Annotated in this window: 77 protein-coding genes (1 of these 77 running past the window's edge); 41 read left to right on the top strand and 36 right to left on the bottom strand. The window is 33.6% G+C overall.

Features of this window, described 5'->3' with window-relative positions; translation table 11 throughout:
* The first annotated feature begins 367 nt into the window (after positions 1 to 367).
* The gene (locus PHV37_04335) at positions 368 to 964 is read left to right on the top strand and encodes a type II secretion system protein (GenBank protein MDD3237306.1); all 597 of its coding nucleotides are present in this window, start codon (positions 368 to 370) and stop codon (positions 962 to 964) included.
* Positions 965 to 976: 12 nt separating this feature from the next.
* Here the strand turns inward: PHV37_04335 and rsmG are convergent, their stop codons facing one another.
* Positions 977 to 1681, bottom strand: a complete 705-nt coding sequence (gene rsmG / locus PHV37_04330) for a 16S rRNA (guanine(527)-N(7))-methyltransferase RsmG (GenBank protein ID MDD3237305.1) — start codon at positions 1679 to 1681, stop codon at positions 977 to 979.
* Positions 1682 to 1684: 3 nt separating this feature from the next.
* The gene (locus tag PHV37_04325; GenBank protein MDD3237304.1) at positions 1685 to 4225 is read right to left on the bottom strand and encodes a tetratricopeptide repeat protein; all 2541 of its coding nucleotides are present in this window, start codon (positions 4223 to 4225) and stop codon (positions 1685 to 1687) included.
* A 185-nt stretch (positions 4226 to 4410) separates the two neighbouring features.
* On the opposite strand from PHV37_04325, the gene PHV37_04320 reads away from it, so the two are divergent.
* Complete coding sequence (locus PHV37_04320; GenBank protein MDD3237303.1) at positions 4411 to 4698, top strand: co-chaperone GroES; 288 nt, start codon at positions 4411 to 4413, stop codon at positions 4696 to 4698.
* A gap of 52 nt (positions 4699 to 4750) precedes the next feature.
* Positions 4751 to 6412, top strand: a complete 1662-nt coding sequence (gene groL / locus PHV37_04315; GenBank protein ID MDD3237302.1) for a chaperonin GroEL — start codon at positions 4751 to 4753, stop codon at positions 6410 to 6412.
* A 67-nt stretch (positions 6413 to 6479) separates the two neighbouring features.
* Here the strand turns inward: groL and PHV37_04310 are convergent, their stop codons facing one another.
* Genes PHV37_04310 through PHV37_04295 form a run of 4 tightly spaced genes read right to left on the bottom strand, consistent with a single transcriptional unit; the run spans position 6480 to position 8850 of the window.
* Complete coding sequence (locus tag PHV37_04310; GenBank protein MDD3237301.1) at positions 6480 to 6740, bottom strand: hypothetical protein; 261 nt, start codon at positions 6738 to 6740, stop codon at positions 6480 to 6482.
* Positions 6733 to 7296: a MerR family transcriptional regulator gene (locus PHV37_04305; protein ID MDD3237300.1), complete on the bottom strand. Its 564-nt coding sequence runs from the start codon at positions 7294 to 7296 to the stop codon at positions 6733 to 6735. Before PHV37_04305 ends, PHV37_04310 begins: the two co-directional genes overlap by 8 nt.
* Before the next feature lie 43 nt (positions 7297 to 7339).
* Positions 7340 to 7834 (bottom strand): hypothetical protein, encoded by a 495-nt coding sequence (locus tag PHV37_04300; protein MDD3237299.1) that lies wholly within the window; start codon positions 7832 to 7834, stop codon positions 7340 to 7342.
* Positions 7835 to 7851: 17 nt separating this feature from the next.
* The gene (locus PHV37_04295; GenBank protein ID MDD3237298.1) at positions 7852 to 8850 is read right to left on the bottom strand and encodes a hypothetical protein; all 999 of its coding nucleotides are present in this window, start codon (positions 8848 to 8850) and stop codon (positions 7852 to 7854) included.
* A 125-nt stretch (positions 8851 to 8975) separates the two neighbouring features.
* Between PHV37_04295 and PHV37_04290 the strand changes: the two genes are divergently transcribed.
* Positions 8976 to 9368, top strand: a complete 393-nt coding sequence (locus tag PHV37_04290) for a helix-turn-helix transcriptional regulator (protein MDD3237297.1) — start codon at positions 8976 to 8978, stop codon at positions 9366 to 9368.
* Between the two features lie 102 nt (positions 9369 to 9470).
* Positions 9471 to 10202 (top strand): hypothetical protein, encoded by a 732-nt coding sequence (locus PHV37_04285; protein MDD3237296.1) that lies wholly within the window; start codon positions 9471 to 9473, stop codon positions 10200 to 10202.
* Positions 10203 to 10255: 53 nt separating this feature from the next.
* On the opposite strand, the gene PHV37_04280 is transcribed toward PHV37_04285, so the two are convergent.
* From PHV37_04280 to PHV37_04265, 4 genes are read right to left on the bottom strand one after another with little or no spacing between them, the layout of a single operon-like run.
* Complete coding sequence (locus tag PHV37_04280) at positions 10256 to 11014, bottom strand: TIGR02757 family protein (protein MDD3237295.1); 759 nt, start codon at positions 11012 to 11014, stop codon at positions 10256 to 10258.
* Complete coding sequence (locus PHV37_04275) at positions 11011 to 11442, bottom strand: nucleoside deaminase (GenBank protein MDD3237294.1); 432 nt, start codon at positions 11440 to 11442, stop codon at positions 11011 to 11013. Before PHV37_04275 ends, PHV37_04280 begins: the two co-directional genes overlap by 4 nt.
* Positions 11439 to 13136 (bottom strand): ATP-binding protein, encoded by a 1698-nt coding sequence (locus PHV37_04270; protein ID MDD3237293.1) that lies wholly within the window; start codon positions 13134 to 13136, stop codon positions 11439 to 11441. The genes PHV37_04275 and PHV37_04270 overlap by 4 nt, the downstream gene beginning before the upstream one ends.
* Complete coding sequence (locus PHV37_04265) at positions 13133 to 13846, bottom strand: response regulator transcription factor (GenBank protein MDD3237292.1); 714 nt, start codon at positions 13844 to 13846, stop codon at positions 13133 to 13135. The genes PHV37_04270 and PHV37_04265 overlap by 4 nt, the downstream gene beginning before the upstream one ends.
* Positions 13847 to 13947: 101 nt before the next feature.
* Here PHV37_04265 and PHV37_04260 point away from each other — a divergent pair, with 101 nt between their 5' ends.
* From PHV37_04260 to clpB, 3 genes are all read left to right on the top strand, one after another.
* Positions 13948 to 14784: a carbohydrate ABC transporter permease gene (locus PHV37_04260; protein ID MDD3237291.1), complete on the top strand. Its 837-nt coding sequence runs from the start codon at positions 13948 to 13950 to the stop codon at positions 14782 to 14784.
* Positions 14785 to 14915: 131 nt separating this feature from the next.
* Positions 14916 to 16745 (top strand): hybrid sensor histidine kinase/response regulator, encoded by a 1830-nt coding sequence (locus tag PHV37_04255; protein MDD3237290.1) that lies wholly within the window; start codon positions 14916 to 14918, stop codon positions 16743 to 16745.
* Between the two features lie 80 nt (positions 16746 to 16825).
* Positions 16826 to 19438, top strand: coding sequence for an ATP-dependent chaperone ClpB (gene clpB / locus PHV37_04250; GenBank protein MDD3237289.1), 2613 nt, complete (start codon positions 16826 to 16828; stop codon positions 19436 to 19438).
* Positions 19439 to 19509: 71 nt separating this feature from the next.
* On the opposite strand, the gene thrC is transcribed toward clpB, so the two are convergent.
* From thrC to PHV37_04235, 3 genes are all read right to left on the bottom strand, one after another.
* Complete coding sequence (gene thrC / locus PHV37_04245; GenBank protein MDD3237288.1) at positions 19510 to 20574, bottom strand: threonine synthase; 1065 nt, start codon at positions 20572 to 20574, stop codon at positions 19510 to 19512.
* A gap of 19 nt (positions 20575 to 20593) precedes the next feature.
* A complete protein-coding gene (locus tag PHV37_04240) occupies positions 20594 to 21865 on the bottom strand; it encodes a homoserine dehydrogenase (protein MDD3237287.1) in 1272 nt (423 codons plus the stop codon).
* 94 nt (positions 21866 to 21959) lie between these two features.
* Positions 21960 to 23237, bottom strand: a complete 1278-nt coding sequence (locus PHV37_04235) for a hypothetical protein (GenBank protein ID MDD3237286.1) — start codon at positions 23235 to 23237, stop codon at positions 21960 to 21962.
* A gap of 144 nt (positions 23238 to 23381) precedes the next feature.
* On the opposite strand from PHV37_04235, the gene PHV37_04230 reads away from it, so the two are divergent.
* The 3 genes from PHV37_04230 to PHV37_04220 all read left to right on the top strand — a co-directional run bounded on the left by PHV37_04230 (position 23382) and on the right by PHV37_04220 (position 25356).
* Positions 23382 to 24701, top strand: a complete 1320-nt coding sequence (locus PHV37_04230; protein ID MDD3237285.1) for a sodium-dependent transporter — start codon at positions 23382 to 23384, stop codon at positions 24699 to 24701.
* Positions 24702 to 24954: 253 nt separating this feature from the next.
* A complete protein-coding gene (locus PHV37_04225) occupies positions 24955 to 25155 on the top strand; it encodes a hypothetical protein (protein ID MDD3237284.1) in 201 nt (66 codons plus the stop codon).
* 60 nt (positions 25156 to 25215) lie between these two features.
* Complete coding sequence (locus PHV37_04220; GenBank protein MDD3237283.1) at positions 25216 to 25356, top strand: hypothetical protein; 141 nt, start codon at positions 25216 to 25218, stop codon at positions 25354 to 25356.
* A gap of 69 nt (positions 25357 to 25425) precedes the next feature.
* Here PHV37_04220 and PHV37_04215 read toward each other — a convergent pair whose 3' ends face one another.
* Positions 25426 to 25692, bottom strand: a complete 267-nt coding sequence (locus PHV37_04215) for a zinc-ribbon domain containing protein (GenBank protein MDD3237282.1) — start codon at positions 25690 to 25692, stop codon at positions 25426 to 25428.
* Positions 25693 to 25913: 221 nt separating this feature from the next.
* Here PHV37_04215 and PHV37_04210 point away from each other — a divergent pair, with 221 nt between their 5' ends.
* The 5 genes from PHV37_04210 to PHV37_04190 all read left to right on the top strand — a co-directional run bounded on the left by PHV37_04210 (position 25914) and on the right by PHV37_04190 (position 32877).
* On the top strand, positions 25914 to 26351 hold the full coding sequence (locus tag PHV37_04210) for a secondary thiamine-phosphate synthase enzyme YjbQ (GenBank protein MDD3237281.1): 438 nt from the start codon (positions 25914 to 25916) through the stop codon (positions 26349 to 26351).
* A 173-nt stretch (positions 26352 to 26524) separates the two neighbouring features.
* Positions 26525 to 27628 (top strand): hypothetical protein, encoded by a 1104-nt coding sequence (locus PHV37_04205; protein MDD3237280.1) that lies wholly within the window; start codon positions 26525 to 26527, stop codon positions 27626 to 27628.
* Between the two features lies 1 nt (position 27629).
* Positions 27630 to 30770 (top strand): hypothetical protein, encoded by a 3141-nt coding sequence (locus tag PHV37_04200; GenBank protein ID MDD3237279.1) that lies wholly within the window; start codon positions 27630 to 27632, stop codon positions 30768 to 30770.
* Entirely contained in the window at positions 30770 to 32515 is a 1746-nt protein-coding gene (locus PHV37_04195) for a hypothetical protein (GenBank protein ID MDD3237278.1), read from the top strand. The genes PHV37_04200 and PHV37_04195 overlap by 1 nt, the downstream gene beginning before the upstream one ends.
* Before the next feature lie 47 nt (positions 32516 to 32562).
* Positions 32563 to 32877: a hypothetical protein gene (locus tag PHV37_04190; protein ID MDD3237277.1), complete on the top strand. Its 315-nt coding sequence runs from the start codon at positions 32563 to 32565 to the stop codon at positions 32875 to 32877.
* Position 32878: 1 nt separating this feature from the next.
* Here the strand turns inward: PHV37_04190 and deoC are convergent, their stop codons facing one another.
* The 3 genes from deoC to PHV37_04175 are packed head-to-tail and all read right to left on the bottom strand — an operon-like array spanning position 32879 to position 35416.
* Positions 32879 to 33526, bottom strand: a complete 648-nt coding sequence (gene deoC / locus PHV37_04185) for a deoxyribose-phosphate aldolase (GenBank protein ID MDD3237276.1) — start codon at positions 33524 to 33526, stop codon at positions 32879 to 32881.
* A 19-nt stretch (positions 33527 to 33545) separates the two neighbouring features.
* On the bottom strand, positions 33546 to 34310 hold the full coding sequence (gene recO, locus PHV37_04180; GenBank protein ID MDD3237275.1) for a DNA repair protein RecO: 765 nt from the start codon (positions 34308 to 34310) through the stop codon (positions 33546 to 33548).
* 2 nt (positions 34311 to 34312) lie between these two features.
* Positions 34313 to 35416, bottom strand: a complete 1104-nt coding sequence (locus PHV37_04175) for a PilT/PilU family type 4a pilus ATPase (protein MDD3237274.1) — start codon at positions 35414 to 35416, stop codon at positions 34313 to 34315.
* Between the two features lie 291 nt (positions 35417 to 35707).
* Here PHV37_04175 and smc point away from each other — a divergent pair, with 291 nt between their 5' ends.
* From smc to PHV37_04155, 4 genes are read left to right on the top strand one after another with little or no spacing between them, the layout of a single operon-like run.
* Positions 35708 to 39205, top strand: a complete 3498-nt coding sequence (smc, locus tag PHV37_04170) for a chromosome segregation protein SMC (GenBank protein MDD3237273.1) — start codon at positions 35708 to 35710, stop codon at positions 39203 to 39205.
* A gap of 1 nt (position 39206) precedes the next feature.
* Positions 39207 to 40064, top strand: coding sequence for a segregation/condensation protein A (locus tag PHV37_04165; protein MDD3237272.1), 858 nt, complete (start codon positions 39207 to 39209; stop codon positions 40062 to 40064).
* A 1-nt stretch (position 40065) separates the two neighbouring features.
* Positions 40066 to 40572, top strand: a complete 507-nt coding sequence (gene scpB, locus PHV37_04160) for an SMC-Scp complex subunit ScpB (GenBank protein ID MDD3237271.1) — start codon at positions 40066 to 40068, stop codon at positions 40570 to 40572.
* A 36-nt stretch (positions 40573 to 40608) separates the two neighbouring features.
* Positions 40609 to 42162: a matrixin family metalloprotease gene (locus tag PHV37_04155; protein MDD3237270.1), complete on the top strand. Its 1554-nt coding sequence runs from the start codon at positions 40609 to 40611 to the stop codon at positions 42160 to 42162.
* Here the strand turns inward: PHV37_04155 and rimO are convergent.
* From rimO to PHV37_04135, 4 genes are all read right to left on the bottom strand, one after another.
* Positions 42159 to 43475, bottom strand: a complete 1317-nt coding sequence (gene rimO / locus PHV37_04150; GenBank protein ID MDD3237269.1) for a 30S ribosomal protein S12 methylthiotransferase RimO — start codon at positions 43473 to 43475, stop codon at positions 42159 to 42161. The two genes, PHV37_04155 and rimO, sit on opposite strands and share 4 nt — an antisense overlap.
* Positions 43472 to 45058, bottom strand: a complete 1587-nt coding sequence (locus PHV37_04145) for a glycosyltransferase family 39 protein (GenBank protein ID MDD3237268.1) — start codon at positions 45056 to 45058, stop codon at positions 43472 to 43474. Before PHV37_04145 ends, rimO begins: the two co-directional genes overlap by 4 nt.
* Before the next feature lie 102 nt (positions 45059 to 45160).
* Complete coding sequence (locus PHV37_04140; protein ID MDD3237267.1) at positions 45161 to 46855, bottom strand: glycosyltransferase family 39 protein; 1695 nt, start codon at positions 46853 to 46855, stop codon at positions 45161 to 45163.
* Positions 46855 to 48531 (bottom strand): glycosyltransferase family 39 protein, encoded by a 1677-nt coding sequence (locus PHV37_04135; GenBank protein ID MDD3237266.1) that lies wholly within the window; start codon positions 48529 to 48531, stop codon positions 46855 to 46857. Before PHV37_04135 ends, PHV37_04140 begins: the two co-directional genes overlap by 1 nt.
* A 111-nt stretch (positions 48532 to 48642) precedes the next feature.
* Between PHV37_04135 and PHV37_04130 the strand changes: the two genes are divergently transcribed.
* Complete coding sequence (locus tag PHV37_04130) at positions 48643 to 48966, top strand: hypothetical protein (GenBank protein ID MDD3237265.1); 324 nt, start codon at positions 48643 to 48645, stop codon at positions 48964 to 48966.
* Here the strand turns inward: PHV37_04130 and mutS are convergent, their stop codons facing one another.
* The gene (gene mutS / locus PHV37_04125; protein MDD3237264.1) at positions 48967 to 51543 is read right to left on the bottom strand and encodes a DNA mismatch repair protein MutS; all 2577 of its coding nucleotides are present in this window, start codon (positions 51541 to 51543) and stop codon (positions 48967 to 48969) included. It lies immediately after the preceding gene.
* A 70-nt stretch (positions 51544 to 51613) separates the two neighbouring features.
* On the opposite strand from mutS, the gene PHV37_04120 reads away from it, so the two are divergent.
* Genes PHV37_04120 through PHV37_04110 form a run of 3 tightly spaced genes read left to right on the top strand, consistent with a single transcriptional unit; the run spans position 51614 to position 54983 of the window.
* Positions 51614 to 52216 carry a hypothetical protein gene (locus PHV37_04120; protein MDD3237263.1) on the top strand — a complete coding sequence of 201 codons (603 nt, stop codon included), beginning with the start codon at positions 51614 to 51616 and terminating at the stop codon, positions 52214 to 52216.
* A 2-nt stretch (positions 52217 to 52218) separates the two neighbouring features.
* Positions 52219 to 53319 (top strand): bifunctional diaminohydroxyphosphoribosylaminopyrimidine deaminase/5-amino-6-(5-phosphoribosylamino)uracil reductase RibD, encoded by a 1101-nt coding sequence (ribD, locus tag PHV37_04115; protein ID MDD3237262.1) that lies wholly within the window; start codon positions 52219 to 52221, stop codon positions 53317 to 53319.
* A 53-nt stretch (positions 53320 to 53372) separates the two neighbouring features.
* A complete protein-coding gene (locus PHV37_04110; GenBank protein ID MDD3237261.1) occupies positions 53373 to 54983 on the top strand; it encodes a sensor domain-containing diguanylate cyclase in 1611 nt (536 codons plus the stop codon).
* Between the two features lie 17 nt (positions 54984 to 55000).
* Here the strand turns inward: PHV37_04110 and PHV37_04105 are convergent, their stop codons facing one another.
* Positions 55001 to 55255: a hypothetical protein gene (locus tag PHV37_04105; GenBank protein MDD3237260.1), complete on the bottom strand. Its 255-nt coding sequence runs from the start codon at positions 55253 to 55255 to the stop codon at positions 55001 to 55003.
* A 61-nt stretch (positions 55256 to 55316) separates the two neighbouring features.
* On the bottom strand, positions 55317 to 56669 hold the full coding sequence (locus PHV37_04100) for a Mur ligase family protein (protein ID MDD3237259.1): 1353 nt from the start codon (positions 56667 to 56669) through the stop codon (positions 55317 to 55319).
* Between the two features lie 83 nt (positions 56670 to 56752).
* Here PHV37_04100 and PHV37_04095 point away from each other — a divergent pair, with 83 nt between their 5' ends.
* From PHV37_04095 to PHV37_04085, 3 genes are all read left to right on the top strand, one after another.
* Positions 56753 to 57046 (top strand): hypothetical protein, encoded by a 294-nt coding sequence (locus PHV37_04095; protein ID MDD3237258.1) that lies wholly within the window; start codon positions 56753 to 56755, stop codon positions 57044 to 57046.
* 94 nt (positions 57047 to 57140) lie between these two features.
* Positions 57141 to 57614 carry a pantetheine-phosphate adenylyltransferase gene (gene coaD, locus PHV37_04090; protein MDD3237257.1) on the top strand — a complete coding sequence of 158 codons (474 nt, stop codon included), beginning with the start codon at positions 57141 to 57143 and terminating at the stop codon, positions 57612 to 57614.
* Positions 57615 to 57632: 18 nt separating this feature from the next.
* Positions 57633 to 58253, top strand: a complete 621-nt coding sequence (locus PHV37_04085) for a hypothetical protein (GenBank protein MDD3237256.1) — start codon at positions 57633 to 57635, stop codon at positions 58251 to 58253.
* A gap of 67 nt (positions 58254 to 58320) precedes the next feature.
* On the opposite strand, the gene PHV37_04080 is transcribed toward PHV37_04085, so the two are convergent.
* The 5 genes from PHV37_04080 to purB form a co-directional block, all read right to left on the bottom strand.
* Positions 58321 to 59124 carry a purine-nucleoside phosphorylase gene (locus tag PHV37_04080; protein MDD3237255.1) on the bottom strand — a complete coding sequence of 268 codons (804 nt, stop codon included), beginning with the start codon at positions 59122 to 59124 and terminating at the stop codon, positions 58321 to 58323.
* A 12-nt stretch (positions 59125 to 59136) separates the two neighbouring features.
* Complete coding sequence (locus tag PHV37_04075; protein MDD3237254.1) at positions 59137 to 59982, bottom strand: undecaprenyl-diphosphate phosphatase; 846 nt, start codon at positions 59980 to 59982, stop codon at positions 59137 to 59139.
* Between the two features lie 8 nt (positions 59983 to 59990).
* Positions 59991 to 60347: a 6-carboxytetrahydropterin synthase QueD gene (gene queD / locus PHV37_04070; GenBank protein ID MDD3237253.1), complete on the bottom strand. Its 357-nt coding sequence runs from the start codon at positions 60345 to 60347 to the stop codon at positions 59991 to 59993.
* Complete coding sequence (locus PHV37_04065) at positions 60347 to 62260, bottom strand: 4-alpha-glucanotransferase (protein ID MDD3237252.1); 1914 nt, start codon at positions 62258 to 62260, stop codon at positions 60347 to 60349. Before PHV37_04065 ends, queD begins: the two co-directional genes overlap by 1 nt.
* Before the next feature lie 192 nt (positions 62261 to 62452).
* Entirely contained in the window at positions 62453 to 63745 is a 1293-nt protein-coding gene (purB, locus tag PHV37_04060) for an adenylosuccinate lyase (protein ID MDD3237251.1), read from the bottom strand.
* Between the two features lie 46 nt (positions 63746 to 63791).
* Here purB and PHV37_04055 point away from each other — a divergent pair, with 46 nt between their 5' ends.
* Complete coding sequence (locus tag PHV37_04055) at positions 63792 to 65354, top strand: alpha-isopropylmalate synthase regulatory domain-containing protein (protein ID MDD3237250.1); 1563 nt, start codon at positions 63792 to 63794, stop codon at positions 65352 to 65354.
* On the top strand, positions 65347 to 66693 hold the full coding sequence (bioA, locus tag PHV37_04050; protein ID MDD3237249.1) for an adenosylmethionine--8-amino-7-oxononanoate transaminase: 1347 nt from the start codon (positions 65347 to 65349) through the stop codon (positions 66691 to 66693). Before PHV37_04055 ends, bioA begins: the two co-directional genes overlap by 8 nt.
* On the opposite strand, the gene PHV37_04045 is transcribed toward bioA, so the two are convergent.
* On the bottom strand, positions 66690 to 66932 hold the full coding sequence (locus PHV37_04045; protein MDD3237248.1) for a hypothetical protein: 243 nt from the start codon (positions 66930 to 66932) through the stop codon (positions 66690 to 66692). The genes bioA and PHV37_04045 overlap by 4 nt on opposite strands.
* 268 nt (positions 66933 to 67200) lie before the next feature.
* Here PHV37_04045 and PHV37_04040 point away from each other — a divergent pair, with 268 nt between their 5' ends.
* Positions 67201 to 68211: a hypothetical protein gene (locus PHV37_04040; GenBank protein MDD3237247.1), complete on the top strand. Its 1011-nt coding sequence runs from the start codon at positions 67201 to 67203 to the stop codon at positions 68209 to 68211.
* A complete protein-coding gene (gene radA / locus PHV37_04035) occupies positions 68204 to 69583 on the top strand; it encodes a DNA repair protein RadA (GenBank protein MDD3237246.1) in 1380 nt (459 codons plus the stop codon). The genes PHV37_04040 and radA overlap by 8 nt, the downstream gene beginning before the upstream one ends.
* On the opposite strand, the gene PHV37_04030 is transcribed toward radA, so the two are convergent.
* On the bottom strand, positions 69580 to 70908 hold the full coding sequence (locus PHV37_04030; protein ID MDD3237245.1) for a TolC family protein: 1329 nt from the start codon (positions 70906 to 70908) through the stop codon (positions 69580 to 69582). The genes radA and PHV37_04030 overlap by 4 nt on opposite strands.
* A gap of 141 nt (positions 70909 to 71049) precedes the next feature.
* On the opposite strand from PHV37_04030, the gene tmk (PHV37_04025) reads away from it, so the two are divergent.
* From tmk (PHV37_04025) to PHV37_04000, 6 genes are all read left to right on the top strand, one after another.
* Positions 71050 to 71721 carry a dTMP kinase gene (gene tmk / locus PHV37_04025; protein ID MDD3237244.1) on the top strand — a complete coding sequence of 224 codons (672 nt, stop codon included), beginning with the start codon at positions 71050 to 71052 and terminating at the stop codon, positions 71719 to 71721.
* Positions 71722 to 72402: a dTMP kinase gene (gene tmk / locus PHV37_04020; protein MDD3237243.1), complete on the top strand. Its 681-nt coding sequence runs from the start codon at positions 71722 to 71724 to the stop codon at positions 72400 to 72402.
* Positions 72403 to 72511: 109 nt separating this feature from the next.
* Positions 72512 to 73639, top strand: coding sequence for a DegT/DnrJ/EryC1/StrS family aminotransferase (locus tag PHV37_04015; GenBank protein ID MDD3237242.1), 1128 nt, complete (start codon positions 72512 to 72514; stop codon positions 73637 to 73639).
* Between the two features lie 1094 nt (positions 73640 to 74733).
* On the top strand, positions 74734 to 76818 hold the full coding sequence (locus tag PHV37_04010; GenBank protein MDD3237241.1) for an ATP-binding protein: 2085 nt from the start codon (positions 74734 to 74736) through the stop codon (positions 76816 to 76818).
* Positions 76796 to 77158, top strand: a complete 363-nt coding sequence (locus PHV37_04005; GenBank protein MDD3237240.1) for a response regulator — start codon at positions 76796 to 76798, stop codon at positions 77156 to 77158. The genes PHV37_04010 and PHV37_04005 overlap by 23 nt, the downstream gene beginning before the upstream one ends.
* 12 nt (positions 77159 to 77170) lie before the next feature.
* Positions 77171 to 78553 (top strand): ATPase, T2SS/T4P/T4SS family, encoded by a 1383-nt coding sequence (locus PHV37_04000; GenBank protein MDD3237239.1) that lies wholly within the window; start codon positions 77171 to 77173, stop codon positions 78551 to 78553.
* A 31-nt stretch (positions 78554 to 78584) separates the two neighbouring features.
* Here PHV37_04000 and PHV37_03995 read toward each other — a convergent pair whose 3' ends face one another.
* Positions 78585 to 79304: a hypothetical protein gene (locus tag PHV37_03995; protein ID MDD3237238.1), complete on the bottom strand. Its 720-nt coding sequence runs from the start codon at positions 79302 to 79304 to the stop codon at positions 78585 to 78587.
* Between the two features lie 66 nt (positions 79305 to 79370).
* Between PHV37_03995 and PHV37_03990 the strand changes: the two genes are divergently transcribed.
* From PHV37_03990 to PHV37_03975, 4 genes are all read left to right on the top strand, one after another.
* Complete coding sequence (locus tag PHV37_03990; protein ID MDD3237237.1) at positions 79371 to 79583, top strand: hypothetical protein; 213 nt, start codon at positions 79371 to 79373, stop codon at positions 79581 to 79583.
* Positions 79584 to 79679: 96 nt separating this feature from the next.
* Positions 79680 to 80012 (top strand): YbaB/EbfC family nucleoid-associated protein, encoded by a 333-nt coding sequence (locus PHV37_03985; protein MDD3237236.1) that lies wholly within the window; start codon positions 79680 to 79682, stop codon positions 80010 to 80012.
* Positions 80012 to 80611: a recombination mediator RecR gene (recR, locus tag PHV37_03980; protein ID MDD3237235.1), complete on the top strand. Its 600-nt coding sequence runs from the start codon at positions 80012 to 80014 to the stop codon at positions 80609 to 80611. The genes PHV37_03985 and recR overlap by 1 nt, the downstream gene beginning before the upstream one ends.
* Positions 80612 to 80634: 23 nt before the next feature.
* The gene (locus tag PHV37_03975; protein ID MDD3237234.1) at positions 80635 to 80811 is read left to right on the top strand and encodes a hypothetical protein; all 177 of its coding nucleotides are present in this window, start codon (positions 80635 to 80637) and stop codon (positions 80809 to 80811) included.
* A 258-nt stretch (positions 80812 to 81069) separates the two neighbouring features.
* Here the strand turns inward: PHV37_03975 and PHV37_03970 are convergent, their stop codons facing one another.
* From PHV37_03970 to rplJ, 4 genes are all read right to left on the bottom strand, one after another.
* Complete coding sequence (locus PHV37_03970; GenBank protein MDD3237233.1) at positions 81070 to 81621, bottom strand: EF-hand domain-containing protein; 552 nt, start codon at positions 81619 to 81621, stop codon at positions 81070 to 81072.
* A 163-nt stretch (positions 81622 to 81784) separates the two neighbouring features.
* Positions 81785 to 82390 (bottom strand): hypothetical protein, encoded by a 606-nt coding sequence (locus PHV37_03965; GenBank protein ID MDD3237232.1) that lies wholly within the window; start codon positions 82388 to 82390, stop codon positions 81785 to 81787.
* A gap of 184 nt (positions 82391 to 82574) precedes the next feature.
* Positions 82575 to 82952 carry a 50S ribosomal protein L7/L12 gene (gene rplL / locus PHV37_03960; GenBank protein MDD3237231.1) on the bottom strand — a complete coding sequence of 126 codons (378 nt, stop codon included), beginning with the start codon at positions 82950 to 82952 and terminating at the stop codon, positions 82575 to 82577.
* Positions 82953 to 83001: 49 nt separating this feature from the next.
* On the bottom strand, positions 83002 to 83018 hold the 3' end of the coding sequence (rplJ, locus tag PHV37_03955) for a 50S ribosomal protein L10 (protein ID MDD3237230.1). 505 nt of this gene lie beyond the right edge of the window; 17 of the gene's 522 nt are visible here — the last part of the coding sequence; the start codon falls outside the window, past its right edge; it ends in the stop codon at positions 83002 to 83004.

Genomic DNA, 83018 nt, shown 5'->3' with positions numbered 1-83018 from the left:
GGCTTTTGAGTGGCTTTAGCTTATTCAATCTCCTACAATACTGAAAAAAACACAACAAACACATATACTATCCAAAACACATAATTATTACAAAATGTGAACCTTAAAAAGCAACAATGACGCGGGAGTTGGTTTTGCTCCTACTCCAAACAGAGGATATCTCTAAAGAAATATCACTTTTCTTCCGATGTTCATAATGTGAGGGCATTAAGCCCAATACCAAACCTCCTCCCCAAGTCTAGTAGCCGCCATTGTTGGACGGCTTTTTTTTATGCCCGTTGTATGAAAAATTACCCACTTGGCAGATATTCTTTTGTTTTTTATTATTTATAATCAAAAGATTAGTTAATATAAGCAGGATTAATTTATGAAAAGTTTAAAAAAAGCATTTACTTTGGCAGAAGTATTGATAACTCTTGTCATTATCGGCGTAATCGCCGCCCTCACAATACCATCACTTTTAAATAATACAAACAAAGAAGAATATAAAACAGGACTCAAAAAAGCATACTCGGCTTTAAACCAAGCATTAAAAACAGAATACGCATTAAACGGCAAAACCATAAAACATTACGACGACGGAGAATGCGATGGAAATCCGAGTTGTACTATTGATAAATTCTATTCTCAAAGAATGAATATTGTCAAAACTATGCCCTCCAGCGAAAGTAAAGCTTGGACTGGAGATGGAGAAATTACGTTTTACACAGCAGACGGCATTGCTTATTCGATTGACTCAAGTAGCACAATATACGTTGATGTGAACGGTGACAAAAAACCAAACAAAGAAACAACAAAAATATCTGAAATCAACGATGGATTTGAACTTTGGATACCTTGGTCAAACTATAGCGAATTTGAACATGAAAATCACATAAAAGCAGAAGGCCCCGCTCAAGCAATATTAAATAACAGCGATAGCGATGAATACGACAGAGATGGTGACAACGGTAGTGAAGATTAAATTTAATTCATTTTACAAAGGATTTTTCTTGGGTTGACCATTCAACCTAGGGTATAAAAAGGGAGTTTTTGACTCCTTTTTTATTATGAGCAAATAACGTTCAAAATCAACTTCAAGGGGCAACTTATATTCGATTTTATCTATAATTTTTCCACCTAATATTTTTAATGCCTTTTGTGCATTTTTGACTTCATCATCAACCTGTCGTGACTTATAGGCAACAAAATATCCACCTACTTTCAAATATGGAAGTGCATATTCTGATATTACATTCAAATCGGCAACTGCCCTAGTTGTGACAATATCAAATTTAGCTTTTTCTTTAAGATTTTCAACACGACCGCATATTGGCGTTATATTGTCTATATTTAAAGCAGTTTTAGCTTGTTTAATAAATTCTATTTTTTTGGCTATTGAATCTAATGCCACAACCTGAATATCGCAATAAGCCATAGCCACAGGAAGTGACGGAAAGCCTCCCCCCGTACCGATATCCAACATTCTTTGTTTTTTTTTGTTTGAATATTTTGATAAAAATAAATTTATCGCCAATGAATCATAAATATGCTTTTCAAACAGCACATCTACGTCCCCTTTGCTCATTAAATTTGTATGTGCATTATAGTTTTGGAAAAGAGTTGCAAACTTTTCAAATTTTTCTTGACTTACGCCATCTGGCTCCATCGCCAATTCCGTTTTTATTATATCAAAATTCACAAATTATCCCTTTTTAAAACTGTCAATTATTTCTATATACTTTTCTGCTCCAAGCTTGAAACGCAAATCGTCAATACGTGCTTTAACTCTTTGCATATTCTCCTCATTCGGCTGTTTCGTTATTAATTGTTTTGCAGCTAAATATGCTTTCAGAGCCTTTTCATTGATTTTTCTATTGTAATAAAAGTCGCCCAAGTCAAGATATGCTGAGGCTGCAAAAAATTTGTCATCCAATCTTCGTGCTGCACTTAAAGATTTGACCATAAAATCTAATGATTTTTGAGGATTTTTAATTTGAAAAATATGAGCCAACTTTGAATAACCAAAATATAAGCCTTCATAATTGTTTTGAATTTTATCGACTTCAATTGAAAGTTCATAATATTTTATAGCTTTTTCTGTATCATTTTGCTCTGATAAAATACTTGCCAGATTGGAATAGGCACTGGACAAAAATTCGTTTGTCGAAGAATCTTCCAAAGTGTTTATACATTTTGCATAGTATTTAGCGGCTACATCAAGTTTTCCGCTATCGTCCATTGACAAAGCATATTTAAAATAAGCTTCTGAAATAAGTTTGGCATCATCTGTTTTTTCTGCTTCTATTAAAGCTTTTTGGCAGTATGCAAGTGCTTGTTGCGAATTAGAATTATTATCCGAAAGTTCTGACAAATCCAACAAGGCTCTAACCATTAACTCCGGAGGATTTTTTGTTTTAGATGATATAATCTTCTCATATATTCTTTGTGCATCAGAAAATTTATAGCTTTCATTGTAAATTTGAGCAATGCTTAACAATATAGAATTTGCTTTAATAGGCTCTGTAGTTTGATATATTTGATATACTTCTTCAAAATGTTGCAGTGCTTTTTCTTTGTTTTGTGCCTTTTTATAGCATATTGCAAGTTTAGTTACAATCAACGGTTTTTTGATATCAAACATGGAATCCGTTTTCATTTCAAGGGCTTTTTTATAACTCAAAATCGCAGACGTATAATCAAATTGTTCTTCTGCTGATTGTGCAATTTGAATCCAATCTTCTAAAGATTCTTTATGAGAGGGAATTACTTCCTTTTCATTTTTAGATTTTTGCTCAAGATAATTTTGAAGCGGCATTTTATCATTAACTGATTTAATAATCTCATCTTCTTCATAAGTCCTTGTATTAAGCAATGCAAGTTCATCATTTGAAAGTTCAAACCGACGTGTTTTTTCAGGTTTAACTGATTTTTCAATTTTTTTTGGCTCAACTTTTTTTGAAATAACTATATTTTCAATAGGTTTGTCATAGCCTGATGTATTCAAATAATTCAAATAATTAAAATTTACATTATCTGCGTTTTTTTCAGCTTTATTTTGTGCCGTTTTATTCAACTTTTGCACTTGTTGATTATGATATTCTATTTCATCTCGCATCGTGCCTCTGGAGATAACGAGTTCCCTTTCTGAAGGCTTTTTAGGGAGCTGTGAGTCGTATAATTCGCTCAAGTAACTGTGGATTTTAATGCGTACATCTTCATCTGTGTTCTTCAAAATTTCATTTTTGACATAATCTTTCAAGTAAACAAAGTTGTTTTCTGAAGTTAAAATCATTCTACTTTTCAAATAATCAATATCTTCTTTTGTGGCAAAATTTTGCTCGATTATAAATTTATCCTCTACCCCGTGTCGAATTAACGATAAAAAGCATAACAACTTCAAAAATCTATCCGGAACTAAATCTAATATTTTAAATACCAAAAATTCATTGAACTGCTTATTACGCTTAGAAAACTCGTTCAACAAGTCAGACAAAGTTATGTGCAACAAGCTCATTATATTAACCATCATAGAAGCATATAAATAATGCCCTTTGGTATATTTGAATGCTTGCTCTACATAAAAAGAATTTTCATTCAATTTATTTTGCACAAGCAAATTCTCAAACTTTTCATTATTCAACAACTTTGTCATTGAATAATTTACCGCAATACCACCATCAATATCTTCAACATCAAAGGAACGAGAAGCTATTATTATTTTTATTTTTTCGATTTTTGAAAGATATTTTATAAAATCTAATATATTTTTTTGATTTTCACTTAATACAACCGTATTGTCAAAAGAATCTAAAATAAACAGCATTGGTGCATCAACTGCTTTTATAAAAGCGTGTATTTTTTCCGTAAAAATTGGAGTCACAATCTTGGGAAGTTGTATCTTATGCTCACTGTGATAATTAGCAAAATCAGCAAACAAGCCCAATAGCAAATCATCTAAATTAGTCGCTGCAAAATAATTCATCTTGAAAACTAAAACATCATTTTTCAACGCCTCTTTTAAATAATTTATCAGCGTAGTTTTACCTGACCCCATAAAACCATTCAAGACAAAGATTTTTTCATCAGAGCCTAAAAAATCAAATAAGTCTGAAAGAACTTCTATATTGTTCTCCAACAAAAACTTGTCCTCAAATGATGGATGAAATTTGGTCACAACACCCTCATTCAAAAAACGGCCGCTATTTGCCTCTGACATTTCTTTGTTTAAAAAATTATGCTCCATATTCCTATTTTACAATAATTCTCGTTCAAAATAAACCGTCATAAAATGTATAAACAACTATAACCCCTCCGGTAAAGAATAATAATTAATTTTTTGTTAATATTTAATGGTTTTCTGTAAATTGATTATATAAATATGTTAGTAATGATGAGATTAGTAAAATAATAAGGACAAGGAGAAAAAAGATGACAATTAGACCTTTAGCAGACAAATTGGTTATCAAAGTGATAGAAGATGCTGAACAAACTCAAGGCGGTATCTTTATTCCTGACAGTGCAAAAGAAAAACCTCAAAAAGGTGAAGTTATTGCCGTAGGACCCGGCAAAACAAACGAAAAAGGCGAAAAAGAAGATATGGGCGTTAAAGAAGGTGAAATAGTTCTTTTCGCTAAATATGCAGGTACTGACCTTAAAATGGATCATACCGAATATAAAATCCTTTCTATCAAAGACGTTTTAGGCGTTATTGAATAGAAATTTATTACTTTAAATAGAACAAACAATTATTTAGACAAAAAGGAGATTTATCATGGCTAAAAAAATAGTTTTTAATGAAGAAGCCAGAAAAAGCCTTATGAAAGGTATTGATGCAGTTGCTGACGCTGTAAAAGTTACAATCGGACCTAAAGGCAGAAATGTAATATTAGAAAAAAAATTCGGTGCACCTCAAATCGTTAATGACGGCGTTACTATTGCTAAAGAAATTGAACTCGAAGACGGTTTGGAAAATGCCGGTGCTCAACTTCTTAAAGAAGTTTCCTCTAAAACAAATGATGTTGCAGGTGACGGAACAACTACAGCTTCAGTCTTAGCTCAAGCTTTAGTTAAAGAAGGTTTGAGAAACCTAACTGCAGGAGCTAACCCTATCGGTATTAAAAGAGGTATGGACAGAGCTGTTGACGTTGCAGTTGAAGAAATCAAAAAAATGTCTACTCCTGTAAATTCTAAAGAAGCTTTGGCTCAAGTAGCTACAATTTCTGCAGGCAACGACAAACAAATTGGCGGACTAATCGCAGATGCTATGGACAAAGTCGGTCACGACGGCGTTATCACTGTTGAAGAATCGAAATCTACAGGCACAACTCTAAAAGTTGTTGAAGGTATGCAATTCGACAAAGGCTACATTTCTCCATATTTCGTAACTGATCCTGAAAGAATGGAAGCTGTTTTAGAAGATGCTTATGTACTTTGCGTAAACAAAAAAATCAACCTAATCGCTGATTTAGTACCTGTTCTTGAACAAGTAGCTCGTGACGGTCGTTCACTTTTAATAATCGCTGAAGATGTTGAAGGCGAAGCTCTTGCTACATTAGTTGTAAATACTATGAGAAAAGTTTTAAGAGCTGTTGCTGTGAAAGCTCCCGGATTCGGTGACAGAAGAAAAGCTATGCTTGAAGATATCGCTATTCTAACAGGCGGTCAAATGTTTACTGAAGAACTTGGCATTAAACTTGAAAACGTAACTGTCCAAATGCTTGGTCAAGCTAAACGCGTTACTGTTACCAAAGATGACACAACTATTGTTGTCGGTGACGAAAATAAAACTGCTGTAGCTGAAAGAGTAAAATTAATCAAAAAACAAATTGAATCTTCTGACAGCGAATACGACAAAGAAAAACTTCAAGAAAGATTGGCTAAACTATCAGGTGGCGTTGCCGTTATCGAAGTAGGTGCAGCTTCTGAAGTTGAGCTTAAAGAAAGAAAATTGAGAATTGAAGATGCTCTAAACGCAACAAGAGCTGCAAAAGAAGAAGGTATCGTCCCAGGTGGCGGCGTTGCTTTAATCAGAGTTCTTCAAGCTATGCAAGAAAAACAAGAAAATTGCCCTACTTGTAAAGAATTACCTGATGATGAAAGAATCGGCGTTAAAATTCTTATGGAATCACTTGATATTCCGTTATATTTAATCGCTAATAACAGCGGCGTTAAAGGCGAAGTTATCGTTGAAGAAGTTAAAAAACTCAAAGGTAACGAAGGTTATGACGCAATGAACGACAAATACGTTGACATGCTTGAACACGGCATCGTCGACCCTGCAAAAGTAACTAGAAGTGCCCTTCAAAATGCAGTATCTGTAGCTTCTATGCTATTGACTACTGAAGCTGCAGTTGTTGAACTTCCTGAAAAGAAATCAGCTCCTGCAATGCCTGATATGGGTGCTATGGGCGGCATGCCCGGAATGATGTAATTCGTTTTATTCATTTTGAACAAAAAAGGGAAGGCAATTTGCTTTCCCTTTTTGTTATATTTAAATATTAATCAATTCGTTTTTTTGCTTTTTTATAAGCGTTATCATGATTATCTATAGAAACAATCGTCACAAGCTTTTTATCATCATTTATTTTAAATAAAACTCTATAACCTTTATTCCAGTCCATTCCTCTAATACCACTTAAATCTCCGCTTTTGGCTCTAGAAGAACCATACGGATTGTTTTCTAACTTTTTTAAAGAGCGATATAATACTTTTAAATCAATACCGGATTTATTTAGTTTTGGTATATCTTCTTCAAGCACGCTTTTTGTAAACTTTACTTGATACTCCAAAAACTGATTCCTCTATATCTTTAAGTGAAACTAATTCATCGTTAGCTTCTTCTTGACTAGCTTCTTCTATACGTTCATTGTATTTTTTTATCGCCGCATCTATAGTTTGAGTAATAGCACCCAAAGGTACCATAAACCGCATTACCAACTGTCCATTTTTATTAGCAGCTATCCATCTAGCCGAAATATCATTAATTTCTCCTTGGGGAGCACATAAAACATCTTTTCCATTTGATATTAATACTAATTCTGATAATGGGGATTTGTAATCAAATGTATGTTTCAAATAATCTATTGCCATTTTTATATTTTTAAGACTGATATTATTATCTCTTAAATAGACAATTGTCTTAACTTCAACAATATCTTTAAAAGAATATAGTCGAACAGAACCTCTACCAGATGATTTTAAAACACTTGGGGAAGAAAGTCCTCTTTTGTCCCACATATTCAATTGAGAAACACTAGCACCCGTTAAAGAGGCTACAAAATTGGTATTAAAGGCTATATCATATTTATCACTCATATTAATATATTACCACAATTTGAATATATTTAAAGACTCCCTTTTATATGTTTTGTTTTTCAATTAACAGTTCTGCTTTTTTAACTTTATAAGATTGAAAAGCAGGTTCACTTGTCTGTTTCAAAAAAGAAACCAACAATTTTAACTCTTCTTTTGTCATTTCGTCTGAGTCAAGCCCTGTTGCATCCCAAATTCTGATAGGGAAAATGTCTGTTACTAATAGTTTTGCATACTCATCAACGTAAGACGGCTTATACGTTTTACCGTTTGTATATTGAATTGGAGTTGTGAGAACAAGATTATATTTACACTCATTCACTGCAAAATTCTCTTCAATTTGCTTTGATTGAACTTGCTTTAAATAAGCCTCACTATTTGAGATATCAACAATTGCGTGGTTTTGAATTTCATATCCGTATCCTCGCATAATCAAACCTTTTTCAGCGAAAGAAAGAGCTTTATCTCCTTCTGCCAAGTCACCATTATAAAAATTATCTACAGGTACCACTTTACCTGTTAAGCTAATATTATCGTACATTTTATTCCTTTCCATTATCACTTAACTTTAAAATATAAAACCATTTTGTTAGCACGAGGTTGAACACTTTCACTATTACCATACATTTTATTTACCAATGAAGCATTAAAGTTTAAGACAGAAGGTGCATAATCTGCCCCACCACTACCACGAGATACTTGATTTGTAACTTTAAAACACCCTGTATCATGACTTAAAGCTGCACCTGACCACGCTTCACCTACGATATTCGGCAAGCCGGCTTCTTTATACAATCCCGCATTTGCGACAATACCTGTCAATTGCATAAAATTCTCACACCTCGGAAGTTTAAACTGCCTGTTTTCTATATCTAACAAATAATACCAAGCAGAATTCGTAGCCGCATATAACTCGTCAACAGCAACAGCGTTAGCACTTTCAACTATTCTAAAAAGCTTCGGACTAACGTTACATATCACATTTTTATTGCTTATTGTATTTGTTGAATCTACATAACTATTAGCATCTGTGGTTAAAGTGCCTGAATTATATTGATTTAAAAGATATTGATAAGCTGATATATATATATTTCCGTCAAGCCAATTGCCGTCAGCAGGTTTCCAATCATCATTTTGAGCTTTATCAGAAATTTTAAAATCAAAAAGATTATCTGATATTTCATTTATCCTGTTAGTAACATAATTAACCATATATGCTTTATTTACTGAATGGACATCTATTGTAGGCTCCCCAACAGAAAAAGGCACATCTGCGTAGCCGTTTTTATCAGCAGCAACCTGTTCTTCAATCAATTCACAACGATTGTTTAGCAACGTATTATTATTGATTGTCATCGTTGTAAGCTGAGTAACCTTGCTTCCCTGAACACTAACAGCATCCAAGATAGACTGGTGAGCATACTCGTCATTGTTATGCACTGAAAGAGTATTTTGAATATTTTGACTCATTGTTAAAGGTATTTGTTGATTATTATCCGTAACCTCAACTTGTATTTCAGGCACAAGTCCATTTTCATCATTAAAATTGTCTGTCATATTTCACCTTTCACATTGTTTACTAATCAACATGCGTTTATTTTATCACTGCTTTTTAATATTTGTCAACTGGTGTTGATTTTTATTAAAGTTATGATATGATTTTCTGGAAGGGATTTTTAATCATGACTAATAAAAAAAGACTCGAGGATTTCGGCTCTACCATCAAACATAGAAGAACAGCCCTTGACTTATCAATTAGAGAACTCGCAAAATATTCAGGCGTCAGTGCAGCTCTGATTTCAAAACTCGAAAACGGACAAATGAAAAATTTTCCCAAAACTATTACCATTGACCTATTAAGCAAAGCTTTGAAATTTTATAATAATGAATTATTTACTTTAGCTGACATATTATGCACTCCTGAAAATACCGTTAAAGATTTTAATATCAATTGGCAAGAAAGTTTACGTGCCCTCCTTGCCACTTCTACAAACCTAAACGCTAAAAATATTGAACAATCTATCTACTTCATTCAAGGACTCGAAACCTTACAAAAAATAGATGATTTGTATTAAATTACCCCAAAACACAATCATTACATGCTTTCATCATATATTTACTTGAAAAATAAATATATTTTAATTATAATTCTCGCATAAAGAAGGAAAGGTTTTACTATGGCTAAAAATCAATTGCCTGAGGGCGTAGGCAAGAAAATAGTTGAAGCATTAAAAAGACAATCTGAAATTGAAATAAATCCTATCGAAGAAGAAATCGTTGAACCCCCTGTTATTAAAGAACAAACAGCAACTGCCGTTCAAGAAATCGAAGAACCGGTTAATGATAATTTAGAAATTTTTGAAGACGTAATCTCTAACGAAGTCACTAATAATATTGCTGCTTCTAATATTGATAGCCAAGAAAACTTTATTATTGAAGATAATGAGCCTGTTGTTATTCCGAATAACGACTCATCTCATTTCAATTTTAACGTCCAACCTGTTCCCCAAATTCAAGAAGAACCGGTTGAATCACCTATCAGTTACCAAGCACCAAAAGAGGTTAATATGAATAACGCAGAAAAAACTACTCAAGTTGACGTTCCTGCTAATGTCGCAGTTTTAAAAAGATTAATTTCTCAACTTCCTGCCGGCGTTACTAAACAAACAGGGGCTCAAATTATAAGACAAACTATAGAAGCTTTGGGCATCTCAATGAATCAAGTTCTACAAGAAGCTCAACAAGTTCAAGATAATTTGAATGGCTCAATCAAAGATTGCATGACTAAAGTTCAAGAATATAAAACTAATATTATGTATCTTGAAAGACATGCTCAAGACTATCAAAGACAAGTAACTCAAATTAATGACTTGATTAGCTTATTTGTTTTAACAGATAAAGTTAAATAATAGATTAATGCAAATCAAAAATATAAAAAGACGCTAATATGGCGTCTTTTTTGTTATAGCTTGTTGTTAACTCCGTAACCAAATAATGCAAAATCATATTTGATGGGATCATCAAGGTCAATATCTTTCAACACTTTTGTCAACTCAATTACCGCCCGCATATCATTGCTTGAGCGATTCAAAAGTCCTAATTTTCTTGAAATCTTTGCGACATGTGTATCCAACGGAATTAATAGTTCAGATTTTTCTATAAAATCCCAAATACCTAAATCAACGGCTCCATCTCTTACGAACCATCTCATCATCATATTTAGACGTTTCATAGCACTTCCTTTGCGTGGGTCCGGGAGCAAGAAATAAAACCCTTGAGTTACAGGCAAGGTCACTCTGGAATAAAAATAATCAACAATTCCTTGAAACATTCCTTCTACACTTCCTGTCGAATTGTATGAATATGCAAAAAGCTTCTCTAAAGAATTCTCTGTTGAATAAAGCTCTTTTAATATCAAAAACAATTGTTTAAAATCAATCCCTTTTGAAAAACGATATTTAAAATCATCAAAATCTTGATTTGCTTCATTAAAATTCAAGATATAATTATGGGGTTGTTGATTCATAATCGCAAACATATGACTTAGCTTTTCGATAAAAAGCTCACGTCTGCCATAAGCCATCACAGCAGCCAAAAAACCTGCAATTTCTACATCCTTTTTATCATTAAATCTGCGAGGAAATTGTACCGGGTCATCTTTTATAAAATCTTCTGTTTCATAACTTGATACGTATTCATCAAGCGAAATTTTTAAATTCATCGTAAATCCTTAAAATACAAATCAATCATATTATCGCATTTTTCCTCCATAATTCCACCTTTGACCTCAAGTTTAGAATTATGAATTTTTCGCAAATCGATTTTTGAGCCTAATGCACCATACAAAATATCATAAGAGCCGAAATAAATTTTTTCAATACGTGACTGGATAATTGCAGACGCACACATAGGGCAAGGTTCTAGCGTAACATACATTGTACAACCGGCTAAACGCCAATTACCCAAGTAGCCGGATGCCTTCTTGATTGCCAATATTTCTGCGTGTTGAGTCGAATCGTTGTTTTTCTCTTTTTGATTAAAGGCTTTTGCAATGACAACACCGTCTTTTGCGATTACAGCACCTACAGGAATGTCATTGTCGGACTTTAAAGCTTCGGATATAGCAAGCTCCATGAATTCAAGCTTCATGCCTGTTCACTTTCTTTAACCAAAGGCAGAATAACTTTTACCCAAAACTCGTTTTTAACACTTGATTTCAAATATATTGCCCCGTGCATAGCTTCGACAAGTCCTTTAACAATAAAAAGCCCCAAACCTGTTCCGCGAGTGGTTCGAGTCGTATCATCTTCGACACGAGTAAATTTTTCAAATAATTTTTCGAGTTTTTCTTTATCTATATAGTCAGCCTTATTGAACACTGTCAAAATTGCTCTATCATTTTCGACTTCAGCACTTATAACAATCGGGCTGTCTTCATAAGCATATTTTGTTGCATTTTCAACGAGATTAATGATAACTTGCTCAATCCTGTCCTTATCTGCTCTAACCAGTGGAAAATCAGCAGGAACAAGGTTTTCTACAATTCTATTTTCAACATTTCTTATTGACAAGAAAGAAGATTCCACAGTATCCCACAAATTTACATCTTCAAGCCTTATATTGAGCTTGGCACCTTCGATATCTGGTATAACCAATAAATCCTCAACCATTCTCGCTAAACGTTCAGACTGTTGCTTTATAACTACCAAAGATTTATGTTTCATAGCTTCATCAAGAACGATATCTTGCCTCAAAAGCCTTGATGTATAACCTTTTATGCTTGTTAAAGGGGTTCTAAATTCATGGCTTACGGTATCGACAAGATTGGAGCGAAATTCATCAAGATGTTTAAGTTCTATATTTTTTTGTTTCAATTTTTTATAAGAAACATTGATTTCATTAACCATTTTATTAAACTCTGAAGCCAAAAAGACAACCTCAGACGGAGTAAAGAAATTCATCAAAAGTCTGATTTGACGTTTGTAATTCCCCTTTGATATAGCCATAATACCTTTAAACAACTGTTTTATGTTTATGTATAGATAATAGGTATAAATCCCGACCAAAAGCAAAATGAAAGCAGCCGCAACAAGAATAGCTACAATAATCTTGGCTCTTGCGGTATTAATCGTTTTTTCCGTAATTTCATGCGTGGTATTCACGATAACAAGCAAATTTGTACCGCTTGCTTTCAAGTAAGCTAACGGTTGGTTTTTAATATCCCCATAAGTTACCGGAACATCTATTTCCAACTTGGACGGAAGCAATTTTTTTACATTTTCAAAGTCATCTTTTGAATAATTATGAGCAAATATTAAGCCGCCGGTATTGGAATCAAGCACATATATCTGACGCTTATCATTCTTTATGTTTTCAAAAATTTTATCCTTAAATTTTTCGACATCCACTGTCGCAACAAGATATTTGTCATCGTGGATTTTTTCTGCCAAAATCAAATCCTGATTTTCTTCATTATAATGCAATCTTGAAGGCTCTTTAAAATCAGCTTTAAGCTGGGACGGCATTATAATTTGCAAATCCTTAAAAAGATTTGAATTGATAACAACATCTTTCAAATAAACATCTTCGATATAATCATTAGGGAAATATTTTGTTGCGAGGACGACCTCTTTCAATTTACCCTCATCTGATTCAACGAGTGAATGAATATTATTTTCAATAGATTCTGCAATCATTTCAGCTGAATAGCTAAGTTCTCGTCTTATGCCGTGTTGATTGATATTATTGACAATTAGCCCTGCGATTACCAAAGGAGTAATTACAGAAAAGAAGGTAACAATTGCAATTTGTTCAACAATTTTTAATCTTTTAATTTTTTTCATTCTGCATCTTCTTCAAAAGGAGTTAGTTTATATCCGACATTTGTCACAGTATGCAAATACACGGGATGTTTGGGGTCTTCTTCTATTTTTTGCCTCAAGCCGCCGACATGAACTCTGAGCATTCTGACATCTTCATCTCCGTCATACCCCCACACCTCATTGAGCAATACAGCCAAAGTAACTGCATTATTAAAATGTTGCATAAGACAATATAATATTTCAAACTCTGTAGGTGTCAATTTTATAAGATTATTTTTAATTTCAGTTTCTAAAGATTCAGGAAAAAGCTCGATATCACCTGCTTTTAATATTTCACCTGAAGCAGGAGAAGATTGACTTTTAGGTGAATTACGACGCAAAAGAGCTCTAACTCTCAACAAAACCTCTTGGATATCAAAGGGTTTAACAATATAATCATCTGCCCCCGAGTCAAAACCTGATGTTTTATCACCAATAGTTCCTTTTGCCGTTAAAAGTAAAATAGGCATTTCAGGTTTAGTTTTCTTTATATTTTTGCAGACATCAAAACCGTTCATTTTAGGCATCATTACGTCAAGCAGAACCAAATCATAATTAGAGGCAATCGATTTGTTTAAGCCGTCCAAACCGTCCACCGCAGTATCTACAATATAACCGCTTTGAGCCAAGTCAAACTCTAGCAATTCTCTGATTTCATTATCATCATCAACAACCAATAGACGTTTTTGCATATACCCTCAACATTTGAGATTTACCAAAAAATAATCTCTTTCAATTTTAACAAGCACATTATCGCATAATTTTAATGTTTTCACAATGAAAATCACATGTTATGATAGTTGATGTGAAAAAGTTTGTAAAAACAGCAGGATATATAACACTCTCTTTGGGAGCTATTTCAATGCTTATTCCGTTTATATGGATGTTATTGATTTCCTTCATGATGCCTGAGCAAATATTTCATTATCCGCCGAAATTTATACCACACCCGTTTGTCATTGACAGCTACAAAAATGTATTTAACGCAATAGCAATAAGGCAATATTTTACCAACAGCATGATTGTTGCATTTGCAACAACTTTGGGGCAAGTGATAATTTCCGCCATGGCAGGATATGCTTTTGCAAGATTGAAATTCAAATATAAAGAACCTCTTTTTTTCCTTATTCTCATAACCATGATGGTTCCGCCACAAGTAAATATTATCCCTTTGTTTTTCATAATGAGAGAATTAAATTGGATTGATACATATCAAGCTTTAATTGTACCGGGGCTTTTCGGGGGATTTGGCGTATTTTTAATGCGGCAGTGGTTCAAATCTTTGCCTATGGAAATAGAAGAAGCCGCAAAAATTGATGGCTGCAATCATTTTGTAATCTTTTTCAAAATAGCTTTACCCTTAGTAATGCCGGGAGTTGTAACATTAGCTATATTCACATTTATAACCACTTGGAACAGCTTCATGTGGCCACTAATCGTGACAAACTCTGACGCAATGAGGACACTTCCAATCGGGCTTGCCAATTTTAAAGGAAGCTTTAGAGAAATTACTCAATGGGGCGAATTAATGGCTTATTCTGTTATATGCTGCATTCCTGTCATAACGATATTCCTTGCAGGAAAAAAATATTTCATTGACGATATGCTGGGCGGAAGCTTGAAAGAATAAATAGCACAATGGTCATAAAAATATACCTTAGTGGTTAATATCAATTTTTCATTTCTGCTTTAATATATAATGACAAACTAAAATATTCTCTATAAGTTTGCATAATGAATAATAACAGCGAGCATAGGTATATGTATAAAGTACTTTTTATTGAAAAAAACATATCAGAAACCGAAATCGATTTTCAAAATAATGATGAATTTGTCATGGACAAAATCACTTTTGAAGAAGTTTCTGATAAAATTAACAACTACCAACTATGTATCATAAAATTAAATACGTTGGAAAATAATGAACTGCAAAAAATTAAAAATATAATTCAAAATTATCATCACATTGATTTTTGGGCAACCAACAATAGTTGCACAAAAAACGATATCCTAAAAGCTTATAATCTCGGATTTAAAAACTTTATCCAACTACCTTTAGATAAAGATATCATTGTAAACAGCCTTAAAAAAAATAAGCTTAAAAATAATGAAAAATATGGTAATATCAAAATTAATTTCAGTGATTATCAAAATTCACAAATACTAATTGTAGATGACATGTGTATGAATATAGAACTTTTAAAAGAAGTTTTATCACCCTTTAAAATCACACCTGATTGTTATATGAAGCCTTTTGATGCGTTAAAAATTATCGATGAAAAAAAATATGATTTGATACTGCTTGATATTGTAATGCCTGGTTTAAACGGATTTGAATTTGCTGAAAAATTAAAACTATCAAATAAAAATAAAGCCACTCCTGTTATTTTCATAAGTGCTCTTGATAACATAAAAGTAAAAATTCAAAGCTACAATCTCGGCTCTTACGCCTATATCAATAAACCTATCGATATAAAAAGCACGAGAGTACAAATATATAATGCTTTAAAAATCAAAAGACTTCAGGATTCTCTTTTTAATGAAAAAGAAAAACTAGACACTATATTTCAATTTTCAAGAAGTGAGATTATTTTAACTGATAAAAATTTTAATATAATCTCTCAAAATCATCGATATACAATGAGATCTGTACAAAAAGCTTGCAATTTTATTGAATTAATAAAAGAAGATAACACAGAAAGCAACGTCTCGAAAATTAATGATTTTGCTACTCAAAACGAACAAAATTTAACCATAAAAATCAATTATCATAATGACGTAAACGGACATTTGATACCGGCTAACGCTTGCATCTCAAAGATATTTTCAACTTTAAACACCCTTGACGGATATTTAATTATAATAAATGACATTACTCAAGAAGTGCAAAACCAAAAACAAAAAGAAACTTTTATTGCCACTTTAACACACGACCTAAAAACTCCTATAAGAGCACAAATACAAGCACTTCAATTAATTCTCAATAATAAATTCGGCATTGTTGACGGCGAATTGGCTTCTATACTTAATGAAATTTTAAGCTCTTGTAAATTCATGCAACACATGACCGACAATTTGCTTACTAAATATAAAACTCAAAATGGGCACATGATTTTGACAAAAGAAAAAAAATCCATATACGACATAATTAAAAAAAACAGTGAACAACTAAAATATTTATTAGAACAAAAAAATCAAACCGTTAAAATTATAAATGAAACAAAATTTGATGAATTAGAACTCGACCCGCTGGCTATAAAAAGAGTGCTCAATAATTTAATTATTAATGCCTCAGAATATACCCCCGAAAATGGTACGATTACAATTAAAATTGAAGATGACAATGATAAATTGAAAGTATCTGTAATCGATACAGGGTGGGGAATTCCTGAAGAAGATAAAGATACGATTTTTGACGAATATATCTCTACAGCAAAACGCTTTCGCAAAGTCGGCTATGGCTTAGGGCTTTATATTTGCAAAAAAATAATTGAAGAACACAACGGAAACATCTACGTGAATAGCGAAGAAGGAAAAGGCACTGAGTTCGTCTTTACACTACCTCTTTCAAACTCCATTGTTAATTTCTAGTAGAAATTGTTAATTAAAGATAAATTTTTTCTGATTTTAAAAAAAAATGCATTAAACTGACAATATACAGGAGGTGCATTATGATAGATTTTAACCGCTTAACAGATTATACCCAACAAATTATCTATTTTGCTCAACAACTTATGTATGAATATCACAACACACAGTTAGAACCTTTGCATATTTTGTTGGCAATTACCGAAGACAAAGAAGGTATATCCAAAGACTATATGGAAGCATTGAAAATCAATAACGATAATTTCAAAAACAAAGTTATAGTCGATATTCAAAAACTTCCTCACGTTGAACAACAACAAGGTAGTCAACAGTTATATCTTTCAAGCAAAACCATCCAACTTTTTGATAAAGCTAAAGAAATAGCTGAAACTCTCAAAGATTCATTTATTAGCATTGAGCATATTCTTATAGCCATGACAGAGCTCTCGGGTTCTGATGTCCAAAATATTCTTTCAGGATATAAAATTGATAAAAATACGATTTTAAATGCAATGAAAAAAATAAGAGGCAACAACAAAGTGGACTCAAAAAATGCTGAAGAAGCTTATAAAGCTCTTGAAAAATATTCAACCGACCTAACAGAAATGGCGAGAAAAGGCAAACTCGACCCCGTTATCGGCAGAGATGAAGAAGTCCGCCGTATTATACAAGTTTTAAACAGAAAAACCAAAAATAATCCGGTTTTAATAGGTGAACCCGGCGTCGGGAAAACTGCTATTGTCGAAGGTTTAGCCCAAAGAATAATCAGAGGCGATGTCCCTGATAGTCTTAAAAACACAAAACTTGTAGCCCTCGACCTTGGTGCACTGGTTGCAGGTGCAAAATTCAGAGGCGAATTTGAAGAAAGACTTAAAGCCGTCTTAAAAGAAGTAGAATCTTCTAACGGCGAAATAATAATGTTTATTGATGAATTACACACTGTAGTTGGAGCGGGTGCAACAGAAGGCTCTATGGACGCAGGAAACCTTCTAAAGCCAATGCTAGCAAGAGGACTGCTAAGATGTATCGGTGCAACAACAATAAATGAATATCGCAAATATATTGAAAAAGACCCCGCACTTGAAAGACGTTTTCAACCGACAATGGTCGAAGAACCTTCTGTCGAAGATACGATAAGCATATTGCGTGGATTAAAAGAACGATATGAAGTTCACCATGGCGTAAAAATCAAGGATGCTGCTCTCGTCGCTGCTGCAAAATTTTCTGACAGATATATCACCGATAGATTTTTGCCTGATAAAGCTATAGACCTAATTGATGAGGCATCTTCTTCTTTGAGAATTGAAATCGACTCCATGCCGGAAGAACTCGATAAACTTGTTCGTCAAAAAATGCAACTTGAAATTGAAAAAGAAGCATTAAAAAAAGAAATGAACGACGAAAATAAAACTAAAATTGAAAATATTAATCATATTTTAAGTGAAATAAACACAAAAATTACCGAGCTAAAAACCCAATGGGAACTTGAAAAAAAGTCAATCAAAGGCGAAGTTGCAATAAAAGAAGAAATCGAAAAAACCAAAATTGAAATTGATAGAGCTGAACGTAAAGCCGATCTTCAAAAAGCAGCAGAATTAAAATACGGCAAGCTTCTTGAACTTGAAAAAGAACTCAAACTTGCCGAAGAAAATAAAGAAAACAAAACCGAAAATCGTCTTTTAAAAGAAGAAATTGACGAAGACGATATTATGGAAATAGTAAGCAAATGGACAGGTATTCCGGTAACAAAAATGGCTGAAAGCGAAGTCGAAAAGCTTATTCGATTGGAAGAATATCTTCACAAGCGAGTAATTGGTCAAGATGAAGCAGTGAATGTCGTTTCTGACGCCATAAGGCGGGCTCGTTCAGGCTTAAAAGACCCTAAACGCCCGATTGGTACTTTTATGTTTTTAGGACCGACAGGCGTCGGGAAAACAGAACTTGCAAAAGCCTTAGCAGAATTTATGTTCAACGACGAAGATGCTTTGATAAGAATTGATATGTCCGAATATATGGAAAAACATACCGTTGCAAGACTCATAGGTGCTCCTCCGGGATACGTAGGATATGATGAAGGTGGTCAATTGACTGAAAAAGTCCGCCGTAAGCCCTATTCTGTCGTGCTTTTTGACGAAGTAGAAAAAGCTCATCCTGATGTATTTAATATAATGCTCCAAATTTTTGACGATGGTCGTTTGACTGATTCAAAAGGTCGTACAGTGGATTTTAAAAACACCTTAATTATCCTTACGAGCAACATCGGAAGCGACATTATTCTTGAAAACACATTAGAATCAATGATGTCTGAAGAAAAATATGACCAAACTAAAGAAAAAGTAACTGATTTATTAAAGCAACGTTTCAGACCTGAATTTTTAAACAGACTTGATGAAATTGTGTTCTTTAAAGCTTTAACCTTGGCACAACTAGGTGGAATCGTTGATATTCAAGCAGCCCATCTTCATAAATTACTAGCGGAAAAAGATATAGCACTTGAATTAACTCCTGATGCAAAGGAATTACTTGCAACAAAAGGGTTCAACCCGCTCTATGGAGCACGTCCATTGAAAAGAACAATAAGGCAATTAATCGAAAATCCTTTATCAAAAATGCTATTAGAACAAGAAATCAAATCTCATGACAAAATTGTCATTGGTGCAGACGGAGAAGAACTCACTTTTAAGGTGAAAAAATAAACAACAAAATACCGAAGCTTTAAAACTTCGGTATTTTTATAATAAATTGATTTTTTGTAATTGTATTAAAATTATATCTCCATAGCTTTAATAATATCATCCAAGTTTGCAGATGTCTTTTTAACCTCTGCAGCTGAATATTTAATCGCACTATCAGGGTCTTTTAAGCCGTTTCCCGTCAAAATGCAAACGCATTTTGAACCTTTTTCAACAAGACCTTGAGAATGAGCTTTGATTAAACCGGCAACAGATGCAGCTGAAGCTGGTTCAGCCAATATACCTTCTGTTGAAGCGAGCATTTTGTATGCTGCAATAATTTCTTCATCAGTAACAGAATCAATTTTTCCTTTTGATAAATCACGAGCACGTTCTGCTTTTTCCCAGCTCGCAGGATTACCTATTCTTATAGCAGTTGCAATGGTTTCAGGATGTGTAATCCTTTCACCTTTTACAATAGCAGCAGCTCCAAGTGCCTCATAACCCATCATTTTTGGTAAATGAGTCGTCTTCTTTGCAACAAACCATTCTTCGTAGCCCTTGAAATAAGCTGTTATATTACCTGCATTCCCGACCGGAATAAAATGATAATCAGGAGCATCGCCAAGTGCTTCAACTATTTCAAATGCACCTGTTTTTTGCCCTTCAATTCTATATGGGTTTAAAGAATTTACAAGTGTAATCGGATAGTTATCAGAAATTTTCAAAACCATTTCCAAAGCTTCATCAAAATTGCCATCAATCGCAATGATTTGAGCCCCGTACATCATTGCTTGAGATAATTTACCAAGTGCAATATATCCGTCAGGAATAAGAACAAAAGTCTTCATGCCGGCCTTAGCTCCGTATGCAGCGGCAGCAGCACTCGTGTTACCTGTTGAAGCACAGATAATAGCTTTTGAACCTGCTTCAGCAGCTTTAGAAACAGCCATTGTCATACCTCTGTCTTTAAAGCTTCCTGTAGGATTTGAGCCTTCATATTTCAAGTATATATCTGCATCCAAACCGATTTTTTTTGCCAAATTATCAGCTTTAATCAAAGGGGTATTTCCTTCGTTAAGAGTAACTACAGGAGTCTTTTCAGATACCGGTAAAAATTCTCTGTATTTGTTAATTAAACCTTGATAATGATTTGCCATAATTTTATTCCTTTTAATTTTAATCCATAACTCTAATTAAACTGTTTATTTTGTTGATAGAACCTGATTTAAGCATAGCGTGAAGTGCATCTCTAACGTCAGATTCTTTGCTTTTTGCCGTAATAACAATGATTTCAGCTGTATTATCCTCTTTAACTCCGTTTTGAAGAATATTTGATAGGTTCAAATGATGTTGACCGCAAACCGTTCCGACAGTACCGATTACGCCCGGGGTATTTACAGCATTTAGTGAAATATAATATTTATTATAAGTATCTTTAATATCGAGTTGTTCAGCTTTTACTTCATGGTGACAACGCATCATCGGAAGCGGATAATCAGATTTATTAATTTCTATTGCAAGAGCTAAAATATCCCCGACAACAGAACTCGCCGTAGGCATTTCACCAGCCCCGGGTCCTGTAAACATAACTTCACCGACAGGGTGTCCTTTTAACATAACAGCATTTGTGACCCCATTTACATGAGCCAAAACAAGGTTTTTATCAACAAGCATTGGGTGAACTCTTACATCAACCTTATTATCTTCTGTGATTTTTGCAGTCGCAATCAACTTTATTTTGTATCCAAACTCACGAGCGAATTCAATATCTTGAGCAGAAATTTTTGTAATTCCTTCTCTATAGATTTTGTTGACATTAACTCTTTGATTAAAAGCAATTGTCGCCAAAGTTGTAATTTTGTACGCTGCATCAAATCCTTCAACATCACCTGTAGGGTCAGTTTCAGCATATCCTAAATTTTGTGCTTCTTTTAAAACTTCTGAATAAGAAACAGGAGCTTCGTCCATTTTTGTCAAAATATAATTAGTAGTTCCATTTAATATTGCAGAAATTTCATTAATTTTATTACCTGCAAGAATAGTTTTTATAGGCATTATAATTGGGATACCGCCCGCAATAGCTGCTTCATATAGAATAACTACATTATTTTCTTTTGCAACTTGAAAAAGTTCTTCGCCATGTTTTGCTAAAAGTTCTTTGTTTGCAGTAACAATATGCTTGCCGTTACGCATAGCCGTCTTAAGGATATCGAATGTAGGATTGATACCACCTACGACTTCCACAACCACATCAATTTTCGGGTCATTTGCTATCGTCATCGCATCATCAGTCAAAAGCGTTGTATCAAAATTTTCAATATTTCTTTTTTTATTAATATTTTTTACCGCAATTTTTTTGATACAAACCTGTTTAAAATCTTGTAATGTTTTGAACACACCTGTTCCAACAGTACCTAAACCGATTATGCCGATGTTAATTGTCTTCATAACTGCTCCTCGTAGCATTCTCACCCTTCTATTAAAGCATAAAACGACAATTTTTTCGACCCGAATAGAATATTTATAGTCTATTCAACGGACATCAGTCCCAAAAAGTACGTCCACCTTGTTTAACATTTTTGAAAGATTCATAATTCAACTTGCTTTGTGAAGCGAATGTATATCCACCGATTTCTTTCAACGCACCGAGGTTTGTAACTTGTGTGCCCTCAAAATTAGCATTGCCATTTATCTTTTTGATATGTTTAAACATTTCATTTTCACTTATACCCAAATCCTCGTATGTAAACTCTTTCGCGGCTTTTTGGAATTTTGCAAGTTCAAGCATTCCATCATCAAGCTCTTTAACTTCTATACCAGAGGAACGTAAAATGTTTGCATAATTTTTGTTTTGAATATCATCAGCTGAAATTTCTTTAGCAATATTCAATACATCTTGTCTGCGTTGAAGATTTTGAAATTCGCCTTCAAAACCACTTAAATTCTTTTCTTGAGCAAGAGTTTTTAAAGGCTCCAAATAACTCAAGCCAAAATTTGAATTATGATTTCTGTCACGAACCTCTGCAATTTTATCTTCGCCTTCTAAACGAACGGAAAGCTCGGGATTGTTTTTATCCATCAAAATGAAGAAATCACCGTTTTTAAGATATTTTGAAGCGAAATGCCCTTTTGTGCACCAAGCCTCGGCACTAATACAATTTATAATTTTAAGATTTTTATCGATATGCTCCGGGTCATGTTCAAAAGATGGAACCCTCACCCAATACATTCTTCCGTTGGTGGACTGGTCGGGAAATTTTTCTGCAGCATTGAGCATTTTTTGTTTAAGATTATGATTGTACTTTTTAGGAAAACTAATATTCGCTTTTGGATTTTTTTCTAAAATAACATCAATTTCGTTTAATGTTTTTTTCATAGATTCAGTATCAAAAAGCGGCGGGAAATTTTTCGTATCAGGATACAAATCTTTCGTTATAGAGTCCGCAACATACAAAGCTAAAGTTGGATGGTCCAACATAAATCTATCAGAAAACATATATTGGCGCCATTCCGTCAGTCTTTTTTCCCTTTCTTTAGAGTCAAGTTCGCTTTCACAAGGATAAGAATCGGGCTTCATTTTTTCCGACAAACTTGTTCTTGCCCAATCTTTAAAATCTTCCTGATCCTTGAACTTTTCCAAAGGTGCCTTGAAATAATTAGCACTTAAAAGCTGATATCCATCAAGTTTATTCTTTTTTATAGCACCAAAGGAAACCGTATCCGCATTAAGATTATATTGATACTTTAAATCTGAAGAAGGAGTCTGTTTTTGTCTAGCTCCTGAATTATAATTTTGTATTGGGGCAAAAGAAATTTTCATATATCCATGAAATAAGAACGTATTTATAATTGCCCTTAGCTAAACAAATTGTAATGAAATTTAATATTAAAAAATTTACATAATAATAAAAATTTGATTTAATACATTTGTGTTAAAACTCAGCAAATATCAAAAGGAACCGTTATGTCAAACGAATCTCGCCCGCAATGGACATCTAATATTTCATTTATAATAGCAACCATAGGAAGTGCCGTTGGCTTAGGCAACATTTGGCGTTTCCCTTATGTAATGGGACAAAATGGGGGTGCAATTTTTTTACTTGTATATTTAACTCTTATCTTTACTATTTGCATTATTCCTTTAATTTGTGAACTTTTATTAGGGAAAACTTATCAAAAAGATAACGTTGGTTCTTTCGGTTCTGTTAAGCCAAAGTTCAAAATATTTGGCTGGTTATGCTCAATAACAGCTATTTTAGTACCGGCATTTTATTTTGTTGTAGGGGGCTGGATACTCAATTATATATGGATTTATTTGATTAACACGCCGCCTGTTAATTACTCAGAATATTTTGGAACATTTGTTGCAAAACCATATTCGCCATTATTTTTTACTACACTTTTTATATTTTTGACCGCTTGGTTTCCGTTCAAAGGAGTTAATAAAGGTATTGAAAAAGCCAATAATATAATGATGCCGATATTTTTATTAATGTTACTGATACTGGCGATTACATCTTGCACACTTCCACATGCTAAAGAAGGGCTTGAATTTATGTTCAAACCTGATTTCACTAAAATAAATATAAAAATGATTTTACTTGCACTCGGACAATCTCTGTTCACGCTAAGCATAGGAATGGGTGCATTAGTGACTTATGGAAGCTACCTGTCTAAAAAAACTAACATTTTTAAATCTTCTTATATATTAATAATTTCAGACACTATAGTTGCTATTTTAGCAGGAATTATGATTTTTCCTGCAGTATTTTCTTTAGGACTTACCCCCACGGCAGGTGCTAGCCTTGTTTTTATAACACTTCCGAAAGTTTTTGCAAGCTTACCGTTTGGAAATTTTACTGCTATAACTTTTTTCATACTACTTTTTTTCGCTGCTATAACTTCCGGTATAAGTCTAATTGAAACACCTATTGCTACCTTTCATGAAAACTTTAAAATTTCTCGACAAAAAGCAACCGTGTTAATTTCCTCTATAATATTTTTATTATCTATTCCCGCAACTCTTTCTTTTGGAGTTCTTGATTTTCTAAAAATAGACGGAAAAACAATTTTTGACCTGTTAGATTTTGTAACCGCAAATATATTAATGCCACTAAACACAATCATAATCTGCATAGTAGTAGGTTGGTTTATGAAACCTGATTTCTATACAATGTTAAAAAACAAACCCCTTGCATATATATTTAATATAGGATTAAAATTTATCGTCCCGATTTTATTAATACTATTATTATTATTCGGCTTAAATATAATAAAACTTTAATGGGGTCGATTGCTTTAAACAAAGGAATTAAGAACCAAATTGCCCCTAAAAGCATGTGCCGATTGAATTTACATGATTTGAATATTTTTCGACTACATTTTTATACAAAAGTCTTTTTTACTTACTCTTACAAGGTTACGCAGAAATGTTAACCTTTGTAACGAAAAGACCCTTTGTTGAAATCAAGCATTTTAAAATGTTTTTATATAAATGTGAGATATAAAAAATATAAAAAAGATATAAGGAGTATTCTATGAACAATCTATCAATCGCAAAAGTCGGACCTCAATTCGGTTATGAAACAGCAGGTTCTGTAGCAATGAATCCGGCAGAAACAGCAGGTTCTGTAGCATTTGTAGGTGCAGAAACAGCAGGTTCTGTAGCAGCAGCTCCTTCAACAGGTGCTTCATCAGGCGGTTCTTCCGGTGGCGGTTCATTCAACGCAGTTGCATAACAACTTTTAATTTTCAACAAAAATGCCTTCTTTTATAAACAACAACAAACGGAGTAAATCATGAGCGATTTAAAATATACCAACTATATGTTGGTTAGTGCATTGATTTTAATATTGGTAACAAGCATATGTGTCATAAATTTCAACTTAGGTTGCAACGTAGAACTAGATACTCAAATAATCGCAGCATTTAATGCTTAATAAACTTGAAGGAAATACACAAAAAAGAGGACTGAAATCAGTCCTCTTTTCTTATTCCAATATTGTTAATTATGCTTGAGATTTAGCGTAACAATCTTTGCAATAAACTTCTTTTCCCGGGATAGGTTTGAAGGGAACTTTAGTTTCGCAACCACATTTAGAGCATGTCACATCATACATTTTTTTTCTGTTTTTTTGTCTTCTTGCTTTTCTGCATTCAGGACATCTCTTTGGTTTGTTGACAAGCCCTTTTTCAGCGTAGAATTCTTGTTCGCCTGTTGTAAAAACGAATTCACAACCGCAATCTTCGCAAATGAGCTTTTCTTCTTGGTACATTTTGGCTTTCTCCTTAATTGAGTTAAACTTCGTAAATAATTGGAAATAGGAATTAAGAGTTTAATTACTAAGTTTGTTATCTACTTTTTATATTGTAATTGTATTTTTAAAATTTCGCAAGAAAATAAAATAAATATTTCCTTTTAATACAAAAAATAGCCCGATTGGGTTGCCCAAAAAGTATAAAAATAACTATAATAATTTATAATAAAATATTACAAATGATAATTAACCGAGTTTATATGACTATTACAATAGAAAAATTCACCGTGAATACAAAAGGCTTTAACGACATAATCGATATCACGAACAAAATAAATACATTTGCGATGCGACAAAACGCAAAGAATTCAAATGTTTGTATATCAGTTATAGGAAGCACGGCAGCTATAACAACGATGGAATATGAACCGGGGTTAATTAGAGATTTACCGGAAATTTTAGAAAAAATAGCACCTGTTAACAAAGATTATTTTCACGACAACAAATGGCATGATGGCAATGGTTATGCCCATTTAAGAGCTTCATTAATAGGGAATTCTATAAATCTTCCGGTAGAAAACAATCATCTGCTACTCGGAAAATGGCAACAAGTTATTCTGCTTGATTTTGATAACAAGCCACGAACAAGACAAATTATAGTTCAATTTATAACATGATTGAGTTTGTAAATATTTGTAAAAATATTTACAAAAATTTACTCAATTTTGGAGAAAGCAATTCGTGTAAAGTTATGTAAAAATTAGCAAATACATGTCCTAACATGTAGCAATAACATGGATTTTCGGGAGTTTATTTTAATATAAGATATATTGTGTTCAATGAGGGAATTATGATAAAACCAATCGGCTCTTCTACCAATCAAGCGACTGCACTTGCTTTTAAGCAAAATGAAACTGAAGAAAAACAACCTTCAGTCCCACACGGCGACGAAGTAATAGTAACAAAAAGAGGCAAAACGCCTCCGCTTACTGCTGCAAGAATCACTGCTGATAAGTTTCAAAATGCAGTAACCGTATATCCTATCAAAGGCTTTAAAGGTAGTAAAAACGCAAATTTCTACGAATTTTTAACAATGGGAATGTGGCCTTATTTGACAGGTAGCTTAATGATGATGGCTACATCTAATCTTGTATCTAAACATTTCTCTCAAAATGCAGCTAAAAGTGCAGCTAAATTAGGCAAAAAGATGGCTCTTGGAGTTGTTTTATACGGAGCTGCTAAAAATTTATCTAAAAAATTAATCGAATTGCCGGTCAAAGCTAAATACGGCGTTGATATGAATTTGGCATATAAAAAACAAGTAAACGAACTCCCTGATTCAGTTGACGATAAAGATTTAATAAGCAATGAATACCACAAAGTATTCGAAAGTGTTGATTTCCCTCGCTGGGACTTACTTTATGATAACAAAAATTTCGGCGAAAATCGCAATAGTTACTACGATAAAGTAGCTAAGAAAATGGGCTACGGCGAAAATCTACAAGATTCAGACCAAATCGTTAAACCTAAAATTAAAGAATTGGTAACCAAAACAAGAACTTTCTCAACTCTTTCTTCATATTTATGGGCAGGAACTGCAGTTGCATTCGCAATGCAAAAACCTTGGGAAAATTTAAACATTGCCCATCTTAAAAACTTTAACAAAGGAACTATGTTCAGCAAGCCAATTGAAGAAACTATTAAGGCAAGCAGATTGACAAGAGGGCTAAAATCTATTGGAAAAACCGCAAAAGAAAGTGCCATTCAACTATGGCAAGGTGGCGAAAATAAAATTAAAACTTGGGGAATTGCAGGTAAAGCATTACTTCTTTCCGCAGTAGGCGTCACATTGCTCGGCAATATAATAACTTTAACAGACCCCGCCAAAAATGCTGCTAAAAAAGCAGCTTCTACCCCAATAATCGACGACAGCAAAGAAAAGGTGGTATGCTAAAATGACAGATTTACTTAATAACTATCTAAATCAAAATAAACAACAACCGGCATCTCAACCTTTACCGGCAATTAAAATTGACTTAAATACAGCCAATAAAATTAAACCGCTGGAAGGCAGAGGTCATATGCTTCCGAGCAGATTGTTCTCATCTCCTATTTCTTACGCTAAAGATTTAAAACAAGATATCGTAAATATTAAAAAAGGTGCTCAAGGTAAAGCTAATGACCACGAACTAGGCAGAATGAATGACTTGGCTATGAAAGCAGGTTCCTTAGGACTTGCAGCATATTTATTCGTAAAAAATCCTTTAAAACTTAAAAAAACAATGGAATTTGTAGGCTTTGGTTCTTTCTTTGCTTCTATGGCTTTATGGCCAAAACTCGCTATTCAAGCTCCTTTAAAAGCAAAATTCGGCGTTGATATTCACCAAAAATATGAAGACAGCTACGGCAGAAAAAAGACCTTCTTCCAAGATCCTCAATACGTTCCTTGGGATATGGTTTCTAAAGAAGATTTGAATAAAATGGGCGACAAAATGAAAGTCCCTACTGATATCAAAAACAGAGACGAAGTCATTAAACAAAAAGCTCAAAAAATAGCTGTTCAAGGAAATACTTTATGGATGGCAACAGCCGGTCTAGCTACTCCTTTGATGAGTGCTTTAGGCTGTAGCGTTGCTGAAAAAGCTATTGGAAAAGCTCAACAAAACGCAAGTTTGTCAAAGGCTGAAAAAGCACTTGATAAACATATAGAAGCATTTACTCCTGATTTAGTTTCAAAAGCTACTCAATCAACATACGTAGCTCACGATAAAGATGCCGCAAAAGCACTTGATGCAATATTTACAAAATCAAACTCTGAACAATTAACACCTGACATGATTAGAAAAATCTCAAAAATCATCAACTCAGATTCTGACATTGCACTAGGCGATGCTATTGAGAAAGAACTTTCTCAAATGGCAAAATCTTCTGTAAAAGTAAATGACGGTTTGATTGCAACTTTAAGCCAAAACAAAGCATTAAAAGGCTTTACTGCTGAACAAATCAAAAATGCAATGGGCGACATAACAGAAATGACACCTGAAACCACTTCTGTAATATCTAAAAATCTTGCAAGCTTAATTCCAAGCACATCAAAAGCTGTTGATGCAGAAGAAGCTGTTGAAATTTTGACAGATGTATTTAACAGTGCAGCTTCTGAACCTGTCGGCAAAGACTTCGCCCAAAGATTATTTATGAACAACAGCAGTGATTTCAAAGTTTTGGGAATGAACAAAGAAGCTGTTGAAAACTTTATCAAATCACAAGGTGAAGGATTTAAAATAACTACAGAAAATGCTGAAGCTTTAGCTAAAAAATTAAGCGGTTCTTTAGGTCAAAGCAATATACTTGAACTTGAAAGAAACCAAAAATCAATAAGTGACGCAATTGAAGCAACTATAAAAGGACAAAGCGGCACAACTGTTGGAGAAGCTAAATCAGGCATTAAAAAATTATTCCAAATGGTTGATGGTTTCAACTTCAACAAAAAACCTTTAGATAAATATATCAGTGTAAATGTAGGCGACCAAGCAGAAACATTCATTGCAAACCAATGGGGCAAAGTAAATAACCAATTCTTAAAATCAATTGGTATTAAAGGAAAAGACTTAGAAATAGCCAAACTTGGCAATAACCAATCAGTCGCTTTGATTGATACAAAGCTTAAAAAATTAGCTGAAAACCCTGAACAATACAAAAAGGCAATGAGTGAACTTTCTGAATCAATAGCAGAATACGACAAACAATTATCAAAAGGGCTTCAAGATAAAATAGGCACTGCGGTTGATACAATATACAACCCAACAGCAAAAAGCTTCCAAAAAGAAGGCTTCTCTAATATTGCACAATTCTTTACAGGCAAAATTACAGGATTTAAAGAAGCAAAATCAGGTGAAGCTTGGAATGCTGACTATGCAGCAAGAAAATTTGAAGAAGGCTTATCTCAAACACTTGCAGGTTCTGCAAAACATTCTGCAAAATCATACGTAGATTCAAGAATTATGGGAGCAAGAGCTTCTATGTACCGTATGGTTCAAACTATGGATTTATATAAAAGAATGGCTGACGGAACTTTTGACAAGCAACTTCTAGCTCAATACGGTAGTGAAAATCTGGTTGAATTAGTTCAAAAGAAAAAAGATATGCTCAATACTGAGCTAAAAAATATTATCGACAATAATGGCCTTCACCCAGGCAAAATTGGTTGGTTGGAACAAAATTTTGATTCTCCAAACTTGCGTTCTATCATAGAAAATGAAATGAATGGTCATATCAATAATGAATTAAAAGGTACATTGGCTAAAAATTTAGAGAACATTAAATCAGGAAAAGAAAGCCTCGACTTGGATAATATCCGAAAACTTTTCAAAAATGCAGATGTTCCAAAACTTGAGAATGAAGTAAGCGAAGAACTTATTAGTGGCATCAGAGAATTAGCTGAGCAATATAACGCAAAAAAAATAGATTTTCATACATTTGCCGATACTGCGGCTAAAAAAACTGATGAAGTGGGCTCTGCTCTATTAAAATCAATGCTAAACATTTTTGACAAAGCTGATGGACTTATCCCTAAATCCATTGCCGAACTACAAAAAAGCGGAATGACAGTTGCTGAATACACAAAAATTGCGACCAAAAAATCTGTAGAAGCAATGCTTTCATACAAAATAACAGACTACACAGAAAAATTAAATAACGTAGGACCAGCAGCATATAAAGGTGTTATTGATGTTATGTTTGGTCAACCTGTTGATAGTGCAACTAAAACCGTACTTGACGAAAAAAATATTCTACAAAACTTTGACTCATATAGAAAAGAATTCATTGACAAAGTTGCAAATTCTGACTACTGGTACAAACCGCACCATGTTTTAAACGGTGTTAACCAATCTGCAAATAGCTCTTGGCGACATATTCTTGTAGGTTCTTCTATCGAAGATATGGTCAACAAAGCTGCAAACAATGCTTTCAACACAAATAAATGGATGAAGACTTTCGGCATTGCAGGTATTGCCTTAGTTGGAACTACATTGCTCGCTCAACAGTTCTTTGGTAAAATGAAAAATGAAGACGTCTACGCTGGAGAAAAGAAATAATGACTAACATAATGAATCAATATTTAAATGTAAACTCAAATGCAGTCGGAGCTAAGCCGGTTTCTAACTATGAACCTCCAAAAGCTAATGACGCTCAACCGAGAGAAGTTGAACCTAAAAATTCAAACATTCTTGAAAAATATTTAAATCAAGCTGCTATTAACGCCAATGTTAAAGTCGCAGCTGTTGATGGCAAAAAAACAGAAAATGTTGCTTGGCACAATGATTTAAGATCTTTATTTAAAAATAACGAAGCAGTTATTATGGGTATAATTCCAAGAACCTTCAATGCTAAAGATAAAGAAGGCAACCAGCTAATAAGAGGAAATGACGAGCAAGGTACTTTCGTCAATGCCGTTGGCAAACTTGATGAAATGAAAAAGTTGGGAATTAATACTCTTCACGTTCTTCCAATTAACCCTCCCGGAATTGAAAACGCTATGGGTACAGCCGGTTCACTATATGCACCTCAAGATTTCTTGAAAATCGACCCTGCATTAGATGACAAAAACGATCCTCGCAGCGTTGAAGAAGAACTTAAAGGATTTATCCAAGAAGCTCACAAACGTGGCATTCACGTAATGCTTGATTTGCCTAGTTGTGCATCTTACGATTTATTCCAACAACATCCTGAGTTAATGGCTTTTGAAAGAAACGGATTAGCAAAAACTCCTCAAGGTTGGAATGATATCAGAATGTTCAATCCTTGGAAAGATGAAACAAAAAAAGAATTAAATCCTGAATTAGTTGATTTACACAAAAAATTTGTTGATATGTGCGTAGACTACGGATTTGACGGTATTCGTTCAGACGTAGCAAGAACTAAACCAACAGAATTTTGGGATATTATCATTCCTTATTCAAGACAAAAAGACCCTGAATTTGCATGGTTAGCTGAAAGCTACACATACGAAGACGCTTCACCTCAATTAAACATGAATTATGACAGACCTGAAGATTGCCTACGTGCAGGATTTGACAGCTATTACGGTCAATATCATATTTTCCACGAATGGACAAAAGCAAGCGAATTGACAAATTATGTAAAAGAAAATTTGCAAATGTCACAAGGACTTGAAAAAGGTAAATCTTTAATCGGTTCTTTCGGCACACACGATGACATATCTTTAATGTTCAGCGGTGGACCTAAATTCATCAACCTTGTATCAGGCTTGCAAGCCACATTACCTATGACAAACCCATATTATATGGATGGCTACCAATCAGGTGATGATTATTTGTATGACTTTGAAGGTCAAACTGATACTCAAACAAACACTAAAAACCATGAATGCACAGTTCATAAAGGAAGACCTGATATCTTCAATTTCTCAAGACCGCTTGTCGGCAAACATCCTGAAGTCGGTGATTTCATGGAAGCATCACTAAAAATGAGAGCTGATCACAAAGATGTTATCACTCACGGTTCATTTATTCCTTTGAAAGTTGAAAATGACCCTAATGACCAAGTTATCGCTTTTGCAAGACACTTAAACGGCAAAACTCTTGTTGTCGTTGCAAACAGAAATATCAATGAAAGACAAAAAGGAAGCGTCAATATCCCCGGATTGAGCGGAAATAAAAAACTTCAAAATTTACTTCCTACCTATGGAGATAACAGCGAAGTCCAAGCTCAAGACGGAAAAATCAATGTGGACTTGGGTGCTGCCAGAATCCATGTATTTGAAGTAAATACACCCGATATCGAAAAATCAGGACTTGAAGTTCTTAAACAAAATTTATAATAATCAAAAATAAAATAACCTGTAAAATAAAAATAAGTGAGCAAAAAATGAATATTTCTTCTACTACACCTGCATTAATGACAAACTATGTTTCTCGCCCTAAATTCAAAGGCGAACAATCAACTAAGCAATCGAGTGAAACTTCTAAAAAAAGTTTTGAGCTTTCAGATTTTCAAAAATCTGTATTGAAAATCGCTTCTATTGCAGTTCCTCTATTTATTTTCGGTACAAGATTTATTCAAAGTTGCATCAGAAAAAATCTCAACGTTGGAATGATAGAAAAACCTGTTGAACCAAAAAAGATAACGCAAAAAATTATAGATAAAATTGAAAAATCTTCGTATAAAATTTTAACTGCTTAACTTATGAGTTAATTTTAACGCCTGAGCTTGTGCCAAGTCTTACCGCACCAGCTTCAATTAAGGCTATTGCTTTTTCTTTATCACGAATACCGCCAGAAGCTTTTACTTGCAAGCCTTTAGCACTTACAACATTACTCATTATTTGAACATCATCAACTTTTGCACCAACACCATTTTTAACAAATCCTGTTGATGTTTTTACGAAGTCAGCTTTGGCATCGATTGCTACTTCACACGCTTTAATTATTTCATCTTCATCAAGCAAATCTGTTTCCAAAATCACTTTTAGGATATGTCCGATAGTCGCAGACCTTACAGCTTCGATATCTTTTTTAACAAAATCCCAATCTTTATTTTTAACACCTTGGATTGAAATAACCATATCAATTTCATCGGCACCGTCTTCGATAGCTTTTTTGGCTTCAAAAGCTTTAACTTCAGGCAGTGAAGCTCCTAGAGGGAAACCTACAACCGTAACAACTTCAACGTTGGTTGCATTTAAGTATGATTTTGCCATTTTTACATTTACAGGATTTACGCATACGCCTTTAAACTTATGGTTTTTTGCTTCTTCAAAAAGTTTTTTCAAATCTTCGTTGGTTGCATCAGGCTTTAAAAGTGTATGTTCAATATATTCTGCTAAATTCATAACAAATCTCTCCCGTTTTTTATTTAATTCCCTCTAATATTCCCGTAGTTTTAAACTTCTTTGGGGAATGATATTCTATGTGTTTTTTCAACAGATTAAAACAAAAATCGCAAATTCTTTCTGTTGCCAAATCATCATAGCGTGTTTTTTGATTAAAGTCCAAAGATTGCAAAGTCTTAAGAAAGTCTTTTATTTTGTAGTGGAATTTTATTGCATTGACACTTGTAGAACGGCAATTGGAGCAGATTAAGCCGCCGTGTTCAAACGCAAAATACAAATTTTCTTCGCCTAATTTTTCGCCACATTTTGAACAAGAATCAAGCTCCAAAGAATACCCTGAGAGATACATCATTTTAAGTTGAAACCTTAAGACGGAAAGCAGAATATCCTCTTTTTTTGTAGTAGCAGCAAGGGTATTTAAAAAATTATAAAACAAATCATAGACTTCGAAGCTGTTTGGGTCATTTTCAATGCCGAAATTGTTGACAATTTCAGAGCAATACATAGAATAAAAAAGCTTATCCATATCCTGCCTAAGGTTTAAAAACGTATTTAAAGCCTCTGCCTGACAAATAGTATCGAGATTTTTTCCTTTATGAAGCATCAATTTATTAGCAACGAGCATATCCATACGTGCACCGAGTTTGCTTGTAGGCTTTTTGGTTCCTTTTGCAACACCTTTTATAAGCCCTTTTTCTTTTGAATACATAACGACAATTTTGTCAGCTTCACTCAAATTGTATGACCTTAAATTAATTGCATCTGTAACAAAATTTTGAGCCATAATTAAAGATTTGACCTCGGGTTGAAATTTGTGCCATGGAACGCTCCACGAAGATACTGTTCCAATTCATTTTGGTTATCACTTGCATACAAGCCGTCTTCACGAGTTATAACACCGTTTGAAATCATACTGAACAAAGACATGTTCAGGGTAATCATATCGTTAAATGAACCTTTTTTAACAAGTTCATAAATTTTATCCACTTCATCTTTTATGATGAAATCCTTGACCGTAGGAGTAACAACAAGAACTTCGCAAGCAGGTACACGACCTTTTGCATCTTTTTTAGGAAGAAGTTTTTGAGCAACAGTACCTTTTAAAGTTTCTGCGAGTTGTTTTCTGACGAAATCTCTATCTTGAGGGTCAAAGAAATTTACAATTCTGTTTACGGTTTGCACGGCATCATTTGTGTGCAGTGTCGCAAAAACCAAGTGACCTGTTTCAGAAGCTTTAAGAGCACTTTGCATAGTTTCTCTATCACGGATTTCACCGATTAAAATAACATCAGGATCCTGTCTTAGAGCATATTTAACTCCATCAGGAAAAGACGCCGTATCTATTTCAATTTGGCGTTGAGTAAAAATTGATTTTTTATCTGTATAAATATACTCAACAGGGTCTTCTATCGTTATAATATGTTTTTGATAATGTTCATTAATATAATCAAGTAAAGAAGCAATGGTTGTAGATTTTCCACTTCCTGTAGGACCTGTAATCAAGACAATACCATTGGTTAAATGAGAAAAATTTTCTATTGATTTTGGAAGATTAAGCTCATCAAAACTCAAAATTTCGTATGAAATAACCCTTATAACCATAGACATTCTGCCGAGTTCACGTGAAAGATTGACTCTAAAACGAGAAACGCCTTTTATCTCATAAGCAAAGTCTAAATCAAAAACTTCAAAAGCTTTATTTTTAATGCTTACCGGCAAAAGCGTATCAATAATAGCAAACATATCTGACTCTGACAAAGGTTCAAGATTTGTTTTGAAAATTTTGCTGTCTTTCCTTAATGCAGGTGGCTCATCAGTTCTCAAATGTATATCTGATGCACCTTTTTCGACAGCTTCTTTTAAAAATCTAATTATATCAAATTTTGCCATATTGACGCCTATTCTCGCACACTATTTCTTTAAACATTCTACATTATTTTTTTAAAAACAAAAAGCTTTTTTATATTTGTTTACTTTTTTACAAGTAGGTTGGAGCCTAAATAAACAAAAGTAAGTCAGAATTTAGCTTAAATAACAGCAAACGCAACTCGAATCGACAAATTTTCCACTCTTGCGATAGCATTGTAAAATATAGTTTACGATTTTGACTATTACATGTATTTGTTGTTTAATAGATAGATATATACGTATAAAAGTCGACTTGGGTAAAACAATTTAAGAATGTACATTAAAGAGCTAGAGGTAGATAACTTTAAATCCTTTGCGAGCGATGTTACTATTCCTTTTCTGAAAGGCTTCACGACCATATCAGGTCCGAATGGTTCAGGAAAAAGTAACATTATTGACAGTGTCTTGTTTGCATTGGGACTTTCTACTTCAAGAACCTTGAGAGCAGAAAAACTCTTTCACCTTATATCAACCCATACAAATAGAAACGAAGCTTATGTACGGGTTTCTTTCGGTGCAGAAAAAGACGACGAAGAAGAACTCAAAATCGCAAGACGAATTAGAAAATCTAATCAAGGTTTCAACAGTATCTATTACCTAAATGATAAAATCACAACACTAAGCGACATTCACTCAAAACTTGAAAAATATAACATTACACCCAACAGCTACAACGTAATGATGCAAGGTGACGTTACCAGTATTACAAACTGCTCTGCTAATGACAGAAGAAAAATTATTGACGAAATTGCAGGCGTCGCAGACTTCGACAGACGAATAGAGCAAGCCTCTAACGAGCTTGAAACAGTTGAACAAAGAGTCGAAAAGTCAACTATCATCCTTAATGAAATCACAACTAGGATTGAACAACTGGCTCAAGAAAGAGAAGTCGCTCTTAAATATCAAAAGCTTAAACAAGAAAAAAATGCCTTAGAAAGCCAAATTACAACAGTAAAATATTTCGATATTAAACGCTCTATTGAAAAAGTTCACGAAAGCATTTTAGACTGCAATAAAAAGAAAAAAGAAGAAGAATTCAGCCTAAAAGAACTCCAAAAGAAACTTGCTTCCGTTCAAACAAAATATGACGAAATAGCTGAACTTGTGAAAACAAACGGCGAAGCCGAACAAATAGAAACAAAAAAACAAGTTGAAGAATTAAAAGGGCAAATCGAAAGAAAAACTACTGCCTCAAATTATGCTGACAAAAACATTCATGACAACTTGAGAACTATTGAAAATGCCAAAAACGGTATTGAAAATTTAAAAAATAAAATCAATGCAACAAATTCCAAAATTGAAGCAAAAAAAGCTGAAATTAAAGATATTGAAAACAATATAAAATCCCAAGAAAACGAACTTAACAGAATACTTCAAGAAGCATCAGGTTTGACCCAAACCGCTGAACAACACATAGAAAAACGTAATTCTTTAAGAAAAACACTTGAAAAATTAAAAGATGATGAGCTTAATATCCAAAAAGAATCTATCCCTTTGGAAACAGAGCTTTCTAATGCAAAAAGAGAAATTGAAGATTCTAAAAACTTAATTAACGAATTCAATGATTTCAGTGCAAATTTTGCAGGCAATAAAGATAAACTGGAGCTTCAAGTCAAAGAACTTTCTCAAGAGCTTGAAGACTACAAAATCGTTCAACAAAATGTAATGTACGAGCTCGACAAAACCAAAAATGAAACCAACGACCTCGGTTACAATATTCAAATGGCATACCGTAAAATTTCTCAACTGGAAGCTCAAAAAAATGCTTACGAAGAAATCAACTTGGGACGTGCCATTGAAACTGTCCTAAACGCAAAACTAGACGGCGTCCACGCTCCACTTTTACAACTCGGAAAAGTTGATAAAGAATATTCAACAGCTCTTGAAATCGCTATGGGCGGAAGAATGAAAAATATTGTTGTAGACGATGAGCACGTTGCTAAAGTAGCTATCGACATTTTGAAATCAGCAAGAGCCGGTAGTGCGACTTTCTTGCCCTTAAACAAAATAAGAAAAGCACCTTCAAGCTTAAGGCTGCCAAAAGACAAGGGCGTTGTTGATTTTGCAATAAACCTCATTGATTTTGATGATGAATATTTAGACGCATTTTATCACGCTTTGGGAGAAACCTTAGTTGTAGAAGATTATGAATGTGCAAGAAAATTAATCGGACATTACCGAATGGTCACCCTCGACGGCTCTTTGTTCGAAAAATCAGGCTCTATAACAGGCGGCTCTCGAGCTCAAACAGGTTTGAAATTCAGCCAAAATCAAAACGATGAACTCGATACTTTCAAAAAACGTCTTAAAGATTTTGAGAAAAACTATGCTGAACTTGAAGCCAAAAAGAAAGAACTTGAAGTTAAACAAGAAAAAGTAAGAGTAGATTATTCTAATTCATTGAATACCTTAAACGGGGCTAAAATGGAACTTTCTAACCTTATTAAAAACTCTGAAGAAAATGACAAAAAAATCGTTGAAAGAGAAGCCTTAATTAAAAATCTTCAACCTAAAACCATAGAACTTGAGAAAAAACTTGATTCTTTTGAAAGCAAACTCATTGAAATTAATGAAAAAACACTCCAAACAGAAGAAGAAATCAAAGAAATCGAAAGCAAAATGAGTGAGGGTGAACTTGCCAAACTTAAAGAAATGACTGAATCTGTTGAAAATTCAATCAAAAAATATCAGTCTAAAGTCCTCTCTTGTCAAAATGATATCAACGATTTAAATCGTGAAATTGATTTTAGCAACGACGTTATAAAAACTAAAGAAGAACAAATCGAAAGTCTTCTAAAAGATAACAAAAAGCTTGAAGAAGACAAAGTTCAATACATACAAGATATAAAAGTGCTTGAAAGCAAAATTAAAGAACTAAATTCCAAAATTCAAGAACTTGGCGAAAAGCTTGTAAAACTTCAAACAGAACGTGATGCCGTACAAACAGAACTTCTGGAGCTTGAAAAACAAAAAAATGTTTATACAAGTGACCTTGAAAAAATGGCTGAGCAAATTGAAGCCTTCAAATCTCGCCGTAGAGAACTTGACCCTGCTTTAAACGAGATTGAAAAAGAACTCAAAGAAGCAGGAATTGAAACTTCAAGCCTAACTCCTGTTGATATTTCAACGGAAGAAATTACATCAAAAATCCAAAGACTTCAACGCAGAATGGAAGAAATGGAACCTGTAAACATGCGTGCTATAACAGCGTATGATGAAGTTATTGGACGCCAAGAAGAACTTAAAAACAAAATCGAAACTTTGGCTAAAGAAAGAACCGAAATCCTAGAGCGAATGACAGGTTATGAAGATTTAAAGAAAAAAACCTTCTTAGAAACATATGACGATATCAGCGTCAATTTCAAAGATATTTTTTCTCAGCTATCTGACGGTCACGGCTCATTAGTCTTAGAAAACCCTGACAACCCGTTTCTCGGCGGTTTGACAATTGAAGCAGCAACAAGAGATAAAAAAGCTCAAAGGCTTGAATCAATGTCTGGCGGCGAAAAATCACTTACTGCACTCGCTTTTGTTTTCTCAATCCAAAGACATTTACCTGCTCCATTTTATGCCTTTGATGAAGTAGACATGCACTTAGACGGTATAAATGTAGAAAAACTTGCAGAAATGATTAAAAAACAATCAAATGACGCCCAATTTATAGTCGTAAGTTTAAGAAAACCAATGATTGAATCAGCAAACAGAACCATCGGCGTAACCCAAAAAGAAAAAGGCAAAACCAAAGTTACAGGGGTAAAATTGAGAGATTGATATGATAGAAAAAAATAATGCTGAAAATTTTTATATAGAAGAAGCAACCAAATCTTTACCAAATGAATTTGGCGATAATGTCGAGATGATATCCGTAAACAGCCCCTCTGACCAATTAGATGGTATTGAGATTCTCGTTTCAATGGCTAAAACAGGTAAAATCGACCCGTGGAACATTGATATTGTTGATATAACAGATAAATATCTCATTCATCTTGCTGAAAGTAAATCTAACAATCTGAAACTTACGGGTAGAACTCTTTTGTTCGCAGCTATTTTATTAAAATTGAAATCAAATATTTTAGAAGGTATAGACCCGCTACAAATGGAAGATGACCAGTCAGAACTCGATTATAACGACGAATGGGGCGAAATAGAGGAAGAAGAAGCAACAATCAACAGAAATAATGTCGTTTCGCTTGATGAAGCTCTTCAAAGAAGAACCAGTGTAAGACTAAACAGAAACAGAGTCGTAACTTTAAAAGACTTAATAAGACAGCTCCAATTTTATGAAGAACTCGACCGCAAACAATCTTTGAAAAACACTCTTGAAAGAGCAAAACGAAGAGTTCGCTCTTACGCAAATTTGACATCAGATGACATTATAAACCTTGCCCACGATGAATATATTGAAAACAGCGTAAAAATATTAGAAGAAAATTTAGTCAAAATATTTGAAAAAGAAGAAAAAGTTGAATTAAATACGTTAACTTTACTTGGTATGGATAAAATTTCAGCCTATATCGCACTCCTCTTTTTAACTGTAAATACGGACTTTACGCTAGAGCAAGATGAATTTTATTCAGACCTGTATGTTGTTAAAGAACACAATGAAGAAATTATAGCGGAGACAGCTTAAAATGGAACTCAAATCAAAAATTGAAGCTGTTTTATTCGTGACAGCAAAACCAATGCAAATCAAAGAAATCTCTGAAATACTTGAACAAGATGAAATCGAGGTAGAAACAGCAATGCTTGATTTGATTATGGATTACGCTGCAAGAGAAGGTGCCCTCGAAATTGATGACGAAAACGGATACATTCTTCAAGTAAAACAAGAACACATGGATATAGTCGAAAAGCTTTGCCCTGTTGAAATGTCGCCTGCTGTTTTGAAAACGCTAACAATAATCGCAATAAAAGAACCAATTAGGCAATCTATTTTAAAAGATATGCGTGGAGCAACTGCTTATGAACATGTCCAAGAACTCTTGAAAAAAGGGCTCATATCAAGAAGCAGAGATAAAAACGGACGCTCTTTCAACATAAGAACTACGCAAAAGTTTGCCGAATATTTTAAACTCAAAGGCGACACAAAAGCTTTAGCCAAAATACTCGAAATTGACACTCAAGCAAAAAATGACTAGAATGTAGCAATATAAGTAGTGCGTAAAGGGTCTTAAATGGAAAAGAAAAGTGTTAATGTCGGGATTAATGTACAAAAAAACAAACCTTTAAAACCCAAAAAGAAAAGACGATTTTTGTTATATTTTCTCATTTTTATTTTAAGCATTTTACTTGTTATAAAAATTTTTCCATCGCAAACTTTGGACATTTTTGCAGACAGTGCCTACAAAAGTGGCGACTTTGAAACAGCTGCAAAAATATATAAAATGGTCTACAACCTTGACAACAAAGATAAAGAAGCTTTATATAGAGAAGTTTATAGTCTTTCCAAGTTGCCTTTGACGTACGAAAATCAAAAAGAGATTTATAGAATTTCTCAACTTGATAACAATACAGCAGGCGAAATGCTTGCAACAAACATTTTGAAATCTTACAAAGCTCATCTGTCATTAAAAATCGGCGTCAACTATATAGAAAATGTAGTTTATAACGGTGAGGTAATCAGATGGAATGTAAGCGATATGCCTCTAACTTATTATGTAGAACAGTCAAATGTTCCGCAATTTTATTATGAAGCAGTTGAAAAGTCCTTCGCTACGTGGGAAAAAGAAACCTTTGAGTTGGTATCTTTCAAAAAAACTGACGACCCAAACGCCGACATCAGAATATCATTTGTTGACAGCAACAGGGAAAATAACGGAGATTGCACGGAGGGAAACTGCGAGTATGCAGTAGGGCTAACATCGCCTAAAATAAGAAACAAAAGCCTTTTATACATGACAATAACTATTCTAAAAAAGACGAATTTGGGAACAGATTTCCCAGCAGATGACATGAACGTCATCGCTGTTCACGAAATAGGTCACGCCTTAGGGATATGGGGACACAGCAACTATAAAGGCTCTATAATGTACTATTCTGCGGACAAAGATTTCGCATACGGAGATAAAAAAGATATTTCTTATATCGACTTAAACACATTGAGGCTCCTTTACAAGCTTAATCCCGATATAACAAATTCTGCTATCACAAACTTGAACCGCAAAAATCTTATTTTCGCACCGATTTTGACAGAATCTTTGAACAATACAACTTCTGATGAGAAAATAAATGCAGCAAAAGAAAAATTAAAAAACAATCCAAACGATATCAACAATTGGATTGAACTCTCCTCAATATATGCTAAAAAAGAAGATTACGAAGCAAGTATAACCGTCTTAAACGATGCTATACCTTATGTTAGAGATAATGAAACACTTTCTGTTCTTTATTACAACATGACCGTTTCTGCAATAAATATGAAGAATTACCCCAAAGCCTTACAATTCGCACAAGCCGCTTATTCAACAAGTGGAAATATAGACTCAAGGATATTAATAGCAGAAATCCACTCACTGCAAAAAAATAACAATGAAGCGGAACAAGAATTTAAACAAATTTTAAATGAAGACCCCTCTAATATCGACGCCATAACGGCATATACAAGTGCCTGCATTAGAGAAAAGAATATTTTCAAAGCGAGAAAAATCTTGAAAGATTTTGTAAAAACAAATCCTAACGCAAAAAACGACCCTCAAATAGCAAGATTTAAAATCTTACTCTTATTTTAATTGTCTTTATAAGTACCAAACAAATCATATTCATTTGCAGAAGTTATTTTTACAGAAATAATATCGCCAGGGACAGGAAAATCTTCACTGGTTACAAAAACAAGTCCATCAACCTCCGGAGCATCTTTATAAGACCTTGCAACAATCATTCCTTCATCTGTAATCGATTCAACTATACAATTTATATTTTGCCCGATTAAATCCGCATTAATCTGCTTAGAAATTTTTTGTTGAAGTTTCATAATTTTGTTTTTTCTGCGTTTTTTGTCCTTTGCATATACCTGATTAGGGAGCGAATATGCGTATGTTCCTTTTTCACGGCAAAATTCAAAAACTCCTAATTTATCAAATTTAGTTTCTTCAACAAATTGATAAAGTTCTTCAAAATCTTCTTCCGTTTCACCGGGATAACCGACTATAAAAGTAGTTCTTAGGGCTAAATCAGAAATTATATTTCGCATATTTTGAATAAGTTCTTTATAATTTTGAACAGGTCTTTTCATTGATTTCAAAACGTTTTGAGAACAATGTTGCAAAGGCACATCAATATATTTAACTACTTTATCAAGCTTGGCAATAGTATGCAAAAGCTCATCATCAATCATTGTCGGATATGTGTACATAATCCTAATCCAGTTAAGATTTTGAATTTTATTCAATTCAACCAAAAGTTGAGCAAGGGAAGGTTTTCCATACAAGTCAATTCCATAACTTGTTGTATCTTGAGCAATCAAAACTATTTCGCTAACGCCTTTATCAGCAAGAATTTTAGCTTCATCAACAATACTTTCGATTTTTCTTGAATTATATTTTCCTCTCAATTTGGGAATAACACAATATCCACATTCGAAATTACACCCGTCGGCAATCTTTAAATAAGAGCTTGCACCAACGGTAATTTGTTGACGTGTAGAGTTTTCATCATATTTGTAACAAGGATTATCAGAAACTTCGTATATAGAGTCACTGGAGCCCTTATATACAGATTTTACAACCTCAGCTATTTTTTGATAGTCGGAGGTTCCAAGGAACGCAACTGCTTCCGGCAATGCTTTTTGAAGTTCTTTTTTATGCTTTTGAGGAAGACAACCGGTAACTATGACTTTCTTTCTTTCATTAATCATTTCAAGTATTGAAGACACAGATTCTTCTTCTGCATCATGAATAAAAGAGCAAGTATTTACAATAACGATATCTGCATCCTTATCGTCGAGAGTAATTTTGTACCCTGCGTCTGACAAAATACCAAGCATCAACTCAGAGTCTACTAAATTTTTGGCACATCCGTGATTAATCAAAGCAATTTTTTTCATTTCAAATCTTTTCTCTTGTAAACTATCATCTTCAACTTGCCCTCTTCAAACACAGCATCTTGATTATAGTCATTATATATCATTGAGCATAGTCCAAAAGCGTAGTTTTTACAAATATAATCATAGCCGTATTCCTCTGTTTTTCTATTTGAAACTACAAAAAATTCAGGTTTAATTTGTTTAAAGCGTTGGATAATTTTTTCCTCCCCAAAAACAGCGACTTCAACTGGAAGCGTAGTATATGCCTGATTATCCGAATCCATATTTAAGACATAATTCATAAATGGTGTCTCCGGTAAAATTATCATTTTTTTGCCTTTTTTGTCATTTTGTTCAAGATACTTCATCAACATGCTATTTGTGTAATAGCAAGGGTATGTAGTATATAATGTCCCTTTAGGAGTAATAATAGGGTTTTTTGCCATTCTTATGAAAGTAGCGTTAATTAGGCAAAGTGCCACTATACCAGCAAGCAATATCATTTTTATGTTTCGATTAAGAACAATTCTTTTTTCATCATTGTCACACAATACCAAAGTAGCAGAAACAACTGAAATCAATGTAAAAATGACTATCGCTGAGCCGTAAGTTGTCATATTTAAAAAATAAAAAGCCTTAAATGAAGTTAAAAAAGCAGTAATAACCAATGTAAAAAGCAATTTGTTTTTATATATTTTACTAAGAGAAGAAACTAAAATCATTGCATTTATAACAGATAAAAATGCAAAGCTCCAAAATGACATTTTGATAAAATACAAGAAATATACTATTTGAAAAATTATTATAAATAATATTTTGAAGAATCTGTGTTTATTATTGACTTTAAACAAACAAAAAGAGCTTACTTTGAATATAGCCAAAAATATTAATGCATACAAAACAGTTTGCAAAAAGATATTGAAATGAAAATACACCCCCAATGAAAAATAAAAATGTGACAACTCTTTAGTTGTAGCCATCTTTTGTACTAACAAAAAGTTATTATACCAATCAGAAAAAGTTACCCCCTGTATAAGCAACGCCCCATAGGAGATTAAAGGCATACTAATAAAAACCAAAGTAGCTTTGATTTTTTGACGCCAAGTTAAAGGGCAAATAAAACAAAAAACACATACCAAATACAATATGTACAAAACATAGTCGTATTTTGACAAAAGTGAAATACCTGCAAAAAATGAAGCCAGATATGCAAATTTAACATCTTTAGATTTTTGATATTTCAAAAGAGTCAATAAAGAAGCCAACAGAGCAGAAACCGCATACACGCTTGCATAAGCATAAGGGAAGTTAAAATTGAAAATATGATACGCAAAAATCGATGATTGCATTACAAACAACGTAATTAAAAAAGAATTACCTTTTGACAAAAACTCTCTTGATATTGCATAAACTAAATTAATTACCAGAAAAGAATTTATAAGCCCTATCAAATAAAAGCTTGAAAGAGAATCGCCTACAAGCTTGAGCCACAACGCATTAAGCTGATATGGAAAAGGACCGAAAATAGTATATATATTTTTGTATAAGAGCTGACCCTTTATCATTTGCCAAGGAATATAAACTTCTCTGCCAATATCGGTCATCAGAACACCTTGACGTAACCAGCAAAGCACTGCTAAGAGTATAAAAATGAATGTTAAAGAAATCAGATACCATTTCTCTTTTTTAAAATATTCCATCATTATTTATTTCCTTTTATAGATGTTAATTATGTAATCTCCATTTTTTAGTGTTTTTTGATATTTATAATTTTTATATACCATAATGCAGATTGTTGAAGCATAGTAACTGCACATGTAGTCTTTACCGTATTCAGAAGTTTCTCTGTTTGATAAAGCAAAAAAATCGGGTTTAATTTTTACAAATTTGTCTAATATTTGCTTTTCACCAAACATATCAATATCCGCAGGCATCAATGTATAATGAATATTGTCAGAATCTAAATTCATAACATAATTAACAAGAGGCGTTTCTGGCAACACTAATAATGTATCATTTGTTTTCGTATTTTGTTTTAAATAATTTATAAAATCATTGTGGATTGCGGCTGCCCCTTTAGTTGTATAAATAACTCCTTTAGGAGTATAGACGGGACTATTAAGATGAGTTAGCCACCATATTTGATACCCGAACATAAGGACAAGTGCACACGTAAGAATAATTTCTATTATTTGTTTTGCAAGCAAGAGATATATTTCTTTTTTATATTCAAGAATATTTGAAAGAAAAAAAGCAGCTATAGCTACAAGTAAAACCCCAATAGATATTACACCATAGGCTATCAGCTCCATTGAATAAAACGATTTAAGAGAAATTAAAAAAGCTGAAACCATTAAGGCAAACAAAGGCGGATTTTTGTATATTCTTTTAAAAAAGATAGTTAATAATAAAAGATTTAAAATCGATAAAAAAGCAAAAGAAAAATTAGCATATATCATAAAATATATAAATAAAAAAATCCAAGTTAAAATAATAATTATAATCTCAGACTTTTTATTTTTTTGTTTTTTAAATTTTAATGAATAATAAATCGAAAACCCGACAATTAATGAAAATATAACGCCGGTATTTAAGACTTGGAAAAATTTACTTAAACTGAAAAAAGCTCCCGAAACCATATAAAAGTGATGCATAGCAGAGCTCGTCGCCATTTTTTGAACAATTAAAAAGTTATTATACCAATCATAAAACGTAACCCCTTGCAATAATAAAGTTCCATAAGAAAGCGTCGGTACAGTCAAAAAAGCTAAAACCGATTTAATTTTTTGGGCAACAGAAATCGGCTTAAAACAACAAAAAATATAAACTAAAAAAATAGCAAATAAAATATATTCATATTTTGTTACGCACGCAGCCCCACAAAATAAAGAAGAAATATAAACATATTTTGCCTCATGCCCGTTTGATTTAAGATATTTAATCAATGCCAAAAAAGAAGCTAAAAAAAACATTAAAGAATAAGGCATAGCATAAGCATACGGCATATTAAAATTAAAGATATGAAAAGCAAAAACACCCGTAAACATAACAAAAAATGTGATTAATAAAGAAAGTTTTTTAGATAAAAATTCACGCCCGATTGCATACGTCAAATTGACTATCAAAAATGAATTAATAAGTCCAAAAATATAAAAAGAAGATAATTTATCCCCCAAAAGTTTCAAAGAAAAGGCACTTATTTGATAAGACAAAGGTGCAAAAATAATAAAAATATCTTTGTATAAAAGATGCCCCTTAATCATTTGCCACGGGATATATAGCTCACGCCCAATATCTATAGTCAAAAGAGCCATTCGTAACCAGAAAAAAGGTATCGCCAAAATAAAAATTAAGGAAATCGCAAATATACACCATTTTTCTCGTTTAAAATATTCTATCATTATTGTATTTTTCTTTTATATATATTGTACCCAACCATAGCTTCAAGATTATATTCATTTTTTATAAAAGAACATACACTAAAAGCATAACTTTGACAAATATCAGAATACCCATACTCACTTAGTTTTCTGGGCATAATAATAAAAAATTTCGGCTTTGATTTCTTGTATTCTTCGACAATAAATTTTTCACTCCAAACATCTATGTCAAATGGCAAAAGCAAAAATATTTGATTGTCAGAATCCATATCCATAACGAAATTAATAAAAGGCGTCTCAGGCAGAACAACAACTTTGTCTTGTTTTTTTGCATTATGACTCAGATAATCAATTATTTTAGAATAAAAAGTTTTTTGTTCAGGTAAAACATACATAACACCTTTAGGTGTAAACAAAGCTGATTGACGGCCTTTGACCTCATCAAGTTGAAGTCCGAATAAAACAAATATAGAAGAAATCATCAAAACTTTCACAGCAACATCCAATGCTTTTTGGAAGCCACTATCATTTGCGACTTGCTTTGAAAGAATTATTGAAATAAAACAAAGGAAAACAATCCCGACACTATACGCCCCATAGGTTGTTAAGTCAAAATAAAAAAAGACTTTCATTGAAGCTAATATGCAAGCTAAAGTCAAAACAAAAAGAGGTTTATTTTCAAATATTTTTTTTACCAAAAAGGCGAACAATAATAAATTTAATACCGGCAAATAAATAAACGCCCAATATTTTCCGCTCATTATAAATGCAAAAAGTGAAAATGACGCCATACAGACAAGAATTTTTTGAATGAATCTACTACTAAAAAGATTTTTCTTCCAATAAAGTAAAGCCAAACAAAGAAAATTCACAACAAAACCAAACGCCGAAATTATTATATCTTTTAGTTTAGACAGTTCAAACAAGGAGCCTGTAGTATAATAAAAATTTATCATAGACCTTGAAAGGCTCAAGACTTTTACACGTAATAATGTAGAATACCAATCAGAAAAAGTAACGCCTTGGCATATCAAACTTCCATATGATATTATCGGCATCAACAAAATAAACCCTACAACCTTAATTTTTTGAATATTTGTTATCGGTTTCATAAAACAATAAACATAAAAAAGTATCACCAAATATAGTAGATATTCATATTTGCAGACGAAAGAACTTCCGGCAAAAAAACTTGAAAGATATGCAAATTTAACCTCTCCACTTTTTATATATTTTATCAACATGAATAAAGACAAAAGAAAAAATGATGAAGAATAAACAATAGCATAAGCATAAGGCATATTAAAATTACAAACCTGACAAACAAAAACACTTGAAAAAGTAACTAATATCACAAGCAAAAAAGAATTAATCCTACTCAAAAACTCTCTTGAAATTGCATATAAAACATTTAAAAATAAAAATGAATTTAGAAGCCCTAAAATATAAAAAGTTGAAAGCTTATCTCCTAAAAGCTTTAAGCAACAAGCATTAATCTGATAAGACAAAGGTGCAAAAATTATAAAAATATTTTTATATAAAAGATTTCCTTTTGTCATTTCCCATGGAATATAAAGCTCCCGCCCTAAATCAATTCCTATATTGCCTTGACGAAGCCAAAAAAATGGTATTGCAAAAATAAAAATTAAGAAAATGGCAAAAATATACCATTTTTCTAGTTTAAAATATTCTATCATTCTCATATCTCTTTCTTATTAAAATTAAACAAAAAATGCTGTAAAAAGGCAATTATTTAGTGAAAAAATACTTTATAATAATAGGTTAGGTAAGAAAAAAGGTAGTTTATCATGTCAACAAATATTCCGAGCACTTATGATATGCTTTCGATTTACGGAGTGCTTCCTTATGATGTAAATCAATATTTAACAGATAAACCATCTGATTATCTGTCGCAAGCTAAAAGCGGAATTAATCCGAATTTAAAATCTGATGTATTTAATAAAAGCGGCAAAAAACCTCTTGACGCTAAAAAAGTTGGCTTTGCGGCTTTAGGTACTTATATTGCGGGAGCTATATTATCCAAAAGCAAAAATCCCGTTAAAGGTGCAAAAGCTATAGGAAATTTGGCTTTAAATATACTAAAATTTCCGATTAAACTTTTGAAAAAATAATCATTTATCAAACGACAATGTAAGTTGAGGAACTTGTGGCTCCAATGAGCGTGATTTGTTTCTTGAAGATAAATCTTTTGAAAAATCTTTTTGCATTTTGGTCATGAGATTTTGTGCCTTAGAAACAACAGCAGAAGGCAATCCTGCCATTTTAGCAACCTGAATTCCATAACTTTTACTGGCAGAACCGGGAACAACTTTTCTTAAAAATTCAATTTCGCCTTCTTGCTCAGAAATTGTAATTCTGTAATTTTTAATCTGTTCGATAGAATTTGGCATGACATTGAGCTCATGGTAATGAGTTGCAAAGATAGTGCGAGCTTTTATTTTTGTAGCAATATATTCTGCAACCGACCACGCAATAGCGACTCCGTCATAAGTGCTTGTTCCACGACCGATTTCATCTAAAAGAATCAAGCTTTTTTCTGTAGCTGAATTCAAGATATACGCAGTTTCACTCATCTCAACCATAAAAGTAGATTGCCCTAAAGACAAGTCATCAACTGCACCGACCCTTGTAAAGATTTTATCAACAATACCAATCCTTGCAAAAGCAGCAGGGACAAAACAGCCTATTTGAGCCAAAACAACGATTAAGGCATTTTGCCGCATATAGGTAGACTTACCGGCCATATTAGGACCTGTCAAAATCATAAATTGGGTGTCTGCACCTAGCGAATTAGCTGTCAATTGTAAATCATTCGCTACATATTTACCCATAGGAAGAATTTTTTCCACTACAGGGTGCCGACCTTCTTTTATATAGAGTTCATTATTATCAACAATTTCAGGTTTTACATAATTTGATTCAATCGCAACATTTGCAAAAGATAAAAGAACATCAATTCTTGATAAGGAATGGGCTACATCTTTAATTTTTTCGACATATTCTTTAGAATATTCTCTCATGTCAGAAAATATTTTATATTCAAGTTCAGTTATTTTGTATTGGGCAGATAAAACGTCAGCTTCATGATTTTTGAGTTCGTCGGTGATAAATCTTTCAGCGTTTGTCAATGTTTGACGGCGGATATAATTTTGCGGAACCAATGAAAGATTAGAATTTGTAATTTCTATAAAATATCCAAAAGTTTTGCTATAGCCGACTCTAAGGTTTTTAATCCCTGATTGTTCTTTTTCGATAGCTTCAAATTCTTTTAACCATTTTTCTCCACCTGTTAAAAGCGATTTGTAATAGTCAAGGTCAGTATTTACACCTTCTTTGATAATTCCGCCTTCTTTTAGAGCAAGGGGGGCATTTTCAGATATAGTCCTCTCAATTATAGAGGCAAATTCCAACAATTCATCTTTTGAGCTTGTTATATTATCTAAATATTCAGAAGAAAATTTAGATAAAATATCTTCAAAATCAGGAAGCAAATTCAAAGTATCTTTAATTGCCAAAAAATCTCTGGGATTAGCATTATTGTTGCTTAACCTGACCGCTAAACGTTCAATATCATATACTTTTGTCAAGAGATTTGAAAGCTCTAGACGAGCTTGCGAAAAATTCACGAGTTCTTCAACAGCATTTTGTCTATTTATAATTTCGGCAATATTTTTCACAGGTTGAGTAAGCCATTTTTTGAGCAATCTGGAGCCCATATTTGTCTTAACTTTATCAATAGCCCATAACAAACTTCCGAATTTGGACTTATCTCTGGTTGTTTCTAAAAGCTCAAGATTTCTGCGGGTATTGGCGTCAATTGAAACAAAATCAGACAAACTATAAGAAGTAATAATATCAAATTTAGGCAAATTACCTTTTTGCGTATCGACGAGATACTCAATAACAGCACCTGCTGCCTGAAACCCGAGTTTATATTCTTTAAACCCAAATGCGTCAAGCGTTACAGTGTTGAAAACCTGTTTAATATTACTTTCTGCTTTTAACTCATCAAAGGCACTATAGCTTACTTTTGAACAATTATAAGGAAGAGTTATTTCCTCAGGCAAATCAATTTTTTCATCAGGAACAATTTGAAAAGGAAGCACTTTTTGTTTTTTTACAGGAGCCAAAATTTCAGAAGGATTTATTCTTGCAAGCTCAGCCAAAATATCAGGTAAAACGCCTTGCGTAACTTTAAATTCACCAGTAGAAATATCCGTATAAGCCAAACCGAAAATATCGCCATCACAAATCAAAGCAGCTAAATAATTATTAGCATTTGCCTTGAGCAAATTATCTTCAACGAGAGTGCCTGCGGTTATCGTTCTGGTAATTCCACGTTTAACGAGTCCTTTTGCGGCGGCAGGGTCTTCTAACTGTTCGCAAATACTTATTTTGTGCCCTTTATCAAGTAATTTTGGTATGTAGTTATCAATTGCTTTAGCTGGCACACCCGCCATTGGTATCTTGCCTAAAGCACCACCATCTCTAGCGGTTAGAGTTATTTCCAAATCTTGAGAAATCGTTATTGCATCTTCAAAAAAAGCCTCGTAAAAATCGCCCATGCGGTACATCAAAATCACACCCGGATTTTGTTTTTTAATCTCCAAAAACTGACGCAACATCGGAGTTGCTTCATTTATATCGACATCTATACTGTTTATATTATTGATTTCTTTATTTGACATAGCTATACTTATTTTAGTTTAATTAAAGCAAAATAACAATTTTTTAATAAAAAATATAAAGGAAATCTTCATGAAAGGCTGTTTAAGCATATTTGTAAAAATTTTAGTGGTAATCCTTGCCTACATTGGCTTCCAATCTTTGGGCGGAGTCGACTTTGTAAAAGATAAATTTGTTGAATACACAACGCCTTCACAAGAAACGCTTATTGAAAAAGCAAAAAGCATAGCCGACCTATCACATCTTAATGATGAATATATGATTGACAGAACTGCAAATGTCCTCGGATATGATGTTGTGCTTGCTGAACATAAAAATTCCGGACAAAAAATTGCATTGATTGAGCCTAAAGACGAAGACCTTTTAACTCAAAAAGACTTTAAATCCGGTGATGTAAACAAGAAACTTCACGAATTGATTAACAAATTTCAATATCAACTCGTAAGACTTGAAAATTTTGAAGTAACCAAAAAAGGAACCTACATTGCGATGGGGCAAAAAGTTCCCTATGTTAGATTTGAAGCAGATACGGTAAATATGCCGATTGGACACATCTCAGGAACAATAGGGGTTGCCAAAAATAAATCCGGAAAAAATATTATTTTAACCTCCGTCAATAATGATGACAAGTATTCCCAAATAATCACAGAAGAATTTTTTAGAAAAGTTAAATAATTGTGCCTAAAAAAGAATACGAAAAACTTATAAAAAAATGTTTATCTTTAGCTAAACAAGCAGAAGGGAAAACAAGCCCCAACCCTTTAGTGGGAGCTGTTATTTTTGATGACGATTTCAAAATAATTTCAACAGGTTACCACCACAAATGCGGCGAAGCACACGCAGAAGTGAACGCCATAAGAAATGCCGATTGCGACCTGAAGTGTAAATCTATTGCTGTAAACTTAGAGCCATGTTCTCATCACGGAAAGACACCTCCTTGTGCCGACATGCTTATTGAAAAAGGGTTTAAAAGAGTAATCATAGGGACTCAAGACCCAAACCCCATTGTTGCAGGACGAGGCATTAGAAAGCTTGAAAAAGCAGGTATTGAAGTCATAAGCGGAATTCTTCAAGAAGATTGTAAAAATCTTAATGAAATTTTTTTCAAAAATCAAATAGAAAATAAACCCTTTATAACTCTAAAAACAGCAACAACGCTTGACGGAAAAATCGCCTGCAAAAACGGTGACTCAAAGTGGATTACAGGTGAAAAAGCAAGACACAAAGTTCAACAAATAAGAAACGCCAATGATGCTATTATGACAGGCTCAGGAACAGTTATTGCCGACAATCCCAATTTAACATGCCGAATAAAAAACGGCAAAAATCCCATCAGAATAATTGTTGATTCAAAATTGAAAACGAACCCCGACTATAATGTTTACAAAAATGACAGAACAAAAGTTTATATCTTAACAACCCAAGATGCCATTGAGAAAACCAAAAAAACATATAGCCAAAATGTAGAATTAATGCCATGTCCATCGAAAAACACACACATTGACCTTGAAAAAGCGATAAGCATGCTCTGGAACAAAGGTATAAAGAGCATAATGATAGAATCTGGTGCAAATCTTACGTCTGCTATAATTCAAGAAAATCTCGCAGACAAAATTGTTCAATTTATAGCACCTCAAATTATCGGTGATGACCAAGCCATCAGCTTTGTTCAAGGGTTTGATATAAACAAATTAGCAGAAGCAAAACACCTACAAATAAAAAATATAAAAAAATATCCCCCCGACATCATGCTCGAAATGTATATTAAAAATATTTAATAATACGCCAAGTATAGTATTATAATTTTAGTAATTTAACCTATAATAATGATATGAGTCAAAATCTATCTGAAAAAATCCATAATTTGCAAAAGAACTTTCTTGAACTGAATAACCTATTTGAATTAAACGTTATATCTAATCAAGCATGCTCTTTGGATGACTTGATAAATCGAATCAGCTCCTTCATTTCTTCAACATTGAACATCAATGGAATATACTTTTTTGTAAAAAATAATGAAATGTTCCACTCAAAAAGTTGCAATGACGTGATTTGCAGAACCTTTGATTTCGACCTTGAAGGTGCATCTTTTATAAAACTTGCCTCTGAAAAATTATTAGAAGTTACCGACGAAAATGGAGAATTGAAATACAAAGCTTTCTGGGACGCAAACGGGCTCCAAGACTTGAACAGCAAATTTTTCAAAGTTTTCAGACGTGACGGCGAAATATTCTGTATCTGTTCAATAGGTCAAAAACAAGATAAATCTCCATTTTCAGAAAGTGACTTGTTTTCTTTAAACAAAATATTCCATTGTATCGAACCGATTTTGATAAAATTTTCAAAACAGCAAGAACAGGAAAACCAAATCAAAGAATTGCACAAATCATTACACAATTTGTCAATCTTATACAATATTTCTCAAGCAGTTAATTTTATTGACGATTTAAAAGGGCTAATTCAAGTCATACTTGGTAAAGCACTCGAAACTATTGATGCTGAAAAAGGCTCTTTAATGCTATACGACTACACTGACAACACTTTGCAAGTAAAAGTCGTCTATGGTTTGAATGACCCTAAACATGAATTTGATATAAATAACGGCGTAATCGAATGCACAAAACTTAAAGCTAATGAAGGCATCGCCGGCAAAGTTTTTGCGGAAAAACGCTCTATTATAACAAACCTCGGGCAAAACGACCCCCGTTTTTCAAAAGCCAATATATCAGCTAATGTGTCTTCTTTAATTTGCGTACCTTTGGTCGCAAAAGGAGAAGCAATAGGCGTTATCAACATTACAAACAAAAAAAATAACAGGCTTTTTAACAAACAAGACCTTGAATTTATTGAAGCACTTGCAAACCAAGCTGCAATTGCGATTGACAATGCAAAATTGTACGAACTTGCAACAAAAGACGGTTTAACAAAATTATATATTTATCGTCATTTCTACTCTTTGTTAGAAACAGAGCTAAAACGTGCAAAACGTTACAGACACGTGCTTTCTTTGCTTATGATGGATATTGACAACTTCAAAAGCATTAATGATACCTATGGACACCTTATAGGCGACAGGGTTTTAAAAGAAATAGCAGCAACAATAAAAAATACCGTCCGCAACATCGATGTTCCTGCAAGATACGGTGGCGAAGAATTTACGGTTATTCTTCCTGAAACAACATCAAAAGATGCCAGAATTATTGCTGAAAGACTAAGACAAAATATTGCAAAAATTGCAATTCCATTAGATGAAGCAACCACAATAAAACCAACAATAAGTATTGGTATAGCAGAGTTCCCGACTAATGCAGAAAACGAAAAAGAATTAATCGACTTGGCAGACAAAGCACTCTACAAAGCTAAAAACGACGGCAAAAATTGCGTCTATGAGCATTGTGCAGAAGGCTTCTTCCGTTGCGAGAAGATTGATGAACCTGTTTAAAAAGAAAAACGAATTAATTAAGCACCATATTTAGGAGCGTTATTATTTTTCTTTTCGGCTTTTTCTAAAGCATCAAGTTGTGCATCTGCAACTTTCATAAAAGTGTCGCATTTTAATGCTTCTAAAGAAGAACGTTGGTCAGATAAGTAAGCACCTCTTAAGCTGGTATTTCCAATGTTGTTAAGAGCAGAATCTTGAATAGCCATTCCACGGAATGCCATATTATTTTGCATTGAAATTGCATTTAAACTTGCTAAAAAATTAACTAACATTATCTTTCCTTTTTTCCGCTCACAGTATAACACAAACATACTTATATTGCTAGTGTTGCAGTTATTTAAAGCTACATCTCTTTACAATATTTTGCATTTTTAAAAGAGCGGTATAAGTAGGCAAAATCAAAAGCGTTTCGTCTTGCTCTGTTATAGCAGCGGCAGCCGATATAGCATTTTTCAAATCTTTTTCAACATGGATTTGAGACTCGTTAACACCTGCATATTTCAAGCGAACAGCCATATCAAAAGCTCTGACACCTGAAACGATAATATCTTGAGTATAATTTTTCAAAAGCTCAAAATCAGCATCCCAAATCCACGATACATCACGCCCGTCAGCGTAATTATCGTTCAAAACAATGAGTAATTTTGATTTTTTAGTATCGGCAATTAACCTTAATACTTCAGTCGCACCCACCGGATTTTTTATCAATTGAACAAGTGCACTTTTGCCTTTGATAGTAAGTCTTTCTGCCCTACCAAAAACAGATTTGTACGTATCAAAGCCCAATTGAATTTCTCTTGGAGAAACATCTAATTCAAGAGCCATAGCAATTGCAGCTAAAGCGTTGTAAACATTATACAAACCCGGTAAAGGTATTTTAAAAGCTTCTTCTTTTCCGTTAAGCTCAATATTTATAATAGAATGGCTCGGATATATATGCCCAACAGCCTTATATTTCAAATCAGGACGCCCATAAGAGCACTTGCAGTTATAATCACCGATATGAGCATAATACCTTTTTTTATAGGTTAAAGCTTCCCCGCACACAGGGCAGGAAACAGTTTCAATAGGAGCTTTGGCATCTTGGGTTTCAAATTCGAATTTAATATCTTCAAATCCATAATAAATTCTTTCATTATTATTTCCGAGATTTGAAACCATCGGATCATCAGCATTTAAAACCAATTTCAATTTTTTATTTTTATCAATAGCTTCTTGAATTTTTTTAAAAGTAGTATCAAGTTCTCCATACCTGTCTAACTGGTCACGGAAAAGATTTGTCACCAAAAGATAAGTTGCAGTTATATAGTCATAAACTTTTGTCAGATATGCTTCGTCTGATTCTAAAATAAAGAAATCAGATTTTCTGTTGAAGCCGACCCCATCTAAAAGTGCACTCGTAATGCCTGTAAGCATATTTGCACCTTTTTCGTTGTGAAGGACTTTTCTTCCTGAAATATTAATAATATGAGCCAAAAGTCCGGCAGTCGTAGTTTTTCCGTTAGTCCCCGTGATATTTACAATACCTTCTTTTGCATATTTTTGAGCCATTTGTAAAAAATCAGGACAAATTTTTAAACCGACCATTCCGGGAAAAGAGGTCCCCGAGGATTTGCTTATAGCTTTTAAAACTAAAGATAAAGTATTTGCGGCAACAATAGCCGAATAAAACTTAAATTTGCTCATAAAATAATATACCAAGCCTATTCATAATTGTGTAGATATACTTTATAATAGTATAAAATTTAATTTTATCAAAAAGGTAATATATGTTAGTTGTTTTAATAATGCTATTAATAATACTTGAAATCATTACAGGAATTTTTGTCATGACTTTTTTAATTCGCACAGACAAAATGATTTGTGAAGTCAATTTGACAGTTTTGAGATACAAAAAAGGGATAATAAACCTAATTTCTGACTACAGAATGAATATAAAAATGTTAAATCATAAAATAAAAATATTTAAACGAGAAATTGAGCTAAAAAAGATTTTCGACATTCTTCAAACTATAGCAAGCCTTTCGTTCATTTTTAAGCTGAAAAAGACAAAAGTTTTGTAAACAATCATAAACATTTTAGCAAACTTAACAATCTTTATTTCATGCTTAAAATATAATTATATTGTGGTACTATACATGATTTAAAGGCAAAAAAGTGAAAACTGCGATATACCCCGGTAGCTTTGACCCTATAACCAAAGGACATTTAGACGTTTTAAAGCGAGCCGCCAGTATATTTGACAAGGTCATTATAGCCGTATTAGTGAACAGTTCAAAGAAATCCTTCCTCCCCATAGAAGATAGATTGAAGCTAATTAAAGAGTCATGTGTTGATTTGCAAAATGTTGAAGTAGACAGTTTTGACGGATTAACAATCGACTACGCAAGGCAAAAAAACGCAAATGTCCTCATTAGAGGATTAAGAGCAGTTTCCGATTTCGAATACGAAATGCAACTCTCTCAAACAAATAGTGCACTTGCCTCAGACATAAATACCGTATTTTTGATTACAAAACCTAAATACAACTTCATCTCATCCAGTACCGTGAAGGAAATTGCGACAATGAAAGGTGATATAACTAAATTTGTACCAAAACCTGTCGCCGAATACTTGAAAGAAAAAATATAAAGGAAAGGTATTATAACTATGACACAGCTTCGCATTAAAGAGCTTTTAGGAAAAGCCAACTTCTTATTAGACAAAGGATTGCACATCATGCCGGGTTTCGTTATCCTTAGAAATGCAGAAATGGAAGCAACTTTGGATAGAATTGACGCTTCAATTCCTGAAGATATTAAAGAAGCGGAAATTATATTAAGACGTCGTGATGAAATTCAACTTGAAGCTCAAAACAGGGCAGAAAGAATCATCTCAGACGCACAAAATGAAGCTGCTCGTATTTTGAGTGAGTCAGAATTGCTGAGAGCAGTTCAACAAGAAGCATCCAAAATTAGAGAACAAGTCATAAATGACTGCGAAGATATCAAAAATCAAGCTAATCGTGAAGCTGAAAATACAAAAGTTTTGGCTCTTCAAGATGCAGCTAAAATTAAAGAAGGTGCTGAAAATTACGCCGAACAAATTTTGAACAATCTTGATACAGACTTGAACCAATTACAACAAATTGTAAGAAATGGACAAGTTTATCTTGAAAAACAAAAAGCTGAAAGCTACCAAAATATTCCAAACTATCAACAATCTCAAATGCAAATGCAACAACAAAATAATATGCAACAAGAAGTTGAAGAATACGATACTGTAGAATAGAAGCAAAAAACAAATAAAGCATTTAAAAAGCTCCTATAAAGGAGCTTTTTTGCAACAATAAAATAGTTTATACCGATTTAATGATTTCCAATAAAAGTTTTTGGAAATTTTCTTTTACTCTGTCAGCTGTTTCTATTACTTCTTGATGGTTTAGAGGGGAGTCAGTGACTCCTGAAGCATAGTTTGTCAAACAACTCACGCCAAGTACGTCAACGCCACAATAATTTGCCACAATCGCCTCTGGTGCTGTAGACATTCCAACCGCATCAGCACCCAAAAGCTTCAACATCTTAACTTCTGTCGGCGTTTCATAGCTCGGCCCAGTAACTGCAGCATAAACACCTTCTTTTACGGATATACCTAAAGCTTTTGCTTTTGCTTTGACTATGTTTCTCAAATCTTCCTTGTAAACATTACTCATATCAGGGAAACGTGTTCCTAAAGTATCATCGTTATTACCGATAAGAGGATTTGTCCCCATGAAATTAATATGGTCTTTGATAATCATTAAATCACCAGGGAAATATGCCTTATGCAAAGCCCCTGCCGCATTTGTAACGACAAGCGTTTTCACTCCCAATTTTTTCATAACCTTTACAGGATACGTGACCGTCTGCATATCATGACCTTCGTAGAAATGATAACGACCTTGCATCATAACAACTTTTTTACCTTCAATCGTTGCAAAAACAAGCTGTCCTTTGTGTCCTGCCACATGGGAAGGCTTAAAGCCCGGAATGTCGTTATAGCTGATTTTTGTTGCTTCATATTTATCAGCAAATTCGCCTAAACCCGAACCCAAAATAATACCTATTTCAGGCACAAAACCATTGATTTTATCTTTTATAAAAGATACAGAATTTTCAAGCATTAAAACGCCTTTCTATTTAACAAAGAAGTGAAAACCTACCGCCATTAAAGTACCTACAATCCAGCAGTAGTAAGCAAATATCTTCATAGAATGTTTATTTAAAAACTTCATGAAATATTTTATACAGAAATAACCAACAATAAGTGAAACAAAGAATCCTATAACAATTGAGCCCCAATTAAAATTAATAAAGCTATTAGGCTCAATTTCTAAAATAGGATAAAAAATTGAAGTCCCGATGATAATAAGAATGCTTAAAAGAAAAGAATAGCGGGCACTTGTGACTCTATCGACACCGCATAAAAGCCCTGTGCTGATTGTCATACCTGAACGAGATAACCCCGGGAATGCAGCAAGCCCTTGAGCTATACCAATTGCTATGGCTCTTTTAAAATTCATTTTATCTATTAAATTAATTTTTGTTGAAATAATCTCACTAAAAAACAAAACGCATCCTGTTAAAATCAAAAAACACCCCACGATTGCAGGTGATGAAATCAATTTTTCCGAAACATCTTTCAATGGATAAGCAACGAGTATCGTGAAGATAGTTCCAACCACTAAATAAATAGGGAGCATTGCCTCAGGAGCAGAAAAATTCTTTGTTTTAACCGCATTGACAAATTCTTTTATTATCTTTATCAAATCTTTCCAAAAGAAAATAAAAATCGCAAACAAAGTACCTAAATGCAAAACGATATCAAAAAATACTTCTTCGCCATTAGCAGTAATAAATTCATGACCACATAAAAGCTTGTAGACACTAGATACTAAAACCAAATGACCTGAACTTGAGACAGGTAAAAATTCTGTTAGACCTTGAATAAAGCCCATCAAAATGGCTTGCAATGTAGACATATTCCTCCTTATTCAAAATATGACGCACAAGAGTTTTGAGTTTCCCAAACAGAAACTTTAGAAACTTGCGGAATTATTTTTTTTAACTCAACGTAAATAAACTTTGATATTATTTCACTGCTTGGACTGCTATTCTTAAACTGAGGTAACTCGTTTATATCAGTATGATCAAGAATGTCTAATATTGAGTTTAATTCTTTTTTCAATATTTTAAAATCTATTAACAAATTCGATTTATTTAACTCGTCGCCGCTGATGTAAGCTTCGACCTTCCAATTATGACCGTGTTGATTTTCACATTCGCCGTCATAATTTAATAGATGATGAGCCGCAGAAAACGAGCTTTCAACTTTTAGTTCGTACATTATAACAATTCTTCTAAATCTTTAATAATACCTTTATTTTTATTGGCAAATTCAGAACCGCGAGCTTCAATAGCAAGCTTCAAAATCAAAGGAAGATTCATACCTTTGCCGTTTTCAAGATTGTTGCAATAGAATTCTTCGAAGTTGTTAGGAATTCTTAAACACCAATTGCAATCACCTGATGTACCAGGGCGGTTGTAGACATCATAAACGCCCAAGAAATCTGTGAAGAAAATTTGAATATTTTCTGCTTTACAAGCGAAAAGTTCAACAAATTTTGTTTGAGTTAAGAAATCAGCATCTTTAGAAATTCTTACTGCAATTTCTTCTTTTTCTTCGTCAGTGGCTTCAGTCCAATAATCATCTGCAAGATTTTTACCGTTCAAATAGCCTTCATGAGTATTAACTGTTTGAGCAGCCCACATTGAGATTGGTTCATTATCATGGGTTCCAACCATAGCCCATACATTTTCTTCAATATTTGAACCACGATAAGGATGTTTTGGTTTTTCCGGAACAACAAATTGAGTCAATCTCATACCTTGAAGTTCAAAATATTTCATAACATTTTCAACAGGATAAGTCAAAGTGCCGAGGTCTTCGCAGACAATCGCATCTTTATCAAGTCCCATTTCTTTAGCTGCTGCGATAACGATTTTATCAACCAAAGCACCGTATTTTTTGATTTGTTCATCAGTCAAAGATTTAATTCTTTTTTCTTTGTCTGCTTCGACTTCATCGTTCAAATCTTCCATCGTAGCAATGGCGAATCTTGAAAGTTCAGGATGTTCAGGAGAGGAGTATAGCCTGCCTGCACCTTCTTCAATTTTCGGCTTATGTCCTACTTTATAAACCCAAGGGTCGATTAAACCTACAATGTGGTCAATTCTGACGCCACCGGGGTTTTCCTTAAACATTTTTTTGTATAATTCTTTTAATAATTTTCCGCCATCGCCCAATGAACCGTCTTGATTAAACAATTTTTCAGGATTCATAACCGGGAAGCCCCACGCTTGTCCATCTTCTGAGAAGTAATCAGGAGGGCAGCCGAGCATCCAGCCGTCTAAAAATAAAGATTGATAAGCCCAAGTGTCACGGTCTGAGAAAGCGACTTGTCTATCTGCAATCATTTTAATATCTTTAGATTTAGCGTATTTTTTAGTTTTTTCATTTTGTTCAAAAACAACGAATTGGCAGAAAGAATAGAATTCAATTAATTCTGCATATTTTGTTTCCAGTTGTTTTTTTCTTTCAGCAAAAATAGCTTTTTCTTTTTCATCACGAGGATTTAAAAGTCTTTTGTCCATATCGTTAGACCAATTCGGCCAATAATCGTTTTCATTTTCAACAATCAAAGCTTCGTATAGAGCGTCGTTTTGGAGCCAAAAAGCATTATTTTTTTTGAAGTTTTCGAATGCTTTTCCGAGTCTGTGTGGTTTTTTTGCTTTGAAATTATCAAAGGCTTCTTTCAAAGCTTCTTGCTGAACACTAAAAATGTAGGAATAAGCAGTTTTATTTACTTCTTTATTCGGATTATTATTTACAACATTATTGTAAGTTTCTTCTGATAAAATAGATTTCCAATCTTTTGTAGTTAATTGTTCTAAATCAATAAACAAAGGATTGTTTGAGAAAATAGTACCTGTATAAGGAGAAGAATCAATAGCTTTTGTTTTTCCGGCAGGACCGACTTGAATAGCGTTAAAAACGCCACTAACGAAATCTATAACATTTTCAGCAGCTTTAGAATTTGTAGTACCAAACCCTGTATTTTTACCATCTTCAGCAGGGAAACTGTTAGCGTGAGCTATAAACGCCAAATTCTTTTTCCCTAGTGCCTTTAAAGCTTTTGAAATAGTTTTTTTAGTTTTCTTATCAAAACAAAATTTTTTCTTTTCTGTACAGCAAGCCACTGTTATATCCTCATTAGTGTATCTTCTCAAGAATTGTAGCATTATATTTAAAATTTTAATAGTAGTTATCAGTTTAGATTTAGACTTTTTAACATTTTTCAAAGTATTGCAGAAAATTGATTAAGCCAAAATAGTTTTTAAGTAAGCTTAATTATTAATAAAATTTTCTTTTTTTAGTGTCGAATAAGAAAATTAACTAAAGAACTTGGCGTATATAGAATCTATATTTTTCAAATAATCTTGAAGGTCAAAACATTCTTCAATTTCTGCAACGGTGAGATATTCAAGAATTTTTTCATCTTTCATTAGATTTTCTTTAAAATTGCCGTTATTTTCAAATGCGTCAAGAGCATTTGTTTGAACCAATATGTACGCATCTTCCCTCAAAAGACCTTTTGAACAAAGCTTCAAAAGAACTTTTTGCGAATAGACAATTCCACCGTATAGAGAAGTATTTTTGAGCATATTTTTCTCTTTGATAACAAGGTTTTTCATAACTGTATTTAAACGGTTAAGCATATAGTCAATGAGGATTGTTGAATCGGGAAAAATAATTCTTTCCACACTACTGTGACTTATATCTCTTTCATGCCAAAGTGGAATGTTTTCTAATGCAGCTATTGAGTTTGAGCGGACTATACGAGCTAAACCCGAGAGATTTTCACCAGAGATAGGATTTTTCTTATGCGGCATAGCTGAAGAACCCTTTTGCCCCTTAGAAAAGCCTTCTTCAACCTCCAAAACTTCTGTCCTTTGGAGATGACGCAATTCAATAGCACATTGCTCGATAACAGTTGCAATAAGAGCTAAAGCTTGATGGAATTGAGCGTGAATATCTCTTGCAATTACTTGAGTGGAAATCCTTGCCGGAGTCAAATTTAACTCTTTACACGCAAGAATTTCTATTTGAGGGTCAATATTACTGTAAGTACCGACAGGACCTGATATTTGACCTACTTTTGCAGTTTCTGAAACTTGCTCAAAATTTTTCAAATTACGCTCAAATAAATCGACCCAATTGCACATTTTTACACCGAAAGTCATCGGTTCGGCATGCACTCCGTGCGAACGACCTATACACACTGTATTCTTGTGCTCAAGTGCCTTTTCTCGCAAAGTTTTTATAAGCTCTTTCATATCATTTTTTATAATTTTTGAAGCATCTTGAATTTGTAAAGCAAGAGCAGTGTCAATAATATCAGAGCTTGTAACGCCCATATGTATGTAACGAGATGAATCACCTACATTTTCATTAACATTTGTCAAAAAAGCGATAACATCATGATTTACTTCTTTTTCAATTTCATCAATTCTCTCAACAGAAAAAGAAGCTTTTTCTAATATATTTTTCAAATCATCATCAGGAATCAACCCCATTTGATTATAAGCCTTGCAAATAGCCTTTTCCACCATTAAATAATATGAGAATTTGCTATCTAAATCCCAATTTTTTTTCATTTCGTCACGGGAATATCTATCAATCATTTGTTATTACCTTTATCTTTAAGCAATTTTATTCTACAATGAATGAGTGAAACTGAAAAGAGCAAACAATGAGGTGAATATGTCAAGACAACCGTTTTTTTATGATATTACATTACGTGACGGCAATCAGTCATTAAAAAAACCTTGGAATAAGGTCGAAAAAGAAATAATATTTAAACACCTCGTCGAACTAAATGTTCAAGCAGTAGAAGCAGGCTTTGCGGCTGCATCTGAAATGGATTATGAAACTTGTAAAAGACTTTCTGAAATAGCACCTGATAATATGGTTATCTCTGCATTAGCAAGAGCTGTTGAGAAAGATATAATAAAAGCCGCTGAATCTATTCAAGCTTGTAAACGTCCCCGATTGCACACTTTTATCGCAATGAGCCCTTTTAATATGAAATACGTTTTGAATAAACGTCCTCAAGAAGTGCAAAAAGCAGCAATTGAAGCTGTCACCTTTGCAAAAAAAACTATTGGCTCTAATGGAGAGGTTCAATTTTCAGCAGAACACTTCGGCGACTGCATGGAAAATTTAGATTTTGTAATCGATTCGTTGAAAAAAGTTGTTAAAGCGGGTGCAACCGTTATAAATTTGCCAAATACAGTTGAAAGAACAAGAGTCAAGACTTTTGTAGATATGGTAGAAAAAGTATATGCTGCACTCCCGAGAGATATTATGATTGCGGTTCACTGCCACAATGACCTTGGTATGGCAACAGCAGCAACTGTTGAGAGCTATTTTGCAGGAGCCGTTCAACTTGAATGCTGTCTAAATGGATTAGGCGAAAGAGCAGGCAATACAAATATGTATGAAGTAGCAGTCGCCTTGCATAATTCAGGCATCGAAGTACCTTTGGATTTGTCAAAAATATATGAGCTTGCCTTGACCGTTTCAGATATGGCGAAAGTACCTATTGCAGATAAAGCCCCTTTAATCGGACCTGAATCTCTTGCACATAGAAGCGGTATCCACCAAGACGGTGCCATCAAAACCAAAGATATGGAAAAAGGTGCTTATAGACCTATTCACCCTTCTTTAATAGGTAGAAAAGACGACGAAAAACTCGGATTCACTTCTCAATCAGGAAAAACAGCAGTATTTGAAATCATTTCAGACGCAGGTTATCCGATTACAATTCAAGAAGCCGTCAGAATTACGCCTATTGTTAAAGAAGCGGCAGAAAAAGTCGGAGAGCTTCCAACCCGCAACATTATTGACATCTACTTTAGAGAAGTTTTCAATGTCAAAGGTCCTTTTATATTGTTGGGACTTGAAAAAATCTGTAATGAAAAATTCCAACTTCAATTCAGTCACAACGGAGAAAATTTTGACGTGGTAGGCGAAGGAAACGGACCACTTGACGCTTGCTTAAACGCATTAAAAACAGCAGGCTTTACTTACAATTTACTCCACTACGAACAAAAAGCTTTAGACGAAGAAATTTTAGGCTCTGGAGCTACAGCGATGACCGTTATAGAATTTGAAACATCAAAAGGTCAAAAAATAATATCAAGAGGAAAGGACGAAAGTACAATCAACGCTAACGTTAAAGCAGTATTTAACGGACTTAACTTGATTGCTAAGGCAGAAAAAAATGAATAAACAAGAACTAATCGAAAAAGACAAAAAATACGTTTGGCACCCCGACACCCAAATGAAAGACTATGAAAAAGAAAGCCCTATTATCATTGAACGAGGTAAAGGGATTTATGTTTGGGATATCGACGGCAATAAATATATAGACGCTATTGCCTCATGGTGGGTAAATACATTGGGACATTCAAACCCGAGGCTAAACAAAGCACTTTGCAATCAAGTGGAAAAAATCGAACACGTGCTTTTGGGTGGCTTTTCACACGTTCCTGCAATTGAACTTGCAGAAGAACTTGTTAATATCACAGCACCGTCTTTAACTAAAGTTTTTTTCTCAGATAACGGCTCTACAGCTACAGAAGTTGCAATTAAAATGGCATTTCAATATTGGCAACAAGTAGGACGCCCGACAAAAACCAAATTTGTCGCAATGGAGCAATCTTACCACGGCGACACATTAGGTTCTGTTTCAGTTGGAGGAATAGATACATTTTATGCTATTTTCAAACCGCTTTTATTTGAAAAATTTGAAGCAAAAAGCCCCTATTGTTACCGTTGCCCTATGGGATGTGACAAGCAAACTTGCGAGTGCGAATGTATAAATTCAGCAGAAGAAATCTTCAAATATCATCACGAAGAAATCGCAGCTATGATAGTCGAACCATTAGTACAAGGTGCTTGCGGAATGAGAATGTATCCACCTAAATACCTTAAAAAATTAAGAGCACTCTGCGATAAATATGAAATATTGTTAATTCACGACGAAGTCGCCATGGGATTTGGCAGAACAGGAAAAATGTTTGCCTATGAACATGCCGGAATAGAACCTGATTTTGTTTGTCTTTCAAAAGGCATAACGGCGGGTTATTTGCCGCTTGCTGTAACTATAACTAACGACAAAATCTACAAAGGTTTTTATTCTGATGACTTTATGAAGGCATTTTTCCACGGACATAGCTACACAGGTAACCCTCTGGCAGCAGCTATTGCAGTTGAAAATTTAAAAATATTCAAAGAAGAAAAAATAATAGAAAGCCTTCAACCAAAAATTGAATACATGAAAAAAGAAACCCAAAGATTATACGAATTAAATCAAGTCGGAGATGTAAGACAAACAGGCATGATAGTAGCGATTGAGCTTGTAAAAGACCGCGAAACAAAAACGCCTTTTGACGCAAGTGAAAAAATCGGCAAAAAAATATATTATGAAGCATTAAAACTTGGTGCTATTCTAAGACCCTTAGGCGACACAATATATTTTATTCCGCCTTATGTAATTACGAAAAACGAAATAAAACAGCTTGTAGATATTGCCTATAACTCAATAAAAAATGTATTTGACGATTAATCTGAGAATGGATTTTCTTTGTCCTCGTCATTTTTTTTATGTTCAAACGGTTTTTTAAATTTTTCAACGAAACTCGAGAAAAACTCCTTAACAGGAGGTTTTTCTTCTTTGTCCTCTTTTATGTCTAAAGTATCTTCAAACGTATCGTCATCAGAGCCAAAAACGTCACTTTTTTGTTCTTTCTTTTTATTTTTACGTTTGAAGTAGCCCAAGTTGCCGCCGCCGCCATTATTTTTCATTTGCTGCGCCTCTTGAATCATCGGTTTTTTAAAATTTGAAGGACCGTTAATATCAAATGACATTTGAGAACACCAAGATTATAACTTGCATTATCATTATATACTACTTTTGTAGAAACTTAAATCCTATATATAAAGTATTATTACAAAAATTGACAAAAGCCTGTCGCACATGGGTTTTGAGGAAGAAATAAATAAATAATATTTATACCAAATTTTTTAACTTTACAAACATGCCAAATTAAATTTTTTCATTAATAATATTACTATGAGTGATATGAATATCGGACAATCCTCCAATAATTTTAATTCACAAAATTTTGTAAATAACTCCGCAAGCAATGCCAAAAATGCAGACGGGGTAAATTTCAAATCTTCACAAAATAACGCTATGCCGCAGACCCCAACGCCTGCACCAACTATTACTTATCAACAAATAGCGGCCCAAACGAAATATATAAATACACAATTAGCCCAATTAAATAGTGGTGACAAAGGTGTATTGCTTAGAGATTTACTGAATTTACCGCAAAACCTTAAAGATTTTTTGTTGATGATGACATCTAGCGTAACCGCTGAAACAACAGCCTCACAGCTTGAAACTTTAATGATGAATTCAAATCTTGATATTTCAAAATTAATTCAATTTATGCAACAAAACGGGAAAGAAGCACTATCAAAGCTTTATCAAATGATAGCTAACTTTAATCAAATGGGCACATCTATGAAAACAGCCCAACTAAATGAATTGTCTGCCGTTATAAATGCTTGTATTCCAACCACAGGTACTTCTCAGACTCAAATGATAAAAAATATTTTGTTGCTTTACCTTCCGTGGCTTCCTTTAGGTGAAGAAAACGGCTTTAGCCTTGAAATAAATGAAAAAACTACAGGCGGAAACGGTGAAAGTGACGACTCTGTTACGATTTTGATTGCAACTAAACATTTCGGCAACGTGCAAGTTGTGTTGTTCAAAGCACCTCAAAAAGCTATCGCTATGCAAATTACATGCAGCAAAGAATTTCCCAAAAATGAAGTTGAAAAAAATCTCTCAGGCGAAGCCTTAAACTATAACGTCCAAACAGAAATCGCCTTTGAAGAAAGAGAAAATTTCAGCAAAACAAAAGAAGATAAAACAAAAACCGAAGTGACACTAAATACAAGCCCCGGAGTTAATCCTTTCTTGATTTTAATGGCACAAGCTGTTATAAAAACAATTATCGGAATTGATAAAAATTATGACCTTACAGAATCAAGAAAAGAAAAATTAGATGGCTAAAATAAAAACGAAATGGATTTGCCAAAACTGTGGCTACGAAACTGCACGCTCTTTGGGCAAATGCCCCGAGTGTAACTCATGGGGCTCTTTTACAGAAGAAAAAGAACTACCTCAAGCAACAAGCAAAATAACAACTTTTCGAGATGACTCGCCTGTGTGCCTTATTAACGAAATCGAAATAACTAAATCCATAAGATTTTCAACAGGCTTTGAAGAATTTGACAGAGTCTTAGGAAACGGCTTAGTGCAGGGCTCAATGGTGCTTTTGGCAGGTGACCCCGGGATAGGTAAATCGACTCTTGTTCTTCAAACCAGCAAAACCATTTGCGAAAACGGAAAAAAACTCTTATACGTATGTGCTGAAGAATCAAGCTCACAAATAAAGCTAAGAGCCCAAAGATTAAATGTAAATTCTGACAACCTTTATGTATATTCTCAAACCAATTTTGAAAGCATAAAAGAGCAAATCGACAAACTTGAGCCACAAGTTATAGTGGTTGACAGTATCCAAGCCATATACACGGGAGCAATTACGAGCTCTGCAGGGAGCGTATCTCAAATAAGAGAATGCACAAACTACCTGATGGACATTGCAAAAAGTAAAAATATAACAATAGTAATAATCGGACACGTCACAAAAGACGGCAACATTGCAGGACCCAAAATACTTGAGCACATGGTAGATACTGTTGTTTATTTTGAAGGTGACAGGTATAAATCTTACAGACTCTTAAGATGCAATAAAAACCGATTCGGAAGTACAAATGAAGTCGGCGTTTTTAATATGGTAGAATCAGGTCTTGTCGAAGTAACAAATCCGAGTGAACTATTTATTCACGACAGAACCAAGAATATCACCCCGGGGAGCGTAATAATTGCGACAAACGAAGGAACAAGGGCACTTTTAGTAGAAATACAAGCACTTGTCGGTTCAACCTCTTACAACACACCTCGCAGGGTTTCTACGGGTGTTGAATACAACCGTGTTTTGCAAATCCTTGCCGTTTTAGAAAAACGAATTGGGCTAAACCTTAGCAAATATGATGTTTACGTCAATATTATCGGCGGAATAGAAATTGATGAGCCGGCAGCTGACCTCGGCATAGCTCTTGCTATTGCAACTTGTGCAAGAGATGTAATTGTAAGCCCTGATACCGTTATAATAGGTGAAATAGGGCTTTCTGGCGAAATAAGACAAGTTAATAATATCGAAAAAAGAATAATGGAAGCTCAAAAATTAGGATTTAAAAAAGTAATTATCCCAAAATTGAACCAAAAACTTGAAAACAAATACGAGATAACAATTATCGAAGTTTCTCGTCTTATGGATGCAATAAGTGCATGCGTTTGTAAAGAAAACGCAATGAACTAAGGCAAACAAGGAGTTTTTGTAAAGTCGATATTTTCAACATTCATCTCAGACAACAAATTCAGCCAATCGTCATAATAATCAATCAATGCAAGCATATATGAGCGTAAGAGATTCAAATGAGTTTGCTGAGAAACAATTAAAGTGGTCAATGACATTTCGTTTGTAGCATAAGCTTTATGAGAATATTTGATAACCTTATCAGAATCTTCTAAAACACCTGTATGATAATAGTTTAAAATATCTCTTGAATTTACAAAATCCAAGTATGCCTTGCGGACATCTTGTCTTGCCTTGTTTTGAACAGACTTTAAAACAAGTTTTTTTTGTTCAATATTTATTTTTGCCTTTTGAATTTCAGGATTATACCTGTATAATATCGGTAAATCAATACTTCCTCCGACAAATGCACCTTGAAGAACTCCCCCATCAGAAATTCCAAAATCATTATTTTGGAAATCAGAAAGATACATATAACCTGAAGAAACAGAAATATCAGGGATTTTTTTACTTTCTGCTATTTTTAATTCTTTTTGAGCAGTATCAATATCACTTTTAGCAAGTTGAATATCCAATCTTTTTTCAAACGCAATTTTTTCTGCGTCTTCAAGGGATAAGGGATTTGTATCAGGTTTTGGAGTCGCAAATTTTTCATAATCACTGTCTTCTTCAAGCCCGTCATCTATTATATCAAATAGGCTGTCTTCGATTAAATTCAAGGATTTGTTAAATAAGATTTGAGCCAATTTTTCCTCATTTTCAGCCCCTTTTATTTGCGTAATTATTTGATTATATATAATTTTCGCCTGCAAATATTCAATTTCAGCAGCATCAGTTTTATTCAATTTATTTTTAGAAACAGCAAGTGTTTTTTCTAAAAGTTTTTGTTGAATCAATAAATCTTTCAAAATAGATTTATAACCGGCATACTCAATATATCTTGACCGAACAGTCATTTTTATTTTAAAAATATCTTGTTGCAAAACAATATTTGCAGACCCAAAATTAGAAATAGCTTTTTCCTTTCGCGGTTTTCTTTTCATAACCTCGATGGGGAGAGTTATTCCGCCTTGTTGAGGGTTACCGATTGAAGTATTTCCGAGGTAAAAAAACGTTTCAAATTTGGGGTTTTTCAAGGCATTTACGATTTTGATGTCTTTTTTACTTTTATCAACGTTTTTTGATGAAATAAAAATATCAAGATTATTTGTCGAAACAAGCTCCAAAGCTTCGTCCAAAGATAGAGTGCCGGTAAGAGTTCCTTCTGCGAAAGCAGGTAAAAAACAAAATAGAATTAATAGAAAAATTACGAATATTTTTTTCATCATAATTCAATTTATTAAGCCATAATGACAAAACTGACAATAGCCTAAAGTTCTAAAAAGCAGACTTATTTTACAGGTGACTTGAAAGGAGCGAAAAAATATGCGATACTGGTTAGAAGCTTTATTGGAATAGAGGAATTAAAATTGAGACTAGATGAATTGCATAATCTTCCGGGGACGCTTATTTGCGTAGAGGGGATTGACGGCTCGGGGAAATCAACTCAACTTGTTATATTAAGAGATTGGCTCAAATCTCGAAAACAAGATGTAATTTTTACAGAATGGAATTCTTCTGATTTAATCTCTCAAACAACTAAAATGGCGAAAAAGAAAAATCTGCTAAGCCCAAAAACATTCAGCCTTTTGCACGCTGTTGATTTTGCAGACAGACTTGAGCAAATCATAATTCCTGCACTAAAAGCTGGCTTCATCGTACTGGCAGACAGATATGTTTATACCGCCTTCGCAAGAGATGTAGCAAGAGGAGCTGACCCTGATTGGGTTCGAAATATGTACGGTTTTGCGGTTAAACCCGATTTAACTCTTTATTTCCATGTTCCGGTTGAAGTTTCATTAGAGAGAATTTGCTCTAATAGAACACCTAAATTCTACGAAGCAGGCATGGATTTAAAAATCAGCAACGACCCTTATGAAAGTTACAAAATTTTCCAAAGCAGGGTCAATGCGGAATATAAAAAAATGGTCAGCGAATATGGACTTGTAGAAATTGATGCTTGCGATTCAATCCATGCAAAACAAATTATATTCAGGGAAAAAGTAAAACAAGTTCTTGCAAAAAAAGGAATCAATCTATAAATGGAAAAAGTTTCAAAATACAAATCAAAACACGGATACGACGGATTGCTAATAGTAATCGAGGGTACAGACGGCTCTGGGAAATCTACTCAAATTGAACTTTTAAAACGCTGGATTGAAGATCAATCCTACGGTGCAATGGTTAGTGAGTGGAAGACCTCTCGATTTATAGCAGACGCTATTGATGACGCCAAAGACAGAAACCTGCTTAACGCAACTACTTTTAGCCTGTTGTACGCAGCAGATTTTACTGATAGGCTCGAAACAACAATTTTACCCGCACTAAAAGCAGGTTTTGTAGTTCTTTTAGACAGATATACATATACGGCTTGTGTTAGAGATGTCGTAAGAGGACATGATGTTGAATGGGTTGAAAACCTATATAATTATGCCCCTGAACCTGATTTGGTTTTCTATTTAGATGTCCCCGTTGAAATGCTTCTAAAAAGAATTATCGGCACAACCGGACTCGATTATTGGGAGTCAGGACGTGACATCGGGCTAAGTTCTGATTTCTACAAAAGTTTTCAAATGTATCAAGGCAAATGTCTTGATGAATATAGAAAAATTATCGAAAAAAATAATTTTATTTCAATCGATGGAACTTTAAAACCGAAAGAAATCCACAAAATCATCGTATCTGATGTAAAAAAATTGCTTGATATGGGGGCTATAGCCTAGTTCAAATCTTAATTATCATCACCTTTTCCTTTATAAAGATTTTATAAAGGCATATAAATAATGTGCTACAATCGAATTGTGGAAAATTAATATTTAGGAGGAGAAAAAGATGATTCCTATTTTGGACTTAAAAAGACAATATAAACAAACAGGAAAAGAAATAGAAAAAGAAGTTTTGGATATTTTGCAATCAGGTGCCTATATAATGGGTAAACACAACAAAGGATTGCAAGAAGAATTTGCGAATTTTATCGGAGTAAAACACTCTGTAACATTAAATTCAGGTACAGATGCCCTACACTTAGCACTTAGAGCCCTAGATATCGGTGCTGGAGATGAAGTTATCACTGTTGCATTTACATTTGTTGCAACAACAGAAGCTATCGGCATAGTTGGTGCAACACCGGTATTTGTTGATATAGATGAAAACACCTTCAACCTTGATGCAAGCAAAATTGAAGCAGCTATTACACCTAAAACAAAAGCGATAATTCCTGTTCATTTATACGGTCAACCTTGCGATATGGACACAATCATGGACATTGCAAAACGTCATAATTTATACGTAATTGAAGATTGTTGCCAAGCCGTCGGTGCAAAATTTAATGGCAAAAAAGTGGGCTCATTTGGTGATATCGGATGTTTTAGTTTCTTCCCGACAAAAAACCTTGGAGCAATGGGTGATGGTGGTATAGCAGTTACCAACAGCGAATATCTAAAAGACAGAATGACATCACTAAGAAATCACGGCGGAGCAGTTCGTTATTATCACGACGAAATCGGCGTAAACAGCAGACTAGACGAAATCCAAGCGGCAATTTTACGTATTAAAATGCAATACATTGACGAATGGAACGAAAAAAGACGTACTAACGCATACAGATACAATGAATTATTCAAATCACATCCTGAAGTTCAAACACCTAAAGAATTAGATAATACATATTGTGTTTATCACCAATACACAGTAAAAATTGAAAACAGAGATGCTGTTCATAAGCTATTGCAAGAAGCAGGAATTGGGGCAATGTTATACTATCCGGTACCGTTACACTTACAAAAAGTACACGCTCACTTGCCACAAAAAGAAGGTTCATTGCCAAAAACCGAAAAAGACACAAAATGCGTTCTTTCACTTCCAATGTTCCCTGAACTAAAAGCAGAAGAACAAAAAACTGTTGTAGATACAGTTATAGATTGTATTAAAAAAGCAGACACTGCTTGTGCTAAAGCATAAAACAAAAAACGTATAACAATATTTTAAAAACCGCTTGTATTTTGCAGGCGGTTTTTTATTTATGAAAAAATACGCAAAAAAAAACCGACTGAAGCCGGTTAAGTCTACCACATATTAGAGAGAGGAATTAGAGAGAGAGAAACTTATTTACATCTTGTTTATATTCCTTACATGTATGTAATTCCACATGTAGGATTATCTAAACACATGTGCTTGACTTAAGTTACAATTCTTAATAAAAAGCGAATTATTTATTAAAAACTTAATAAAATTTACATTGTTATAAAAACAACCATTACTGCGGCTGTAAATTATTTATCATCAGCATTGTTGCGTGTAAATAATCCTGATATTATAGAGGAATATTTGCTGTAAAGGTTTTGATTTTTATTTACTGTTTTTTTATCTTTGTTTAAATATAACCACGTCTTGGATTATTTGCAGTTGAAAATCTTTCATTTTGCTTCATTAAATTGTTCACTGGGACGAGCTCGCTCACTTTCTCTCGACTCGGCTCTTGCTAAAATCCGGTCACTATTCTAAGTTCTTATCACAAGAGAAGCTCTTTTGTTTATCGTGACGCCATTTTCTACGGCTCGTAACTAGCCTTGAAAAGAAGGCAAAAAAAAGCCCTTTCTAATGAAAGGGTTTTGAATCTGTTTTGATTCCTCGTGTGTGTAAAAGTAAAGTGTAAGGTTAGTAAGTAGTGTGGAGTGTGTGTGGTTAAAAAATTTGTTTTAAAAAGCTTTTTGGCTTTTGTCTCTCTATTACTCCCTCTAATATGTTGTAGACTTAATCGATTTCATTCGTGGTTTTAAATTTTTGTTTTCTCTAATCTCTCGTGTGGTTAATTTCTCTCGTTCTCGAAACTCTCTCGTGGTGTGGGTTTGTGGTTCTCTCTTTTTTCATCTCTCGTACTTTAATAAAGTATTTTTATCTTTAAATATTGCTTTTTTATATTCATTTTATATACTTTTGTTTACAAAAGTTAATACATGCCCTCTTTCACGTTTATTTTACTGCTTCTTGGGTAATTAATTAAGTTTTGTTGAAAAATAAATGTATTTTTAAAAAACTGCTAAAATACTATTAGTATGGCTAAAATATTACTTATTACAGACAATAACAAAAAAATCAATAAGGCAAGTGAGCTGTTTTACAAGCACGGGCACGAACTAATCTCATTCAATAGCGATGAGGAAATTTTTGAAACTGTAAAAGCAAACGACGTTGATGTTATTTTAATCGATTTGGCGACCAAAAAATATGACATAAATAATGTTTGCCGAAAAATTAAAATCCAAACTCAAACAAAAAATATCCAAACCATTTTGATATTTAATGAAGGAAAACTTGAAAATGAGATTTTAAAATATGCAAACGCATATATACAAGAACCTTTCGAGGATAGTTTGCTTCTTGCAACGATTAATGCTTCATTGCAACACAAAGAATCTTTAGAAGGCTTGTCGGCGAACAATAAGGATTTGGCAAAAAGCCTTTACCAACTAAATGTTTTATACAACACAAGCACACAACTGGCGGGCTCTCTTGATAAAACGAAACTTATTGACATAATGATGGACGGGTTGGAAAAAAGTTTGAGTTTTTCTCTGTGTTATTCGCTTGTTTTCAATGACCCAACGGATATAACCCTGTTAATAAACTCTTTATACCCAATTTCAAAAAGACTGGAAGATGCAATAAAACTTCGGGCAATTTTGAGCTACAAAACCTTGTTTTCCATAAATCCTGCCGTTGCTGATATTAAAGTCATAAAAAATATCAAACACCAATTTGAAGAATACGACCTTAACGTGTTTAATTTTGACAATCTTTTTGCCCCGATTAATATAAAAGACAAATTTTTCGGAATTATCGAAGTTTTTAGAGAAAACGACTTTGGGCAAGAAGACACAACCTGTTTCCAAACACTTGTAAAACAAGCATCTTTGCCACTTGAAAGTGCCATTTTATACGAAGAAATTAAAGACACAAACATAAAACTTGAAAAGTTAGAGCGTCTAAAATCAGAATTTATTTCGATAGTTTCACACGAATTGAGAACGCCTTTAACTGCGATAAAAAACTCCTTAGACATAGTATTGAGCGGAAAATCAGGCGAAATAACTAAAAACATGGACAAGTTTTTAAATATGGCAAAACGAAATGTAACAAGACTTTCCGCCATAATAAACGACCTTTTGGACTTGTCTAAAATCGAAGCAGGGAAAATGGATTTCAGATTTGAAAAAGCTAATGTAAACTCGCCGATTGAATTTGTCAAAAATACTTTTGAAAATTTAGCCAAAGACAAAAATATTGAACTTATTTTAAATCTTGAAAGAGATATTGATTCTGTTTATATAGACTCTCAAAGAATAGAGCAGGTCTTAACAAACCTTGTTTCTAACGCAATAAAATTCACCCCGGAAAACGGAAAGATTACAATTTCCACATCAAAAATTAAAAGAGAAGATATATTAAAAGTCCCGTTTTTTGCCGAATTACCAAAAAATTTGTTTAGAGAATATGTAAAAGTTGAAGTCGCAGATACAGGAATCGGTATCGCACATGAAGATTTGAACAAAGTTTTTGACAAATTTGAACAAATTGAAAACTCATTAAGCCGAAAAATCGGAGGAACAGGCTTGGGGCTTCCAATTGCAAGACAACTTATGGAAACTCACAAAGGTCTTATTTGGCTTGAAAGCGAAGTAAATGTTGGCTCAAAATTTTCACTCGCAATCCCTATAATGAACGAAGAAGAAACCTTTATTATGCAAATGGGACAAGACATTTCAAGAGCAAAACAAAACCATACATCACTCGGATTAATAGCTTTGAAAGAAAAGATTATAGCATCAGCTTCTTTCTTGGACAAAGTTGTTGCGGAAAAACTTATTAAAAAAACCACCAACAGCCGTGATTTTATATATATAGACGGCGATTTCAGGTATTATTTTTATTACTCAATCGAAATGGATTCGTTTGCATTAGATTTTAATAAAAAGAAACTTGAAGGATACATAAAACTTTGTGGAAAAGAGTTCGAAGAGTGTGCTATATTGTACTCAACGGCACTTTATCCTAACGACGCACTAAGTGCAGATGAATTGATTAAAAAAGCAAAATTATCTTTTAAAGAGGTAGAATATGAAAAAAGTATTAATAGTTGACGATGAACAAGATATAGTAGAAACGCTGCAATTTATGATTGAAGCAGAAGGCTACGAATGCCATAGTGCTTTTGACGGCGAAGAAGGGCTAAACAAAGCAAAAGAAATAGTTCCCGATTTAATAATTTTAGATGTCATGATGCCCAAAATCAACGGTTATAAAATCAGCCGTTTGCTCAAATATGACAACAAATACAAGGACATTCCGATTATAATGGTGACGGCTCGCTCTCAAGAAGAAGACAAAATCATTGGAGAAGAAACAGGCGTTAATGAATACATCACAAAGCCTTTTGAAATTGATTTTGTTATGGAACGCATAAAAAGCTATTTGGGATAAAGAAAGAAACAAATGGAATCGGTAACAAATAAAACACTCGAAAAATTAAAATACGACCTCGTTCGTGACGGGCTTATCGGCTATGATGACATTGAAAAAGCACAAGAGATTGCTATTGCTCAAAATGTCAACATTGGTCAAGTTTTGATAAATTCGGGACTGATTACCGAGGAAAAATTATTAAAATTTTTAGAAACGAAACTCCACATACCATACGTGGATTTGAAAGATTACGCACTAGATAAAAAATGTTTAAGCCTGATTAATGCAGCAGATGCACAAAAATACAGAATTATTCCGCTGTTTAAAATTGAAGATGTCTTAACTGTTGCAATGGCAGACCCATTAGACTTGTTTGCAATAGACAAAATTGTAGAAAAAACAGGTTGCGACATTGAACCTGTAATTTCTGCTGAAAGCCTTGTCCTGCAAAAGATTGAGGAATATTACAAAAATGACAATACAGTTGGACAAATTTATATAGACGAAAACACCGTAAAATATGATTGGCGAGAAGAGCTCCACAACGAAAGCATGTCCGATGAACATATCCAACTACTTATAAGAGCTATTTTAAAACAAGCAATTGCAGAGGATATTCATGAACTATTTTTTGAACACGTCCCCAACGGATTGAGCGTCAATTTCAGAAGCCCATCTCAAGTAGTATCAACAGGAGCAATTCCGAGCGTTTTAGTTGCACCATTTATTTCCAAACTAAAAACACTATCATCACTTGACCCTACCGTTTCAGAACTTCCACAACTCGGAAAACTTATCTTTAAAGTGGAAGAAATAACCCTTGTAGCCAGCATTTCCGCTTTCCCGACAATTCAAGGGGAAAGGATTTCTTTAAAAATATACAAACCTCCAAAGAAATTATCAGAAGTCGGATTTGACGACAAACAGATAAAAATAATAAAAGAAGCACTCTCAACACCGGGTATAACACTTGTTTGCGGTTCTTCATTGAGCGGAAAAACTCACATAATATATTCTATTTTGTCTGATATTGCCAATTCGCAAAAAAATGTTATGACAATCGAATCCATTTCGAAATATAATTTAGAAAATGTCCATCAATCAGAATTAAACGAAAATATCGGATTCAATATGGACAAAGCAATGCGTTTTATTGAATTTCAATCGCCTGATATTGTTTACTTTGAAGGCATAACAACAAAAACAGGCTTAGATTATTTCAGCTCTCTTGTTTTCAAAAACAAAACACTTATAACAGAATTTTTAACCGACAATATGGCTGATTTAAACAAAAAATTCTCTTTTGATGATTTCACGATGTTTAAACCGTTGCTGAATTGCCTAGTCTTCATTCACAGCAAAGACAGCATTGAAGTTTTCGACAAAGATGATTTAAAAAAGTATATTTCATAGTTATTTGTTTTTCGCAAGCTTTTGTCGAAGATTATTGTTCAAAAAACCTCCTGACATAGAGATTTTCATCAGATTTCAATTTTTCTGATAAGGACTTAAACTCTGCAGGAACGGGGGTTAAGGATGATATTATTTTAGACGCTTTTTCTCTAATAGTGTAATCGTTGAACTCAGCTGCTTGCTTCACTATTTGAAAAAATATCGCATCTTTTTTGACGCTTAGAAGCAAATATGTCAACGTTTCTAAACTCCAATATAACTTGAAAGTTTTTTTATTTAAAAGATGACTTTTGTAATCCTTAAATACTTTAAGCTCCTCAAAAGTAGCCGTAATTTTTTGATACAAAATTTGGTTTAAATATTTAATATTGTCAATTTTATCCATAATTTCAATAATATTACGGCACACGGCAGGATTTACATCAGTCGTCGCCTGCAAAAGAGTATCAATAATTTTTTCCGTCTGAAAAAATTGATGCGAGCTATCGGATTTAATAAACTCATTAATTTTTAATGACGCAACCTCTCGAACCGGCCCCCCCTTACCCGTCAAATTATCAACCAAAGCATCTGCTTCTTTTTGAGAAAAAACGGATTTTAAATTTAAAATGCAAACTTGTTTTTTCAATTCATCATCAGAAAACAGCTCACAAATCAACTCTTCATGGTTCAAATCCTTAGAGCAATGGTCATAGGCAAGATTTGTCATCTTGATATTTTGTTCTTTATTCAATTCTAGGTAATCTGTCATAATCTAAATATAGCATAATCGGGGATTATATTTTATATAAAAAATGGTTTTAATATAGGATATCAAATGAAAGTTTACGGTTTAAATTATAATAAAGAGAGGCACCCCATGAGAGAAATATGGAATTTTATTCAAGAAATCTTGATGCTGAAACAAGAAGATACCGCAAGAGTAGGCTTAACTCAATTTAAATACGCAAAACAACCGATTAAACAGCCCAAACCCGTGATGAAAAAATCAGACCTAAAAATATCCGACCTGATGCGTCGTTCTTATTAATTTAAACACTGATATTAATAATTAAACTCTTGTTTATAAATGTAAGTTGTCCTATAATTATAGATACCTTACAAGATTATAATGGGAGAATTTGGTATGAATATAGCAGCTATGATGAAACAAGCTCAACAAATGCAAAAGAAATTGCAAGACGCTCAAGCAGATTTGGCAAATATAGAAGTTTCAGCTGAATCAGGCAACGGTGCGGTAAAAGTAATTTGTGACGGACAAGGAAAATTTAAATCAATAAAATTAACAGCTCAAGCTATTAACCCTGAAAACCCTGAAAACGTTGACGAAGACACTATCGAAATGCTTGAAGATTTAATCTCAACTGCAATGACTCAAGCAAGCAAAGATGCTTCATCTCAAATGGAAGCCAGAATGAAAACAATTACTGGCGGAATTAACATACCTGGTTTGTTCTAATGCAATACACCAAACCTCTATCAAATTTGGTTGAATTTTTTCAAAAATTTCCCGGCATAGGTCCCAAGTCAGCTCAACGCATGGCTTTTCACCTTTTAAAAATGCCCTTGGGGGAAGTTGAAAGATTTGCAAATATTTTAGTAGACTCAAAACAAACCATTCATTATTGTGATGTTTGTTTCAATATGTCTGCCTCAAACCCTTGCGAAATATGTCAAAATCCAAATCGAGATAAATCGACAATTTGTGTTGTTGCTGAAACCAAAGACTTGATAGCTATTGAAAAAACAAACGAATATAAAGGACAATATCACGTTTTGCAAGGCGTTTTGTCGCCTATAGACGGGATTGGAGCCGAAGACATAAGGATTAAAGAACTCTTGCAACGAATAGCAAAAGAAGATATCAAAGAAATTATTCTTGCCCTCGGACCTTCTGTTGAAAGCGAAGCAACTTGCCTTTATTTGAACAAACTTATAAAACCTTTCAATATAAAAATTTCAAGAATTGCCTTCGGAATTCCGATTGGCTCAGACCTTGAATATGCCGACGAGATTACACTCGCAAGAGCGATTGAAGGTAGACGAGAATTAGATTAAATAAAAAAAGGACATGAATTCTTATGGATAAAATCACCATCAGGTCAGACAGACAAACGGATTACTCTTTTACTTACAAAAGTGAAGAGGTTACTCTTAAAGCAGGAAGTGTTTTGAGCATTGCAAACGGATTGCAAGATGTTGTTTTACCAACCACTAAAATGAAAATCGCTCACAACCTTATAATCATAAAAGAATAATCAAGAAACAACTTTATAATCAATCTTTGCCTACCTTGAGAGGTACAATGCAAAAAAATGAATCTTTTTTGTATTAATTAGTTCACCCAATCGTCAAGCTACCCAAGAGGTATAGCATTTTATGTCATAATTTTTTAAGTTGTTTTTATCCTTCAACCCTTGCAAACAAAGGCTTTAGCGATTTAAGCAATTTTCAACTCATACAAAAAGCGTGACATTCCTCTAGCCACGCTTCTTTTAGCCATTCTCTATGCGAGATTATGATTCAGATGTGGGATATAAACTGTCAACGACGCTTGAGGGTTCATCTTCATTATCAGAATCAACATAAAACGTACTTATGCTTGACCCTTTAAATGAATTGTATTTTGTATCCATTTTTTGTCTGTCGGATTCAAACCCAAATGCAGAGATTTCAGCACTCGTTATACGACCATCACCGTTTTTATCAATTTTGTTAAAATAATTCAAAACGGTTTCTGTCAAACTGGAGCTTATTGCACCGGAAGCTGCAAGTTGTGAAATCTCATTGTAAGTCAATCCTTGAGATTGCATGGTTTGAGTTAGTTTGCTGACATCATTTGCGGAAATTGAGCCATCTCCATCAGAATCCAAATTAGAAAAATTGCTCGTCATATAACTCAAAAATGAATTATTATTTCCAAGAGTGCTCAACAATTCTGACGATGGATTAGATAAATCTTCCAATGAAAGAGATGAAGACCCTTTGTATTTTGAAACTGTTCCGTAAGTATTGGTTAAACCTGCAACAGCAGATGAAATAAAACTTTGTCCGCTTAATTGGCTCATATTGCCCCCTATTTTATATTTTGTAAATTTATATTGTATTTACATTTTAATAATCTTTTTTAAAAAGTAAACCGTTTACATGCACGAGTTTTAGAAAAATAGCCCTTTAGAGCCATTTAGGGATTAAAAAAAGCCCCCTTGTCGGAGGCTTAATTTTATTGGGTTATTTTAATTTACAACAACATTTATTTTTCATTAGCTGTTTGTATTTTTTATTTTCTTCTCCTGAAAATTTATTGAAATTTTTCTTTTGGTCTTTTGTCAACATGCATTTGAAATCATCTTGATAAGTCGCCCATTTTTCTTTGATGTCTTTCTTCAAGCATTTAATATCTTTCTTTTGTTGTTTAATATCGCAGCAAGAAGCACCGCACTTGACCATTTCACACAATTTGTCTTGTTTACATTTCAATTGTTCTTTTAATTCTTTGACGTCGCATTTATATTTGTTATAAAGGCAACAAGCTTTATCCATTTGGCATTTGTCTAAGCATAATTTTTTAAACAAATCTGTTTGTGACAATCCCCAACAACAAGACTCTTGTTTAATAACAACAGGGTCCGGAGTATTGCAACAAGTAGGTTTGTCATCTTGGCAACAAGGTTCAGGACTATCACAACATGGTTTTGGAGCTTCACAAGCTGTAGGTTTTGGTGTTTCACAACACGGAGCGGCCTTTGGAGTTGCACAATTGTTCAATGGACACGCCGCATAAGAGGCTGCACTTAGCAACACAAAAGTACATAACATAACAGATAATTTTTTCATTTTCTTCTTTCTCCTTTTCAATCAGTTTTTGGCTATGTTTGACATGTTTAGTATCCACAACTTTTTTGAATTTTCCTATAGAACTTTCGGCAATATTCAAATAGGTTAGTCGGCTATTTCATAACAAAAGAGAGATGGCAAATACCATCTCTCTTAAAGTTTTACTTTCCAATACTTTGTTGAACTACTTCAATTCAACAGCAGCACCGGCAGCTTCAAGTTTCTTTTTAATTTCTTCAGCTTCTTCTTTTTTAACGCCTTCTTTGATTGGTTTTGGAGCAGCGTCAACTAAGTCTTTAGCTTCTTTCAAGCCAAGACCTGTGATAGCTCTAACTTCTTTAAGAACAGCGATTTTGTTAGCACCTGCTGATGCTAAAACAACAGTAACTTCGCTAGCTTCAGCTGCTGCTTCGCCTGCTGCTGCAGGAGCTGCTGCTGCAACTGCTACTGGAGCTGCTGCAGAAACGCCGAATTTTTCTTCCATAGCTTTTACTAATTCAGCTGCTTCGATTAAAGTCAATTTTTCGATTGATTCTAAGATTTCTTGTACACTCATTTTAATTCTCCTTTTATGTTTTTGTGTATTTTTTGTAAATAAATTTAAGCGGCAATTAAGCTGCTTTTTGTT

Source organism: Candidatus Gastranaerophilales bacterium (assembly GCA_028693235.1).
Classification (GTDB): Bacteria; Cyanobacteriota; Vampirovibrionia; order Gastranaerophilales; family Gastranaerophilaceae; genus JAQUVW01.
This window is presented reverse-complemented; position numbering and strand designations above follow the sequence as displayed.

Excerpts from the sequence above, each read along its gene's own strand:
- PHV37_03965 (MDD3237232.1), bottom strand. The coding sequence starts at position 82,390 with ATGAAAAAATTATCTGTTATGTTATGTACTTTTGTGTTGCTAAGTGCA.
- PHV37_04100 (MDD3237259.1), bottom strand. The coding sequence starts at position 56,669 with ATGAGCAAATTTAAGTTTTATTCGGCTATTGTTGCCGCAAATACTTTA.
- PHV37_04335 (MDD3237306.1), top strand. The coding sequence starts at position 368 with ATGAAAAGTTTAAAAAAAGCATTTACTTTGGCAGAAGTATTGATAACT.
- PHV37_04260 (MDD3237291.1), top strand. The coding sequence starts at position 13,948 with ATGATAGTTGATGTGAAAAAGTTTGTAAAAACAGCAGGATATATAACA.
- PHV37_04235 (MDD3237286.1), bottom strand. The coding sequence starts at position 23,237 with ATGAAAATTTCTTTTGCCCCAATACAAAATTATAATTCAGGAGCTAGA.
- bioA (MDD3237249.1), top strand. The coding sequence starts at position 65,347 with ATGAATAAACAAGAACTAATCGAAAAAGACAAAAAATACGTTTGGCAC.
- PHV37_04085 (MDD3237256.1), top strand. The coding sequence starts at position 57,633 with ATGACACAGCTTCGCATTAAAGAGCTTTTAGGAAAAGCCAACTTCTTA.
- PHV37_04305 (MDD3237300.1), bottom strand. The coding sequence starts at position 7,296 with ATGAGTGATAAATATGATATAGCCTTTAATACCAATTTTGTAGCCTCT.
- PHV37_03975 (MDD3237234.1), top strand. The coding sequence starts at position 80,635 with ATGGATAAAATCACCATCAGGTCAGACAGACAAACGGATTACTCTTTT.
- PHV37_04165 (MDD3237272.1), top strand. The coding sequence starts at position 39,207 with ATGATAGAAAAAAATAATGCTGAAAATTTTTATATAGAAGAAGCAACC.
- clpB (MDD3237289.1), top strand. The coding sequence starts at position 16,826 with ATGATAGATTTTAACCGCTTAACAGATTATACCCAACAAATTATCTAT.
- PHV37_04145 (MDD3237268.1), bottom strand. The coding sequence starts at position 45,058 with ATGACCGATATTGGCAGAGAAGTTTATATTCCTTGGCAAATGATAAAG.
- PHV37_04005 (MDD3237240.1), top strand. The coding sequence starts at position 76,796 with ATGAAAAAAGTATTAATAGTTGACGATGAACAAGATATAGTAGAAACG.
- PHV37_04075 (MDD3237254.1), bottom strand. The coding sequence starts at position 59,982 with ATGTCTACATTGCAAGCCATTTTGATGGGCTTTATTCAAGGTCTAACA.
- PHV37_03990 (MDD3237237.1), top strand. The coding sequence starts at position 79,371 with ATGAAAGTTTACGGTTTAAATTATAATAAAGAGAGGCACCCCATGAGA.
- smc (MDD3237273.1), top strand. The coding sequence starts at position 35,708 with ATGTACATTAAAGAGCTAGAGGTAGATAACTTTAAATCCTTTGCGAGC.
- PHV37_04030 (MDD3237245.1), bottom strand. The coding sequence starts at position 70,908 with ATGATGAAAAAAATATTCGTAATTTTTCTATTAATTCTATTTTGTTTT.
- PHV37_03970 (MDD3237233.1), bottom strand. The coding sequence starts at position 81,621 with ATGAGCCAATTAAGCGGACAAAGTTTTATTTCATCTGCTGTTGCAGGT.
- PHV37_04080 (MDD3237255.1), bottom strand. The coding sequence starts at position 59,124 with ATGCTTGAAAATTCTGTATCTTTTATAAAAGATAAAATCAATGGTTTT.
- PHV37_04120 (MDD3237263.1), top strand. The coding sequence starts at position 51,614 with ATGAAAGGCTGTTTAAGCATATTTGTAAAAATTTTAGTGGTAATCCTT.
- PHV37_04015 (MDD3237242.1), top strand. The coding sequence starts at position 72,512 with ATGATTCCTATTTTGGACTTAAAAAGACAATATAAACAAACAGGAAAA.
- PHV37_04265 (MDD3237292.1), bottom strand. The coding sequence starts at position 13,846 with ATGCAAAAACGTCTATTGGTTGTTGATGATGATAATGAAATCAGAGAA.
- PHV37_04010 (MDD3237241.1), top strand. The coding sequence starts at position 74,734 with ATGGCTAAAATATTACTTATTACAGACAATAACAAAAAAATCAATAAG.
- PHV37_04215 (MDD3237282.1), bottom strand. The coding sequence starts at position 25,692 with ATGTACCAAGAAGAAAAGCTCATTTGCGAAGATTGCGGTTGTGAATTC.
- PHV37_04105 (MDD3237260.1), bottom strand. The coding sequence starts at position 55,255 with ATGTTAGTTAATTTTTTAGCAAGTTTAAATGCAATTTCAATGCAAAAT.
- mutS (MDD3237264.1), bottom strand. The coding sequence starts at position 51,543 with ATGTCAAATAAAGAAATCAATAATATAAACAGTATAGATGTCGATATA.
- recO (MDD3237275.1), bottom strand. The coding sequence starts at position 34,310 with ATGGCTCAAAATTTTGTTACAGATGCAATTAATTTAAGGTCATACAAT.
- PHV37_04275 (MDD3237294.1), bottom strand. The coding sequence starts at position 11,442 with ATGAAGCTTGAATTCATGGAGCTTGCTATATCCGAAGCTTTAAAGTCC.
- PHV37_04155 (MDD3237270.1), top strand. The coding sequence starts at position 40,609 with ATGGAAAAGAAAAGTGTTAATGTCGGGATTAATGTACAAAAAAACAAA.
- PHV37_04285 (MDD3237296.1), top strand. The coding sequence starts at position 9,471 with ATGGCTAAAAATCAATTGCCTGAGGGCGTAGGCAAGAAAATAGTTGAA.
- PHV37_04195 (MDD3237278.1), top strand. The coding sequence starts at position 30,770 with ATGACTAACATAATGAATCAATATTTAAATGTAAACTCAAATGCAGTC.
- scpB (MDD3237271.1), top strand. The coding sequence starts at position 40,066 with ATGGAACTCAAATCAAAAATTGAAGCTGTTTTATTCGTGACAGCAAAA.
- PHV37_04000 (MDD3237239.1), top strand. The coding sequence starts at position 77,171 with ATGGAATCGGTAACAAATAAAACACTCGAAAAATTAAAATACGACCTC.
- tmk (MDD3237243.1), top strand. The coding sequence starts at position 71,722 with ATGGAAAAAGTTTCAAAATACAAATCAAAACACGGATACGACGGATTG.
- PHV37_04230 (MDD3237285.1), top strand. The coding sequence starts at position 23,382 with ATGTCAAACGAATCTCGCCCGCAATGGACATCTAATATTTCATTTATA.
- PHV37_03995 (MDD3237238.1), bottom strand. The coding sequence starts at position 79,304 with ATGACAGATTACCTAGAATTGAATAAAGAACAAAATATCAAGATGACA.
- PHV37_04290 (MDD3237297.1), top strand. The coding sequence starts at position 8,976 with ATGACTAATAAAAAAAGACTCGAGGATTTCGGCTCTACCATCAAACAT.
- PHV37_04175 (MDD3237274.1), bottom strand. The coding sequence starts at position 35,416 with ATGGCAAAATTTGATATAATTAGATTTTTAAAAGAAGCTGTCGAAAAA.
- PHV37_04320 (MDD3237303.1), top strand. The coding sequence starts at position 4,411 with ATGACAATTAGACCTTTAGCAGACAAATTGGTTATCAAAGTGATAGAA.
- PHV37_04190 (MDD3237277.1), top strand. The coding sequence starts at position 32,563 with ATGAATATTTCTTCTACTACACCTGCATTAATGACAAACTATGTTTCT.
- radA (MDD3237246.1), top strand. The coding sequence starts at position 68,204 with ATGGCTAAAATAAAAACGAAATGGATTTGCCAAAACTGTGGCTACGAA.
- PHV37_04240 (MDD3237287.1), bottom strand. The coding sequence starts at position 21,865 with ATGAAGACAATTAACATCGGCATAATCGGTTTAGGTACTGTTGGAACA.
- deoC (MDD3237276.1), bottom strand. The coding sequence starts at position 33,526 with ATGAATTTAGCAGAATATATTGAACATACACTTTTAAAGCCTGATGCA.
- PHV37_04140 (MDD3237267.1), bottom strand. The coding sequence starts at position 46,855 with ATGATAGAATATTTTAAACGAGAAAAATGGTGTATATTTGCGATTTCC.
- PHV37_04220 (MDD3237283.1), top strand. The coding sequence starts at position 25,216 with ATGAGCGATTTAAAATATACCAACTATATGTTGGTTAGTGCATTGATT.
- thrC (MDD3237288.1), bottom strand. The coding sequence starts at position 20,574 with ATGGCAAATCATTATCAAGGTTTAATTAACAAATACAGAGAATTTTTA.
- PHV37_04270 (MDD3237293.1), bottom strand. The coding sequence starts at position 13,136 with ATGAAAAAAATTAAAAGATTAAAAATTGTTGAACAAATTGCAATTGTT.
- rimO (MDD3237269.1), bottom strand. The coding sequence starts at position 43,475 with ATGAAAAAAATTGCTTTGATTAATCACGGATGTGCCAAAAATTTAGTA.
- PHV37_04040 (MDD3237247.1), top strand. The coding sequence starts at position 67,201 with ATGAGTGATATGAATATCGGACAATCCTCCAATAATTTTAATTCACAA.
- PHV37_04135 (MDD3237266.1), bottom strand. The coding sequence starts at position 48,531 with ATGATAGAATATTTTAAACTAGAAAAATGGTATATTTTTGCCATTTTC.
- PHV37_04325 (MDD3237304.1), bottom strand. The coding sequence starts at position 4,225 with ATGGAGCATAATTTTTTAAACAAAGAAATGTCAGAGGCAAATAGCGGC.
- PHV37_04295 (MDD3237298.1), bottom strand. The coding sequence starts at position 8,850 with ATGACAGACAATTTTAATGATGAAAATGGACTTGTGCCTGAAATACAA.
- PHV37_04255 (MDD3237290.1), top strand. The coding sequence starts at position 14,916 with ATGTATAAAGTACTTTTTATTGAAAAAAACATATCAGAAACCGAAATC.
- PHV37_04300 (MDD3237299.1), bottom strand. The coding sequence starts at position 7,834 with ATGTACGATAATATTAGCTTAACAGGTAAAGTGGTACCTGTAGATAAT.
- PHV37_04205 (MDD3237280.1), top strand. The coding sequence starts at position 26,525 with ATGATAAAACCAATCGGCTCTTCTACCAATCAAGCGACTGCACTTGCT.
- recR (MDD3237235.1), top strand. The coding sequence starts at position 80,012 with ATGCAATACACCAAACCTCTATCAAATTTGGTTGAATTTTTTCAAAAA.
- queD (MDD3237253.1), bottom strand. The coding sequence starts at position 60,347 with ATGTACGAACTAAAAGTTGAAAGCTCGTTTTCTGCGGCTCATCATCTA.
- PHV37_04110 (MDD3237261.1), top strand. The coding sequence starts at position 53,373 with ATGAGTCAAAATCTATCTGAAAAAATCCATAATTTGCAAAAGAACTTT.
- PHV37_04095 (MDD3237258.1), top strand. The coding sequence starts at position 56,753 with ATGTTAGTTGTTTTAATAATGCTATTAATAATACTTGAAATCATTACA.
- PHV37_03985 (MDD3237236.1), top strand. The coding sequence starts at position 79,680 with ATGAATATAGCAGCTATGATGAAACAAGCTCAACAAATGCAAAAGAAA.
- PHV37_04045 (MDD3237248.1), bottom strand. The coding sequence starts at position 66,932 with ATGAAAAATAATGGCGGCGGCGGCAACTTGGGCTACTTCAAACGTAAA.
- purB (MDD3237251.1), bottom strand. The coding sequence starts at position 63,745 with ATGATTGATAGATATTCCCGTGACGAAATGAAAAAAAATTGGGATTTA.
- PHV37_04280 (MDD3237295.1), bottom strand. The coding sequence starts at position 11,014 with ATGAATTTAAAAATTTCGCTTGATGAATACGTATCAAGTTATGAAACA.
- PHV37_04210 (MDD3237281.1), top strand. The coding sequence starts at position 25,914 with ATGATAATTAACCGAGTTTATATGACTATTACAATAGAAAAATTCACC.
- PHV37_04225 (MDD3237284.1), top strand. The coding sequence starts at position 24,955 with ATGAACAATCTATCAATCGCAAAAGTCGGACCTCAATTCGGTTATGAA.
- PHV37_04130 (MDD3237265.1), top strand. The coding sequence starts at position 48,643 with ATGTCAACAAATATTCCGAGCACTTATGATATGCTTTCGATTTACGGA.
- PHV37_04200 (MDD3237279.1), top strand. The coding sequence starts at position 27,630 with ATGACAGATTTACTTAATAACTATCTAAATCAAAATAAACAACAACCG.